This window comes from Lampropedia hyalina DSM 16112 (assembly GCF_900129055.1).
In the GTDB taxonomy this organism is placed as follows: Bacteria; Pseudomonadota; Gammaproteobacteria; order Burkholderiales; family Burkholderiaceae_C; genus Lampropedia; species Lampropedia hyalina.
Map to the genome: position 1 here is coordinate 1 of NZ_FQUZ01000008.1, position 115,343 is coordinate 115,343.

Sequence of the window (115,343 nt, forward strand, 5' to 3'; positions counted from 1 at the left end):
GCAAGCTGCGGCTCCAGTTCCCGATACCAGCGGCCATGCAGCTTCTGGCCCGTGCTGGTGGTGGCACAGTCTTTCAGGCCCAGGTCGATTCCAACTGATGCCGTGGCTTCTGTGGGTTTGGTTTCAATCTCCACGGCCACGTTGAAATACCAGCGACCGCGTGCATCCTCGTTGAAGCTGGCGGTCTTGAATTTGTACTGGCCCAGGCCATAGGAATCCCACATGCCGAAATAATGGCCGTTGTGATAGACCCGCCCGTTCTTCCAAGAAGCCGCGCCGGTGTTGATGGGTATCCAGCCCAGGCTGCGCTGGCTGCCGGTGGATTTGCGCCAGTTCAAGCGGGTACGTTTGAATTGACGACGGCGCGTGACGTATTCCACAGAAACCCGTTGCACTGTTTGGCTGTGCAAGCCCAATTCCCTGGACGCTCCATCGGTGTACTTTTGGATGTCGTAGGCGGACAGCCACTTGCCGCGCTCCCGAATCGAGCGGGCTGGAGAGCGCATTGATGAAATTCCACACGAAATTGACCTGCCGCGCCATCTGCAACAGCAGTGGCGTGTGCTTGTCTTTCACGCGAAGTTTCAGGGTTTTGACAACGGTCAGCATGGTGCTGACTTTAACAGAGAGGGTATATTTTCAATGTGTTATCCATTACCCAACATGGAACCCGTTGGGTTGCGCGCTCTACATCCCCGTCGTGAACGACGGGGTTTTCCGCGTGCCCCGATAAAAAAGTTGGCTCGCTATTTGCTTATCTCTTGTGGCTGTCGGAGCCTGTGAGCAGTGCGGGCGGTGTTGGGCGACAAAAGTCACAAGGACACTGTGTCGCATGGAATGCAGGAAATACCAGCCAGCGCGAGAGCCAAGAACCCAAAGGAACGCAACAATGAACGGTTTCGATGAAATGTACGCCAGCCTGCCGGGCACACCCGAAACGGTAAGACCCCATTACCGCGATTACGCCGCCTGGCTGGCACAGCGCAGCCCCCAAGACATGAATCTGCGCCGCGAAGAGGCAGAGCTGATCTTTCGCCAGGTGGGCATCACCTTCGCCGTCTATGGAGAAAAAGACGAAACCGGCGCAGGCACGGAACGCCTGATCCCATTCGACCTGATCCCACGCATCATTCCCTCCCATGAGTGGGCCAGCATGGAGCGCGGGCTGGTGCAGCGCGTCACTGCCCTCAACCGCTTTCTGCACGACGTTTATCACGGTCAGGAAATCATCCGTGCTGGCATCGTGCCGGCCGATCTGGTGCTCCAGAACAGCCAGTACAGGCCCGTCATGCAGGGGGTCAATCTGCCCAATCAGGTCTATTCGCACATTTCCGGCATCGACATCGTGCGCGCCCTCAATGCCCAGGGCGATGGCGAGTACTACGTTCTGGAAGACAATCTGCGCGTGCCCAGCGGGGTCAGCTACATGCTGGAAAACCGCAAGATGAGCATGCGCCTGTTCCCCGACCTGTTTGGCCACCACGCAGTGGCCCCCGTGGCGCACTACCCGGATTTGCTGCTCGACAGCCTGCGTGCCTGCGCCCCCGACAACACCCCCGACCCCACCGTGGTCGTGCTCACCCCCGGCATCTACAACAGTGCCTACTTCGAGCACGCCTTCCTGGCGCAGCAAATGGGTGTCGAACTGGTACAGGGGCAGGACCTGGTGGTCAAGGACGACTTCGTTTACATGCGCACTACCCGGGGCCTGCAACGGGTGGATGTGATCTACCGTCGCGTGGACGATGATTTTCTCGACCCCGAAGCCTTCCGCGCCGACTCCAGCCTGGGAGTCCTGGGGCTGATGCGGGCCTACCGTGCCGGGCATGTCAATATCTGCAACGCCGTGGGCACCGGCGTGGCCGACGATAAATCCGTGTACCCGTATGTGCCCGACATGGTGCGCTTCTATCTTGGCGAGGAGCCGATTCTCAGCAACGTCCCCACCTTCATGGGGCGTCGGCCGGACGAGCTGCAATACATCCTCGCGCACCTCGATGAACTCGTGGTCAAGGAAGTCCACGGAGCCGGTGGTTATGGCATGCTCATCGGGCCGATGGCCACCAAGGCAGAAATCGCCCATTTCCGCGAAGCCGTCCAGGCCAACCCGGCAGGCTACATTGCACAGCCCACCCTCAGCCTGTCAAGCTGCCCGACCTTCGTCGAAAGTGGAGTCGCTCCCCGCCATATCGACCTGCGCCCCTTCGTGCTCACCGGCAGGGACGTGCAGATCGCACCCGGTGGCCTCACCCGCGTGGCGTTGAAAGAAGGCTCACTGGTGGTCAATTCCTCACAGGGGGGCGGCACCAAAGACACCTGGGTGCTGGAAGAATGGCCCGCACAGAAGTCCGGCCAGACCCGCACCGACGTGGAATGGCAGATGCTGCTCCAGCAACAACAGCAGAAACTGCAACAGCCCTGAACATCCAGACGGCCACGCGCCGCTTTCATCGATCCCCCCATTCAGGCCACGGCCACGATGGCCCTCACTACAGGAGAGAACACCATGCTGTCCAGCACCGCCGACCATCTGTTCTGGATGTCCCGCTACGTCGAGCGTGCCGAAAACACTGCGCGCATGCTCAGTGTGACCCAGGAAACCGCATTGCTGCCCCAATCCAGGGATGCCGCCGTGCAAAGCTGGCGGAGCGTCCTGTCCATCAGCGAACTCGTGCCCGATTATGTCGCCCGGTATGGCGACATCGTCCCCGAAAAAGTGCTGGAGTTCATGGTGGTCGATCCGCTCAACCGCTCCTCCATCTACTCCTGCCTGCGCGAAGCCCGCGAAAACGCCCGTGCTGTGCGCGGCGCACTCACCACCGAAGTGTGGGAAACCCACAATCTCACCTGGCTGGAACTGAACCGCAACATCCGCGATGGCCGCTTCCAGCGCGACCCTGCACGCTTCTTTGAATGGGTCAAGCACCGCTCCCATCTGGCACGGGGCGTGGCATTGGGAACCATGCTCCAGAACGAAGCCTTTCACTTCCTGCGGCTGGGAACCTTTCTGGAGCGTGCCGACAACACCGCCCGCCTGCTCGACGTGCAATTCCACGCACTCGATTCACAGGGCAAGACCCAGGGCGATGGCGTGCCGGGGCCAGCCAGCCAGTTACCAGCCCTGTCGCCCGCTGGTGGCAATGTCAGTGCAGGCAAGTCCGTGCCTGGTGGGCGCAGCCACACCCGTGCCTACTACCACTGGGTCACACTGTTGCGCAGCGTCTCGGCCTCTGAAGTGTACCGGCAGGTGTACCGTGACGTCATCAACCCCCGCCGGGTGGCCGACTTGCTGATTCTGCGCAGCGACATGCCCCGCTCACTCCACGCCTGCATGGTCGAAGTCTGCCGCAACCTCAACAGCGTGGCCAATGAACAATCGGCACGCACCCAGCGCAAGGCAGGCCGCCTGCTGGCCGACTTGCAGTTCGGCAGCATCGAGGAAATCCTCAGCAACGGCCTGCATGCCTACTTGGTGCAGTTCCTCGAACGCATCAACGAACTGGGAGCCGGCATCAGCCGGGACTTTCTGGTGCACCACTGAAAAATCCCGCAGCACGGGAAAATCGCAGAAAAAAATCAATTCTTTGCAAAAAGGAAAAAAATCAACCTATAATCTAGGGCTTGTTCCTCGATAGCTCAGTCGGTAGAGCGACGGACTGTTAATCCGCAGGTCCCTGGTTCGAGCCCAGGTCGAGGAGCCAAAAACAACACGGGTACAAACTCAAATCATAAAAATCTGTACCCCAAATGCCGACATTCCTCGATAGCTCAGTCGGTAGAGCGACGGACTGTTAATCCGCAGGTCCCTGGTTCGAGCCCAGGTCGAGGAGCCATAAAAAGCCACCAAGTCATCTTGGTGGCTTTTCTTTTGTCTGCATTCACCCGTACATGAAAAAAGCGGCTTTCGTGACGATGAAAGCCGCTTTTGCTTCTGCATGATACTGGTGCCCCGGGCCGGAATCGAACCGGCACGCCCCTTGACGGTAAGCGGCGGATTTTAAGTCCGATGTGTCTACCAGTTTCACCACCGGGGCTTTTGCATGCAAACGCGTATTCTACTGTGTAAGACCGCCACTGATGGGAATACGCCAGTGATGGAGCAGGGCGGGCAATCGCGTCATGTCGAAAGCCTTTGATACGCGCCGTATTTGGGCCAAACGCAACCGCGCCCCCCCGCTACGTCATGCCGGGCCTGACCCGGCATCCAGAAGCATTGCGCGACCCAGGCTATCGGAGCTGTGAAGGCAAACGCTGCCACTGGATGCCGGGTCAGGCCCGGCATGACGTAGCGGGGGATTTGGGAACAGCCAAAAAAGAACCCACACTGCCTTGTGGGCGGTGTGGGTTCATAGGGTCAATCTCTCTGCACCATCCCCTAATCAATCAGGGACGGTGTGAGAACAGCCATGCTTAGGCACCAAATGCAAAGTTGGCTGCTGTCAGATCCATGACATCAGTACCTGTCAGCTGCACCAAATTGGTGATTGCCAGTTCGTTGTTTTGGAAATATTGATCATTCCCAGCACCATTGCCTCCTACGACAGCTTGGGCAATGAAGGTATCAGAACCGCTGCCATAAGCTACCAAGAATGAATACCCGGGTTGCCAAGTTTGATCAAAGCCACTGGTATAGATTCGATGGCTTCCACCTACTTGCAGTGCATCTTCGACGGCCGCTGTACTGTTGAAGTCACCATTCACACGGAGGATGACGCTGCTATGGGCAACACCTTCCAAATCAAGCCCGCCATTATTGACCGTGGTGACCACAGGAGTTGTGACCCCAGGTGATCCAAAAGGCACATCAGTGGCTGTTCTCAGTGCTTTGAGATCCCCGCGTTCAGCAAGCGCAGAGAAGCTGAACTGCAAGATATCATCGGTAACAGTACCGAAGCCTGTGATGGTGTCCACAGCATCAAAATGCTCCAGAATCACAGTGTCTACGGTACCGTCTGATTCCAGATGAATCAGATCGGCACCCGATCCGCCATTGATAGTATCGTTACCAGCACCACCATAGATGGTATCGTTACCAGCACCACCATAGATGAGGTCATTTCCTGCATCGCCGTAGATGAGGTCATTTCCTGCACCACCGTAGATGAGGTCATTTCCTGCACCCCCGTAGATGAGGTCATTTCCTGCACCACCGTAGATAAGGTCATTTCCTGCACCACCATCAATAGTGTCGTTGCCAATGTCACCATTGATGGTGTCATTGCCGAGTCCAGCTGTGATATTCGAGCTACCTCCTGTAAAGCCATTGATCAGCAGATCTTCGTTTTGTTGGTCAAGAATGACCGTCAAATTATCAGCCGTCAGTGTGATTTCTTCAATTGCGACAATTTGGCTGTCTGACTGGTCATTGAAGTAGGCGTTAAGTTCCAGTACGTCATGGCCTGTACCACCATCTAACAAGGCGTCTTCCTCTCCCCCGACAATGGTGTCGTCTCCTGCACCAGCATAGATGACGTCAGCACCGCTACCTCCTGTAATGAAGTCATCGCCAGTATCGCCAGTGATGGTGTCATTGCCTTGACCGCCGGTGATAGTAGCTGAGCCGCCTGTGAAGCTCTTGATGGTCAGTGCTTCTGTCTGGTTGCCAAAATCAACAGTCAGAGCATTTGTTGCCAAGACAATCGTTTGCAGGCGTTGGATTTGCTCGTCGCTTACATCCGTGAAGTTGGCGGAGATGTGCAACTGGTTGTCACCCAGGCCGCCATCGAGCAAAGCATTTCCTTGGCCGCCAAAGATGGTGTCGTTGCCTTGGCTACCCTTGATGGTATCGGCAAAACCGGCAGTACTTCGGATGATGAACCCTTCTGTCTGTTTGCCCAGATCGACTTCAACGCCTACCGGACCCTCAATTTCAACAATTTCGACGTTTTTCAGATGGTCGTCTTCGGCGTTCTTCAGATCAGCAGCAGAGTCTTGTTCCACTATCAGAGTATCGGTACCCTGACCGCCATCCACAGTATCGTGGCCAATGAAGTTGAAGATGGTGTCGTTGCCATTGCCAGCATTGATGCTGTCATTGCCAATGCCGCCGTCGATAAGATCATTGCCATTGCCTGCGTTGATGGTGTCGTCGCCGTCGCCCCCTCTGAGTGTGTCAGCAAAGGCAGAGCCTGTGACCTCAAAGCCCTCGCTCTGGGTGTCCAACCGGATCCAGACGCCAGCATTGGCACCTGAAGCATCCACCTTTTCGAGATTCACCAACTGATTGTCATTGGTGGTCTGGATTGGGTGAGCCTCTGTCACCAGCAGCGTGTCGATGCCAGCACCGCCGTTCACGGTATCGTCCGCTGTGTAGCCGATGATGGTGTCATTGCCTGCGCCAGCGTTGATGCTATCAATGCCCTGACCACCAGTGATGGTGTCGTTGTTCGCAGAGCCGGTGATGGTGAAGCCTTCTGTCTGAGCAGAGAGATCGAGTTCCACGGCTTCGTCAGCAGTGCTTGCATCCACGTTCTCGACATCAACCAACTGTCCATCAACTGCGTTGTTCAGGTCCAGCGAGGTGCCATCCAATACCAGGGTATCGGTGTCAGCACCGCCGTCCACAGTATCGGCACCCACAAATCCACGAATGGTGTCGTTGCCTGCGCCTGCGTTGATGGTGTCAGCGGCTGCACCACCGGTAATGTCATCGTTGCCGTTACCAGCTTCGATGAGGTTTGTACCTGCCCCACCGACAATGGTGTCGTTGTTCGCAGATCCGGTGATGGTGAAGCCTTCCAACTGATTGGACAGATCGATTTCCACCGCTTGCGTTGCACTGGCAGCCGTCACGTTTTCCACATTGAGCAGTTGGTTGTCGGCTGCGCTGTTCAGGTCTTGTGAAGTGGCCTGCAAAATCAGTGTGTCGTTGCCCGCACCACCATCTACAGTATCGGTACCTTCAAATCCACGAATGGTGTCGTTGCCCACACCAGCGTGGATCGAGTCATTTCCGGCACCACCGGTGATGTCGTCCTCTCCAGCACCGCCATTGATGGTGTCGTCGCCCGTACCACCAAGAATGATGTCATCTCCGGCACCACCTTCGATGCTGTCATCGCCTTCGCCGCCGTTGATGCTGTCGTTGCCTTCACCGCCGTCGATGGTGTCGTTGCCTGCATTGCCATTGATGATGTCATTGCCGTCGCCACCCACAATGCTGTCTGCTTCCTGACCACCATGGATGGTGTCGTCATGGTCAGAGCCTGTGATGGTGAAACCTTCCGATTGGTTGGACAGGTTGATGAGCACTCCAGCACCAGCACCGGAGGCATCCACTGCTTCGACCTTCTTCACTTGATCATCGGTTGCGCTGTTGAGTGCAGCCGAGGTTCCAGTCAGCACCAGGGTGTCGGTGTCGTCGCCGCCGTCGATGGTGTCATTGCCTTCAAAGTCAATGAACACGTCATTGCCAGCACCGCCGATCAGCAAGTCGGCACCTGCACCACCTTCCAGGGTGTCGTTGCCTGCGCCACCTTCCAGGGTGTCGTTGAAAGCAGAGCCGATGATGTGGAAAGCTTCGGTTTGCTTGGTCAGTCGAATGGCCAAGGCAGCAGGCGCATTGGCACCGCTGATGGTTTCAACGCCGACCAATTGTTCGTCTTCTGCATCGTTCAGGTCGCTGGAAGTTGCGGTCAGCACCACGGTATCGGCACCTGCGCCACCGTTAATGGTGTCCTTGCCAACAAAGCCCACGAAGGTGTCGTTGCCTGCGCCACCGCTCAGGCTGTCGGCAGCCGTGCCACCCGTGATGGTGTCGTCGCCGCTGCCACCGGTGATGGTGGATGGGCCTGTGGCATGGCCCTTGATGTTCAGGTCTTCTGTCTGGTTATCCAGCACTACTTCCAGGTTGGCCGCAGTCAGTTGGATTTCTTCGATGTCATTGATCTGTGCATCATTGACATCATTGAAGTCGGCACCGAGTTGCAGGATGTCAGTGCCTGCACCGCCATCCAGCACCACGTCTGCCTGCTCACCCACCAGCGTGTCGTTACCAGTACCGCCGTAGAGGTGATCTGCCCCTTCACCACCTGCGATGAGGTCGTTGCCAGCACCGCCGTCCAGAGTATCGTTGCCAGCACCGCCCTGAATCACATCGTTGCCATCACCACCGATGACGTTGTCGCGACCGGAGGAGCCGAAGAAGGCGTTATTGACAGTTTGATTGCCGCTGAAGTCGGTGGTAATGACACCAGTGAACGCCGGAAGGTTGCGATCTGCGAGTTCTCCGGTGGAGACATCCAGTGTGGTCAGGTCCACGCGGTACAGACCGGTGGCATCCAGGTGGAGATGCGAATTGGCATCTGCTGGGGTAGCCCCGCCGGTGATGTCAATGTCTTTGCCAGAGAACTGCACGGCCTGCGCGCGCAATTCGGTGTTGGCATCGAAGTGGAAGCGTTCGATGTTGTTGAAATTGACAAAACGGCTATCGTTGCTGCGTGCAACAGTGGGGTCATCGTTGGTCAGTTCCAGGGTATCGTAGCCTTCGCCGCCGTCGATGAGTGTGCCGATTTGCAGCTCGGCATCGCCCACCTGAATGGTGTCGTCGCCAGCACCTGCGTTGATGGTGTCCACGCCACCGCCTGCGGCGATGATGTCGTTGCCTGCGCCAGCGTCGATGCTGTCGTTGCCGGTGCCGCTGGTGATGGTGTCGTTGCCGTCGCCACCTTGAATGGTGTTGCCACCATTGCCTGCGGTGATGGTGTTGTTGCCTGCGCCACCTGGAGCTACGGTGATGGTGTTTTCGCCATCGCCTGCTGTAATCTTGTTGAAGCCAGTTCCGACGGCGATGTTGTTGTTGCCTTCGCCTGCGTCGATGGTGTTGTTGCCATCGCCTGCGGTGATGTCATCGTTGCCTGCACCGGTGGTGACGATGTTGTCGCCATCACCTACTTCAACGGTGTCATTGTCCTTGCCGGTAGTGATGGTGTTGTCGCCATTGCCTGCCTTGATGGTGTTTTCGCCATCGCCTGCGTTGATGGTGTTGTCGCCAGCACCTACGGTGATGGTGTCCTTGTCATCGCCGGTGGTGATGGTGTTGTCGCCATTGCCTGTGGTGATGGTGTTTTCGCCATCGCCTGCGTTGATGGTGTTGTCGCCATCGCCCACATCAATCTTGTCCTCGCCGTCGCCGGTGGTGATGGTGTTTTTGCCATTCGCAGCCTTGACGGTGTTGTTGCCATCGCCTGCGTTGATGACGTTGTCGTCTGCCCCGCCATCAATGGTGTCATCGCCACTGCCTGCCGTGATGCTGTCGTTGCCTGCACCGCCGTAAATCTCGTTATGGCCGTTGCCAGTCGTGATGGTGTCGTTGCCAAGGCCACCGTCGATCCAGTTATCGCCAGTGCCAGCATTGATGCTGTCATTGCCTGCGCCGCCCAGGAAGCTGTCATCGCCAGCCAGTCCGATCAGGGTGTCGTGGCCTGCGCCACCTACCAGGAAGTCGTTGGCACCGGTACCGGTGACGTGGTCGTTGCCCGCACCTGCGTTGATGTAGACACCGGTGCTTCCATCTGCTGTCAGAGCCGTGAAGTCACCGCTGCCTGCCACGATGGTTTCGCTGGCCTGTGTGCCCAGGGCCACGCTGGCAAAGGTGCCGCGTGCTGCGCCACCGAGGTCACGCACGTCGAATTGAACGCCATCGATATCGCTGGCCAGCACGATGCCTTCGTCTTCGAAGCGGCTCACACCACCGGTCAGGTCATCGCTGCCATCTTCGGCCTGCACACGCACGGCCAGACCGCCGCTGCCCTCCGCAGCGTAGGGGTTGCCTGGTGTGGCGGCTGTTGCGTTGTACACGCTGCCATTGCCAACTTCGCCACTGGCGAAGGTCACACGCAGCTCGGTATTTTCGGCTTGGTTGTTGAACAGTACGGTTTCTGTGCCTGTGCTGCTGCCACGGAACGAGATTTCGTCGTTGTCGTAGCCTTCATCCAGGGTCAGATTGCCACCGCCGGTGGAGGTGACCGATTGAATGCCTGCTTCGGCAGCCCGGAAGCCCAGGGTGACATCGCTGTTGGCCACGACCAGGTTTTCCACGCTTTCGACGTTCTGGAAGTTGGTGTCCCGCACTTCTGCGTGGCCGGGGTGCAGGCGAATGGTGTCTTCGCCATCTCCGCCCTTGATGCTGTCGTCTGCGGTGAAGGTGCTGTCGGACGGGTAGTTGCCATTGCCGGCATTGAAGGAGGCAAAGAGATTGCCTGCGCCGTTCTGGCTGCCGTCCAGAGAGTCCGCGCCGTCTGTCAGGGTGAATTCGGCGGAGTTGTCACTGATGTCGTCCAGAATCTTCAGTTCCACTGCGGTCACAGGAGACTTGTTGCCTGCGGCATCCACGGCTACCACACCCAGTGTGAAGCTGTTCTTGGCGTTGGCACCGGTGTCGTCAAAGTCGTTGGCTGTCGAAGCCAGGCCGATGGCGGTCAGGGTGATTTCACCATCGCTGTTGATCTGGAAGAAACCTTCGTTGTTGCCGCTGACGATTTCAAAACCAGTCACATCGACGTTGTCGGTGGCTGTCACTTTGCCAAGCAGGACGGTGCTGTCGGCAGTATGCTCATTGTATTCGATGACCACCGGGGTGACGACAGGGGCTGTTACGTCGTCCTGGCTGGAGGTGTCGATGATGGTGGCGGTGGAGCTGCTGCCCACTTGCTTGCCGCTGGCATCCTTCAGTACGAGCTTGAAGCCTTCGGCGAATTCGATGCCATCCTTGTCGGCGATTTGAATCGTGACGGTGGCACTGGTGCTGTTCGCGGGGATGGTGACGGTGCCGGCGGTGGGGCCGGTGAAGTCGGCGGCACTGGCAGGGTTGGTGCCGTCGCCGGTCAGTTCCCAGGTCAGTACGGTGGCGGTAGTGGTGGCAGCAAAGGCATTGACGGTGAATTCCAGGCTGGAGCCTTCGTTCACGGTGGCGGCGGAAGTGGCTGTGTAGTCCACGATCAGGTTTTCCAGCAGGTCAAGGACGCTGTTGCCTTGTGCAATGGCGTTCAGTGCACTGTTGAGCTGGGCGGTGGTGGGAGGCACGCCAAACGCACCTTGGTAGGCCAGGGTGACCTGTACCTTGGCATTCGATTGCTCGACGAACTCGGTGGACTGGGCAATTTCCAGCAGCACTTGTTCAGGGCTGACGCCACTCTCAAGCTGCTGCACCCAGTAGTTCAGGCCAGCGGTATCGGCACTGCGACCCAGAACGTTCTGGTAGAGCTTTTCCACGTATGCGGTCTTGGAGTAGTTCTGGTCGGTGACATCGATGTCGTAACGGGTGATGAATTCTGTCGATTGGACGAACCCTGCTGCAATCTCGATCAGCTCTGCCCCTTCACGGAGTTCGTCGGCCCAGTATTCCCAGCCATCGGCATCGGGCAGACGCCCCAGGGCTGCCAGATAGATGAATGCTGTTCCGCCCAGGACTTCAGTCACTTCGGCGGAAGTGACGAATTCGTTGATGACTTCTGCGCGCGAGATGCTGCCAGCTTCGAGTTGATCGACCCAATATGTCAGACCAGTGGCGTCCGGTGTTCTGCCCAGAACATCCTGGTACAGATTGGTGACGAAAGTTTGAAAACTCATGGATTCACTCCCAAGCGGTTGATAGAAAAGAAAAATTATGCGATGCAGGGCTTTGCAAACGCTGTACAGACTTTGGACTCACACAAAAGTCACCAAGATGCGGTGTTTGCGGACTGAAATAATATGGATCAATCCATCCAGAAGATGCAATAAATTTTCACTGGCCGGCAAAAAAATAGCGCATCTACGCATGCTCAGTAACTAGAGTGCCGATGATTATAACTATGGTTGATAGTAGGGGGCTATCTCTGATTTAAGTTAGGTAACGTTTAATTTGTGAATAATTTATTACTGGATTCCATATGAATGAAATATTTGAGAGTATTTTGAGAGTTTTAATATAGGTGATTACCCTGATATCTTGGCTGGGTAAATATCCATATTCAATTAAAGGTCAAATTGAAGATGCCGTCACATGGGGGTGCATGGAATATCCATGGATTGTTCCTGCGCTGTTGCGCAGGAACAATCCAGGATCAGCGTTCCCGGAAGGCGGAGAACACGCGGTCGGTCAGGGGTTGCAGCAGGTAGTGCAGCAGGCTGCGTTCGCCGGTGCGGATGACTACATCGACGGGCATGCCGGGGATGATGCGTTCGTAGCTCAGGCGTTTGAGTTCTTCCGGTGGAACTTCGATGCGGGCCTTGAAGTAGGGGGTTCCGGTGCGCTCGTCGGTGAGGCGGTCGGCAGAGACGTGGATGACGTGTCCCTTGACGGTGGGGTTGAGCCGGCTGAGGGCGGAGAAGTTGAGCAGGGCCTCCAGGTCATTGACCATGAGCTCGATGGACTGCACGGGAATGCGGGCCTCGACGATGAGCGGTTCGTTGTCGGGGACGACATCGAGGATGTCTTCTCCGGGGCGAACGATTCCACCGGCGGTGTGGATTTGCAGGCCCAGGACGGTGCCGGATACGGGGGTGCGGATTTCCACGCGGTCGAGTTCGTCACGCAGGGCAATGGCACGTTGCTCCAGGCCAGCGATGTCGCGCTGGGTGTTGGCCAGTTCGGTTTCGATTTCCTTGTCGTAGGTCTGTTCCCGCTGGAGTTTTTGCAGGCGTGCTTCGCTGAGTGCGGACTGGATGCGGCCGAGTTGGGCCTGGTCGTCGCTGCGGCGGGCATGGATGTCGGCGACGGCGCGTTCGAGCTCGAAGATGCGGCTGCGGGGAACATACCCTTGGTCAAAGAGGGTTTTCAGGCTGGTGAGTTCTTCTTGCAGCAGTGCGAGCTGGGTGTTTTTGCCGGCAGCCTGCGCCTGGATGCCCTGAAGTTGTTCGTTCAGGCCGCGAATCTGCTGGTCGAGTATGGATTTTTCGTTTTGCAGCGAGAGGCGGCGGGTTCGGAACAGTTGGCGTTGGGTGTGCATGGCTTCGGCCACACGGGGGTCGTTGCTGCTGGCTTCTTCCACCATCTGCGGGTAGCTGAACTGGCCTTGTCGTGCGCGTTCTGCCAGCAGTCTGGCTTCGGTGGCGAGGGCGGTGAGCAGTTGCGACTGGATGATGGCGAGTTCGCTTTGCAAGCGGGTACGGTTGAGGCGCACCACGACCTGGCCCTGCTCGACGTGGTCGCCATCGCGCACGAGGATTTCCTCGACGATGCCGCCGGAGAGGTGTTGAACTTTCTGGCGTTGTGAGTCCACGACGATTTCCCCGGAGGCGGTGATGCCCGATTCAATGGGCGCGAAGGCGGCCCAGATCAGGAAGCCGACGAAGCCCAGCAGGAGTATCAGCCAGCCGGTGCGCATGATGCCGAACGGTGGTCGTGAGGAGCTGTTGTGTTCCTTGCCGGGTTCTGCCGGGCGGTCGGAGGCAGAGGCCCCGGATGGGTTGGCTGCGGGGTCGGGGGTGGGGCTGAATTGGGTCATTCGGGTGATTCGGTACGCAGTTGGGGGGCGGCAAGGGCGGGTTTGGCTTTGACAGTGGTTCCTGGCTGCGGCGGTTGGCCTTGTGGCGGGCTGGCTGCCTGTTGTGCCTGCCGTTGCAGGGCCGCGAGGACTTCGGCACGACTGCCGTAATGGGCCTGGGCACCGTCCTTGAGCAGCAGCAGGCGATCGGCAATGTTGAGGATGCCATTGCGGTGGCTGACGACGATGATGGTGGTGCCGCGTTGCTTGAGCTGCTGCAAGGCCATCAGCAGGGCGCGGTCGCCGCTGTCGTCGAGGTTGGAGTTGGGCTCGTCGAGAACAAGGAGTTTCGGGGTGTTGTAGATGGCGCGTGCCAGGGCAATGCGCTGACGCTGCCCACCGGAGAGTTTGGCTCCACCGGTGCCGATGTCGGTGTCATACCCTGAGGGCAGGCGCAGAATGAGTTCATGCACCCCGGCGGTCTGGGCGGCGGCCACGATGCGTTCGGGATCGGCATCGCCAAAGCGGGCGATGTTTTCGGCCACGGAGCCTTCAAAGAGTTCGATGTCCTGCGGGAGGTAGCCGACATGGGGCCCGAGTTCTTCCTTGTCCCATGCGTAGATGTCGGCACCGTCCAGGCGCACCTTGCCCGACAGCGGCCCCCAGATGCCCACGAGCAGGCGCGCCAGGGTGGATTTGCCGGATGCGCTGGGGCCGATGATGCCCAGGATTTCACCGGGGGGGAGCTGGAAGTTGATGTTGGCCACCGTGGGTTTCTTGGCACCAGGGGGGCCGCCGAACAGGGCTTCGACAGAGATGTGACCTTTGGGGGCGGGCAGGGAGAGCTGTTCCGTGTCGATGGGGTGGGCGGTGAACAGTTGTTGCAGGCGTGCGTGTGCGCGGTGTGCGCCTACGAAGCCTTTCCATTGGCCGATCAGGCCTTCCACCGGGGCCAGGGCACGGCCTGTGAGCAGGGAGGCGGCGATCATCAGGCCGGGGGTGAGTTCGTTCTGGATGACCAGCCAGGCTCCCACGCCCAGCACCAGGGACTGTTGCGCCAGCCGGAAGGCCTTGGTGCTGGAGGTGATGGATGACGCGCGTTCACTGGCAACGGTCTGGTTGTCGAGCATTTCGGTGTGCCGTGCCAGCCAGCGTTGGTAGATGCGGCCAATCATGCCCATGGATTCGATGACTTCGGCGTTGCGCAGGTTGCTGGCTGCCTGTGCATTGGCGACGATGTTGAGCTGGTTGGCCTTGTTGAGGTAGCGGTTGGTGCTCCACTGGCTCAGCAGTGCCAGTGCAATCAGGATGGCCGCTGCCACCAGCACGATGGCACCCAGAATCCAGTGGACAAAGAAAATGATGGCAAGGTAGATGATGGTCCACGGGGCATCGAAGAGGACGAGAACGCCGGTGCCGGTCAGGAACTGGCGCACCTGGAGAAAGTCGGTCAGGGCCTGCTGGGCGTTGCCATTGCCGTGGTGGAGGTAGCTTTGGTAGCTGGCACGGAAGACCCGTTCGTTCATTTGGGCGTCGATCTGGTTGCCCATGCGGGTGAGGGTCTTGCCGCGCACGGATTCCAGCAGGCCCAGCAGCAGGTACAGGCCTGCTGCGATGACCGTGAGCATGATGAGGGTGGTGACGTTGAGGCTGGCGAGCACCCGATCATAGACCTGCAGCATGTAGATGATGGGGGTGAGCATCAGCAGGTTGATGACGGCGGTGAAAACGCCCGCGGCAATGAATACATGGCGGAACTTGCGCAGTACCTGGGCGATTTCCGAGGCTGGTTGGGATTTTTTTTGCATGCTAAACGGGCCGCTTACTCCAGCCAGCCATTGATTTCGGTGACGATGGTTTCATCCAGTGCGCCGACTGCGGCTTGCAGGCGAACGAATGCACGGATGTATTCGAAGCGTGCATCGAGCAGGTCGAAGCGTGAGCGGTACAGGAGTTGCTCGGCATTGAGCACATCCACGAAGGTGCGATAGGCCACACTGGCGGATATTTTGGCTCCTTGCAGGGCAGATTCGCCCGAGCGCACGGCCTGTTCCAGTGCCTGTATGCGCACCAGCCCGTTGGTGAGTTCGGCATGGGCAGTGGAGGCATCCAGTTCGGCTTCACTGCGTGCCAGCGCGAGTTGTCGCTGGGCACTTTGGTTGCGGGCAATGGCCTGGCGTTCTTCCGCACTGATGCCGCCGCCGCTATAAAGCGGTACGTTTAACTCAATGCCGATGCGGCCGATTCGGTCACGCTTGGCCCCGTTGTCGGTGGCGGTGGCGTGGCTGTAGCTGGCTGCGGCATTGACGGTGGGATAGCGTCGGCCGCCGACACGCTCGATATTCAATGCGGCCTGCTCGGCTGCAAACTGGCGCGCCACCACTTTGGGAGAATGTTCCAGTGCGGCATCGACCCATGCCACTGGTTCTGTGGGGGAGGGCAGGCTGAAGGCGACTTCGGCAGAGAGGGGAACCACTTCGCTGACTGGCTGGCTGATGATGTGGCGCAATTGCTGGCGGCTGATTTCGACGCTGCTGATGGCGGCAACCCGGTCGGCCTTGATGCGGTCGAGCTGGGCGAGTGCCTCATCGACATCGGTGCGTGTGGCGATGCCGGCCTCGCGTTGGCTCTGTACCTGCCGAAGCTGCCCTTGCGTGGCTTCAAGCTGGGTGTCCACCAGCCGCACCTGTTCCTGTGACAGCAGCACATCCAGATAGGCGTTGGTGACGCGCTGAATCAGGTCTTGGTGCGCATTGACGCGCTCGACCGAGGCAATGCGTTCATCGTAGCGGGACATGGCCACGCGCTTGGATGCTTCCAGGTTCAGTAGGGCTTGCCGCACCTGCACCTGGGCATTTTTCTGGTTGTACTGGTCTTCGCTGCGCGTGTTGTTCTGGTTGGTGAGGTCGCGATCCACCCGGTAGATACTGCCTCCTGCATTGGCATTGGGCAGGAGTGCAGCGCGTGCAATCGGGTAGGCTTGCTGTGCCGCACGATATTCATATTGGGCGACGGCCCAGGCATGATCGTGTTCCAGGGCCAGTTGGTAGGCTTCGCCCAGGCGCAGGAGTGGGGTGGTGCTTTTTGCACTGTCTGTGCCTGCCTCCGATGGTGTTTGGAGGTGGCGTTCCGAGACAAGGTGTACAGGGCTGTTTTCTGCGAAGCTGGCAGTGGCTGTCGTCAGTAAGCTGGCGGTGAGTATGAGCAGCCGCTTGGAGGTGAAGTGTCGCATGTTCCCATTTGTTTTTGTACAAAACGGCCCATTATAGTCAGGTTGTTTTACAAGACTTTGCGTGCGCAGTGACGAGCCTGATCGCATGATCGTCACTTATATATATCCGTGCACTTCAATCGAAAGAGGTTCTCTCTGTTTTTTGAGAGTCACTCATTTTTCGGTTGGGTAACATTTTCTGAAGGGCTGCCCATGCTGCAATAGTTTTGAGAAAAATCTGGTAAATGGTGATATTCTGAGAGATTTTTTCATCTTGTCGTTATATTGTTATTCCGTCATGCAGGGGTTAGGGCGACAGTTTCTGATAAGTGCCGATGGTTTGCGCCACGCAGGTATCCCATGAGAATTGCGAGGCCCGTTGCAGTCCGGCCTGGATGGCATGGCTGCGCCAGCCAGTGTCTTCGAGGCATTGCACGATGGCGTGGCGTATGTCTTCGGTTTGCAGTGGATTTACCAGCCGGGCGGCACCGCCAGCGACTTCGGGCATGGAGGAGGTGGCGGAGGTGATGACGGGTACGCCACTGGCCATGGCCTCGACGATGGGCAGTCCAAAGCCTTCGTACAGTGAAGGGTAGATGAACAGGGCGGCTCCCGCGTAGAGGTGGGGCAGCAGGGTTTGGGGCACGAAGCGCAGGTAGTGCAGCCAGCCTTCGTCCTGTGCCTGGGCGATGCGCCGGTGGGTGGATTCCGATTGCCAGCCTTGCGAGCCTGCAATGACCAGCGGGTATTCGCGTCGCAGGGTTTGGGGCAGTTGGCTGTAGGCGGTCAGCAGGCGGTCGATGTTCTTGCGCGGTTCGATGGTGCCGACAAACAGGCTGTAGCGGCCTGGCACCAGAGGGCATGGGCTGGCATCGGGCGTGCGGCGGTTGCCCGGTGTCTGGTGCAGCATGTGCAGTGCGGGGGCGATGGACTCTGTGCTGCGCGGGTGGAATGCGGCATCGGCGGCCAGCAGGATGGCGGTGACCCTGTCTTCCTCCCAGTGCGGGAACAAGGTGAGGAATTCCTGCCGCGTGGCTTGCGATACGGTAATCACATGGTCGGTGCGGCGCAGGCTGGGGGGCAGGGCGAGGTTCATGTAGTCCACGCGTGCCCTGGGATGGAATTCGGGATGGCGTATGTGCGAGAGGTCATGCACGGTGCTGACCGTGCGCCCGTCAAACGGTGGCACAAAATAGTTGGGGGCGTGGAAGATTGCATTGCGGTTGCCACGCAAACGCCAGCCGAACAGCCACGGGCTGAGGGCATGGTAGGCACGCACGGCAACCCGGTTGCCAGATAGTTGTCTGCGCCAGCGTTGCAGCGTGTCCGATGCGGGGCGAGTGGACAGGTCGGCGGCCGAATCGGGCGGCTGCTCCAGATTGCGTTCCAGCGATGCGATGGGCGATGGCAACCACTGGCCCATGGCGAAGTAGCGCATGCGTGCCACGCGGTCGCTGTGCTCCAGCCGCCGGGCGAGTTCCAGGCTGTAGCGACCAATGCCGGTGAGGGGAGGGTGCAAGGCATCCGCTGCAAAGATGAGGTCGATGCCCATGGGGGTCTGGCGGGTGTGCAGGGGTGTCAGGAGGCTTGCAGCATCCAGGCGAGTGTATCGCGCAGTTCGATGGGACGATATTCGCCCAGTACGCTGCGCAGTCGGCTGGTGTCGGCCCGCAGGGTCTTGACTTCATTCGCGCGCACGAAGGCCGGGTTGATGCGCACTTCCAACTGGTGGCCCGTGAGTGCTTCGGCCAGTGCGAGGATGTCGCGCAGCGAGTGCAGTTGTTCGGAGCCTACGTTGAAGATGGTATGCGGTGTCAGGCTGCTCGTTGCACCGGGGGCATGAAGGTCGGCTTCCAGCAACTGGCGGTAAATGGCGGTGACCTGGCGCACGTCCGAGAAGTCGCGCCATACATCCAGATTGCCCAGTTCGATGACGGGAGCGCGTTTCTTGAAGTGCGCGATGATCTTGGGGATCAGGAAGTTTTCGCTTTGTCCCACGCCGGTGTAGTTGAACGGCCGGGTGATGGTGATGGGCAGTTGGTGCTGCCACAGGCTGGCCATCATTTCCATGGCGACCTTGCTGACCGCGTAATCGTTGGCAGGGTTCAGCGCAGTGTCTTCGTTGAGCTTGCCTTCGGTGGTGATGCCATAGACGTTGGCACTGCTGGCCAGCAGGATGTGACGGGGTGGCACCGGCAGGTTCGCCAGCGCGGCAAGCAGGTGGCGGGTGCCGATGAGGTTGGTGCGGTAGAAGTCTTCCGCATTGCCGTGTGCGACGAATGCGACGGCGGCCAGATGCACGACGGCATGGGGCTGGATGTGCGAGAGGGTGTTGGCCAGGGCCGTGGCTTCCAGCAGGTCGGCCTGCACATGGCGCAGCATGGTGTTGCTGGGGGTGCTGGAGCTGACGGCCAGTGGCCGTGGGTGCATGGCCCAGACCTCCCAGCCGTGTGCCAGCAGCTCGTTCACCATGTAGCGTCCGGTGAAGCCCAGCGCGCCGGTGACCAGTACGCGGCGCGTGGTCTCGGGCTTTTTCGGCAGGGTGAGCAGTGGGGAGACGGCCTGTATCACAGCGAGATTCCCGCCTGGTTGCGTGTCAGATCGGCCTGCACCATCATCTGGCACAGTTGTTCGAGGCTGGTGCCGGGCTGCCAGCCGAGCTTGTCGCGGGCCTTGCTGGCATCGCCCACCAGCAGATCGACTTCGGCGGGGCGATAGAAGCGCGGATTCACGCGCACCAGCGTTTTGCCGCTGGCCGCATCCACGGCGGTTTCGGTTTCGTCATGGCCGCTGAATGTGAGGTCGATGCCGGCAGCCTGGAAGGCCATGCGCACAAAGTCGCGCACGGTTTCGGTGCGGCCGGTGGCGACGACGAAGGTATCGGGCTCTTGCACCTGCAACATGCGCCACATGGCGTCCACATATTCCCTGGCGAATCCCCAGTCGCGTTTGGCGTCGAGGTTGCCCAGTTCGAGCACATCCAGCGTGCCGAGCTTGATCTTGGCCACGCTGTCGGTGATTTTGCGGGTGACGAATTCACGCCCGCGCAAGGGGCTTTCGTGGTTGAACAGGATGCCGCTGGTGCCGAAGATGCCGTAGCTCTCGCGGTAGTTCACGGTCATCCAGTGGGCATAGAGCTTGGCTACGCCATAGGGGCTGCGTGGGTAGAAGGGCGTGCTCTCGGACTGTGGCACGGCTTGTACCAGACCGAACATCTCGGAGGTGGAGGCCTGGTAGAAACGGATGCGCGGATTGACCATGCGGATGGCTTCGAGCAGATGGACTGCGCCGATGCCAGTGATTTCGGCGGTGGTGATGGGCTGGTCGAAGGAGACGCCGACAAAGCTCTGTGCCGCCAGGTTGTAGACCTCGTCAGGCTCTGCCTGCTGCAACAGGCGGATGCTGGCAGAGAGATCGGTGAGGTCGTATTCGACCAAGTGCAGTTGGGGGTGGCTGGCAATGCCCAGCTCTTCGATGCGCCAGAAATTCACCGAACTGGTGCGGCGGAAGGTGCCATAGACCTGGTAGCCTTTTTCCAGAAGAAGCTGAGCCAGATATGCTCCATCCTGCCCTGTGATGCCGGTGACGATTGCCTTTTTCATGGTTTCCATGTGAATTGGGGAAGAGTGTGCTGCGGTGGATTATGCGTGAAGATTGCGGGCAAACGCTCTGCAAAGGCCGCCCCAGGCAGTTTCCTGCCTTGTACGGGAGGATGGGGCAAGGGCTTCGCAGAGCTTTCTAAGTAAGGTCTGCAAACTCTTGCGCTGCATCCCAGTGGCGGGATGCGGGCGGCGCAACGGGTTTTGCAGACCTTCCCTAGGTGGTGTTTTGTCAAAGCGAGCGCGCACGCGGGCTGGGTGGGAACTTGGTGAAGTAGTTCAGGATGCCTTGCAATAGCGCGTCGGCCATTTGGTTCTGGTAGGCGCGGTCGCGCAGCAGGCGTTCTTCTTCCGGGTTGGTGATGAACGCAGTCTCGACCAGCACACTGGGAATGTCGGGTGAGCGCAGCACGGCAAAGTTGGCTTGCTCCACGCGCTTTTTGTGCATGTGGGCGAATTTTTCCATTTCGCGCACCAGCATGGTTCCGAATTGCAGGCTGTCGCGAATCTGGGCGGCGGTGCTCATGTCCACCAGAGCCTGCTGAACGTCCTGGTGCTGGCTCTTGACGTTTACGCCACCGACCAGATCGGACTGGTTTTCCTTGTCGGCCAGAAAGCGGGCCGTGGTGCTGGAGGCTCCGCGCTGGCTGAGGGCATACACCCCGGCTCCGCGTGCATTGGGGTTGGTGAAGCCGTCGGCGTGGATGCTCATGAACAGGTCGGCCTTGACGCGCCGGGCTTTCTGCACGCGCACGCCCAGCGGCACGAAGAAGTCGCGGTCGCGGGTCATGAACGCCTGCATGGGCACGCCGTTGATGCGGCTGCGGTTGATGCGGTCGCGCAGTGCCAGGCCAATGGCCAGCACCACGGTTTTCTCGAAAGTGCCTGCTGGGCCGATGGCTCCGGGGTCTTCGCCGCCATGCCCAGGGTCGATGGCCACGATGATGATGCGGTCGGTCTGGCGTGGTGCTGGCGTACTGGGTGCGGGGGGGCGTGTGGCCGGTGGTGTGGGTGCCGGGGCAGGTGCAGCCACGGGCGGCGGTGGGGTGATGGCAGGAATGGGAGGGGGAGTCGCCGCAGGTGTGGCGGGCGTTGGCTTGGTCGCAGGAGCCAGTGGTGGCAGGGCTGGAACCGGCAGTGGCGGGGGCTTGGGCGTAATGGGTGGAGTGGCGGGTGCCGATGGGAGGGGTGGCGCAGCGGTGACAGGCTGGCCATTGATCCAGTCGCCCAGCAGGTCGGTTTCTGGCGGCGGGGGGGTGGTGGGCGGTGGTGTCAGGGGTGGCAGCGGTGAGGGCTGGCTGGCGAGGGCCAGGCGTTGGGTGCGCTCGGCAATCAGTTCCGCCATCGGGTCGATTTCCTTGACCGGATAAAAGTCCAGCACCAGCCGCCAGCGGTAAGGCGAGACGGGCTTGAGCGTGAACACTTCAGGGGTCACGGCTTTTTTCAGGTCGATGGTCAGGCGCACCGTTTCGTCGTCGTACTGGGCAATGTGGATGGTGACGATGTTGGGGTCGTCGGCCGTGACCTTGGTGACGACGTTGCGCAGGTCGGAACTCAGTTGCAGGCTGGTGACATCCACCTGCATCTGCGCCGGGTTCTTGCGCATCTTGTAGCTGGCCTTCAGTTCCTGGTCGGACTCGATGGTGATGCGTGAGTAGTCTTCCGCCGGCCAGACGCGCACGGCGACCGTGCCGTTCCTGCCTTTGGCGGCATTGCTGGCATCCAGTCCGTTTCTGACGGCCACACTGCGCGTGCTCTGTGCGCTGGCCAGGTGCTGCACTCCCAGCAGGCACAGCAGCGTACCGGCTTGCAGCAAGGTGCGGCGTGCTGGTGCGGGAGCCTGAATGGCAGGCGGTACATGCTGTGTCGCTATGGCTGACGAGGGGATGGAGGCCATTACAGTCTGGCGTGTGAGGGGAGCAACAGGGCGGGGTGTTGGGTCACTCCAGCCGTTCAATCGGGAGGCGAGGGGTTTCTTCATGCGGTGGCTTTCAGGACGTGCTGGGCCATATCGGTTCCGGTGGCTGTGTGGCTGGTGATGGTCAGGCTGCGCCATTCGGGGGTATCGGGTTGCGGGGTGATGCAGAACGCCAGACTCAGGTCGGGGGCAGGCAACAGCGGTTGGGCTTTCTGGGGCCACTCCACCAGACGCAGGCCAGCGGCGTTCAGTTCTTCTTCCAGCCCCGATTCCTGCCATTCCTCAGGGGTTTCCAGGCGATACAGGTCGAAGTGGCGGGCGGGCGTGGCGCAGCCTGGCAGTTCATAGCTTTCCATCAGGGCATAGGTGGGGCTTTTGATGCGGCCTTCCACGCCCAGCGCGCGCAGCAGCAGACGCACGAACGTGGTTTTGCCTGCACCCAGATCGCCATACAGGTCGATGCGCAGATGGGGGTGCGTGTGGCTGTGGTGGGCAATGGCCTGGGCGAGGGTGGCGGTGGCCTGTTCGTTGGGCAGCGGGGTGTGCCAGATGCCTTGACTGGCATGGGGCGGTTGCAAGGTGGTCATGGGAACGCGGGGAATCGGAACGGGTGGGGCAAACGAAAACGGGGATGGTCGGCGGGTGCGATGCGCTGGCAGATGCCGTGACTCTCTACAATTCCGCCTCTATGGAGCAACACACGGAGCTTTGGGCGAAGATTCAGCAGTGGGCACACGATTTGGGCTTTTCTCAGATTGGTGTGGCGGGCATTGACCTGTCCGATGCGGAAGAAGGGTTGATGCAGTGGCTGGCCAAAGGTTTCCACGGCGATATGGCTTTCATGCAGCAGCATGGCCTCAAGCGCGCCCGCCCTGCCGAACTGGTTCCCGGCACAGTCTCTATTATCACCGCCCGCATGGATTATCTGCCCCAGGACACGCCGCCCGCATGGCAGGGCCGCGAATGGCAACGCCAGGCCAATGCGCACGAGGCCGTGGTGTCGGTGTATGCACGCGGGCGGGACTACCACAAGGTCCTGCGCAACCGTTTGCAGAAATTGGCCGAGCGCATCCAGCAGGAGGTCGGCCCGCTGGGCTTTCGTGCGTTCACGGATTCGGCCCCGGTCATGGAAGTGGAGCTGGCACGCCGCAGTGGCCTGGGCTGGCGTGGCAAGCACACGCTGCTGCTGTCGCGCAAGGCCGGTTCCATGTTTTTTCTGGGCGAGATTTTTCTCGATATGGCCCTGCCGCCCACGCCAGCGACCACGGCGCACTGCGGCCAGTGTTCGGCCTGCATGGACATCTGTCCCACCCAGGCGATTGTGGCCCCCGGCCAGGTGGACGCACGCCTGTGCATCTCCTACCTGACGATCGAACATGCGGCGGCCATCCCCGAGCATTTGCGCCCGCTGATCGGCAATCACCTGTATGGCTGTGACGACTGCCAGTTGGCCTGCCCGTGGAACAAGTTCGCCACGCCTGCGGTTCTGGCCGATTTCAACGCCCGTGCCGTCTGGAATGACACCCGCCTGCTGACGCTGTTGCGGTGGCAGGAAGCGGATTTTCTGCGTTACACCGAAGGCAGCCCGATCCGGCGCATCGGCTTTGCCCGCTGGCAGCGCAATCTGGCCGTGGTCTGTGGCAATGCCCTGCGGCAGTTGTCTGCCGAGGAGGCCGTGCCGATTCGCCAGCATTTGCAGTCGATGCAGGACAGCGAGGCAACGCCCGCACTGGTCAGGGAACATGTGCTCTGGGCACTGGCGCAGCAGGCTGCTTAAGATCGCTTTTACGATCTGTGAAGGTCTGGCCCCGCATCAGAACAAGGGTTTGCGCTTCTGTACGAATGCTTCAATGCCTTCGCGGTGCTCTGCGCTGCTGGCGTAGTCGTAGGCGGTTTCCAGGCTCTGTGCCAGATGGCCTTGTGCCAGCGCGCGCAGGGTTTGCTTGTTCAGGCGTGCCGCCTGGGGGGCGAGGGCCAGAATGCGGGCAGTCTTCTGCTCCACCCACGCCTGCAAGGCTGTGCTGTCGGCAACGACTTCCGACAGAAAGCCCGTGCGCAGCATATCGTCACTGCGCAATACCGTCGCTTCCAGCAGGATTTGGCGGGCCACCGTATCGCCCACGGCCTGCCCGACCAGTTGCAGTTCGCGCGGGGCCATCGGAAAGCCCAGTTTGGCAATGGGCGCGCCGAATTGACTCGATGCCGAGGCCACACGGATGTCACAACAACTGGCAATCTCCAGGCCCGCGCCCATGCACACCCCATCGATGCGGGCAATCATGGGGACGTCGCAGGCCAGCATCGCACCCAGCCCACCCCAGACATCGTCCTCGTGGAAGGAACGCAGGCTGTTGATCTCGAAGCGGAAGCGGGCGTATTCGGAAATATCGCCCCCGGCACAGAAGTTGCCGCCTGCACCGGCCACCACCACGCAGCGCACATCGCGCTGCTGCTGTATGTCCGTGAAGACCTGCTTCAGTTGCCGCCACATGGATACCGACATGGCATTGAGCCGTTCGGGATTGTGCAATTGCACCAGGGCGTAGCGGATGCCGCTGCCGGGTTCGGTTTCGTGCCAATGGAGATCGATGCGATCGGATGCGCAGGAGGAAGACATGCTGACAGGCCAGAAGAATTGAAATCGACGGAAAAAAAGAAGAGGCTGCCAACCCGCGCCTCTCCTGTAATGAACAGTGTGACTGGCGATCAGCGGCTGAAGCGCAGAATCAGGGGCAGTACCACGGTGACGGCGCGCAGCAGTCTGCGCGGGGCCGCCACCAGCCCGAAGCCCAGCGCGAAGCCGGTGGCCAGAGGGTGCTGCAACGCAAAGTCCCTGCCTGCCAGCAGCAGGTGGTTGCTTTGTGCTGCATTGCCTGCAATGTGCAGCAGCGATCGCTGCTGGATTCTGCCACCCACGCGACCGGCATGGCGGGCCTGTTCCAGCTCGCGGGTCTTGATGCGGATGCGTTGCTCCAGAATGCGGGCCAGCACCAGTTGCTCTGCGGTACCGGATTCGGTCTTGGCCAGGGCAATGGCTTCCTGAACCCGGTTGGGAAGAGGGGATGGGGATGAAATGCTCACAGGTGCTCCTTGAATTCCTGCCAGTCGGCAGCCAGTACCTTGCGGGTCAGGACAAAGGCCTTGGCAAAGCGTTTGCGGGCATGAAGCAACAGCGCGGTGCTGACCACTGCGGCGGCCAGCCAGAAGCCCAGCACTCCGGCCAGCGCACTGCCCCAGTGTTCGGTATCCCACCAGTGCAGCATGGTGGCCATCGACCCCAGCAGCAGCAGGCCGAATCCGAAATAGCCCAGCAGCATGGCGGCAATCAGGGCCTTGAGCAGGGCTTTTTTCTGGGTCTGCCATTCCAGCATGGCCAGTTCCATGCGGTCATTGACGGCATGGCCTCCTTCCTCTGCCCAGTAGCGAGCCGAGTCCCTCAGCCGGTTGAATCCCAGCAATGATTGCCAGTTGATGGTCACAGGAGATTCCTTTCTCGAACAGCAGGGGATGGGGCCGGATTGCATGGCCATTGGCAGCGGCAATCCAGAAAGAGACAAGGGCAGACCCTCCGTTCAGGAGTGCCTGCCCTGTGGGGGGCGATCAGCGGCGTGCCAGCAGGTAGCCGATCAGTGCGCCGATGGCCACTGCCGCACCGGCGACTTGCCAAGGCTCATCGTGGGCGTACTGGTTGGCCGCATAGGCTCCTTCCTTGGCCTTGTAGGCGGCATCCTGTGCAGCGCGCACAGTGGCCTGGCGAACGTTGTACAGGCCGTCATCGAGCTTCTGGCGCAGGGCCTTGATCTGCGGAACGTCATCGAGATCGCGGCTGGAGAGCAGGCCGTGCAGATCCTGCACCAGTTTCTCCAGGTCTTCTTGTGCGCTGGAGGGGGTTTTGAATGAAGAAAATGCCATGGTGTCCTCTCTTGGTTTTTCAGGTTGGAATCGAACGGTTGTTGGGTAGCAACAGTTTTTTTATAACACATCTGCGAAAAACAAGTGCCAAGTCCATGCTGCTTCTTTTGCTGTATTCATTGCAGACATTCCCTAGGGGATGCCCTAGGGTCGGTTCGTTTGGGCCTGTTTGGGCACCACCGACAATCCGAAGCCATGGCTCTGGTGGCATGATGGTTCAGAGCGTGTCGTCATACGGTCACCCAACATGACGGCATGGTTGTGTCGGTCTTGCAGAAGGAGAAAATTGCTGATGAAAATGGCAAAAGAGTTTTTGGATTTTATCCCGATTGGTTGCGGCAGCAGGAGGACTCCCATCAGGTATCCGAGGAATGCGTGCGCTGACGCTTGACGGACATTGGTCTTCAAGTGTGTAATTTTTGCTGGTCTTTTGAGGGCCAGCATGACTACAATTAAAAGTTTTTGCACTGCAACAAAAAACAGGTTTGCCGGGGTTGCCGCAAGGGCTGCCGCGCAGATAGACATTCGCCCCACTTTTTTGAAAAGCGACAGATAACGATGACGAATGAAGAAATTCTCTCCCAGTATGGCCCGCGTGAGTTCATGGAATACGACGTGGTCGTTGTCGGTGGCGGGCCTGCGGGCCTGGCAACCGCCATCCGGCTCAAGCAGTTGGCTGCCGAGAAAGAGCAGGAGATTTCGGTAGTGGTGCTGGAGAAAGGTTCCGAGCCGGGCGCACATATTCTCTCGGGCGCGGTGATGGATCCTGTCTCGATCAGCGAACTCATCCCCGACTGGAAGGAAAAGGGCGCGCCGCTGAACCAGCCCGTCACTGCCGATGAAGTGGTGCTGATGGTGTCCGACGAGAAAAGCTACAAGACCCCATCGGCCCTGATTCCCAACAACTTCCACAACGATGGCAACTACATCATCAGCCTGGGCAACGTTGTGCGCTGGCTGGGGGCGCAGGCCGAGGAACTGGGCGTGGAAATTTTCCCTGGCTTTGCTGCCACCGAAGTCATCTACAACGAGGATGGCTCCGTCAAGGGCATTGCCACCGGTAACATGGGGCTGGGCAAGGAAGGCGAGCCGACCGGCGACTTCCAGCTTGGCATGGAACTGCACGGCAAGTACACGATCTTTGCCGAAGGCGCGCGCGGTCAGCTGGGCCGCCAGTTGCTCGCCCAATTCAATCTTCAGGCAGACTCTGCCCCGCAAAGTTTCGGTATCGGCATCAAGGAACTGTGGGAAGTGCCGCCCGAGAAGGCCAAGCCCGGGCTGGTCGTGCACACCGCTGGCTGGCCGATGGACCTGAAAACCTATGGTGGTGGCTTCCTCTACCACATGGAGGACAACAAGGTCACGCTGGGCTTTGTCGTTGGCCTCGACTACAAGAATCCGTGGCTGAGTCCCTTCGAGGAAATGCAACGCTGGAAAAAGCACCCGGAAATCCTCAAGCATATCGAAGGCGGCAAACGCCTGAGCTATGGCGCACGGGCCATCAACAACGGTGGCATTCCCAGCCTGCCCAAGACCATTTTCCCTGGTGGCGCGCTCGTGGGCTGCAATGCCGGTTTCATGAATGCCAGCCGCATCAAGGGCAGCCATGCCGCCATCAAGAGCGGCATGCTGGTGGCCGAAGCCGTTTTCGATGCCGTCACGGCAGGCCGACAGCACGATGAACTCACGGCCTACCCCGAGGCTTTCGAGAAAAGCTGGCTGTACGCGGAACTCAAGACCGCCAGCAACTTCAAGCCCTGGTTCAAGAAGGGTACGCTGGTGGGCATGCTGATGACGGGCATCGAGCACCTGGTGTTGCCCAAGCTGGGTGTCAAGACCCCGCCGTGGACACTGAGGAACCCTGCTGCTGACAATACCTTCCTGAAGCCAGCGGCTGAGTGTGCGAAGATCGACTATCCCAAGCCGGATGGCAAGATCACGTTCGATCGGCTCTCCAGCGTGTTCATCAGCAACACCAACCACGCAGAAAACCAGCCTGCCCACCTGACGCTGAAGAATCAAGGCGTACCGGTGGAGATCAACCTGAAGAAGTTTGGCGGCCCCGAAGCGCGCTACTGTCCGGCCGGGGTGTATGAATTCGTCGATGACGAAAGCAACCAGGAAGGCAAGCGATTGCAGATCAACGCGCAGAACTGCGTGCACTGCAAGACCTGCGACATCAAGGACCCGACGCAGAACATCGTCTGGGTGGCCCCGGAAGGCGGCGGCGGCCCGAACTACGTCGATATGTGACGAGTGCCAACGATGCGGCGGGGTGGCATGCCCCCGCCTGAAGTCTGCGCGCCGATGACATCGGCAACGACAACACCGGCTCTGGCCGGTGTTTTGCATGGTGGGGTGGGGGTTTGCGGATGGGCATCGTCTGGGCGCGCGCAATTGCCGGTATGCTGGGGAAGGTCTGCAAAACCCTTGCGGTAAGCCCGCGCCCGCTAATGGGATGCAGCGCAAGGCGGCTTTTGCAGACCTTCCCTGGGGTATCTGTTTTCCCATGCCATGCGCTGAGGTCATCGTGACCGTGCCCGTGGTTTTCTTTTTCCTGAATGTTCGCCATGTCTTCCTCTGCCGATTTCAACCCTGACACCACTGCGCTCAGCACCCAACTGATTCACCACCCCTACCAGCCGCCATCGGGTTTTGCCTCGCTGCAACCGGCGGTGCAGAAGGCTTCGACGGTGTTTTTCCCCAGCATGGCGGCAGTGCGCAACCGCGACTGGGCGTTCAAGACCACCTACACCTACGGCCTGCATGGCACGCCCACCAGCTTTGTTCTGGAAGAACGGCTTGCCACGCTGGAAGGCGCAAAGCACTGCCTGCTGGCTCCCAGCGGTCTGGCGGCGATTGCCAATGTGAATCTGGCCTTGCTGGGGCAGGGCGACCATGTGCTGGTGCCCGACAACGTCTATGGCCCCAACCAGTCGCTGCTGCGGGGCGATCTGGCCCGCTACGGCATTGCGCACGGCGTGTACGATCCGCTGGACGTGGACGATCTGGCGCGCAGAATCACGCCGCAAACGCGCCTGGTCTGGCTGGAGGCGGCCGGTTCGGTGAGCATGGAGTTCCCTGATCTGCCCGCGCTGGTGCGCCTGTGCCGCCAGCATGGCGTGGCCGTCGCGCTGGATAACACCTGGGGCGCGGGGCTGGCCTTCGCGCCTTTCGATCTGGAGGATGCGGGGGGTGAACATCCGCTGGGCGTGGATGTGTCCGTCCACGCTCTGACCAAGTACCCCAGCGGCGGCGGTGATGTGCTGATGGGCAGCATCAGCACCCGCGACGACACGCTGCACAAGCGCATCAAGGCCTGCCACATGCGGCTGGGGCTGGGCGTGGGCATGAACGATGTCGAGAGTGTGCTGCGCAGTCTGCCCAGCATGGAGCTGCGCTACCGTGCGCAGGATCGCACGGCCCGGCATCTGGCGCAGTTTCTGGCACGGCAGCCACAGGTGGCCAAGGTGCTGCACCCGGCCTTGCCCGATGCGCCCGGCCATGCACATTGGCAGCAACTGTGTGGGGCGCGTTATGGCGGTGAGGGAGCCTGCGCCGGTATCTTCAGCTTTGTGCCACAGCCGGGCTACACACAGACGCAGATCGATGCGTTCTGCGAGCACTTGCAGCACTTTCGCATCGGCTATAGCTGGGGTGGCTCCACCAGTCTGGTGATGGCCTACGATTTGGCGGGCGACCGAAGCCTGCCGCAGTCGCTGCAACGTCTGGGGGGGCACCGGCTGGTGCGCCTGTGCATCGGGCTGGAAGATGCACAGACCCTGGAACGCGACCTGGCGCAGGCACTGGCCAGCACGTTCTGAGCGCGCAAACACGTTCTGGCACATGACAACGCCATGACGTTGCGCCCCGGCGACAACCGCTGAAACAGGATACGGCGGTGTAACGGCACTGTCATGCCCTCCCAGTCCAATGCCCCCTGTCGCCTGCATTGATCGCCGCGCAAGCGGTGGCGCAGGTCGCAAGCAATTCACAACCTGACTGGGAGCATACGATGAAGAAGAATTTGTTGGCCGCTGCTGCTGTGGCCGCCATGAGCACCGGCGTACTTGCACAAAGCAATGTCACCCTCTACGGTGAGCTGGACGCGGGCGTGGGTCAGCGTTACACGATGGAAGATACCGGTGTCATCAGCAACTACGACGGCACTTCCCGCTGGGGTCTGCGTGGTTCCGAAGATCTGGGCAATGGTCTGAAGGCCAGCTTCCAGTTCGAGTCTGGCGCGATTGATCTGACCAACGGCAACATTGGTGGCAACGGTGGCTTCAACCGCCAGGCCTGGGTGGGCGTTTCCGGTGGCTTTGGTAACATTCTGGTGGGCCGCACCACCACCCCGCAGAACCGCCTGCTGGGCACGTTTGACCTGAACGGCACGGCCGATGGCTCCTCTGCTCTGAAAGCCTTGGGTCTGGAGGCCAATGGCAACCTGGGTGGTTCGCGCCAGAATGCCCAAATCCAGTACGCCACGCCCAAGCTGGGTGGCTTCGAGGCCCGCATCGCCTATGGCTTTGAAGACCAGCGCAAGTCCTTCAACAGCACCACCGGTGTCTGGGCGAATGACAAGGACTTCGTGCAGGCTGCCGCCAGCTACAAGGTCGGTGGTCTGACGGTGGGTGCTGCGGTGCAGGGCAAGCTGTCTTCTGCCGCCAATCAGCGCACTGGCTACGCTGCCGGTATCAAGTACGACTTCAAGGCACTGGAAGTCAGCGGTTACTACACCCGTGACGAAACCAAGGACTTCAGCACTTCCACCAGCGGTGGCGAAGGCTTCGGTCTGGGCGTGGCGGTGCCGTTCGGTGCCCTCACCGTGGGGGTGCAGGCCGCGTACCTGGACCACGAGAACAATGCCGTCGATGGCGCAACCGCTTACGAAGTATTCGGCGACTACCAGTTCTCCAAGCGCACCAGCGTGTACCTGAACGTGGGCCAGGTGAACGACGAAGCCCAATTGCGCGGTGGCTTCGCTGACGATGTGACCTGGGGCTTCGGTCTGGTACACAAGTTCTGAGGCATGGGCAGCGCATGACACTGGCCGAGCCTGCATCCCACGCTGTTTCCGGCGTGGCCTTGACCCTGCGTGGGGTGCGGCGTGACTATGCGGGTGTCCGCGCCCTGCAACAGGTGGATTTGCGGCTGGAGCCGGGTGCCGTGCTGGCCTTGCTGGGGCCATCGGGCTGCGGCAAGTCCACGCTGCTGAAGCTGCTGGCCGGGCTGGAAGCCCCCAGCGATGGGGAAATCTGGTTCGGTGAGCGTTTGGTGGCGACTGCCCACGAGCAGCAGCCACCCCAGAGACGGCAACTGGGCATGGTCTTTCAGGACTATGCCCTTTGGCCGCATTTGAGCGTGTTCGCCAATGTGGCTTTTCCGCTGCAAATGCAGAAGGTTCCCAGGGGTGAGCTGGTGCAGCGGGTACAGCAGGCTTTGCAGAGCGTAGGGCTGGAGCATCTGGCACAGCGTGCACCGGCCGCGCTGTCTGGTGGCCAGCAGCAGCGTGTGGCACTGGCACGCGCACTGGTGGCCCGGCCTTCGCTGCTGCTGTTCGATGAGCCGCTGTCCAACCTTGACCGCGACTTGCGCGAAAGCCTCTCCGAAGACATTGCCCGCCTGTTGCGCGAGTTGGGAACCACCGCCATTTACGTCACACACGACCACGAGGAAGCCTGTGCTGTGGCCGATCAGGTCGCCGTCATGCGCCAGGGGCAGGTGGAGCAGATTGCCTCTCCGCGCGATCTGTGGAATGCCCCGGCTTCTGCCTGGGTGGCGCGTTTTCTCAAGCTGGGTGCGGTGTTGCCTGCCCGGCGCAATGGGCAGGGCGTGTGGCTGGGCGAGGGCCTGCCCTGTCTGGCAGTGCCCGGCAACAGCGCGGGTTCTGGCGACATGGATACCGGCGAGCTGCTGGTGCCCGACAGCGCGATTGTCCTGTGTGCTCCCGATGGCAGCGCGTGGCAGGCACGGGTACACGGCCAGCAATACCGCAGTGGCAGCTATCGCACCACCCTGCACCTTCCCAATGGAGCCGTACTGCACACCGACACCCGCCAGCGACTGGCCGCGCGGCAGGCCGTCGGACTGCACATCGATGCCGCGCAACTGCGCTGGTTTGCCGCGTCGGATCACACTGCCACGTCCGGTGGTTGAGTGCATTGACAGGCCGTTTTTCTTTTCATTGTTGGTTGTTTTTTCAGGAAATTTCCCATGACGATCTTCTCGCATTCCACGCTGTGGCGTGGCCTTGGGGTGGCTGCCCTGGTGTGTGCCACCGGTTCTGCTTCGGCACTGACGGTCTATACCGCCGGGCCAGGCGACCTCATCAACGAACTCGCCAGTGGCTTCGAGGCCGAGACTGGCATCAAGGCCGAGGTGTTTCAGGCCAATACCGGCAAGGTGATGGCGCGTCTGGAAGCCGAAGCCGCCAATCCGCGTGCCGATGTGGTCATTTCCGCCTCGTGGGACAGCGCGCTGGACCTGCAACAGCGCGGTTGGCTGCTGGACTACCAAAGCCCGCACGCTGCCAAGGTGCCGCAACTCTACAAAGGCCCCGGCTATGTGGCCCAGGGCCTGTCGGCACTGGCGATTGCCTGGAATCCCGCATCCGGCACGCCCCGTCCTGCCGACTGGAAAGACCTGGCCCAGCCCGCCTTTGCAGGCAAGGTGAACATGCCCGACCCCAGCCAGTCCGGCACGGCACTGGAACTGCTCTCCGGTTTGCAGGCCGCCCAGGGTGAAGAAGCCGTCTGGGCCTTGTTCGGCCAGTTCAAGGACAACGGCATGGCAGTGGCAGGAGCCAACGCCCAGGCACTCAACCCCGTGTTGCAGGGAGCCAAGGCTGCCGTGTTCGGGGCCGTGGACTATGTGACCTATGCGGCACAGGCCAAGGGCGAGAAGGTGGAAATCATTTTCCCCTCCAGTGCCACCGTGGTGGCGGCGCGTCCGGTCATGATTCTCAAGAGCAGCAAAGTACCCGATGAGGCCCGCAAGTTCGTGGATTACATCCTCTCCGACAAAGGGCAGGCTGCCGTGGCCAAGGCCTATCTGATTCCGGCGCGCACCGATGTGGCCGCCCAGCGTCCCGGTCTGTCGGACATCCAGGCACTGCCGCCAGCGGGTGATGCTGAACGGGCAGGACGCGAAGCCCTGTTGCAGCGTTTCTCTGAACTGTTCGCGCGTCCCTAAGAGGTTGCATCCACCGTGTCTGCCGCACCCGTGACCCGTCCCGTGCCCGCCCAGCGGGTGCTGCGCCTGCTGTGCATGGCCGCATTGGCGGTGCTGGTTTTCGTGCCGCTGCTGTTCGTGCTGTTGCAGGCGGTGTTTCCGCAACTGGCACAAGGCTCGCTGGCACAGCCGCTGGGGCACTGGCGCACGGTGCTGCAAGACCCCGCCATCCTCACCCTGACAGGCAACACCCTGCGGCTGGGGCTGGCGGTGGTGGCGGTATCGGCCCTGCTGGGTGTGCCGCTGGGGGTGCTGCGCGGACTCTTTGATGTGCCGGGTGCCAAGGCATGGGATTTGCTGTTCCTCGTGCCTTTCATGATTCCGCCCTATATCGCGGCAATGGGCTGGATTCTGCTGCTGCAACCGGCAGGCTATCTGCAACAGCTCAGTGGACTGCATGTGGCGGGTCTGCTGTTCTCGTTCCAGGGCGTGGTGCTGGTCATGGCCCTGAACCTGTTTCCGGCTGTGTACTTTGCGGTATCGCGCTCGGTGCAGGTCACCGGGGCGCGGCTGGGGGATGTGGCGGCCATTTTCGGAGCCAGCCCGTGGCGGGCATTTGCGCGGGTGACATTCCCGCTGGCCTTGCCTGCGTTGGCCGCCAGCCTGCTGCTGGTATTTGCCGCTGCCATTGAAGAATACGGAACCCCGGCGGTGCTGGCTTCCAATGCTGGTTTCTTCGTGCTGGTGACGGGCATCGAGCGGCGGTTTTCCGACTGGCCGATTGACCTGCCCGGCGCGGCCAGCCTTTCCGTCATCCTGATGCTGCTGGCACTGGGGGCGTATCTGGCCCAGCGTTGGGTGACGGCCGGACGCGACTATGCCACCCAGACCGGCAAGCCCACCGTGGCGCAACCTCGGCCATTGGGCCGCTGGCAGGTGCCGGTGCTGCTGATGTTTGTGGCAGTGGCGACGTTGGCTACGTTCGCGCCGCTGTTTGCCATTGCTGCCACTGCGCTGACGGGCACACTGTCGGGTGGCTTGAGCCTGGACAACTTCTCGCTGCGGCACTTCGAGGCGTTGTTTGCCGATGGCTCGGCGGCACTGGTGGCCTTGCGCACAAGCTTTGCACTGGCCATCGGCGCGGCCCTGCTCACCGGCACCGTGGGGCTGATGCTGGCCTATGTGGTGGTGCGCGTGCCAGGCCGGGCCTCGACCCTGCTCGATGGCATGAGCATCCTGCCCAATGCCATGCCCGGCATCGTGGTGGCCGTCGGGCTGATTCTGGCCTGGAACCAGCCCTGGTTGCCCGTGACACCGTACAACACCTGGGTCATCCTGTTGCTGGCCTATGCCTGTCTGCTGCTGCCGTACCCGGTGCGTTATGCCCATGCCGCACTGCGCCAGCTCAGCCCGCATCTGGAAACCAGTGCCTGGGTGCACGGTGCGCCGTTCCGTGTGGCCCTGTGGCGCATTGTGTTGCCGCTGCTCGCTCCCAGTGTGGGCGCGGCCATGCTGCTGGTGTTTGCGATGGCCTCGCGCGAACTGGTGGCCTCGTTGCTGCTGGCCCCCACCGGCATGCAGACCGTGTCGCTGTTCATCTGGCGGCAGTTCGACCAGGGCGCAGTGGGGCAGGGCATGGCCATGAGCCTGGTGGCCATTGCGCTGACCTGCCTGCTGGTGGGGCTGGCCAACTGGCTGCAAATACGCTATGGCCGCCGCAGCGGGTAAACATAAGCAGCCGCGGGCCAAGGGAAGGTCTGCCAAACCCATTGCGCCGCCCGCATCCCGCCACTGGGCGCATCGCCGCCTTGCGCTGCATCCCACTGGCGGGCGCGGGCTTACCGCAAGAGTTTTGCAGACCTTCCCAGGCGTGTGATTAGAAATTATGAATTTCAGCGCGTGAACGCAGGGCGACGGTAGAATCGCCCCGTTGTTGGTGCTCGCAATGCCATTCCGGCAAAGCGGTTAAACGGGAAGCAGGAGGAGGGCGCGACCAGGGTTGCCGCACCCCCCGGCCTGCGCTGCCCCCGCAACGGTCAGCGGAACAGCGGGCAGATGCCCGCGCTCCCCATGCACATGCCACTGGAACCATCGGGTCTCGGGAAGGCTTTGGGGTCATTGTCCGCCAGCCCGGATACCGGCCAGCAAAGTGACCGCCTGAATGCTGTGCATCCAGGCGGTCGTGCAGCCCATGGCATGACGGGGAGGTCGGCCCGGGCGTTTTGACAGGTTTTCCCATCATGATGAAATTCCCCTCTCTGGCTTCGCGTCCCGATGCGCAGCCCTTTGCCATCGCTGCATGGCACTCTGCCGCTCCTGCCCATTCCACCTTGCGTCCGCTGGCTCTGGCCTCGGCCCTTGCACTGTGTGCGGGCCTTGCCGGTCAGGCACAGGCGCAACAGGGCCAGCAGCCGACGGCCCAGGTTCTGGAAGAAGTCGTCGTCACTGCCACCCGCACCGAGCAGCCGTTGTCCGATCTGGTGGCCGATGTCTCCATCATCGACCGCGACACCATCGAGAAAAGCGGAGCCACCGGCGTGGCCGATGTGCTGGCCCGTTTGCCGGGCATAGAGCTGGCCCGCGATGGCGGCGTTGGCACCAGCACCAGCGTGTACATCCGTGGTGCGGAGGCGCGCTATACCGCCGTGTTCATCGACGGCGTGCGGCTGGATTCGCAATCCACCGGAGGCGCGACCTGGGAAAGCATTCCGCTGGCATTGATCGATCGCATCGAAGTCGTGCGCGGTGCGGCTGCCGCAGTCTATGGCTCCGATGCCGTGGCCGGTGTGATACAGATTTTCACCCGCAAGGGCGAGGCCGGCATTCATCCCTATGTGTCTGTGGGGCTGGGCAACCAGGGCACGCGCGATGTCAGCGCAGGCATCAGCGGAGCGCAGGGGCTGTGGGACTACGCCGTCAGTGCCGCGTATGAGGAAAGCGACGGATTCAACGTCCTGAACAACCCGAACGCCTGGGGCTACAACCCCGACAAGGACGGCTATGACCGCCGTTCGTTCCAGGCACGGCTGGGCTTGCAGGTGCATCGGCAGCACCGTCTGGAAGGAAGCTGGCTGGGCAGCCGCCTCGATTCCGGCTACGACAGCAGTGCCACTGAGGATGATCGCAACAAGCACCGGATGCAGGCCCTGAACCTGGGGCTGCACTCCGAATGGAGCGAGCGGTATCGAACCCGCCTGAGCGTGGGCGACTCCCGCTCCCGCTACGAAACCACGCCCAGCGTCTATCTGACCGAAACGAATGTGCGCAGCTACCTGTTCCACAACGAATACCGGGTGGGCATCCACCAGTTCACCGCTGCACTGGAACGCCGCGAAGACCAGTTGGAAAACACCCCGATCGACCGTGACCACCACCAGAACGCACTGGCACTGGGCTATGGCCTGAGGGCTGGTGCGCATACCCTGCAGGCCAATGTACGCCGCGATGACGACAGCGAATTTGGCGGCAAGAGCACCGGCAGCCTGGCCTATGCTTTCGCATTCACGCCGCAATGGCGAGCCAGTGCCTCGGTGGGCACGGCATTCCGTGCCCCGACCCTGTACCAGCGATTCAGCGATTCAGGCAATGCCAGCCTGAAGCCCGAAACCAGCCGCAACGTGGAACTGGGATTGCGCTGGGCACAAGGCTCCAGCAGCCTGGGAGTGACCGCCTACCAGAACCGCGTGAAGAACCAGATCACCTACGTTTCCGGTGCCGGTGGCTGTGCCTCCAGTTGGGGATGCTACGAGAACCTTGACAAGGCACGCTACAAGGGCGTGACACTGGAGGGCACACTGTATGCCGCAGGTGTGCAATGGCGTGGTTCGATGGACTTCCAGAAGCCAGAGAACCAGACCACGGGGCTTTTGCTGGCCCGCCGTGCCAAACGCCATGCCACATTCGGGGCCGATGCCCACTTGGCGGGCTGGGACCTGGGGGCCGAAGTGCAGGCATCTGGTCGCCGCTGGAGTGATCCTGCCAACACCCAACTGCTGGGCGGCTATACCCTGTTCAATCTCTACGCCAGCCGCAACCTCGGGCATGACCTGAGCCTGACCGCACGGGTGGACAACGTGGGCGACAAGAACTACGAGTTCGCACGCAACTACGCCACCGCAGGCCGCACCTTCCATGTGGGCCTGAAATGGGCACCCCAGTGAGCCTTGGTGTGATCCAGCAGCACATGCGATTGTCATGCACGAGTTGATTCTCGGCGGCCAGAAAAGCGGCAAGTCGCGCCGGGCGGAAAGCCTGGCGCAGCAGTGGTTGCAGCAGTCGCCCAGCCATCGGGCACTGCTGCTGGCCACTGCGCAGGCGCACGATGCGCAAATGCAGCAGCGCATCGACCGCCACCGTGTGCAGCGGCAGCAGAGTGTGCCGGGGCTGCAAACGCTGGAAGAGCCGCTGGCACTGGCCGACGCGATTGCGCGGCACAGCAACCCACAGACCCTGCTGGTGGTCGATTGCCTCACGCTCTGGCTCACCAACTGGCTGATGCCCGCACAGCCACTGGGCGGCGACGGTGAGGGGGATAATGCCGGTGCCTTCGCTCGCCAGCAACAGCAGTTGCTGGATGCACTGGCGCAGGCGCGGGGTGAAGTGGTGCTGGTCAGCAACGAAATCGGCTGGGGCGTGATTCCGCTGGGAGAAGCCGTGCGCGATTTCGTCGATCAGCTCGGCAGCCTGAACCAGCAGATCGCCCAGGCTTGCAGCCGCGTTACCCTGATGGCTGCGGGCCTGCCGCTGGTGCTGAAGAATGAAAGTGAGTACTGAATGTCAAAATTAAGCGTCGATCAGAAAACAATCTATTCTTTATTGTCTGATAAAAAAATCAGTTTTTTGATTCCAGATTATCAGCGTCCTTATGCTTGGGATGAAGAACAGTGCCAGACGCTTTGGGATGATATTTTTTTGTTTTCATTTCCCAATAATAATTATGAGGCTTTTGATGAGAATGAAGAATATTTTTTGGGATCGATTGTTACCTATAAAAACCAAGATGGGAAGTCGGAGGTCATCGACGGCCAGCAACGTTTGACCACGTTGCTGCTGATTCTGCGGGCTTTCTATGATAAGTTTTCTAATATGCAGGATCAGAATTCCAAGCTGACCAGGGAGCGCATCGAACAGTGTATCTGGAAGACCGATACTTTTGGAGCGGCCGATAAGTCCATGCTGAAGATCAATTCGGAAGTGGCTACGGACGATGACAAGCAAGAGTTTCTTGATTTATTGAAAACGGGGCAAGCGAAGCCGGATAGCAAAAGCCGTTATGTCAATAATTATAGATTTATCCAGAAGAAAATTGATGAATTTTTACATGGATTTGCCAGTTACTTTCCTTACCTGCCGGCGAGAATACTGGGGAATTGCATTATTTTGCCCATCGAGGCGGAATCACAGGATACTGCGCTGCGCATTTTTTCGACATTGAACGATCGCGGCCTTCCATTGTCAGATGCGGATATATTCAAGGCCCAGTTTTATAAGTATTATGGAGATTTGGGAGAAAAGAAGGATTTTATTGAGAGATGGAAAGAGCTGGAGGAGGTGGCTCGCCTGACTTTTCCATCTGGCAATGCCAGCCCGATGGATGAATTGTTTGCTCGCTATATGTATTTCTTGCGTGCGAAGGAAGGCAATAGAAGTACGACAACAGAGGCATTGAGAAAATTTTATGAGCGTGATAAATATAAATATTTAAAGCAGCCTGGTGCGATGGATGTTCTGAAAGCATTGGCATTGTTCTGGAAAAGTGTACGTCACCAGGATAAGGACAGGTTTTCTGATGATGTGCGGAAAAGGCTTTTTGTATTGAATTATGCGCCCAATGGAATGTGGCAAAATATCACCTCTGTATATTTTTTGCAAAACAGAAAAGAATCGGATCTGCTGGATGATGGTGCATTTGTTGAATTTTTGAATAAAATAACGGCTTTTATTTTTGCTTACGCGATTTTCAGCCCTGGAGTCAATGCACTGCGAAATCCTGTTTATGATGAAATGGTCAATATTGTGAATGGTGTTGAAGTTGGATTTTCAAAATATAAATTCAATGAATTTCAGTTGCGTTCGTCTTTTGAAAATTATCAGTTCAGTAATCAAAGAAATGTTACCCGCTCCATGCTGACATGGTATGCCTATACCTTTCCAGAGCAGCAGCTCCTTGCTGTGGATGAGGTTTTTAATATAGAGCATATTTATGCCAAGAAGCGACAGGAAGTCGAGGGTGGTTTGCAGAATGATGCCAGTCTGGAGCTGTTGGGTAATAAGGTGCTGCTGGAGGAAAGTATCAACATTCGGGCATCGGATTACCGGTTTGTGGATAAAAAGAATATATATTGCGGAAAGCAGCGTCGAGGAAAAAACAAGGATGCCAGTAAAATATTTGAAATAAATAAAATTGCGAATTATGATGTTTTCAATGAAGACGAAATTGTTGGGCGAAATAAATTGATTTTCGATGGTTTTTTCAGTTTCTTGCGCAATGAGAAATTGCTGGTCATTTCGGAATGATATGTTCGGTCAATCAGCCCTTTTGTCCATGAAAACGCGCGCCGCGCAGACCTTCCCCAGGCTGACCATCGCTGGCCTGGCCGTTGCCCTGTGGCTGGGGGCATCCGGCCTATCGTCTGCACATGCTGCCGACGCAGCGGTGGAGGCCGCAGAGCCTGCCGCATCCACTGTCACCATTGAGGATGCGCGTGGCCGTTCCGTGACCTTGTCGCAGCCGCCCCAACGCATCGTGAGCCTGTTGCCATCGCTGACGGAAAGCGTCTGCGCACTGGGGGCGTGTGAGCGACTGGTGGGCGTGGATCGCTATTCCCGCTACCCGGAGACAGTGGCACAACTGCCGGAGGTGGGCGGCGGGATAGACCCCAACATCGAGGCGATTGCGCGTCTGCGCCCGGATGTGGTGCTGGCGGCCACTTCGTCCCGCGCGGCCTTCCGGCTGGAGTCGCTGGGCATAGCGGTGGTCGCGCTGGAGCCGCAGACCGAGGCCGATGTGCAGCATGTGCTGGGGGTGCTGGCGCGGTTGCTGCAATTGCCGGATGCGCGGGCCGAACAGGTCTGGCGCGACATCGACGCGGGCGTGAACGCGGCGGCACAGGCCATGCCCGCTTCCATGCGGGGAGCGCGTGTGTATTTCGAGGTCAGCAGCGGCCCGTTCGCGGCGGGCGAGGCATCGTTCATTGGCCAGATGTTGCAGCGGTTGGGGCTGGGCAATATCGTGGCGGCAGACATGGGGCCGTTTCCCAAGCTGAACCCGGAATTCGTGTTGCGCGCCGACCCCGATCTCATCATGGTGGGCGATCGCAGCATGCAGGCCAGCCCCAGCTACCCCGGCTGGCAGAACATGCGCGCCATCCGGCAGGGGCGGGTGTGCCGGTTCAATGATGCGCAGGCCGATATTCTGGTGCGCCCCGGCCCGCGCATGGCCGAGGCCGCACAGTTGATGTTGCGCTGTGCGCAGGACAAGGCCAGCGCACCATGATGCCGGGCGGATTGCCGCTGCGTGCACGGCAGTTGCTGGTCGCGTTGCTGGGGCTGGCCGTGCTGGTGGTGTTGTTGGGCATGGCCGTGGGCAGCGGCGGACTGGAGAGCCTGGCGCAGATTCGTGGCGACCCGCTGGCCATGCAGGTGGTGCGCGCTATTCGCCTGCCCCGCACCTTGGGCGCACTGCTGGCCGGCGCACTGCTGGGGCTGGCCGGTTGCGTGGCGCAGGGGCTGTTTCGCAATCCGCTGGCCGACCCTTATCTGCTGGGCAGTTCATCGGGCGCGGCATTGGGCGTGGCACTGGCGTTTGTCTTCATGGGCGGAACCTCGTCGGCCTTTCCGTGGCTGGGGCAGATGGGGATCACCGGTGCGGCCTTTCTGGGGGCAATGCTGGCGGTGCTGCTCACCCTGCTGCTGGCCCGAGGGGTGAGCGGGAGCGTGCGCCTGCTGCTGGCCGGGGTGATCGTGGGTGTGGTGCTGGGAGCCTTTAGCCATATTCTGCAACTGCTCAACCCGTCGATTCTGCAAGGCCTGCTGTCGTTCTCGATGGGTACGACGGGGTTTGTCGATTGGTATTCCTGTGCCCTGATGGCGGTCAGCCTGCTGCTGTGCCTTGCGGTGGCGTGGAGTCTGGCGCGGGTGCTCGATGGCCTGGTGCTGGGCGAGGCCACGGCGCGTACCCTGGGCTTGCCGCTGGGGGTGATGCAGGCGGCTCTGGTGGCGGTGATGGCACTGGCCACAGGGGCGGCAGTGGCGCAGACGGGCCTGCTGGCCTTCGTGGGGCTGGCCGCGCCGCATCTGGTGCGCAGCATCGTCAAGCTGCGCCACCAGTGGCTGCTGTTGCTCTCCAGCCTGATGGGGGCGGTGCTGCTGGGGCTGGCCGATCTGCTGGCGCGGGGCCTGCTGGCTCCGCAGGAGTTGCCGGTGGGCGTGCTGACCGCGCTGCTGGGCGGCGGCTATCTGCTGTGGCTGATGCACCGCAGTCCGACCTTCCGTGCCGGCAGGGGTGGCACATGAACGCCGCACAGACTGCCGCCGCCTTCCAGACGCGGCAACTTGGTCTGCTGCTGGGCGCACGGACGGTGCTGCACGGGCTGGATTTGCGCATTCCCGCCGGACGCTGGAGTGCCATTGTCGGCCCGAATGGCGCGGGAAAATCCAGCCTGCTGAAGCTGCTGGCCGGGCTGCTGCCGGGGCAGGGCGATGTGGCCTTGCTGGGAAAGCCCCTGCATACCTACAGCAGCCGCGAGCGTGCCAGAACACTCGCCTGGCTGGGGCAGAACGAAGGCACGCTGGACGAACTGACCGTGTACGACGTGGTGATGCTGGGGCGTATGCCGCACCAGGGCTGGCTGGGTGCGGCCAGTGCCCATGACCATGCGGTGGTGACAGAAATGCTGCACCGCACCGAGACATGGGATTACCGCCAGCGCAGCCTGGGCGAAATTTCCGGCGGCGAACGCCAGCGTGTGCTGCTGGCACGGGTGCTGGCGGTGCAGGCCCCGGTCATCCTGATGGACGAGCCGCTGGCCAATCTGGACCCACCGCACCAGACGCAATGGCTGCTGGATGTTCGCGCTTTGGTGCGACAGGGCGTGAGCGTGGTCAGCGTGCTGCACGAATTGCCGGTGGCCTTGCATGCCGACGAACTCATCGTGATGCAGCAGGGCCGCATCGTCCACCAGGGAGCCAGCGGCGATGCGAGCTGCCACCGCGCGCTGGAGCAGGTGTTCCAGCAGCGCATCCGCATCTGCCGGGTTGGTACGCAGTGGACGGCGATTCCTGCACTGGAGGGCTGAAGAATCCTTGGGAGGGGTCTGCGAAGCCCGCTCCAGGCTGTCAGAATACCACCCATGTTTTCTTTCGTTCTCAAACGCCTGTTCACCCTGGGGCTGGGCCTGCTGGGGGTTTCGCTGCTGGTGATGCTGGTGCTGGAGGTGCTGCCCGGCAATGCCGCACAGGTGATGCTGGGGCCGGATGCCGACCCGGACGCGGTGCTGGCCCTGCAAGCGCAACTGGGGCTGGATGTGCCCTGGCCCTGGCGTTACGCGCAGTGGCTGCAAGGCTTGGCGGTGGGCGATCTGGGCATCAGCCACGCCTACGATGCCCCCGTGGCCGATCTGCTGCTCGAGCGGCTGGCATTGACCATTCCGCTGGCCTTGCTGGCCATGCTGCTGACTGTGGTGCTGGCCCTGGCCGTGGGGGTGTTTGCCGCCCTGCGCCACAACCGCATGGGCGACGTGGCGGCCATGGGTGTGGCGCAACTGGGCATGGCCGTGCCCAATTTCTGGTTTGCCATTGTGCTGGTACTGGTGTTTTCCGTGCAGTTGCAGTGGTTTTCGGCGGGCGGTTTTCCGGGCTGGAGTGCCGAAATGGGCGGCGGCTTCTGGCCTGCATGGCGGGCACTGGTGTTGCCCGCCGTCGCGCTGGCTGTGGTGCAGGCGGCGATTCTGGCGCGCATCACCCGCTCGGCCGTGCTCGACGAGATGCGCCAGGACTATGTGCGCACAGCCTTGAGCAAGGGCCTGTCGCGCCGCGCGGTGGTCTATCGCCATGTGCTGCGCAATGCCCTGGTGCCAGTGGTGACGGTGGCGGGTTTGCAGTTCGCCAACCTGCTGGCCGGGGCCATCGTGGTGGAAAACGTGTTTTACCTGCCGGGGCTGGGGCGGCTGATTTTTCAGGCGATTGCCAACCGCGATACCGTGGTCATCCGCAATGCCGTGCTGCTGCTGGCGGTGATGGTGATGGTGGTGAACTTTGTGGTGGATCTGCTCTATGCGTGGATCGACCCGCGCGTCAAGGCGATATGAAGGTGCAGACCATTTCCCATTTTTCTGGAAGCCGTTTCCTGTTTTGACTGATCGATTTCTTTCTTCTTCCGATCTGCCTGTGGCCCTGCCGGTGCGCCGTGGCTTCTGGCAGCGGGCCTGGCGCAGTCGCAGTCTGGTGCTGGGTGCCCTGCTCACGCTGACGGTGCTGGCCGTGGCGGTGCTGGCCTGGTTCTGGACTCCGCATCCTCCTGCACAGATGGACGTTCTGCGCAAACTCCAGCCGCCCGGTGCGTCGCACTGGCTGGGCACGGACGTGTATGGGCACGATGTTGCCTCGCAATTGATGGTCGGGGCGCAAAGCTCCATTCTGGTCGGGCTGATTGCGGTGGGCATCGGCTTGCTGGGCGGGGTCACACTGGGCCTGCTGGCGGCCACCTGCAAGGGCTGGGTGGATGAGCTGGTGATGCGTCTGGCCGATGTCGCATTCGCGTTTCCGGCATTGCTGCTGGCCATTCTGTTCACTGCGGTGTATGGCTCGGGCGTGGGCGTGTCGATGCTGGCCATCGGCATGGCGGGCATCCCGGTGTTCGCCCGCATCAGCCGCGCATCGGCACAGGTGCTGTGGACACGCGAGTTCGTGCTGGCCGCGCGCGCCTGTGGCAAGGGACGCTGGCGCATCACCCGCGACCACATACTGCCGAATCTGGCCCCGCTGCTGCTGGTGCAGGCCACCGTGCAGTTCGCCATAGCCATTCTGGCCGAAGCGGCCCTGTCCTATTTGGGGCTGGGCACACAGTACCCCACGCCATCCTGGGGGCGAATGCTCAGCGAAGCACAGTCGCTGATGTTCCAGGCCCCGCTGCTGGCCGTGTATCCGGGTGTGGCCATTGCCCTGTCGGTACTCGGACTGAACCTGCTGGGCGACGGCCTGCGGGATGTGCTCGACCCGCGTGGTTGATGGGTGGCGCAACGTCGCCTATGCGGTAGGCCGGGCAACTTTGCCCGCTTGCCAGAGCCGATAGCCCGTGGCGCGCAATTCACAGGCTGGGCAGGAGCCGCAGCCATAGCCCCAGTCGTGCAGGGTATCGCGCTGGCCCAGATAGCAGGTGTGTGACTGGGTGCGCAGCAGTTCCACCAGGCCCGTGCCGCCGAGTGCGTGCGCGAGTGCCCAGGTCTGTGCCTTGTCGCGCCACATCAGCGGCGTTTCCAGTCGCAATGGGCGGTCGATGCCCAGGCTCAGGGCCACCTGCAAGGCCTTGAGGGTGTTGTCGCGGCAGTCCGGGTAGCCGGAATAGTCGGTTTCCGACATGCCGCCCACCAGCACCGTCAGATCGCGCCGGTAGGCCATTGCTGCCGCCAGCGTGAAGAACAGCAGATTTCGCCCCGGCACAAAGGTGTTGGGCAGACCATCAGCCTGCATCTGGATGGCAATGTCGTCCGTCATGGCCGTGCTGCCGACGGCGGCCAGCACCTCCACCGGCAACACATGGTCTGCGCCCAGACGCTCGGCCCAGGCCGGTTGCAATGCCAGCATGCCTTCGCGCAGGCGGTGACGGCATTCCAGTTCCACCCGGTGCCGCTGGCCGTAGTCAAAACCCAGCGTTTCCACATGGGCATAGCGGTGCAAGGCCCAGGCCAGGCAGGTGGCAGAATCCTGCCCGCCGGAAAACAGCACCAGCGTGCGCGGCGCACGACAGGGGGAGGGCGACATGGCGATCTCCCTCAGGCAGTGCGGGCGGCGGTGGCCGGTGCTTTCATGTAGCGGATGACGGCGGCCAGCAGCGCGCCATACAGCGGCACGAACAGCAGCAGGCTCACGCCCAGCTTGATGGCGTAATCCACCAGTGCGATTTCCACCCAGTGCTCCGCCATGAACGGGTTGCTGCTGCGCCAGAAGGCAATCGAGAAAAACGCCGCAGTGTCCAGGGCCTGCCCCACGACCGAGGAGGCCGCCGGGGCAACCCACCACTGCACATGCTGGCGGCGCATGCGGTCAAACACCTGCACGTCCAGCAACTGCCCCAGCGCGTAGGCGGCAAAGCTGGCAAAGGCAATGCGGAACACAAAACTGTTGAAGCTGGCCAGGGATTCAAGCCCCCGGAAGGCCCCTTCCTGAAACAGCACCGACACCACATACGAGGCCACCAGCGCAGGCAGCATGGTGCGGGTGATGACGCGCCGCGCCTGCTCCTTGCCAATCAGCCGCACCGTCAGGTCGGTGGCCAGGAAAATGAATGGGAAACTGAACGCGCCCCAGGTGCTGTGCAGCCCGAACAGATCGATGGGCAGTTGCACCAGGTAATTGCTGGCCATGATGATGGCAATGTGAAAGGCCACCAGCAGGCCCAGATAGAACGAAACCCGCGACGGCGGGGCAGACACGCTGTGCATGACAATCCTTTTTGGTGAATGGGGGCGAGGGAACCCATGTGGACGAAGAAACGGAACGCGATTGTACGCTGCGAATCGCATTGCACAGCAGCAGATAATTGATTTACAATTGCCGGTTTTGCACGCCACGACGATTTCCAGTTGTGGCGCAAGTCATCAACGGGCACCATGCCCATAAGGAAAAAAATGATCGCATCATCCATCAAGGCCGAAGTCATCAAGGACAACGCCCGCGCTGCCAACGACACCGGCAGCCCCGAAGTGCAAGTGGCCTTGCTGACCGCCCGCATCAATGAGCTGACCCCCCACTTCAAGCAACACGCCAAGGATCACCACGGTCGCCGTGGCCTGCTGCGCTTGGTGAGCCGTCGCCGCAAGCTGCTCGACTATCTGAAGAAAAAAGATGCCGAGCGTTATACTGCGCTGATTGCCAAGCTGGGTCTGCGCAAGTAATTGCCGCTTTTGCATGAACGCCTGGGTTTGCTTTTCCGCGCTCAGGCGTTTTGTTTTTTCCGGGGCTGATACAGAGCGAAGCTGTGTCATTCCGGCACCGATCTGCCATAGGGGCGGGCGGTGCCGGAATGGCATCGTGTTCTGAGGCAGTTCCATCCATTGCAGGCAGAGGCCCTGGGCATTCTGCCTGCGTCTGCATCGAGAGGAATCCATGTCCATTTTCAACAAAGTCGTCAAAGAATTTCAATGGGGTGAGCACAAGGTCGTGCTGGAGACGGGTGAAATCGCCCGCCAGGCCAGTGGCTCCGTGCTGGTCAATATCGAGGACACCGTCGTGCTGGCCACGGTGGTTGCCAGCAAGGAAGCCAAGCCCGGCCAGGACTTCTTCCCGCTGACCGTCGATTACATCGAGAAGGCCTATGCTGCGGGCAAGATTCCCGGCAGCTTCTTCAAGCGCGAAGCCAAGCCCAGCGAACTGGAAACCCTCACCAGCCGCCTGATCGACCGCCCGATCCGCCCGCTGTTCCCCGAAGGCTTCTACAACGAAGTGCATGTGGTGGTGCATACCATCTCCCTGAACCCCGAAGTGGATGCCGACATCGCCGCGCTGGTGGGCGTGAGTGCCGCGCTGGCTATTTCCGGCATTCCGTTCAACGGCCCGATTGGTGCGGCGCGCGTGGGCTACGTCAATGGCCAGTATGTGCTCAACCCCGGCAAGACTGTGCGCAAGAACAGCAAGCTGGACCTGGTGGTGGCCGGTACGGAAACCGCCGTGCTGATGGTCGAATCCGAAGCCGATCAGCTCAGCGAAGACATCATGCTGGGTGCGGTGGTGTTCGGCCACGATCAGGGCAAGGTCGCCATCGAGGCCATCCACGAACTGGTGCGCGACGCTGGCAAACCCGTCTGGGACTGGCAAGCCGCTGAAAAAGATCAGGACTTTGTCGCCAGGATCAAGGAACTGGGCGACGCAGAACTGCGCGCCGCCTACCAGATTCGCTCCAAGCAGGCCCGCACCCAGGCCACCCGCGCCGTCTATGCCAAGGTCAAGCAAGGGCTGGCAGAGCAGGGTGTGGAGTTCGACCCCATCAAGGTGGACAACGAACTGTTCGACATCGAGGCCGCCATCGTGCGGGGCCAGATTCTGGCGGGCGAGCCTCGCATCGACGGCCGCGACACCCGCACCGTGCGCCCGATTGAAATCCGCAACGGCGTGCTGCCCCGCACCCACGGTTCCTCCCTCTTTACCCGTGGCGAAACCCAGGCACTGGTGCTGACCACGCTGGGAACCGAGCGCGATGCCCAGCGCATTGACGCGCTGGCAGGCGAGTACGAAGAACGCTTCATGTTGCACTACAACATGCCTCCCTTCGCAACGGGTGAAGTGGGACGCATGGGCTCCACCAAACGCCGCGAAATCGGCCACGGTCGTCTGGCCAAGCGCGCTCTCGAAGCCGTGCTGCCTTCGCGCGACGAATTCCCCTACGTCATGCGCGTGGTCTCGGAAATCACCGAATCCAACGGCTCGTCCTCGATGGCTTCCGTCTGCGGCGGCTGCCTGTCACTGATGGATGCCGGCGTGCCGCTGAAGGCACATGTGGCCGGCATTGCCATGGGCCTTATCAAGGAAGACAACCGCTTTGCCGTGCTGACCGACATCCTCGGCGATGAAGACCACCTGGGCGACATGGACTTCAAGGTGGCCGGAACCACCACCGGCATCACCGCCTTGCAGATGGACATCAAGATTCAGGGCATCACCCGCGAAATCATGCAGGTCGCACTGGCCCAGGCACAGGAAGCACGTCTGCACATTCTCGGCAAGATGCAGGAATCGCTGGGCGAGGCCAAGACCGAAGTCTCCAACTTCGCGCCCAAGCTCTACACCATCAAGATCAACCCCGAGAAAATCCGTGACCTGATCGGCAAGGGTGGTGCCACCATCCGCCAGCTCACCGAGGAAACCGGCACACAGATCGACATTGCCGAAGATGGCACCGTCACCGTCGCCGCCGTCGATACCGCTAAGGCCGACGAAGCCAAACGCCGCATCGAGGAAATCACAGCCGAAGCCGAAGTCGGCAAGGTCTATGAAGGCCCGGTGGTCAAGCTGCTGGACTTTGGCGCGCTGGTCAATATCCTGCCCGGCAAGGATGGCCTGCTGCACATCAGCCAGATCGCCCACGAGCGCGTCGAAAAAGTCAGCGACTATCTGCAAGAAGGCCAGGTCATCCAGGTCAAGGTGCTGGAAACCGACGAAAAAGGCCGCATCAAGCTCTCGCGCAAGGCACTGCTGGAGCGTCCCGACAACGGTGATCGCGCTCCCCGTGGCGACCGTAGGCCACAGCGGCAGGCTGAAGTGGCCGAACAGGCCGAGGGTGGGTATGTGACCGACAACCAGCCAGGCGAAAGCGAAGCCGCAGTGGAGCCGCAGCCCCAGTCCGGGCAATGACACCCCACGCACCGGCCAAGGCCACACACCAACAGGAGAACATGACATGGCACGCAAGCTGATTGTGGGCAACTGGAAGATGAACGGATCACGGCAAGCCAATCAGGCCTTGCTGGAGGGACTGCGGGCCGGTTGGGCAGAACTGCCCACCGCATCGGCTGCCGATGCGGTGGCCGTCGCAGTGGCTCCTCCTGCCGTGTATCTGGAACAGGTGGGTGGCCTGCTGGATGCGTCGGAAATTGCACTGGCCGCACAGGACGTGGCAGTTGCCGATACCGGTGCCTACACCGGGGACATTTCTGCCCCGATGTTGCGGGAGCTGAAGGTGCGCTATGCCATCGTCGGACATTCCGAGCGGCGCAAATACCAGGGCGAAACCGATGCCATCGTGGCAGAAAAAGCCGCAGCGGCACTGCGCCACGGCCTGACACCGATTGTCTGCGTCGGCGAAACGCTGCAAGAGCGCGATGCCGGTCAGGCACTTGCGATCGTGCAGGCACAATTGCAGGCCGTGCTGGCGCACAATGCGGCACAGCTTGCCGATCTGGTGGTGGCCTATGAACCCGTCTGGGCGATCGGAACCGGCAGAACGGCCACGCCCGAACAGGCACAGGAAGTCCACGCGGCACTGCGGGTTCTGTTGCAGGAAGCGGGCGTTGCGCATGTGCCTGTACTGTACGGTGGCAGCATGAATGCGGCCAATGCCGCAGAGCTGCTGGCCCAGCCCGATATCGATGGTGGCCTGATTGGCGGAGCGGCACTCAAGGCTGCGGATTTTCTGGCCATCATTGCCGCCGCCCGGCGGCTGGCCTGAGGGATTTGGCTGTTTGCCCGAATGAACCCGCAGTACCGTGCAGCATCAGCAGGAATGCGGGAAAATCAGGGCAGGTGGTAAATACAATCAATTAGAGGAAGAAAACGATGTTGATCAACATTGTGGTGGCCATTCAGATTCTGGCTGCCTTGGTCATGGCCGGTTTGGTCTTGGTGCAGCACGGCAAAGGGGCTGACATGGGGGCGGCATTCGGCAGCGGAAGCTCCGGCAGCCTGTTTGGAGCGAGTGGCAGTGCCAACTTCCTCTCGCGCATGACGGCAGTTGCCGCCACCGTGTTCTTTGCCAGCACACTTTCATTGGCATTCCTGGCCAGCGAAGGCATCCGGCAACCCGCCACAGGGGGCAGCAGCGTGCTGGAAAGTGCCGTGCCGTTTGCTCCGGCAGTGCCGGAAAGTGGTGCAGTTTCGGCCATTCCCGGTATTGGCGATGTACCGCCTGCTCCAGTGCCTGCCGTGCCCGAAGCCAGCGCGCCGTCTTCTGATGCGCTGACAGCACCTGAGGATGGCACCGCTGTACCCCCAGCCGATCTAACTGAGGCGGCCCCAACGGTAGAGAATGCAGTTCAGGGCAGTGATGCGAACCCTCCTGCATCGGATGCTGTCGAAACAGAGTCGGTGGATAGTCGGCAATCCGGTGAAATTCCGGGCTCTGGTTCCTGAAGAAGAATGCCCGCAGACAAGGTTCGTTATGCTGGATTCAATCCGGCATAACGTATCGTTTGGATAATCAAGAAGATCGAGAGGGCTTCAAGTACGTGAAAGTGCGATTGCGCAGGCGATCTGCATCGGCATCACTGCTGTGTCTCTCACAAAGCCTGGCTTGATGAGGACCTGAATCTGTACAATCGTGCAGATTCACAGGTCATTTTTTTGTGTGTAGGCATGCAGACAATAAAAAAGGCCAAAACAAGAAGTTTTTGGCCTTTTTTTGCGATTCTGGAGCGGGAAACCGGGTTCGAACCGGCGACCTCAACCTTGGCAAGGTTGCGCTCTACCAACTGAGCTATTCCCGCATTTGTTGAATTGGTGTTTGCATCAACAAGACCAGCATTATGGCAGAAAATTTTTCTCTTTTGGAGAAAATGAAGTTGTTTTTTCTATTTTGTGCAGGCATGTCCTGGAGACTTGTTTCTGGCGCGGCCATGCGCAACGGGAATCGGTGACACAATACCGCCATGGCACGTCCCCGTTTTCTTCCCGACAATTTCACGCTGACGCTGATTGCGACGGTTTTGCTGGCCACGTTTCTGCCGGTGCATGGTGCAGGGGCTGTGGCGTTTTCATGGGTCACGCATCTGGCGATTGGTCTGCTGTTCTTCATGCACGGGGCGAAGCTGTCGCCCCAGCAGATCGTGGCGGGCATGGGGCACTGGCGGCTGCATGTGTTGGTGTTTGCCTGTACGTTCGCCCTGTTTCCGCTGCTGGGTTGGCTGGCGCGACCGTGGCTTGCATCCATTTTGGGGCAGGAACTGGCATTGGGCATGTTGTATCTGTGTGCCTTGCCTGCCACGGTGCAGTCGGCGATTGCCTTCACTTCGCTGGCACGGGGCAATATTCCGGCGGCGATTTGCAGTGCGGCAGCTTCCAGCTTGCTGGGGATTTTCATCACACCGTTTCTGGTACTGTGGCTGATGGGAGTGCAGGGCGAGACATCCACGCTGGAGGCCATTCAGAAGATCGTGTTGCAATTGCTGGTGCCATTTGTAGCCGGGCAGTTGGCGCGTCGCTGGATTGGCGGCTGGGTCAATCGCAACAAGGGCTGGCTGAAGAATGTGGATCAGACTTCCATTTTGCTGGTGGTGTACACGGCGTTCAGTCAGGCGGTGTCCGAAGGGCTGTGGCGCAATGTTCCGGTGGGCCATTTGCTGGCCTTGGTGCTGGTGTGTTCGCTGTTGCTGGTGGTGGTGCTGGGGATGGTGTGGTGGTTGGGCAAGTTGTGGGGTTTCCCGCTGGAAGACCGCATTACCATTCTGTTCTGTGGCTCGAAGAAGAGTCTGGCCACGGGTGTGCCGATGGCACAGGTGCTGTTTGCCGGGGGAGCCATTGGGGTGATGATTCTGCCGATCATGGTGTTCCACCAGATTCAGTTGATGGTCTGTGCTGTGCTGGCACAGCGTTTCGCCCAGCGGCCCGAAGAAACACAGACTTGAATTTCTCCGCCTGCACCCCGAACTGTATTTCCGTACCTTTTTCTCTGTTTTGATGAATTGCCATGCCCAACCCGTTGCTGAATATTACCGATCTTCCCGCCTTTGACCAGATTCGCGCCGAACACATTGGCCCGGCCATCGACGCTTTGCTGAGCGAGGCTGCCACGGCACTGGAGACGGTGACGCAGCCCGATTTCCCCGCCAGTTGGGAGGAAACCACCCAGGTGCTGGATGTGGCCACCGAGCGTTTCGGCAAGGCCTGGGGCGTGGTGGGGCATTTGAGCGGAGTGGCCGACAGCCCGGAAATCCGCGCCGCCTACAACGAGGCCCTGCCCAAGGTAACGGAGTTCTTTACCCGTCTGGGGGCCGATGAGCGTTTGTATGCCAAGTACAAGGCGATTGATCCGGTGACGCTGAATGCGGAGCAAAAGCGTGCCCACGCGCTGGCCTTGCGTGGTTTTGTGCTTTCGGGTGCGGAGCTTCAGGGGCAGGCGCGTGAGCGTTTTGCGCAGATTCAGGAGCGGCTGGCGGCCTTGCAGCAGAAGTTCAGCGAGAACGTGCTCGATGCCACCGATACCTATGCCTATTTCGCCAGTGCGGATGAGGTGCAAGGCTTGCCCGATGATGTATTGCAGGCCACTGCGCAGGCTGCCCATGCCGATGGCAAGCCGGGGCAATACAAGCTGTCGCTGAAGATGCCGGTGTATCTGCCGGTGCTGCAATATGCCGAGAACCGTGCCTTGCGTGAGCGGCTGTTCCATGCGAATGCGATTCGGGCCTCCGATCTGGCCCCACAAGAGCAGCAGGCTTTCGACAATACGGCGGTGATTGCCGAGATTCTGGCCCTGCGCCGCGAGGAAGCACTACTGCTGGGCTTCCAGAATTACGCTGAACTGTCGCTGGCCCCGAAGATGGCCGATTCGCCCGAGCAGGTGGTGGCGTTCCTGCACGATCTGGCCCAACGTGCCCGCCTCTATGCCGAAAAGGATGTGGCCGATCTGCGCAGCTTTGCCAAGGACGAACTGGGGCTGGATGATCCCCAGCCCTGGGACTGGACGTTCGTCTCCGAGAAGCTCAAGCAGGCACGCTACAGCTTCAGCGATCAGGAGGTGAAACGCTACTTCCCCGCACCCAAGGTGTTGCAGGGCTTGTTCGACATCATCGAGCAGTTGTTTGATGTGGCGATTCGTGCGGATGAAGGTGCCGTCTGGAACCCCGCCGTGACGCTGTACCGGCTGGAGCGGCAAGGGCAACTGGTGGGGCAGTTCTACCTGGATCAGCCCGCGCGTGCAGGCAAGCGTGGCGGGGCCTGGATGGACGATATGCGCGGCCGCTGGCTGCGCCCCGACACCCGCCAGTTGCAGACACCGGTCGCATATCTGGTCTGCAACTTTGCCGAAGGCACGGCCGAGCAGCCTGCCTTGCTGACCCACGATGACGTGACCACACTGTTCCATGAATTCGGCCACGGCCTGCACCACCTGCTCACCCAGGTGAACGAGCGCGATGTCTCGGGCATCAGCGGTGTGGAATGGGATGCGGTGGAACTGCCCAGCCAGTTCATGGAGAATTTCTGCTGGGAGTGGCCGGTGTTGCAGAACATGACGGCGCACACCGAAACCGGCGAGCCACTGCCGCGTGCCCTCTACGACAAGATGCTGGCAGCCAAAAATTTCCAGAGTGGCATGCAGACCCTGCGTCAGGTGGAGTTCGCCCTGTTCGACATGCTGCTGCACATGGCCGAACAACCCGACGCACTGCAAGTGCTGCGCACCGTGCGCGAGGAGGTATCGGTACTGCCTGCCGCACCCTACAGCCGCACTCCCCATGCCTTCAGCCATATTTTTGCCGGAGGCTATGCGGCTGGTTACTACAGCTACAAATGGGCGGAAGTGCTCAGTGCCGATGTTTATGCGGCCTTCGAGGAGGAGGCACTGCCCGATGGCACGGCGTCACCAGCCACCGGTCAACGCTATCTGCACAGCATTCTGGAAGCGGGCGGCAGCCGTCCGGCACTGGAGTCGTTCAAGGCATTCCGGGGGCGTGAGCCACAGATTGATGCCCTGTTGCGGCACCAGGGCATGGCGGCCTGAACATAGGCCGATTTTCTGCACCATTGGTTGCGATCCAGGCCATGCACGCTTTTCAGATGACCACTTCGCTGCTGGGGCTGGGTCTGGCGGTGCTGATCGTATGGCTGATCCGCCGCGATGACCTGTACATCCGCCATGCCCTGTTCTGGCTGTTCGTGGCCGTGCTGGCAGCGGTGCTGGGGCTGTGGCCCGGCAGCATCGACTGGATGGGCGATCTGGTGGGCATCCGTTACTCGCCTGCGCTGATCTTGTTGTGTGCGGTGCTGGTGCTGTTCGTCAAGACCTTGCATGCCGACGTGGTGAATACACGGCTGGAGATGGAGTTGCGGCACCTGAAGCAGTCGGTGGCCTTGCTGGAGGCCGAGCGTGCGGGGCTGCGTGTGGGGGCACAGGATGGCGTTGTGCAAGAGTCGGGGCAAGGGCTTTCGGCCGACGATGCCAGCAATGACACACCCAAGGCCTCGGGTTCAGCCTGACCGCGAATCATCGGATGGGCGGCCACGCCATGTGGCCAGATACATCACGGCGGCTTCCAGCAGAAAATGGCTGCGGCGCAACAGATGCACGGCCTTCGGTGCGGCAGTGGCGGGTGGGCGGTCCAGTGAGGGCAAACGGATGGTTTGGGTACGCAGACCGGCCTGGCGCATCAGCACCGGAATGCCCAGTTCCGGTACATCCAGCATCGATGCAGGGGCATGGAGCAGTTGCACCATGGCAGCACGGTGGCACAGTTGCAGGCTGTGGGCAAGATGGGTGTGAGGGCACAGTCCGGTGAGCCGCTGAATCCAGCGCACAGTCACTCTGGGCCGGTGCGGAGCCTGGTGGGCGGGCACTCCCACCAGCCAGTCCACTTCGTCGTGGCTGGCGGCAATCAGTTGTTCCAGCGCAGTGGGCAACGATGCCCGGTTGGATGCGCAGGCCAGTGTCCCTGCAGGCAGTTGCAGGCACTGGCGATAGCCGCCGCGCAATGCCCACCGAACCCCGGTTTGAATGGTGTGCAGGGCGTCGCCCTCGCCGGGCAGGTGAATCACGACCATGCCTGCCTGTGCAGCCTGTCGCTTCAGCAGGGCCTGGAATGCCGGTGCATTGCCCACCTCGTTTACCAGTACCACATCGCCCCATTGCTGGAGTGTGCGCAGCCACTCGAGTGCCTTGTGCAGCGCGTTTGCTTCCAGTGGATGGTGCAGGGGAACGACCAGCAGGCGTTGCTGCGATGCCTGGCGGTTTTCGGGCAGCATGGCGCGGTACAGGGAGTGCACTTGCAGACTGCTGGAGTCGATGGAGAACAAGCGTCGTGCTGCCTGTTGGCCAGCCAGCCCGAGTGTGTGCCGCAGCTTGGGGTGTTGCTGCAAGTGTTGCAAGCCCATCCGCCATGCCTGAATGTCCCCCAGTGGAATGCACAGCCCTGCGCCCGACTGGCGAATCAGCCAGGGCATGCCCGAGCCTGGCAGGTCGGATACCACGCAGGGTTTGCCGAATTGCATGGCTTCCACCAGTGCCAGCCCGAAGGCTTCGGTGCGCTCCAGCGAGGCCAGAGCGAATACCTCGCAACTTTCCAGCAAGGCAAACTTTTGTGCTTCGGTCACATTCCCCAGCAGTTGCACGGGCGCGGCGGGGCCAGTGTGGGGCTGCAATTCGTCGATCAGGGTTTGCAGACGTGGTTGCAGATCGCCGCCGCCGACAATCAGCAACTGCACCTGCTCCATGCCGCACACAGCACGAATCAGAGTCTCGAAACCTTTGTAATAGGTCAGACGGCCAATCGACAGCACACGCAAATGGCCTGTCTTCCAGGGCAGGGGGGGCGTGGCTGCCGGGTTGTCGATGGTTTCGGGGGTGTGCTCGTCAGGCTCATGCAGCCCCAGGGGAATGGCGACACATTTGTCACGCCATGGGCGCAGCGTGGCACTCGCTTGCAGGTAGGGGGGGGAGGTGGCGATCACATAGCGTGCCTGCGCCAGAATGCCGGTCTCGAATGGCCGGTAGAGCCGATAGGCCAGGGCGAGGGTGCGTTGCTGGTCTGATACCACCACATCGGAATGCCAGTGCACCACCCACGGTACGCGCCGCGCCGCTGGAATCAGCAGCAGCCAGAACACCGCGACATTGGGCATGTGCAGGTGCAGCACGTCCGGCCTGAAGCTTCGGAGGTGGCGCACGATGGCCCACGGAAAGCCCAGCGCAATCGGCGTGAAGATCATGTGAATCTGCACCTTCAGGCGGGTCAGCCAGGGAGGGTCTTCCGGCAGCGGCGTGCCATGCACCAGGGCGCGGGCATCCATGCCGCTGGCGCGTTGCTGCCGCAACAGATCGGCCAGGTAGGTTTCCATGCCGCCTCGATAGGGCGGGTGGAACTTGCCGATGTGCAGAATGCGGTGCGGGGTGCTGGCCGCACGATGGGGGGGCAGACGCTGCATGCCGTGGTTGCCGTAGCGTCAGGGTTGTGCTGGCACAGTGGCAGGCAGGCTGCGAAGCAACTGCGCCTGGGTGGCACGGAACAGCGCGTTCTGTGGGGCCAGTGCCACTGCCTGCTCCACGTCCCGCACGGCCTCGGCCATCTGGCCTTGCTGCTGGTGCATGAGCGCGCGCCCGTAGTAGGCACTGGCATCGGGCCGCAAGGCAATGGCTTTGTCGAAGGTCTGCCGGGCATTGGCAAAGTCTCTCTGCCCGGATTGCGACAATGCCAGTCCGACCAGGTATTTGCCATGGTCTGGGGCCTGTTCCAGCAGTACGCGGTAGCTCTGGCCTGCCAGATCGAAGCGGCGCAGTGCCAGTGCCGTTTCCGCCTGCGCGAGCCACACATGTTCGCGATTGGCTGGAGTGTCATCGGCCTTCAGTGACGAGGTGAACGATGTCAGAGCTTCGGCCAGCATGCCACTGGCGCGTTGTGATACCCCGGTCTGGTAGTCAATGTCCGGCCCATCGAAGCCCTGCTGCCGCGCTGTCTCGAAGGCTTGCAGGGCCAGGGCATGGCGGTTTTGCACCGACAGTGTCATGCCACGGCTGAACTGCGCACTGCCCAATGGTTCACCCAGCGCGATGGCCTGATCGAAGTCCCGCAACGCGGCATCCAGATTGTGGTGCTCCAGGTAAAAGGTGCCCCGGTTCTGAAATGCCCGCCAGCGGCCGAAGGCCGAATCGGGAGCCTGAAGGTTGGTCTTGCGGGCGGCATCGTCCCACAGCGTGAAGCTGCTCTGGAAAGAGCCCACACGCTCGAAGGCCAGTGCCGCCAGCACCAAACCCACCAGCAGCCCCAGCGTGTAGATGACCGGGCGCGACCAGCGCGACAGCACCCATGCCAGCACCACGGGCAGCGGCAAGGCCCACAAGTAGCTGCGATAAAGCACGAAAGGGTCCTGAATCCAGGTGGTCAGAAATTCGGTACCGAACAAAGCCATGGCGCACAGCACTGCCAGGGCCAGCAGGCTCCAGCCATCGCGCCGCTTCCACAAGGCCCAGGTGCTGGCGATCAGCACGGCCACAAAACCCAGCGCACCTGCCCATTGGGCGGGATTCGTCCAGCCCAATGGAAATGCCGGGCGCATGTCCACCGACATGGCCGATACATTGGGCACCAGCCAGAAGCCCAGGTAGCGAAAAAACAGTCCCATCTGCTGGAATATGCTCAGGCCAAACACCTGCTCTGCTGCTCCGGGACGCAGCAGGTCGAGCTGGCGCACATAGGCGGCCGAAGTGGCATCGAATGAGGCTGCACCCAGCAGGTTACCCAGGCGGCTCCAGAGCATGGCAGCGAGCACGGCCACCACGGCCACGGCTGCCAGCAGCACCCACAGCAACTGGCGCAGAGAGGGCCGCTTCACGAACACATACAAGGGCACGGCCAGCAATGGCACCAGCACGGCATGCTCCTTGCTCAGAAAGGCCAGCATGGCTCCCAGTCCCGCCAGCACCGCCCACTGCCAGCGTGGAGCCTGTGCCTTGGCTTGCAGGCTGTGCACGAACGCCCAACATGCAAGGGCGGTGAACAAGGTGGCCATCAGGATGGAACGCTGAATCAGATACCCGGTGGCATACACCGCAACCGGGTGCAGGGCGAACCACCCGGCAGCCACCAGTGTCGCGGCATGGCGACGAGCGGCCTGCTCTGCGGGGGAGGGGGCATCATCGTCGTCATGCGCAAGGCGTGGGCGCAGGGCAGCGGTGCGCGACTGCACGGCCAGCAATTCGCGCACCAGCAGACCGATGAAACCGGCGGTGAGCAGATGCAGCCATACATTCACACCGCGTTGCACGGCCCAGTTGTCCGTGCCGAACAGATCGGCCACCCAGACGAAACTGCCATAGGACAGCAATCGTTGTTTCCATTGCAGCAGGCTGCCGTAGTGGTCGAACACCGTGCCATCGAGCAGGCGCAGATCGTCGAACAACAACTCGTTGGAAAAGCCGTGGCCATAAATACCCAGACAGGCCAGCGTGACCAAAAGACAGGCCATCAGGGTTGCGGCAAACCCGCTGCGCCATGGAGAAGGATGATTCGGTGGGGTTTTCGTCATAGGCGAAGATGCCATCGGGGCACTTCCTGGAATGAAGTAGGTTGCGAAAAAAGCCTATGTTGCGCAGGCAGAGCCTCGCGGTGGGGAACATTGTTGCAAGATTGTAAGGTTCGCCATTCTGTGCAGTGTAACGGTGCTGGACGGTGCCAGGTGCCGCTCGCTAATTGGTGCAGTCGAAATGACAGGGTCACATTCGTGTGCAACTCATGGTTTTACCCATTGTGCAGGGTCTGGGTGACTCATAAAATTGTGCGCACAATTTTCAAGATTCATGATCTCCCCCACAAAAATAAGCAATGGAGACAAGCCATGGAGCTCGTATTTGGCAAAACCCCCAAGGGGCAAGCCGAGATCAACGACAAACTCAGAGGACTGACACCGCGTTTGCGCAGAATCCTGATTTTCGTCGATGGCAAACGAACAGTAGATGATCTGCGCAGTGTGCTGCCGTCCGACGATCTGGAGCAAACCCTCAGCCATCTGGAAGAAGAGGGTCACATCGAGGTGGTCAAGGCCAGGCATGATGCAGCATCTGCAACCGCGCCCGCTGTGACCGAGAGTGTGGCACTGAGCACCCCGTTCCGGGTCCTGCCGACAGTACCGGATCCCCAGCACCAACAGCAGGCGCGCAACTTCATGATCAATACCTTGAGAACCTTTGTAGGTCCTGTTGGCATCAGTTCCCTGCTGGAGCGAATCGATGAAGCACGGGGGCACGAAGAACTGCGTGCACTCTATGATGAATGGTACAGGACGCTGTTGAATTCGCGCGATGGACGGCGTGAGGTGGACGGGCTGAGCAGCAAGTTGCTATTGATCATTTGAAGCGCAGGTCATGCGCCATCCGGTGCGACCTATCCTGGCTGTGGCAGCAATGTCCGCCCAGTAGAATACGCGGCCATGAATGAAGATCAGAATACCCTGTTGCCTGTCGGCAGTGCAGCCATGCAGATGAGCGACGATGGGCAGGCACTGGCAGCCTATGCCCGGCGTGCCTATCTGGAGTACGCGCTTTCGGTGGTCAAAGGCCGCGCCCTGCCCGATGTGGTTGATGGCCAGAAGCCTGTGCAGCGACGCATCCTGTTCACCATGGCGCAAATGGGGCTGGGCTACAGCGGCAACACTGGAGCCAAGCCTGTCAAGTGTGCGCGGGTGGTCGGCGATGTGCTGGGCAAATACCATCCGCACGGCGACAGTGCCGCCTATGACGCATTGGTGCGCATGGCACAGGACTTTGCCCAGCGGTATCCATTGATCGATGGTCAGGGCAATTTTGGCAGCCGCGATGGCGACGGTGCAGCCGCCATGCGTTATACCGAGGCGCGGCTGGCCAAGATCACCCGGCTGCTGTTGCAGGAGCTGGAGCAGGGCACGGTGGATTTTGTGGGCAACTACGATGGCTCCTTCGAGGAGCCATCTCAGTTGCCCGCCCGTCTGCCTTTCATGCTGCTCAATGGGGCCAGCGGCATTGCCGTGGGCATGGCCACCGAAATCCCAAGCCACAATCTGCGCGAGGTGGCCGATGCTGCCGTCGCCTTGCTGAAGAACCCGCAACTGACCGAGGCCGATTTGCTGGCCTTGCTGCCAGGGCCGGATTTCCCCGGCGGTGGGCAGATCATCAGCCCGGCCAGCGATATTGCCGCAGCGTACCGCAGTGGGCGTGGGTCGCTGAAAGTGCGGGCCTGCTGGGAGCGTGAAGAACTGGCACGGGGCCAGTGGCAGATCGTGGTGACGCAACTGCCGCCCAATGTCAGCAGCCGCAAGGTGCTGGAGGAAATTGAGGAGCTGACCAACCCGAAAATCCGTAGCGGCAAAAAATCCCTGACACAGGAGCAAACCCAGACCAAGGCCACGGTGCTGGCCGTGCTGGATGGCGTGCGTGACGAATCCAACAAGAATGCCCCGGTGCGGCTGGTGCTGGAGCCGCGCTCCAGTCGCATCGACCCACAGGAATTGATGCACACGCTGCTGGCGCACACCAGCCTGGAGACTTCCCACTCCATCAACCTGACCATGATCGGGCTGGATGGCCGTCCGGCGCAGAAATCAATGCGGCAGATTTTGCTGGAATGGCTGGAATTCCGCCAGCACACCATCACACGCCGCAGCCAGCACCGGCTGGAGAAAGTGCGCGATCGCCTGCATATTCTGGAAGGTCGCCAACTGGTGTTGCTGAACATTGACGAGGTGATTGCCATCATCCGCGCCAGCGACGACCCCAAGGCCGACCTGATGGCGCGTTTTACACTCAGCACCCGGCAGGCCGACGACATCCTGGAAATCCGTCTGCGCCAACTGGCGCGGCTGGAAGCCATCCAGATCGAGAAGGAACTGGCGGCCTTGCACGAGGAAGCTGGCAAGCTGGAAGACATTCTGGGCAACCCCACCACACTGCGTCGCCTGATGGTGCGCGAGATCGAAGCCGATGCCAGGGAATTCGGCGATGCCCGCCGAACGCTGATTCAGGAAGAAAAGCGCAGCGTGGCCGAAGTGAAGGTGCTGGACGAACCCGTGACGGTGGTGGTCTCGCAGAAGGGCTGGGTGCGCAGTCGCAGCGGGCATGGCCACGATGCGCAGGGCTTTGCCTTCAAGGCGGGCGATGGGCTGTATGGCACATTCGAGTGCCGCACGGTGGATACGCTGCTGGCCTTTGGCAGCAATGGCCGCGTGTATTCCGTGCCGGTGGCATCCCTGCCGGGCGCGCGCGGCGATGGCCAGCCGCTCACCAGCCTGATCGAACTGGAGAAGGGCACCGAGTTGCTGCACTACTTTGCCGGGCCGGCGCATGCCCAGCTTCTGCTGGCGCACAGCGGTGGTTATGGCTTTCTGGCCAGCGTGGCGAATATGGTCTCGCGCCAGAAGGCGGGCAAGGCTTTCGTCAGCCTGACCGAAGGCGAGCGGCTGCTGCCACCTTCGCATGCGAAGGGCAGTTCGGCAGCGACCGAACTGCCTGCAGCCACCCAGGTTTGTGCCGTGTCGGCGGCCGGGCTGATACTCACGTTCGAGATCGGTCAGCTCAAATCACTGGAAAAAGGCGGCAAGGGGTTGCAATTGATGGCCTTGGCGGAAGGCGACGCGCTGGCGGGCGTGGCGGCCTGTGTGCGCAGTGTGTGCGTCAGTGGCGTGGCGGCACGCAGCGGCAAGGCGCATGAAGAAGTGCTGGAATCCCGGGTGCTGCAAAATGCCGCTGGTGCACGAGGTCGCAAGGGCAAGCCACGCACCTGGGGCTTTCGCCCGCTGGCAGTGGAACGGGTGGAATGATGGCGTGAGGCCGTCGGCGGTGACTGCCTCGCTGTGCGCACCGAGATCGTAAATACGTTCTCAGTGCCAGCCTTTGGCTTGCAATGCACTGCGCACGGCATCGGCCATCAGTTCATGGCCCCGTGGTGTGGGGTGGAAATCGTCCGCGAAGGCGTAGCGGTTCCACCAGCCAGCGGCAAGCTGTTGGGCAGGGGCCAGGGCATCCAGTGCCGTATCGGTGCATTGGCGCACGTCATATACCGGCAATGGATTTTGTGCGCTGGGGGCCTGCACCGGGGGGCAGACCGCTGTGGTGGCATTGTCCAGACCGTATTGGGCCGGATTGGCTTCCCACTGTCCCAATTGCTCAAAAATATCTGCCACTGCCACCTGCGGATGGTCGGCAAAGTTCGCTTTCAGCTCGTGGTTGAACGCCAGTACCCAGTTCTGGAACAGGGTTTGCAGACTGGCCGCCTGCTGCTGTGCCTGCAAGGCACTGGCTCCTGCTGTCACCTGACCGGCCACCAGTGCCTGCAAGATGGTGCGCAGACGCGGCGTGCGGCTGAGATCCGGCACAGTGACCACCACCACATGCTGTGCCCCGGCATTCAGCACCTGGGTCTGGATGTCTGCTGTCAAACGCTGTGCCAATGCCTGCATGTAGCTGATTGCAGCCGCTTCGGCACCACCGGGTTGAGCCAGGGCCTGAAGCTGCTGAGGGGCCAGTACCGCATCGCCCAGCACCGGAGCCAGGAACTGCGCATAGGCATAGACCCCGGCTGCACCCTGTCCCACCAGAGTCGACTGCGCAAGCTGGAGATAAGCCGCGATCAGATCGCCACCGTCATTGCCACCGCCATTGATGAGCACCAATGCGTGCGCATCAAACCCGGCCTGGCCCACTTGTGCCCGCAGATCGGCCAATTGCTGTGGGATGGACAGGGCCGTACCCTGGGCAGGGTGCTGGATGCGTCCCCCGGCCACTGCATGGTTGCCACAGCCAGGCAGGGTGTTGAATTGCGTCAGGGCCGTGGCCTGGTAGAAATTGCAGAGCGGCACTTGCGTGGTGTCGTTGGCGATGAGATCGACCCACAGCGGATAAGGCGTGCCGGTGCTGGATTGAACCGTATTGCGCAAGCCGTAGGCACCGGTGTCAGAAAGGCTGTCGCCCACAATCTTCACGCTGGTGAACGCAGCAGAGGGCGCGTCGTTGCCGCCGCAGGCGACCAGCAGCATGGCGGCACAGGCAGAGGCCAACAGGGTTTTGAATGAGGTGGACATGGGGTGCTCCGGGTGACAGAAAAAGGAATGAAATGCTGTGCCTGTCGGTCAATCGCCTCATTTGCGCCGCACCAGTGCCGTTTGCAGCAGCTTGCGCACTTCAGGCGAGGCTTTCAACTGGCCGTTTTCGGCATAGTGGCGATGATTGTCGTCGATCTCGTCCAGTTGGTAGAGGTAATTCACCATCAGGCCGCAAGACTGGCGCAGGCCATTGGCCGATGTGTCGGCCAGCCAGTTGATGCGGTGCAGGCTGGCCCCGTTGGAGAAGTGAAAGCGAGCCACCGCATCCAGCGGATGTTGCTGGCGTTTCTCGTGCAGCAGATACCACGCGCACTCGCCTTGCAGCCACTCTTGCAGGGCCGCCAGAGCGTGCCTGGCAATCGGAGCCTGAGGCTGTAGCCACTGCTGGATGGCCTTGGTGGCCTCTGGTACGGTGGTATCGGCCAGCAGCTTCTGTATCGCCTTGGGTTGGCTGGCACGGTATTCCGGTTCATTCCACCGGCCTTGCAGCCAGCGATTGAAGCCCGGCACCGGAGAGAGCGTGGCAAAGGTTTGCAGTTGGGGAAACTCGTGCATGAGTTGCTCCACCACCCGTTTGATGAGGAACTCGCCCATGCTTACACCGCGCAAGCCCTGTTGCGCGTTCGAGATGGAATAGAAAATGGCAGTGGTGGCGGTGCCAGGGTCTTGCGTGGGTTCGGCCTCGTCCAGCAGGGTCTGGACGCTGGCGGCCACCTGCTGAACCAGAGCCACTTCCACGAAAATCAGCGGCTCCTCCGGCATGCGCCCGTGAAAGAACGCATAGCAACGCCGATCCGAATCCAGCCGATTGCGCAAATCGTTCCACGACTTGATCTCGTGCACTGCTTCGTAGCGGATGACTTTTTCCAGCAGTGAGGCAGGCGAGCCCCAGCCGATGCGGCTCAGCTCCAGAAACCCTGCATCGAACCACAGGCTGAACAGGCGAAACAGATCCTGATCCACTCCCGGCCAGCCAGCGGATGCCACATTCTTGCCCTCCTTGCCTGCACCGCTGCTGGGGGTGCTGGTCAGTTGCAGCAGATCGGCGCGCATCCGCACCAGACTGTCGATGCCGTGGGGCACCAGGTTGAATTGCCGCAAAATGTGCCAACGGGGTGATTCCAGACTCTGATCCAGTGCCATTTCCGCCTTGCGCTGTGCCGCTGCATCGGAAGCCTCCAGATATTGCCGGATGCACTCGCGCACCTTGGCATCGTCGGTGCGGTACTCATCTTCCAGAACCTGAAAGAATTGCCGTTTGTCCGCATCGTGGGCCTGCTGATAGAAGGCCAGCAACTGTGCAACCCGCTCACGCGCAGCCGTTTCACCTCCAGCCTGTGCGGCACTGGCCTGCAAGCACTGGCGAATGTTCTTCCAGGTCTTGCTGCTGGCCAGAGCCGGCTCCGGTTCGGCATGCAGAGAACCCGGACTGTCGGTTGAACCCAGCAAACGCCGCCACAGCCGCAAAACCCGACTATGGCTGGGAACTGGCACAGAAGAAGACGAAGGGTGGAGTGTGGACATGGTGCGATTCCTTCGGAAGTGTGGCTTTGCAGCAGATAATCCGCTTCTCACAGGGGGATGCTGGGCCAAATACGATCAAAGTGTTTGACTGTTTTGAGAATTTGCAGATTAAGCGGTATTTTGCACGCAATTGAAGTTATTTTGAGCGCAAAAGACCGCATGTGTGCAAATTCTTCAGAACTTGAATGCTTCTTGATGGCTTGATGAAAGCTTCCTTGTGATAATTCCGTTGTCAAACTTCTCAATCTGGGTCAATTCCATGAACATTCGCCTCTTACCCATCATCCTGCTGGCGGCTGCCCTGGGGGGCATCTCATTTCTGAACTGGAACGCGCTGGTCGCCGCCTCGGATGTGTCGCTGGGCATTACCACCGTGCAGGCCCCGCTGGGTCTGGTATTGCTCGTGCTGGCCGTGCTGTTGTCGCTGCTCTTTCTGGCCTACATCCTGTGGTTGCAGGGCACAGTGCTGGTAGAAAACCGCCGCCACAACAAAGAGATGCACGCCCAGCGGGAACTGGCCGACAAGGCAGAAGCCTCCCGCTTCACCGAATTGCGCGAATTCCTGGTGCAGCAGCATGCCGATGGACAGGCCCAGGTGCAGGCCGAGTTGCAGGCACTGGAGCAACGCCTGCTGGCACGCATTGACGAGGCCGACAACAGCAACGCGGCCTATTGGGGCCAGTTGGAACACCAGTTGCGCACCGGCAGCAGTTCCCAGCCACCGGTGCAGCAGCCTGCGCCACCTGCCACGTTCTCCGCGCTGGATTGACCTCCCTGTTTTGCACACCCTGTAAAAAAACGAGATAGTTTTTGTATGAGTTACTCCACTGACAATCCCTGGTTCTATGCCGTTGCGGACGAACGCCGAGGGCCAGTAGGCTTTGCCGATTTGCAGGCCCTGGTAAGCACTGGCGAAATCACGGCCAATACCCTGGTCTGGAGCCAGGGCATGGCGGACTGGACATTGGCTTCGAACATCCCCGAACTGTTGCCATCCGTGGGCCTGTCCGTGGCCACAGAAATACCAGCACCGGCCCAGTTGCCTTCTGTGCAAAGGCCACCTGTCACCACCCCCAGCCGTCGCTTGCGCACGGTCAAGCCCGCCAGCTTTGGCCTCTGGCTGGGCTTGAGCATCACCGCCGTATTTTTCTACACCCTGGGAATTGCAGGCGCGACCATGAACGAGGAGGTCAGCGCCCAGAGCAGCGTCTGGATTGCCCTGGGTGCGGTCGGGCTGATTGCATCCACCGTGGTTGGCTCCATCTACATCTACCGGGCATGGCTGGCCATCCAGGACGACGACATCCCATCCAGAACCACGCCGGGCAAGGCGGTGGGCTTCCTGTTCATTCCCTTGTTCAGCCTGTACTGGATGTTTGTGGCCCTGCATGGCTGGAGCCAGGACTACAACCGGCTGGTCTCGGTATACGAATACCGCGATGCCCCCAAAATGCCCGAAGGCCTGTTTCTGGCATTCCCCATTCTGGCACTGGTCAGCATCGTGCCTGTGGTGGGGGTCATCGCCTCACTGGCCATGATCGTGGTAGGCCCAATGGTCTTCTTCCATATCTGCAAAGCCGTCAATTACTTCGCAGCCAAGGCAGGGCGGCAGGGGTATTGAGGCAATCCAAGGCGAGCGATGAATTGGTAACTCAGTCGCTGGTGCAGGCGTATGGTGAAGTTCCGTACATGGTGCTGTGTCGGCAAGACTGCTGCGGACAATGAGTTTTGCTTACCATCGTAGAAGGTTGAGCGCACATTCCATACCTTCTGTGGCTTCTTTACACTTCGTGTCTAATCATATTTTCTTTCGATCAGACACTGAGCAGGACGCGCTCGCGATGCCACTGTAAATAATGCCGGTGCTCGCTGGCCAGCCAGCGCAACGTCATTCCCGAATGAATGCCAAGCCCAGGTAGATCGCTTTGGGACAGGCGGGTGCTGGTCAGCAGATGCCCGGCATCGTCGAAGCTGATCAGAAAGCGATCGAACAGCGCATCGAGATTGGCCACCAGCAGAAAGCCGTTGAAGGCATCCAACCGCTCGGCATCGTCGGCACATTCGGCCCAGGGTTTGGCATGGCTGGCACGCAGCGCTTCAGTCACAGCGACGCCGGTCACTGCGCAGGCACCACCCCAGTAGGTCAGCAAGGCATCGCGGTAACGCTCCTGCCCCACGCGCTGACGTACCAAGCGTTCGACTTCCGTGCCCCTGGCTTCGGCAGATATCGTCTCGACAGCTTGCGCCACGGCCGTGTGGTAGTCGCGCACTGCCTGATTCGGCAAGGCCTGCGACAGACTGGCCGTGCGGCGCAGGAGAGCCGCCAAATCGGGCAGGGTCGGCACAAAATACACGTCATCGGCTCCGGCCCAAGGTTGGAAACTGCGCAACAGTTCCGGCAGCAGCGCGGGCGTGGCAGGTTGAAAGCGCACCTCGAAGCCTCCGACCAATGCTGTCACCGCCGCCTGGCTTCGATGACGAGCCGAAGCCAGTATGACCGCATCGCCAGAGGATGACAGCACGTGCTCGAAGCCGTTGTCGTGGCCGGCTTTTTCGATGATGGTGCGTTGCAGAGGATTCATGTCCGCGTCCAATCTACCCGGTTCCACTCGATGGCGCGCTTGCGCCAGCCCTCTTTCACAATGGTATGGTTCCAATGTTTTTCTTCAGTAGGGCCTGCGTGCGTGGTCTCCCTGCTGCTGATGTTTCGAAACCTAATCCAGACCGATAGATTTCGGGTAGAAACAATCGCTCCTCTCCGAGATTTCCATCTGTATCTTCATAGATTACACCGATCTCTTGCAGCGCATTTAACAAGGCTGCATCCAGCCCCGCCTGTGCTGCGCTGAATGGGACTTTCACGCTGCGAATCTGTTGCTGAGTCATCTGCTCAGACCATCTCCTGAGTGGCGCAATCTCGGCTTTGGCCTCTGCCACTTTTTCTTCACTGCACCGGGGGATGGCTTTGCGCATGGATTCAGGTGCCAACAAGCGATCTGGCCATGTTTGCCCTACACGTGTCGACTCTTCGTCGGCAGAAAACTTAAGGAAGCGTACCAAGTCACGTGCCTGCACATTGCCTTTTAGATCACATAAGGCGGTATATACCCATCTTGCCGAGTGCGCCTCCTTGGATTTTTCGTTGCCCAGTTTTTTTCCCCACAGTCGCTCCAGTTCGGTTCTCAACTCTTCGAGATGTAGAGATTCTGGCGGTTTGGGTGATGGGTGTATCCCTGCCTGACAGCTCAACATGTAAGCGAGTCGTAGGAAACTTTCAGGATTCCAGTGCAAGCGGAATGGCTGAAAGCGTTGCAGCCATTGGCCCACGTTTTGACGAATTGCAGCCTGCACATAGTCGATACGCACAAACACGAGTACGCCCAAGTGAGGGTTGGGTAGCTCGCTGACTCGATTGGTCAGGCGCAGTAGTGCTTGAATGGCTTCACGCGCTTGGGGGTCATCGGCATTGCCAAAAGCATCTTCAATACCATCGAAGACCAGGATTGTGCGTGCGGATTTTCCAATCAAAATATCGTTAACTGCTGGAAGCCCGCCTTGACTAATACCAAACTGAACTGCAATGAGCTCATCCCAAAAATCATCCCAATGATCGGGGGGGGTCATAAGCGCTTTCGCAAGCCGCTTGCGTAGATCAGTACCATTGAGAAGCTTGGTTTTGTCACCGTTGACCAAGTCAAGTGCATGACCCTGAGCTTTTTTTATTTCACCATCCGGGGTATCCTGAAGATTGTCAGACCACAGCATTGGGAGGATGGCAGCGTCAGTAGTTTTAGATGAATCAAAACCCAGCCTTCCCAGAAAGGCTTGCCATGAGCAGGCTTGTACAATCTGACGGAAGGTAAAGGTTTTGCCGGCCCCCTTGGCGCCGATCATCAGTACATTAGGAAGATCGTTGGCAAAGTGCTTGCCAAGATTGAGCAAAGGTTCGGTAGCGAGGATTGGGCTGGTCTGGCTACTGTCTGCAAACTCAGCCACTTTGCACACTTCATGCAATTTTTTGGCTGACTCTTGCCTTGATGATGTGCTGGTTTGGCCGTCAACTGCGACCGATACCTCCTGATCAGGCTGGGAGTACAGTGCCTGCGCCCATTCCGTGGCACTGGCATACAAGCGTTGGGATTGAGGCAGGTTTTCCAATGCCTCACGTACTGAGCCAATGGACATCAACGGACTCAAGAATTCGGCATCCAACCATTGTACGGATGGCGTCAGTGGATCCTCTACGGGATAGGAAGAGCCCAAGACTTTCAAAGCATTTTCGTAGTGCCCAGCCTCGCGTAGTTCTTTCGTCAAAAGGCTTAGTACAACGGTAGGGCGATCTGTTTTTTTCCAATCCCCGGACAACTGGTGATTGCTGGTGTACAAGCGGCGAAGTACCTCTGCCATGCCCAAAACAGATTGACGGGCAACGGTACTAACAAAGAAGTGATCAATGCGCGGGTCAAACAGGATCGGGCTGGCCAACTCACTCAAACCCGCTCGCAGGTCAATGAATACCGCGTCAGCTCCAAGGCGCTTCCCCAGGGCATGCAAATGGTCGCTCAGCTGCCATGGATTATCCGGGTTTCGCGCCAAGTGCTCTGGAGTAACAGGCATGTCTTGAATCTCGGCTAGATCCAATGCAGCAGGCAACACGAACAGCTCGCGCTGCAATCCTCCCAGGCTCAGTGACGTCTTACGCAACTCATCGGCAAAAAAATCCAAGCTTGCATCGACACCATCAGGAGGGTAGTGCAAGGCTTCGAGAAACTGTACAAAAGAGACGGTAGGGCGATTACTGTCATCCAGCCAGAAACTGATGCCAGGGGCTTCCAGATCAGCATCGACCACGAGGATTTTCCTGACATCTGGGCCAGTATCACGCAAGCATGCTGCCACATAAGTCATCAACGTAGTGGTACGCCCCACGCCACCCTTGAATGAATGAAATGACACCAGTTCTGGGCCACCATTAAAACGTGCAGGCATTCGAGATTCAGGGGCACCTAATGTTTGAGGCTCACCAGGCGGGGTTTCACCATCCCCTCTATCTGTGGGTAAGTAAGTAACATCGCGCCAAAGTGGATAAGTTTGCCCCACAGTTGGCAAATTTGCTCCCTGCTCCTCCAGCAAATCCATGGGATAGGCAGTGTTGCCAATCCGCAACTGAATGGCTCGCGGATCACGCCGGTAGGCGCGGCCGAAAACCTTATCTAACCATGCATCCACATCATGGGCTGACCCAGGTGTGTGACGTATTTCCATGCCATCAGCGAAGCAATCCACTCCCACTATGCATTGAGGGAATCGTGTCCACAGCGCCGTGTATTTTTTGAGAAGGCGCTCCACGTCCAACCATGTCAAAAGATGCCCAGCCATTGAAATGTGATCGGTCATTTGAGTTCTCCTTGAATCCAGTCCAGCACCTTTTGCAGTTGCTGTTCGCAATCATGGTCGGTAGGTGCTTCGCATTTTCCACCGTAGCGCCATACCTGGTGCAAATCGCCAAACTTGCCGTTACGGGGAAGTTGCGCTTGGCCACGAAGAGCATTCGGCAATCGAAAGCTTTCCGGGAGGGAAAGGGCTGACCCCACGTTCAGATCCTTGAGAACTCCACGCAAATCGTGGCCGGTTCGGTTAATGTCCTCGCTGTCAAACAAGGTACGCCCCTTTCGCTTGAGCCAAACCGCTTTCAATCCACACTCCACCGCATAAAACAACAATAAGCGATGTGGGTTCTGTCGATCGCCTGCCACCGCAGGCGTTGCAACAACTGATAGTTCGCGCAATGCTCGCGTCAGTTCTCGATCCGTAAAAGGCAACGCGCTCACACCAAACCTCCTGTTTCCAATTTATCCCACGCTTCCAGCACCAGCCGTTGAGTGCGGTATTCGCCGAACTCTTTCAGCTCCTTGTTTTTGAGCACACGGAAGGTTTCGCTGGGGTAGTCGTCGCCCATGACGTCGGTGGGGTCGAGGATGTAGCGGAGTTCTTCGCGGGTGAGGCCGTAGAGTTTGGCGTACCAGGCGTCGAGTTCGGCGCGCAGGGTGGCGCGGCGGTCGGGGTCGAAGGCGAAGGGCGGGCCTTCGTAGCCCAGATCCTTGGCCCAGGCGGCGAGGTCATGGGCGGTGTAGGTCAGTTCCATTACGCGTGGGACGATGAACGCGAGGTCAGCTTGGATGTAGCGATCTGGCGGAAAAATCGGAAGTTGCTTTGTGATGAAGTCCGCTAGATGCGTACCACCAATTTTCTGCCGAGCAACAAAATCAAGCACCAAAGCATTCAAATTTGATACCAAGCAGGCATAAAACACCGCCAGCCAGGGAGAACCGCCAACGTTTATACGGATAGTGAAATCGGTTCCTAACAACGGCATTACCGATGCAATCACAGTGCGTTCATCTGTAGCACGGCAGATGTCTCTCCACCCGATCAACCAGCCATGTTGCCAGCCTTTATCGTTGAGGCGTTCTTCTACTTCTCTGCGGTTGGTCCAGTAGCGCGGGATGACAGTGAAGTCTGGTGCTTGTTTTTCGGCAATAGCCACATCGCGGCCACGGCCATCGCTGTCGTAGGTGGCCCAGCGGTGGTCGAATTGATGGATGAGTTTGGCTTCATACATCGGGGAAAATCCAGCCATTGGCTGTCGAACACAACTTCCGACGACCTCGGCTTTCGCCATGTCGAATGCTCTGCGAATTTGGATGTGCCACGGGTTCTGCACGGGGTTTACTACCTTGGCCTGCTGACCCGCACCTGCAATGACAGCATCGCGCATCAGCACCGGGGCGGCGCGGTAGAGCTTCTTGGTCAGTTCCGCGTCGCGCTCGCTGCGGAACACTGGGCAGGTGAGCGTGTTGGGGTTGATGAGGCGGAATTCCTCGGGCGTGAGGGTGAAACGGCGGCGCGGGTCGGCCAGTTGGCTGACCTGGGTGGCGAAGCAGACGAATTCGGCCTGGTCCGCTGCGCCCAGGGTGAGCAGGCAGAACTTCATGCGGCTATCGACGGCGGGGAACAGCTTTTCGCGGTTCTCGATGTCGTACAGGCTGACCAGCCGCCGGTTCTGGGTGATGTGCCCGAAGTAGGCTTTGGTGCTGTCGTCGGTGGCGATTCCGGTGGGCACGATGAATCCGGCGCGGCCGCTGTCGGCATGGATTTGCAGGATGGTTTCGGCAAACAGCGCGTAGGTGTTCACGTCGCCCACGCCGGTGAGTGGATAGCGGCCGCCGTCGGTGCCTTTCACATGGGCGAACACGCTGGCTGCCTCCGCCGTACGGCGGGCGGTGACGAATTCGCGGTAGAGGCGTTTTTCGGCCTCGTCCTCATGCACCTCGTGGGCCAGGTCGGGGTACAGGTGGCGTGCCAGCATGCCTTCGCTGAGCCACTGGATGCGCTGGGCGCGTTCGGCCTTATTGCGGGCTTGCGCCACGTCGCGGTGGCGGGTGGCGAAGAATTCTTCTTCTTGCAGCTTGATGCGTTCCCACGGCGGATTACCCAGCACACAGTCGAAACCACCCTGCGCAAACACCTGCGGGAAGGCCAGCGGCCAGTGGAACACGCGGGCCTGTTCGCAGGCCGCGCGTGCGGCGGCGATGGGCGCGGCGTGCTCGGTCTGGGCGCGTTGCGGGTCGGTCAGCAGCGCATGCAGGGTGATGCTGGTGGGCACAGTTTCTGCCGTGTCCTCCGTCTTGGGCAGCAGGTAGGCGCCCACCAGCGCATCGGCGGCGTGGGCCAGCGGGCTGTGGGCGGAGTCTTCCAGAAAGCGGCGCCAGGCCTGTTCCTTGGCGGCCACCTGCTCCGGGGTGTCAGCGGGCAGGGTTTCGATGGCGCGCAGGGCATCGAGGCCGCTGCAGTTGTCCACGCTCAGCAGCATCTGCCTACCTTGCAGGTCCCTGGCAATCTGCTTGAGACCGGCGGCGTTGGCCTTGGCCAGTACCTTGCAGACATTCTTGTCGTCGCCGCTCAAGGGCTTGTAGGCGTCCTTGGCGATGCCTTGTTCCAGCGCGTTCAGGTCGGTCAGGCCCAGCAGGGCGTCGCCCACCTGCAGGTGGTGGTCGAGAAAGCCCAGCGGGCGGCCTTCCTCGTAGCCTTCCAGCCACAGCGCCATGCGCGCCAGTTCGATGGCCATGGGGTTGCGGTCCACCCCGTAGATGCAGCAAGTCACCACTTCGCGCAGGGCGTGGCGGTAGTCCTGCGGCTGGATGGCGCCCTCCTGTCCACCTTCCAGGCTGCGCAACTGGGCCAGTTTTTCCGCCAGCCGGCGGGCGGCGGCGAGCAGGAAGTGGCCGCTGCCACAGGCCGGGTCGATGACGCGGATGGCCAGCAGCGCTTCGGTGGGGTTAGCCGGGTTAGCGGACAGACGCTGTTCGATGACGGGGTCGAGCGCGCTCTTGATCAGCTCCTGCACCAGGCTGTCGGGGGTGTAGTAGCTGCCGGTGAGTTTGCGGGCGTTGCCGGCGGTGCTGCCTTCCTCGGTGCGGCCGACGAAACCGAAGGTGCGTGCGGGCAGGTCGATGGCGGGCACCAGTTCCAGCAGGCTTTCGTAGACGCTGCCCAGCTCTTCCGGGCCCATGTTGCGGTAGTCCACCGGCACCAGGCTTTGCGCACCGGCTGGCTTGGCCCAGCGCAGGTGTTGCATGGCTGCAAGCAGGTGGGCGTTGTCCAGGCTGGCGGCATCCAGATCGGGGCATTGCCCGAAGGCGAACAGGCCGCCCAGGGCGGGCAAGGCCAAGCGCGACTCGCCTTGTGCCAGGCTACGGAAGACGATGCGAATGGCCTGCCACTGGTCGTCGTGCCGGGTGCGGGCGCGGCGTTTGAGGCACAGCTCGCGCAGGCGGGCCAGGGCATAGCCTTCGGCATAGGCGCGGCGGGCGGCCAGTGCTTCGGCGCTGTCGTCCTGCGGGTGCAGCACGCCGCGCTCTTCCACGGTGAAAACGAAGATGAGCCGGTAGATCAGGCGCAGCAGTTGTTGGAAATAGTCATCCTTGCTGAGCGTGCCGTCGTTCAGGGCGGCGCGTAGGGCGTGGTTGGCAGGGTGTTGCAGGAAACCTGCGCCGAAGGTCAGCAGGGCCTGCTCGACGCCGTTGCGTAGGCCATCGCGCACCCGAGTGCCTTCCTGCTGGCCTTCGCTGCGCCATTGTTCCCAGATGCACGCCGTAGCGCCCTGGCCGGGGCGGGATGCGCGGCTGGCGTGCAGTAGACGCCAGACGTTGGCGAATTCGGCATAGCGCTGGCCGCCGAGCAGATCGGCCAGATCGACTTCGAGAAAGCTGGGACGGGTGAGCGAGGCAGCGTCGCGCAGCAGCCGCAGCTGTCTGCCGTTGCTGACGATGCCCCATTGCAGCGGTTCGCTGGCGTTGAGCAATTCCTGCATGGCCTGGAACGGGGCTTTCTTGCGGTTGCCGCCGCCTTGCACGGCAAACCGCGCGTCAGCCTCGTCCAGGCCCAGAGAGTGTGGTGCCACCAAGACGGGCAAGGTACCAGCCATGAGGCTGACCGGGTAACGCAGTTCACCCACTTGCTGTGCTGCCGCGGCTTGCGAGGTGGCGTAGCCAAAGGCATCGCGCAGCAGTTCGTGGACGAAGGCGGTGGTGAGCTGCGCGGCATCGACGTCGGCGCGTTCCATCTGCGCGGCGAAGTGCTGCCATTGGGCGCAGGCGATCTGGAAAGCGCGGCTGTATTCGTCCTTGAGCTTGACGCCCTTGGGGGTACCGTAGTCGGCCTCGCTCTGGGCGCTGGCGCGGCCCTGAGCGGCTTTTTCCAGTTGATCGGGCAGGAATAGCCCGCCTTCGAGCTTGAGGGTGGGAAGGTTCAGCGTGGTCTGGGCCTTGCGGATGCGTTTCATGGTTGTTCTTCTCCAGGCCGAGGCTTATAGCGAGTCAGGCAGCAGCACGTACACGCCCATCACATCCACCGGCAGGCAGGGGCTGACGCTGTACTGGCCGACGTCACGGGTGGCCTCGCGCACGCGCTGATGGTCGGCCAGCAGGGCATCAGCCCGCTGTTGGGCCACCGCTTGCAGTTGCTGCGGGTGCGCGGCGAGGAAGTCGAGCGCGGTGCGGATTTCGCGCTGTACCGCCTCTGGCGGCAGGTTGCCGCTGGGTGTGCATTCGAGCAGGCGACTCACGCCATCGTCGGCCAGCCATTGGGGAGCGTTGCGGCCCTGCACCGCAAGGGCAACGGTTTCCTCCGCCATCATTTGGAAGGGTTCGCGACGGCGTACGTAGCTGAGCTGGTGGCGCAGGCGCAGAAGATAGAGGGTGGTGATGACCTCCACGTCATTGGTAAGAGTGGCAGCACAACGGGCGGCCAGCGGACGTTCGCCTCCAAGTGCGTCTTCCAACAGGTGCTGGGCCAGCAGGCCAACCAGCGGGTGACTGCGATGCAGTTCGCTGAAGTCGATGAGCTGGAGTTTGTCGATGCCCTCGTCGGCCAAGCGTTGGCGCAGGGCTTCGGGGAGGTGCTGCGGCAAGAAGCGTGCAGTCTGCTTGCGACCGATTTCCAGTGGTGACCCTAATCGCACGCAAGCGCTTTGCAGGAAACGCTGCACGTCAGCCTGGATGCCCAGAGCCTGCTGCTGTTTGTGCCATTCGGGCAGCACCTCGTCTGGCTTGATGCGACGCTGGGCGAACACGGTGCGATTGGCCTTGGCTTTTTCCAGCGCGTCGCGCCATTGGGCTTGCAGAGGAGCGAGCAATTGCTCCGACTCACCGAAGTCGAATGCGACCTGCGGCGATGTGGTGCGACTGTCGCTGCGTTTCATCAATGCCGCCTTGACCAGGGCCTGATTGATGCGGGCTTCGTCCTCGGGCATGGGAACGAGCACGCCGAGCTCCTTCTGAATGGCCTCGCCCTTCTTGAGGATGACGTTGAGCACGAAGCCATCCACCGGGTTGTCTTGCCCGTAGAGCATGGTGCAGCGCACTTCATCGGCCTGCTGACCGAAACGATCGACGCGGCCTTCGCGCTGTTCGTGGCGAGTGGGGTTCCAGGCCAGGTCGTAGTGGACGACAGCGGTGAACAGATGTTGCAGGTTGATGCCTTCGGAGAGGCAGTCGGTGGCGACCAGGATGCGTTGCTCGGCATCCTCCATGTCGTCCACGCGCTCGCGGCGTTCTTCGGGGGTGAGTTCGCCGGTGACGGCATCGACGGTGGCTTTGGGGAAAGCGGCCTTGAGGTGTTCGGCCACGTAATGGGCGGTGGCGATGTAGCGGCAGAACACCACCGGGTGGTAGCCATCCTTCACCAGGAGGCCAATATGCCGGATGAGCGCAGCCAGCTTTGGATCACCGGCCTTGCCGGAAAGACGTTGCGCGTCGGCGATCAGGGCTTGCAGGCGCGGCGCGGCGTCCTGCACCTGGGCAGGCGGCTCCAGATCACTGCCGGAGAGGTCATCGGCCTCGCCATCATGCAAGCGTTCATCGCTGAGGAGGGGGGCGTCAGGCAGGGTTCCTTCCAGCCTCGTGGTCAGAGCCTTGACAGCGGCAGCGGGCGACGACGCCACGCAGCGCAGCAATGCCAGGGTGGCGTACCAGATGAGGCGGGCGCCGCCTTGCTGTTCTTTCTGCTCGACGGTTTCAGCCAGTTCGCGGCAGTAATCCTGCACGGCGTCGAAGAACGCGCCCCATTCGCCGCTGAGCTGGTAGGTGAGCTCGGTTTTCATGCGACGGGGAAAACCTCGTCCGTCATGGGTCTCGGCCTGCCATTCAACGATATCCTTGCGACGGCGCTGGACGAAGTGGCGGGCCAGTTCCTGACGCAGCGGGTCGGAGGCCGTCATGCGGCCTTGCAAGGCCGCAAAGCGCGGATCGAGCAGCGACAGCAAGTTGTAGAAGGCGGTTTCGTCACCGGAGTGAGGGGTGGCGGTCAGCAGGATCAGGTGTCGCTGCGCGTCACGGGCAAGGCGTTGCAGCAACTCGAAGCGCAATTGCTTGCCTGCGCCGCTGCTGGCGCAGGTGTGAGCCTCGTCAACGATGATGCATTCGGGGGCGGTGGCGAGAAACTGTTCGCGGTGGCGTTCGCTCTTGATGTAATCCAGGCTGACGACCACCACGGGATGATGGTCGAACAGGCGCACACCATGCGGAAGATCACGTTCGATGCGGGAGGCCGAAGCCGAAGTCAACGCCACGGCCTGAAGGTTGAAGCGGGTTTCCAACTCACTTTGCCATTGCTCGACAAGGTGTGGCGGGCAGAGGATGGCCAGGCGGGCGATTTCGCCACGGTCCATGAGCTCGCGTGCGATCAGGCCGGCCTCGATGGTCTTGCCGATGCCTACGTCATCAGCAATCAGTAGGCGCACAGTGGACAGGCGCAGCGCCATCAGCAGCGGCACAAGCTGATAGCCGCGAGGCTCCACGGCGATATTGCCAAAAGAGCGGAACGGGCCGGCGCCGGCGCGCAGGGTCAGGCGCAAGGCATCGCGTAGCAACAGCGCGGCGGCGTGGTTGCCGGCGCGCGCGGGATCGGGCCAGTCGAAGGTGGCAGGTTCGACGGGATGCAGTTCCAACTCGGGGATCAGGGCAATGCTTTCGTCATCGGCACCGCTCAATGGGCGCAGGCGCAGCCAGTCGCGGCGGGAGTCGCTTTGCACCACCCATTCGCGGCCTCGGGCGCGCACCAGGTTGCCGGGCAGAAAGTCGTGTTCGAGGATCGTCATGCGCCTTTATTCCTTGGAACCGAACACATCGGCGTGCGCGGCGAATTGTTGTGGCCAGCGTGAAGCGTCCGAAAAATCGAGCACCTGCCAGCCTTTGTCCTGCAATACGCTGGTGGTCTGCTCATCCACCGCTGACAGAAACACCAAAGCACGAGATGCCTTGTACTGGGCCGCTGCGGTGGCTGCGCCATTGTTGACGGACACGTTGACCGCATCAGGTTGTATAGCCCCCGCCTGGCGGAGCGCGGACAGCCAAGCATCAAGTGGCTCGTCAGCTGAAGTCGTCGAGGCAACGGTGACCGGGCTGCTCGTTACGGGCTGTACCTGGGCATTGGCCAGCGCGACCAGCAGCTTGAGCGCATCCGCATTGCGGCGGTTGATGTGTTCGTGGTCCGGCTGGTTGAAGTAGGACAGCAGGCACTGGTAGCAGCCGGCTTCACACTGATGATTGCCAAGCACATCGGTCTGTTCCAGTGACGGCAGATCGTCCAGCGTCCAAATGCCGCTCTGCGGTAAGCGATAGTGAATCAGTTGCAGGGCATTACTAGCTACGAGTGCAAGGTCGTCGCGATTGTTTGCCAGGCGAGTGAGCACACCCGCACCGCCTTCGGTCGCTTCGTAAAACAGCAAGGCGCGGCGCTCGTCGGACTTTGGCAGTGGCTCGACCACCAGTTCGGATTCCTCGATCTGGAAGGTCATTTCGATGCCGCGCTTGAGTGCGGCCTGCAACGTCGCCATGGCCTCCAGAGACAGGGCATGTATGGGAGCGAAGATCAACAGATTGCGATGATCTTCCACAAAGGGAACGATGCGCTGGTTGGGCACCTTCTCCAGCAAAGCATCGTCGCCGCCCTTGTCCTCTTCCGCATCCGGTGCGTCCTGCTTGCTCCAGGTGCCCGTGATGGGGTTGATGTAGAAGCCCAGTTGCTCCTTGTCCTTGCGCCTGCGCCAGCCGCGGTTGATGCGCCAGATTTGCGCAGCGGGCGCGTAGGTGAGTTCGCCCAGCACGTCCTCGCCTTGTTGGATCGTGGCCTTCTGCTGCTGGATACGACCATCGGGCCCGGGCAGGAAGCGGTAGGTAGTTTGCAGTTCGAAGCCCTGACGCTGGCGCTCCTCGTCGTTGATGGAGATGCGCTCGGTGGCCACGGTCTCCACGGTTTCGATGCGGTAGAGCTCGCGCACCCAATCGTGCTCGGTGAGCAAGGCGTCGCAGTTCTCGCAGCGATTGACCAGCGGCTGTTCGCCGCCAGGCTCGCCGAGATGGCCGTAGCCGCACTGGCTGCACACCAGCGAGGCAATGGTGGCCAACTGGCTGTTGCCGGAAATGTGGTCTGTATTCCCTACGTTGAGTTTGGCACGCACCACGCGGTACATGCGGCCCTGGTGATAAATGAGGCTGCGGGGGCCGAATTCGGACAGGGCCAGGAAGCGTGGCCGGCTGACCATGCTGCCTTCGTCATCCTTGCCATTGACGGCCTGGCCGCCACGGGCGGGAATCCAGGCCATCAGCGGCAGGCGCGGGAAGTTGTAGCCGGGCAGGAAGCCTTGGCTGGCCAAGTAGCGATAGGTGTAGAAGTCGTTGTTCTGGCCGTTGCCGGACTTGAGCAACACGGCGTACTGGCGCGCGGCGTCGCCGTAACGGCGCTGGGCATTTTGGCGCTCAGTGTGCGAGGCGGTATGGCTCTTGACGATGCGATCAGCCATATCCATCTGTTGGCGGGTGGCATCGAACAGCACGCGCCAGCGCTCCAGCGCCCCAGAGAACGCTTGCGCCGCGTTGTCGATGACCTGGCGCACATAGTCAGGCGTGAACCAGGCGCTGCCTTCAAGCTCGCCCTCAAGCTGGTTGATGACCCGGTCGGCACTGGCCAAGGCCCGGTGCTGTACAGCCTGCGCCCGCAGTGCTTCGTGCAAGGGCTGTTTCAGTGGTTTTTCGGGTTGGTCGAGATCCAGCATGGGCGCAATGCTGTCGTCCAGCGGCACCTGGGTGCTGGCCAGCCAGACCGCTTGCAGATGGCTGTCGATGAGATCGCGATTGCTCAGGTCGAGGGTTGGCGCACGCACTACGCCATGCACCATTTGCTCGGCATTGTGGAAGAACCACTGGTCATGCGGACTGAGCGCCGCGCAATAGGTGATGACCAGCGCCTGCTGACCCGAGCGACCGGCACGGCCGCTGCGCTGAGCGTAGTTGGCGGGGGTCGGCGGCACATTACGCAGGTACACGGTGTTGAGCGCGGAGATATCCACGCCCAGCTCCATCGTGGGGGAGCAGAATATCACCGGTAGCCGCTCCAGTGGCGTTTCGTGGGCTGGGTTCTGCGCCCAATCCTGCCTGTCCTTTTCGGTGTAGCGAAAACGCTGCTCCAGCAGTTGCCGGCGTGGTGCATCTACCTGGGCGGTATGTTCCTGGGCCTCGAAGTCGAACAGCGGATGCGAGGGTCGACGCAGCAGGTCGGCGATGCTGAGATATAGGGCTCGGAAGTACTGGTTGATGCGATTGCTTTCTGCCTGCTGTTCATCGGCAATCAGGCACCAGTCGAGGGCTGCCGCGTTTAAACGCCAGCCTGCAAGCTGGGAGTCAACGGCGTGTTTTTGCACGTAACCATAGTTCCCGGCTGCTTTAAGCAGCTCTTCGATCAGCTCGGCCCACTCGGCATCTTTCCACTGCGCGATCTCGCCAGCGCAGGCGCTGTCGCGCCAGAATTTTGCGGTCTTGATGTCCCGTAACAGGCGGGAGCGCGGGCCGCCCGGCACTAGGTCGGTACGCGGCTTGCCCTTGTATTCCGGGCGCTTACCGAAGATGAGATAGCGGCCGGTATCGAGCTTCTCATCGGCAGCGAAGGCCCAGCGTTCATTGAGGTAGGTATGGGCGCTGGTGCGTGCCTTGTCCTGCTCGACCGGATCGAGGTAACGACTTTCCAGGCACAGGTGGCGGCGCAGGGCGTCGAACAACAACTCGTACAGACCGGCCCGTTGTGCTGCCGTCAACTTGTTCAAGGTGCCGCTGGCAGCAAAGATGCTGGCGTCGGCGCAGAAGGCATCCAAATCTCGATACCGAATCTGCAACAGGCCGAGTTGATCCAGATTCGGGTTGTTGAAACGCCAGCCACGCCGCAGATCACGCAGCAGTCGGTAGGCGATGATGAAGCGCAATGTGCGTTGCGCCTCTTGTCGGGCCAGTCCCATGAGCTTGGGGGTGCGCAGATACTCCACCAAGGTCGCTTCATCGACCCCTTGAAAGCCGAGGGCCTTGAAGACGCTTTCAGCCAAGTGTTCTTCATCGAGTTGGCCGCCGCTGCCCTGTAGTGCGCCGATCAAGCCGGCACGCAGCGTCAGCAGGAAAATGAAGTCATTGAAATGCCCCGCCTGCAGAGCGGCATCCTGGCGGTTGTCGGTAAACCCAAGCAACTTGCGTGGGTCAGGCTGCCCTGGCGCAGGTTCGGAAAATGCGAACAATTGCTGCAAGGCCGCCAGGGCAATCATGGTGGTGGCCGAGGAGCGGCCTTCGCCGGACAGGCTGGAGAGGCGGTTGGCATCCTTGCCGTGGGCTTCGTGTGTCGTGCCGCAGTTCAGGCAGAAGCGGAACTTGCCTGGGATGAACCAGAACTCGGCCCCTGAGCCCGTTTTTCCCTCGGCATCGACCGTGACCACATAGGGGACGGCATTTTTGTAGGCTTGCTTGACTTTGGGTTCACTACGGCTGAGGTCGATCCAGGTCTCCGGCAGGTCTTCGAGCAGACCACCGTATTGCTGACCAGATACCAAGGGGCACAGAAAGCCATAGCTGGCGTCGTCTTCCGCTGCGATGTCGTCGATTTCACGCGAACTGAAGCTGACAGGTTTCTGTGTGTGCCAGACAGGCAGGTATTCCTGGCCACAATCGCGGCAGAAATGCGTGGGGTAAAGCAGCACATTCTCTTGCTGTCGCCCTGGCGCGAAACGCTGGGCATCGAGCGTGACATGGCGCTTACCTCGCGCCTCCAGCGTGGTGAGTACCTTGCCGGGACCGCTGATGAACTGGTGCAGCTTGAACGCGAAAGGCGGCCTGCCCTGGGGCGTGCGCACATCATGGGCAGCCACTAGGAAGCGCTGCAGGGCGGTGCGGGCGGCTTCAGGCTGGCAACCCGCGTCTTCGGCGAGACAGCGGCTGGCCTCTTCCAACATCATGGGTCTCGCCCGCCTGGGAGGCTCGTCGGCAGGTAGTTCGATACCCAGGTTCAATTCCACCCAGATGGATAACGGATCATTGCGAAAGGCGTCGAAGTCAGCCCAGATATCCTGCTTTCGCGTAATGGCCTCCGGTAGTTCCGTGCGGATGGCGTTGACGTCCTTGAGCGGGTTGGTGACGCGCTCCAAGGTCTCGCCGATGACGTCATGCTCGCTGATCCGGGTACCAAAAAGTTTGCTGGCCACATCGGCCACCACGCGGTTGCGGTCGGCTTGGCTACCTGTGCTGGACATGGTGGCCGACGTGCCGATGCAGACCAGTTGCTCGGCTTTCAAGCGTTCTCGCAGACGCCGCACCAGCAAGGCAACGTCCGCCCCTTGACGGCCACGATAGGTATGCAACTCATCCAGCACCAGAAACTCAAGCCCCTCGCAATGCTCCACCACGCGCCGATCCACTTCGTCGAAGCGCGTGAGGATGTACTCCAGCATCATGAAGTTGGTCAGCAGGATGTCGGGGGGGGCATCTGCGATGGCGCTGCGTTCCGCCCGGCTTTCCTGGCCGGTGTAGCGCTTGACGGTGAAGGGACGATGCTCTGGCGCATAGCCATGCAGAAACTTGTCAAGTTCTTCCAGCTGGCTGTTGGCCAGAGCATTCATCGGATAGATGACAATGGCCCTGGTACGCGCTTTGCCATCAGATTGCTTGGCCTTGAGAATGCGGTCGATGATCGGGATGAAAAAGGACAGGGACTTCCCCGACCCCGTTCCGGTCGTGACCACATAGCTTTGGCGTTCCTGGCCTTTGGCCAAGGCTTCCATCTGGTGCTTGTAAAGATGCAGGGGTTCTGGCGAACCTTCAGACTTCCCGACCTGGAAGATCTCTGCGCAGGCAGCGTGTAAGACCCCCTGCGCCGCCAGGTTCTGCACCGTGCCCTGGCGTTGGTAATTCGGGTTGATCTGCACCAGCGGCTCAGGCCAATAGCGGCCTTGCGCATATTGGTGTTCGACCTCGGCTTGGATATCAGGCGCAGCGATACGAACGAAACTGCGGGAAAAGCTTCCGTATCGTTCGATGAGCTGGTCGCGGAATTGGAAAACGTTATCCATGGAGAGTCCTCACTGATCCATCTTGTGGCCAATCGCCAGAACCGCTGTACTACCGGAGGTGCCTGCTGTAATGCGCTTCCATTTCGCCCCTCGCCCCTCGCCCCTTGCCCGTTGATTCGATCAACCCCTCTGATTTCATCGCCCGCAGCACTAGCCGCATCATGTCCCTGCTCACGCCTGGGCAGGCCTCTTCAATCTCGGAAATCGCGAACGGCAGGGTGCGCCCCAGAACTTCCGTCCGCACCCGGTCGCCCTTGCTGCCACGGCCACGCTCAATGGTGCCGACACGCTCCTCGAACTCACGGTAGGCCCGTAGCAAGGCGCCCCAGAAGTAGTCGAGCCAGGGCTTTACGTCGTGCTGCCCCTGGTGCCAGCCCTGCGAGCTTGCTTCAAAAGCGTTTCGTGAGCCTTCCTTGGTATCTTCGAAGATGCGCTCCAGGCTGATGTAGCGACCCACGGCATAGTCGAAGTGGTAGAGCAGCAGCAAGGTCAGCAAGCGGGACATGCGGCCGTTGCCGTCGGGAAACGGGTGGATGCACAGGAAGTCGAGCATCGCCAGCGGTGCCAACACCAGAGGGTCGGCCAGATGCTGGTCCAGTGCGGTGGCGTAGTGCCCGGTCAGATCGGCCATTGCCATGGGCGTGAGGTGCGCAGCGACTGGCTGGAAGCGCAGACGCGAAGTGCCGTCTGAGTGACGCTCGATGATGTCGTTGTTCGTAGCCTTCCAGCGCCCGCCCGCCTGCGGCATATAGCGGTACAGCAGGGTGTGCAGTTGCAGCACTACGCCTTCGCTGAAGGGCATGTGCGCGGCCGATTCGTGGATCAGCGCCAGGGCGTCACGGTAGCCGGCGATCTCCTGTTCGGAACGGCTCTTTGGCGTTGCATTGCGGATGACCAGAGACTTCAGCCGCGAGGGTGCGACGACAACGCCTTCCAGGCGGTTGGATGACTCGGTGGATTCGACTACCGCGATCTGGCGTAGCCCTTTGAGGGCTTCGGGCGACTGCGCGGCGTAGAGTTGCTGCTTACCCTGATACTCGCCCAGTGTGCGCAACGTGGCAGCCTGAATGCCATCGAAGCGAAGCGCGGCAAGGTAATCGAGTGTGAGCGAGTGCATGGTAATGTAAGTAAAAGCTATCTAAATGAGGTAATAATAGCTTTTAAATAGGGAATTTTTTCTCAAAATACCTCATTAATGGGACATTTCTACCCCATTTTTTGAACATAGAACCAATTGCAATGAGCCAGAATGAGCGGCTCTAAACGCCACCGAGATCCAACAAAATTCGTCACACGTTGAACAGGAAGTTCAATACGTCGCCATCCTTGACCACGTATTCTTTGCCTTCGGCGCGCATCTTGCCTGCTTCCTTGGCTCCCTGTTCGCCCTTGTACTGGATGAAGTCGTCGAAGGCGATGGTTTGGGCGCGGATGAAGCCGCGTTCAAAATCGCCGTGGATCACGCCGGCTGCTTGCGGGGCGGTGTCGCCTTTTTTGATGGTCCAGGCGCGCACTTCCTTCACGCCAGCGGTGAAGTAGGTTTGCAGGCCCAGCAATTGGTAGGCGGCGCGGATGAGGCGGTTCAGGCCGGGTTCGCTCTGGCCGAGTTCTTCGAGGAAGAGGGCGCGGTCGTCGGGTTCCATGCCGGCCAGTTCGGCTTCGATTCTGGCCGAGATGGCGACCACCGGGGCGTTCTGGCTGTCGGCGTAGGCTTGCAGGCGTTCGAGCAGCGGGTTGTTCTCGAAGCCGTCTTCGCTGACGTTGCCCACGAACATGGCCGGTTTGGCGGTGATGAGCGAGAGGGGCTTGAGCAGGGCCAGTTCGTCGGCGGTCAATTCCAGTGTACGGATGGGGCGAGCCTCGTTCAGTGCGGGCTGGATGCGTTGCAGCAGCGCGAGTATCTTGGCGGCTTCCTTGTCGTTGCCGGATTTGGCGATCTTGCCGTAACGCTGGATGGATTTGTCCACGGTGCCCAGGTCGGCCAGGCACAGCTCGGTCTGGATGACTTCGATGTCGGCAATGGGATCGACCTTGCCTGCGACGTGGATGACGTTGGCATCTTCAAAGCAGCGCACGACGTTGATGATGGCATTGGTTTCGCGGATGTGGGCGAGGAACTGGTTGCCCAGTCCTTCGCCTTTGCTGGCTCCGGCGACCAGTCCGGCGATATCGACGAATTCCACCACGGCAGGCAGGACGCGCTCGGGCTTGACGATGTCGGCCAGTTGCAGCAGGCGCGGATCGGGCACTTCAACCACGCCTTCATTGGGTTCGATGGTGCAGAACGGGTAGTTTTCGGCGGCGATTCCGGCGTTGGTCAGGGCGTTGAACAGGGTGGACTTGCCGACGTTGGGCAGTCCCACGATGCCGCATTGCAGGCTCATGGCGTGTCTTTCTTCTTTCGGAGGGGGAAATGGAGTGTGAACCCGCCATTCTAAGAGCTTCACGGTGCTGGCCGGGGCAGGGGTTGCTTCCCCTACAATGGGCAGCCATGAATTCAACCTTTGCTTTTGATGTGTGTATTCGCGGTGCGGGCATTGTCGGCAAGACGCTGGCACTGACGCTGGCGCGGGAGAAACTGCGCGTGGCCCTGGTGGCAGCCCCCCCCGCAGTGGCCACCCAGGCGGGCCAGGAACCGGCACGCGAGCGTGATGTGCGGGCCTACGCGCTCAACCATGCCTCGCACCAGTTGTTGCAGAGTTTGCGCTGCTGGCCTGCGGCGGCCGTGACGCCGGTGCAGGGCATGCGCATCTGGGGCGATGGTGCCGGTATGGTGGCGTTTGCCGCAGAGGCTCTGGCCGATGCAGCCGGTACGGCACCGCAGGCCCACGCGCCCCTGAACTGGATTGTGGATGTGCCCGCGCTGGAGGATGTGCTCGACAGTGCCGTGCATTTCCAGCCATCCATCGAGTGGGTGGATGCCCCGGTGCCTGCTGCACTGACGGCGATTTGCGAAGGCCGCCAGAGTGCGACCCGCACCGCGCTGGGCGTGGAGTACGAGACGCTGGCCTATGCGCAACATGCGGTGGCGACGCGGGTGCGCGCCCGTGTGCCGCACCAGGGCGTGGCACGCCAGTGGTTCCAGGGCGACGACATTCTGGCACTGTTGCCCTTGGGGGGCACGGACGGGCATGAGTATGCGGTTGTCTGGTCCACCACGCCTGAGCATGCGCGCCAGTTGCTGCTGGTGGAGGAAGATGAGTTTGTGACGCAGTTGCAGGCGATAGTGCAGCATGGCCATGCCGGCGAGGCAGATGAGGGCAATGCCTCTGAAGCGGGTGCGGATGAACTGGGCTTCACCCTGACGGCTTCCCGGCACCGCTGGCCGCTGCGCCTGTCGCGTGCGCAGCACTGGACGGGGGCCATGCCTGCCGCATGGGCCGGGGCCTATACCGCAGGCGTTGCGCAGAATTGGGTGCTGCTGGGCGATGCGGCCCACACGGTGCATCCGCTGTCGGGTTCCGGGCTGAATCTGGGACTGGGCGATGTGCGGGAGCTGGCGCAGCAGATTGCCCAGCGGCCCCTGTGGCGTTCGGCAGGCGACAGGCGGCTGTTGCGGAACTACGAGCGTGCACGCAAGTCTGCCTTGGTGCCTTTCGTGCTGGCCACCGATGGCTTGCAGCAATTGTTCGCGCACCATGAAGGCGCGGTGCATGCACTGCGCAACTGGGGCATGAACCAGTTCGATCGTTCGGCTGGCCTCAAATCCTGGCTGGTGCGTCAGGCCAGCGGTCTGTAGCTGGCTGCCATTCTCCCGCCTTGTTTCGGTTTTCGATCATCACTTCAGAATGGAACGACGGGCTGCCTGGCCCAGTCGTTTTCTGACTCACCATTCACATACACCATGACCTTTCGCGCTTTTTCCTCTACCGCTGCCCGCACCTGGGTTCCATTGCTTGTTGCAGGTGTTCTCTCGGTGGGCCTGCCCGCACACGCCGCCAAGACCGATGATGCCCAGTCTGCCAAGATTCGCCAGGCATTGACCGAGCGCATTCCCCAGCTCAGCGACATTGAGGAGATCCGCGCCACGCCCATGAAAGGGCTGTACGAGGTGCGCATGGGCACCGATGTGTTCTATACCGATGCCACGGGGGATTTTCTGATTCAGGGTGAGCTGTTCGATACCAAGGCCAAGCACAACCTGACCGAAGAGCGCATCAACCAACTGACGCAGATCGATTTTGCCAGCCTGCGTTTTGACGATGCCTTCAAGCTGGTGCGTGGCGACGGCAGCCGCCAGATTGCCGTGTTTGAAGACCCCAACTGTGGTTACTGCAAACGCTTCGAGCGCGATATGCGCGAGCTGGACAACGTGACCGTGCATATCTTCCTCTACCCGATTCTCAGCCCGGATTCCTTCGAGAAGTCGCGTGACATCTGGTGTGCTGCCAATCCCGAGAAGGCCTGGAACGACTGGATGTTGAACGACAAAAAACCTGCCACCAAGGAGTGCGAAACCATCGACGCGCTGCAACGCAATCTGGCATTTGGCAAGCAGTACAAGATCACCGGAACGCCTACCATTGTTTTTGAGGATGGCACGCGCGTGCCCGGTGCCGTGCCGCGCCAGCAGGTCGAGAAAAAACTCGCCTCGCTGCAAGCCAAGTCCTGATTTTTCCACACCCACCGTCCGCCATGCAGAGCCTGCCCGCACCCACCCTTGCTGCTCCCGCAGCGGTGAGCTACACGATCACCGCCGCCCATCTGCACGCCCACCTCTATCAGGTGGAACTGCGCATTCCCGCACCGGTAGTGGGGCAGACCTTGTCGTTGCCGGTGTGGATTCCGGGCAGTTATCTGGTGCGGGAATTCTCCCGCCATCTGCAAAACGTGCAGGCCTGGCAGCATGGTCTGCCTGTGGCCGTGCAGGCACGCAATAAAAACACCTGGCAGATCGACAGCGAAGCCGGTGCCTGCCTGACCGTGCAATACCAGGTCTATGCTTTCGACAACTCGGTGCGCACGGCCTGGCTGGATGGGGCGCGAGGCTTCTTCAACCCCACCAGCCTGTGTCTGCGGGTGCATGGCCAGACCGGGCAGACCCACACGCTGCATATTCCTGCCGACCCATGGCCGAGCGACTGGCAACTGGCCACGGCCTTGCAGGCTGACCCATCGGCCTCGCCGGATGCGCGTGGCTTTGGCAGCTACCGTGCCGATGACTACGATGCACTGGCCGACGCTCCGGTGGAAATGGGCGCGTTCTGGAGCGGAGCCTTTGAGGCAGGCGGCATACCGCACCGTTTCGTGGTGGCTGGCGCGACGGCCACGTTCGATGGCGAACGCCTGCTGGCCGATACGCAGAAGATCGTCGAGGCACAACTGCACTTCTGGCACCCCGATGGTTCCCGCGCCCCGCACGACCGCTATGTGTTCCTGCTCAACGCCGTGGGCAATGGCTACGGCGGGCTGGAGCATCGCTACAGCACGGCCCTGATCTGCAACCGCAGCGACCTGCCGCGCCTGGACAGCCCCCAGCAGCCCGAAGGCTACAACACCCTGTTGGGGCTGATCAGCCACGAATATTTCCACACCTGGAACGTCAAGCGGATGCGCCCGGCCGAGTTCGCCCGCTACGACTACGGGCAGGAAAACTACACGGAACTGCTGTGGTTTTTTGAAGGCTTCACCAGCTATTACGACGATCTGCTGCTGTACCGTGCCGGTTTGCTCAGTCAGGAGCAATACCTCAAGGCACTGGCCAAAACCATCGAGCAGGTGCAGGCCACACCGGGGCGGTTGCTGCAAACCGTGGCACAGGCCAGCTTCGATGCCTGGGTCAAATACTACCGCCAGGATGAGAACACCGCCAACGCCACCGTCAGCTACTACACCAAGGGCGCATTGGTGGCACTGTGCCTGGACCTGACCCTGCGCCACGAAGGGCAGGGCGATCCGCAGCGCAATCTCGATGCCCTGATGCGCCAGCTCTGGCAGCACAGTGCCGCTGGCCCGATGGATCAACAGGACGTGCTGGATGCGCTGGAGCGGGTCGGCGGGCGTTCCTTCCAGCCGGAAATCGACACCTGGGTGCACAGCACCCAGCCGCTGCCATTGCAGCCCTTGCTGACCCAGCATGGCGTGGAATTGGGCGGCAAAGAGCCAAGCTGGGCACAACGCCTGGGTCTGCTGGTGACCGAACAGCCCGGTGCGGGCATCAGCATCCGGCGCATTCTGCGCGGTGGCCTTGCCGAAGCGGCGGGTCTGGCGGTACACGACGAATGGCTGGGCATTGAAGTGGCCGGGCAGGGCTGGCGCATCCGCAAGCTCGACGAACTCGGGCTGTACCTGTCAGCACAGGCAGCAGAGTTTGCGGCCCTGGTGGCACGGGATGGGCGCATGTTGCGCATTCCTGTCCTGCTGGGCCAATCCACAGAAACCGCCCAAAGCGGCGAAGCGCAGTGCCTGATTCGGGAGCAGGATGCCCTGAATGCGTGGCTAGGGCGTGTCGCTCAAGCGTGACAGTTTGGTTTATAGTGCGGTGCGCACAATTGTTGCGCGGCCAGTCATTGCCGCCGGGCAACGCGCCGATTCATCAAACCCTGAAAGGAAATCTTCTGATGGCATACGAAAACATCATCGTCAGCACCGAAGCCGAAAAAGTGGGCATCATCACCCTCAACCGTCCCAAGCAGCTCAACGCGCTCAACGAGGAACTGATGGTGGAGCTGGGGCAGGCCTTGCGTGCTTTCGATGCCGATGAAAAGATTGGCTGCATCATCATCACCGGCAGCGAAAAAGCCTTTGCCGCTGGTGCCGACATTGCCGCCATGGCCGAGTACACGTTCAACGAGGTGTACAAGAACGAATACATCACCCGCAGCTGGGAGACCATCCGCTCCATCCGCAAGCCGGTGATTGCCGCAGTCAGTGGCTTTGCACTGGGCGGTGGCTGTGAACTGGCGATGATGTGTGACTTCATCATCGCCGCCGACAACGCCAAGTTTGGCCAGCCCGAAATCAAGCTGGGCGTGATTCCCGGTGCGGGCGGAACCCAGCGTCTGCCGCGTGCCGTGGGCAAGGCCAAGGCCATGGACCTGGTGCTGACAGGCCGCTTCATCGATGCCGCCGAAGCCGAGCGCGTCGGTCTGGTCAGCCGTGTCGTGCCCCTGGACAAGCTCAAGGACGAAGTCCTGGCCGCTGCCCTGACGATTGCCGGATACTCCCAGATCACGGTGATTGCCGCCAAGGAATCGGTGAACCAGTCCTTTGAAACCTCGCTGGCCGAAGGCGTGCACTTTGAGCGTCGCATCTTCCACGCGCTGTTCGCCACCGAAGACCAGAAGGAAGGCATGAAGGCTTTCCTGGAAAAACGCGCTCCAGAATTCAAGAACCGTTGATCCAGCGGCCTGCTGTGTCAGGCAAAGCCTGAAATTGAAAAGGGAGATGCCTTGATGGAATCTCCCTTTTTTGTCTGCTCCTTCCGGCAGAGCATGGGCATGCTCTGCTTCAGGGGGATGGTGTGTTTCAGCCGTTGCGCTGTGGCACTTCGATGCGGGTGTCGCCGTCCAGGCCAAAGGCGGTGTGCAGGCTGCGCACGGCCAGTTCCACATACTTCTCATCGATCACGACAGAGGTCTTGATTTCCGAGGTGGTAATCATCTGGATGTTCACGTTTTCCTGGCTCAGGGTGCGGAACATGGTGCTGGCCACGCCGGAATGGCTGCGCATGCCGATGCCGACGATGCTGACCTTGCTGATGTTCGGGTTGCCCACGACCTTGGTGCCTTCGCCCAGCTTGGGCACGACCTTGTCTTGCAGCAGTTGCAGGGTGCGCTCGTAATCGCCGCGTGTGACGGTGAAGCTCAGGTCGGTCTTGCCATCCTTGCTCAGGTTCTGGATGATGACATCGACTTCGATGTTGGCATCTGCCACTGCGCCCAGAATCTGGTAGGCGATGCCGGGGGTGTCGGGCACGCCCAGTACGGAGATTTTGGCTTCATCGCGGGTAAAGGCGATACCGGACACAACGGCTTTTTCCATTTTTTCGTCTTCCTCGAAAGTGATGAGTGTTCCTGAACGGGCTTCTTCGGCCAGATCGATGTCCCAGGGGGTGAAGCTGGAGAGCACGCGCAGTGGCACGCGGTACTTGCCGGCGAACTCCACGGAGCGGATTTGCAGCACCTTGGAACCCAGCGAGGCCAGTTCCAGCATTTCCTCGAAGCTGATGCTCTTGAGGCGTTTGGCATTGGCCACCACGCGCGGGTCGGTGGTGTACACGCCATCCACGTCCGTGTAGATCAGGCATTCGTCGGCTTGCAGGGCAGCGGCAATGGCCACGGCGGAGGTGTCGGAGCCACCGCGTCCCAGTGTGGTGATGTTGTGATCGGCATCGATGCCCTGGAAGCCGGTAACGATGACCACCTTGCCCTGTTGCAGTTGCTGGCGGATGTTCTCGCCGTCGATGGATTCGATGCGGGCCTTGGTGTAGGAGCTGTCGGTGCGCACCGGCACTTGCCAGCCGGTGAAGCTGATGGAACCCAGCCCTTCGGCTTGCAGCGCGATGGCCAGCAGCGCGGAGGATGCCTGTTCGCCAGTGGCTGCCAGTGCATCGAGTTCACGGCGAATGCCGTCGGTGCGCTGGGCGGGTTCCAGTTCGGCGGCGAGGGCCAGCAGGCGGTTGGTTTCGCCGCTCATGGCACTGGGAACCACGACGATCTGGTGTCCGGCCTTGACCCATTTGGCCACGCGCCGGGCGACGTTGCGAATGCGTTCGGTGGATCCCATCGAGGTTCCGCCGTATTTGTGAACAATTAATGCCATGCTGGACTGTGCGCGACCGCAGCCGCTCTCCTTTGGGTGGTTGTCGGAAAAGGCATGGACTGTGTCGCTCGGGACGACGCTGTATCAGCGTCGCCTCCATCCTGCTGGGGCAGGGGTTTCGACAAGCCAAGCCGATTATTTTACCTGATTGCCCTGAAAGCCCCGTCGTTCACAGCCTGCCCCGTACTGGATACGGGGATGGAGATGCAGAGCGCGGAACCCGAAGGGTTCCATGTTGGTCAATGGATAACGCATTGAGAATACACCCTCTCTGTTAAAGTCAGCACCATGCCGACCGTGGTCAAAACCCTGAAGCTTCGCGTGAAGGACAAGCACGCGCCGCTGCTGTTGCAGATGGCGCGGCAGGTCAATTTCGTCTGGAATTTCATCAATGCGCTCTCCAGCCGCTCGATTCGGGAGCGTGGCAAGTGGCTGTCCGCCTACGACATCCAAAAGTACACCGATGGAGCGTCCAAGGAATTGGGCTTGCACAGCCAAACAGTGCAACGGGTTTCTGTGGAATATGTCACGCGCCGCCGTCAATTCAAACGCACCCGCCTGAACTGGCGCAAATCCACCGGCAGCAAACGTAGCCTGGGCTGGATACCGATAAACACCGGTGCGGCCAGTTGGAAGAATGGGCAGGTCTATCACAACGGCCACTATTTCGGCGTATGGGATTCCTACGGCTTGAGCCAGTACAAATTCAAAACTGCCAGCTTCAACGAAGATGCACGCGGTCGCTGGTATTTCAACGTGGCAGTACAGGTTGAAGTCCAAGCGGGTGAAGGTACGGCCTCGGTCGGCATCGACCTGGGCCTGAAAGACTGCGCCACCACCAGCACGGGCCAGAAGCTGCATGGCCGCTGGTATCGGGAACTGGAGCCACAGCTTGTCATTGCACAACGGGCACGCAAGAAAAAGCGTGTCAGGGCGATTCACGCAAAAATAGCCAACCGCCGAAAAGACGAAATTCACAAATTCACGACGAACCTTGTAAAGAACAACGCCGCCATCTTCGTGGGCGACGTGGCCAGCGCGAAGCTGGTCAAAACCAGGATAGCCAAGTCCACGCTGGACGCGGGCTGGTCATCGCTGAAAACTGCTTTGGAATACAAGTGCCATCAGGCCGGAGTGGTTTTTGAGGAAGTGAACGAAGCGTATTCAACCCAGACCTGTTCGGCTTGTGGCGCGTTGGCACAGTCGAGGCCGAAAGGTATCGCAGGTCTTGGAATAAGAGAATGGACGTGCAGCGAATGCGGGGCGGTACACGAGCGCGACGTGAACGCAGCACGGAACATTCTCGCGGCAGGGCATTGCCGTCTCGCAGGAGGAATCCCCTGTCTTTAGGCAGGGGAGGATGTCAACCAATGCAGCCAGGCGTTGTGCCGTTGCACATGGCCGTTTGCAATCTTGAGGTGGATTTGGTGGCCGCGTGTGGTACAGGCCATGATTTGCCGTTGCAGCTCCTGCATCTGGCGGTGCTGGGCGGCGATGCCGTGGTGCTGTTTGAGCCAGTGGCGCAGCACGTTGGCCTGACGTGGTGCAGAGAGGGCTTGCAGTGCCCGGATGCTGGGGGGCACGCCGACCACGGCCAGATCGGCCTGGGCGACTTCTTCGAGAATCTGCTGGGCCTGCTGGGCGTGCGCACTGCTGCGGGCCAGGGTCTGGCGAAAGGCCGGGAATGCCTGCTCCAGCACAGGCACGATACGGTGGCGGATGCGGTTGCGGGTGTAGTGCAGGTCGAGGTTGCTGGGGTCTTCTACCCAGTTTTGCCCCTGCTGTTGCAGCCAGTGGCGCAATTGTGGGCCGGGCACGGTCAGCCAGGGGCGCAGCCAGAGCAGGCCGTTGCGTTCCCACTGGCGGGGCATGGCCGCCAGACCGGGCAGGCCCGCGCCGCGCGAGAGGGCCAGCAGCAGGGTTTCGACCTGGTCGTCGGCGTGCTGTGCCAGGGCAATGCTGGCAATCGGCTGTGGCAGGGTCTGGGCTTGGTTCAGTGCCTGTACGCCGCGTGCCAGGGCGGCATAGCGGGCCTTGCGGGCCGCGTCTTCCGGGCTTTCGCCGCTGGCGTGCCGGGCATGGGGATATTCGATGTGCAGCGGAATGCCGCGAGCGGTGCAGAACTGGCGGGCAAAGGCTTCAAAGCCGGCGGCCGCCTCTTGCAGGCCGTGATTGACGTGAATGGCCGCCACCTGTTGTGGCCAGCGTTGCCAGCACGCCAGCAGCAGCGCGGTGGAGTCTGCGCCCCCGCTGAATGCCACGGCCAGCGGCAGGTGCGGTGCAAGGCCGTGCAGGGCTTCGTTCAATGCACGGGGCAGTGTGGACATGCCGGTGGCAGGTTCTAAGAACGTATTTACGCGCTGGCGGCCTTGGTGTCGGTGAATTTGCCGTAGCTCAGCAGGCGTTGGTAGCGTTGCTCCACCAGATCGGCGGTTTTCAGCTCTTGCAGGCCATGCAGCGATTCTTCGAGTGCGCGGCGCAGGTGCACGGCCATCTGGGCGTGGTCGCGGTGCGCGCCACCGGTGGGTTCGGTCACCACTTTGTCCACCAGCCCCAGGGTCTTGAGGCGCGGGGCGGTGATGCCCAGGGCCTGGGCGGCTTCTTCGGCCTTGTCGCTGGTTTTCCAGAGGATGGAGGCGCAGCCTTCCGGGCTGATGACGGAATAGACCGAGTATTGCAGCATGACGACCACATCGGCAACGCTGATGGCCAGCGCGCCGCCGGAGCCACCTTCGCCGATGATGGTGCTGATGATGGGGGTTTGCAGTTGCGCCATCTCGAAGATGTTGCGGCCAATCGCCTCGGACTGGTTGCGCTCCTCGGCATCGATGCCGGGATAGGCTCCGGGGGTATCGACGAAGGTGAAGACGGGCAGCCTGAACTTCTCGGCCAGCTTCATCAGTCGCAGGGCCTTGCGGTAGCCTTCGGGCTTGCTCATGCCGAAGTTGCGGCGTGCGCGTTCCTTGGTGTCGCGGCCTTTCTGGTGGCCCAGCACCACGCAGGCCGTGCCGTCAAAGCGCGCCAGCCCGCCGATGATGGAGGCATCGTCGGCAATGTGGCGGTCGCCGTGCAGTTCGGTGAAGTCGGTGAACAGGGCGTTCACATAGTCCATCGTGTAGGGGCGTTCGGCATGGCGTGCCACCTTGGTGATCTGCCAGGGGGTGAGGTTCTTGTAGATGTCCTTGGTGAGCTGCTGGCTTTTCTTTTGCAACTGCTCGATTTCGGCACCGATATTGACCCCCGGTGTGCCGTTCTGCATGGCCTGAAGTTCTTCGATCTTCAGTTCCAGTTCGGCGATGGGCTGTTCAAAATCCAGGAATGTTCGTTTTGCCATAGGGTGTGCTTGGGGTTCGGGGCCAGCACAGGCTGGCGGAAACCGGGGTTGGAGCGGACAGGGCGATTGTACTGTGCCGGGTCTGTCGCCCGAAAACGCCGGCAGGGCGAAGGGTTTGCGGGAGCAGGGGGCGGTCAGTAGTTCTGCGGTTGTGGGGCCAGCGACCGCCAGATGTACCAGGTGGCAACGCTGCGCCAGGGCTTCCAGGCTTGTGCGACTTCGCGCGCATCGATGCGGCTGACCGGCTCCCCGGAGAAGTAATTGCGGCTGATGCCCTGAATCAGCCCGGCATCGTCCAGCGGCAACACATTGGGGCGCAGCAGGTGGAACATCAGGAACATTTCTGCTGTCCAGCGGCCAATGCCACGCACGGCGATCAATTCCTTGATGATGGCCTCGTCGGGCCACGCCGCCCACTCCTGCACATGCAGGCTGCCATCTTCAAAGTGCGTGCAGAGGCTTTGCAGGTATTCGACCTTGCGGCCGGACAGCCCGGCCGCGCGCATGGCATCGGCGGGCAGTTCCTGAATGCTGGCCGGGCTGGGGCTGGCATTGCCGGGCAGGGCGATGAAACGCTTCCAGACGGTTTGTGCGGCACTGGTGGAAATCTGCTGACCGACGATGCTGCGTGCCAGGGTGCCGAAGGCATCCCCGCGCGATTGCAGGAACAGCCCTGGATGTTCGGGAATGATGCGCCGCAGGATGCGGTCCTTGCGCATCAGGTGGCGGCAGGCTTCGTCCCAGTAGGGCGGGGCCATGCTCTCGGTCGCTGGCTCGGTGGCTTCAGAGGGCGTACCGTCCGTGCTGCTGCTGTTCATACCCGGGCCGCCATTTCCCATGTCGTGCCTTGCGGGGAGTCCTTGAGCGTGATGCCCTGAGCCAGCAGGTCGGCGCGAATCTGGTCGGCGCGGGCAAAGTCGCGGGCGGCCTTGGCAGCGGCGCGTTCGGCGATTTGCCGTTCGATGGCCGCTGCATCCACCTGCGCCCCGGCTTGCAGGAATGCGCTGGCCGGGCGTTGCAGAATGCCCAGCGTGCCACCCAGTGCCTGCAACATCTGCGACAGGGCCGGGTTGTGGCTGCGGTTGATTTCTCCGGCCAGCTCGAACAGCACGGCAATGGCCTCGGGCGTGCCGAAGTCCTCGTTCATGGCGGCCTGGAAACGGGCCGCATGGGGCTGGCTCCAGTCGATGGCTGCGGGGGGCGTGGTGGTTGCCGGTGGTGGCACCAGTTCCAGCGCGGTGTAGAGCCGCTTGAGCGCGGCGTGTGCATCCTTCAGGTGCACGTCGCTGTAGTTCAGCGGGCTGCGGTAGTGGCTGCGCAGGATGAAGAAACGCACGGTTTCGGCATCGAAGCTCTGGAGCACGTCGCGAATGGTGAAGAAGTTGCCCAGGCTCTTGGACATTTTTTCGTTGTCCACGTTGATGAAGCCGTTGTGCATCCAGAACCGCGCGAATTCTGTGCCATTGGCCCCTTCGCTCTGGGCGATCTCGTTTTCGTGGTGTGGAAAGGTCAGATCGGCCCCGCCGCCGTGAATGTCGAAGGTCTGGCCCAGCAGCGTGCAGCCCATGGCCGAGCATTCAATGTGCCAGCCGGGGCGGCCCTCGCCGAACGGGCCTTGCCAGCGCACGTCGGCGGGTTCGTCGGGCTTGGCACTTTTCCAGAGCACGAAGTCCAGCGGGTCCTGTTTGCCGTCCAGCACGGCCACGCGTTCACCGGCCTGCAATTCGTCCAGCGACTTGCCCGAGAGCCTGCCGTAACCGGGGAACTTGCGCACGGCATAGTTCATGTCGCCATTGCTGCTGCGATAGGCCAGGCCCTTGCGCTCCAGCGTCTCGATCATGCCCAGCATCTGCGGCACATATTCGGTGGCGCGTGGCTCGTGGGTGGGGCGTTCGATGCCCAGCGCGTCGGCATCTTCGTGCAGCGCGGCGATCATGCGGTCGGTGAGGCTGCGGATGGTTTCGCCATTTTCCAGCGCGCGCCGGATGATCTTGTCGTCGATGTCGGTGATGTTGCGCACAAAGGTCACGCGGTAGCCCTGCACCTTCAGCCAGCGTTGCACCACGTCGAATGCCACCATCGAACGGGCATGGCCCAGGTGGCTGAGGTCGTACACCGTCATGCCGCAAACGTACATGCGCACATGCCCTGGCTCCAGCGGCTCGAAAGGCTGGAGGGTGCGCGCCATCGTGTTGTAGATTTTCAGACTCATGGAGGGGAGAGAAACAGGGGAAAATGGCCGGGGCGGCAGTTCGGGTGCGGGGGCTGGTCGAAGCCGGAAGGTTCGCGTGCCGCGCCATCGGTCAGTGGGCAAAGCGGCAATTGTTTCACAACTTGGCCTGCTGCATGACCATGCGCGGCATGGAATCTGTGTGGCCGCCAGCTTCAGCTGTGGCGGCCATAGCCGGTGAGTCGCTGCCGTGGAGCGGCTGATTCTGCGGCATTTGTGCGACACTGTGGCGGTCAAGACAAGCATCAATGTATTCAGGAGCAGCATGAGTCAGGTTGTTTTCATTACGGGAGCCACATCGGGGTTTGGGCGGGCTGCGGCACGCCGTTTTGCGCAGGCAGGCTGGTCGCTGGTGCTGACCGGACGGCGCAGTGACCGGCTTCAGGCCTTGCAGCAGGAGCTGGGGGCGCAGGTGCCCGTGCACATTGCCACGCTGGACGTGCGCGATGCCCAGGCCGTGCAGGCCGTGGTGCAGAACCTGCCTGCTGGTTTCCACCCGGTCAAGGCCCTCATCAACAATGCCGGGCTGGCTCTGGCCCCTGGGCCTGCCCAGCAGACCGACTTGCAGGACTGGCACACCATGATCGATACCAACATCACTGGGCTGGTGAACGTCACCCACGCGCTGTTGCCGCAGTTGATCGAGGTGGGGCAGGGGGCCAGCATCGTCAATCTGGGATCGGTGGCAGGGCAGTGGCCGTATCCCGGCAGCCACGTCTATGGCGCGAGCAAGGCGTTTGTGCAGCAGTTTTCCTACAACCTGCGCTGCGACCTGATTCGCACCGGCGTGCGCGTCACCGACATTGCCCCTGGCATGGCCGAGACCGAGTTCACGCTGGTACGCACCAAGGGCGATCAGACCGCATCCGACAAGCTCTATCGTGGCACCACACCGCTGAGTGCCGAGGACATTGCCGAGCAGATTTTCTACGTCGCCACCCTGCCGCCGCACATCAACATCAACCGGCTGGAGATCATGCCCACCCGTCAGGCATGGAATCCGTTTGCGGTGGACCGGGACGACTGAAGGTACTCGCGCAGACGCTGGAGTGCATGCTGCGTGGCGGCCTGCCGTACTTCGGCGCGGTTGCCGCTGAAAACCTGCTGCTCGGTGCGAATGCCATCGGGCAGTCCCCAGCCAAACCACACCAGCCCCACCGGCTTGCTGGCACTGCCGCCCGTCGGCCCGGCAATGCCGGTGGTGGCCACGCTCACCTGCACACCTGCCTGTTGCTGTGCACCTGCGGCCATGGCGTGGGCCACGGGCTGACTGACGGCTCCGTGGGCGGCAATAAGGGAGGCATCCACGCCCAGCATCTGTGTCTTGGCGGCATTCGAGTAGGTGACAAAGCCCCGCTCGAACCACTGGCTGGAGCCGGCCAGATCGGTGCAGGCGGCTGCCACCATGCCACCCGTGCAACTTTCGGCAGTGGCCAGCAGCCAGTGCTGCTCCAGCAGCAGCGCGGCCACGTCCTGCACCAGTGCATCGGTCGAAGGGGACAAGAGGGTGTTTTGTGGGTCGGGTGCGGCAGAGATCATGGTGTGTTCCATTGATTAAACGATGATGCGCCACAGCGCAAACACCAGCAGGGTGCAGAATGCCGCGACCAGGTCGTCCCACAGAATCCCCAGGCCGCCGCGCCAGCCAAAGCCCTTGAACAGTCCGTCTGCCCAGGCCACCGGGCCGGGCTTGGCCGCATCGAAGTAACGGAACAGCGCGAAGGCCAGTGCCTGTTGCCAGAAGCCCGCAGGCTCCAGCAGCCACAGCACCAGCCAGAATGCCAGCACCTCGTCCCAGACGATGCTGCCGGGGTCGGCCACGTCCATGTGCCGCGCCGTCAGCGTGCAGGCCCACCAGCCGAGCACAAACGCGGCGGGCATCAGCCAGAACATCAGCGCGTCGGAACAGTGCGTCAGCACCAGCGCATACGTCAGCCAGGCCCACAGCGTTCCGGCGGTGCCCGGAGCCACCCGGCTGAGGCCGCTGCCAAAGCCCAGCGCGATCCAGTGTGCTGGATGCGACTGCATGAACTGCCACGATGGGCGGCGGGCGGGGAGCGGGGGAGGCGTGGAGGGCGTGCGCAAGGTCATGCGCGCGATTGTATCGGGCCGGGTGCTGGCCCGTGAATCGCCCGTTCAGGCTGTGCTGGAGATGGACGGCTGAATGGGCGGTACATGCAGCGCAATGGTCACCGGCCCGTCATTGACCAGATGCACTTTCATTTCTGCGCCGAAGATGCCGCATGCCACATCCGGCATGGCGGCACGCGCCCGTGCCACCACATAGTCGTACCATTTGCGTCCTTCGTCGGGTGCGGCCGCGCGGGAGAAGCCGGGGCGGTTGCCACTGGCCAGATCGGCTGCCAGTGTGAACTGGCTCACCAGCAGCAGCGCGCCCTGTACATCCTGCACACTGCGGTTCATGCGTCCCTGGGCATCGGCAAAAATGCGCAGCTTGAGGATTTTGTCCAGCATCTTGTCGGCCTGTGCCTTCCCATCACCGCGTTCGGCGCACAGCAGCACCAGCAGACCGGTGCCAATCTGCCCAATGGTCTGCCCTGCCACCACGACATGGGCAGATTCCACCCGTTGAATCAAGGCCAGCATGGATGACACGCCCTGGCAATCAGAAGCTGCCGGTCAGGCTGACGAAGAACGAGCGTCCATGCTCGTTGTAGGTGCGCGCGCCTGCACCGCGCACGTTGGCAACGTTCACCGTGTTGTGCATGCCGCTGTTCAGGCCGGTGCGGTAGATTTTCTTGTCGAACAGGTTGTTCACGCCCACACGCAGTTGCAGGTGCTGGTTGATTTTGTAACCTGCATTGAGGCCTGCCAGCGCGTAGGCTCCCAGGGCACCACCGGAATCGGCAATCTCCTGCTCGATGCGGGTGTCATAGGTGGCAGGTTCCTGTTGTCCATAGAGCGTGGCCGAAGCCTGCAACGACAGGGCGTTGCTGACCTGCCAGTCCAGCGTGGTGTTGATCGTGTATTCGGGGATGATGCTCAGCGGCTGGTGGTAGGTCTTGTCCTTGGAGTCGATCATGTAGGTCAGGTTGGTGTTCCAGTCCAGGCTTTCGCTCAGGGCGACGAACAGATTGCCTTCCAGGCCGGATACCACGGCTTTCGGGGTGTTCGTCCAGCGCACCACATCGGCGGAGCGGCCCGCGTATTGCGTCTGGGCGACCGGGTTCACGCCAGCGACGATCTTGTTGCGGTAGTCGTTGTGGAAATAGGCAAAGCTGCCACGCAACCGGCCACCGGCATCGTAGGCAATGCCGATTTCCTTGTTGATGCTGGTTTCGCTCTTGAGATCGGCATCGCCTTGCAGGTAGCAGGGGGTGCCACTGCGGCAGCCGCCGCCCAGGCTGAAGAGCAGGTAGTTCGGATTGGACTGGTAGAGGCTGGGGGTTTTGTAGGCGCGTGCCACACCGCCCTTGAGCGTCCAAGCCGAATCCAGCGCGTAGGAGGCCGAGATTCCGGGGCTGGCATTGAAGCCGAATTCCTCATGCTGGTTCAGGCGCAGGGCCGGGGTGAGTATCAGGGCATCGCCCAGGGCGATGTTGTTCTCGACAAAGACGGCCATGCTGGTGTAGGAGAGCTTGCTGTTGCCATCGTCTCCAGGCAGATTGGCCGGGTCCAGGCTGATGCCTGTGCTGGGGTGAACCAGGTTGCGGGTGCTGCCTGCATCGTCCAGCGATTCGTGTGTGACCTCACCCCCCACCGTCAGCAACTGGCTGACGCCGAACCAGCGCAGTGGCAGGTTCACTTCGCCATCCAGCCGCGCTTCCTTCAGGTCGGCGGTGTAGCGGGTGGGCTGGCCCTTGGTGCCCGATTCCGAGAGGAATGCCCCTTCGGGGCCGCCGAACAGCCCTTCGGTGGCGCGGGAGTTGCGGGTGTCGGCATAGGACAGGCCCACGCGCGACGTGCCCCAGTCCCAGTCGCCCCGGTGCGTCAGGGCCACGTCGGAGCGATGCACCACGGTGGTTTCGCTGCCATACAGGTCGAGTACCGAGTCGAATGCCGCAGAACTGACCGATTCGCCTGCCACCAGATTCTGGGTGTCGCCGGAATACAGATCGCTCTTGCGGTTGTAGCCCAGCGACAGATCCAGCTTCTGCTGTGGAGTCACGTCCAGCGTCAGCAGGGCGTTGATGAACTTGTTGCGGTTGCCGGTCTTGCCCGAGGCCGCTGCCACGCCATTGACCACATGGGAATGCTCGGCATTGATGTTCAGCGCGTCTGGCTGGGTTCTGGCATAGCCGCCATAGACGCGAAAGCCCAGCCGGTCGCCTGCCGGGCCTGCCAGATTGAAGGTGGTGCGGTAGCTGTCGCCTTCGTCCGAATCTTGCTGGAAGTTGCCGTAGTAGGTGACGGAGCCGCTCAACTGCTCTGCCGGTCGCTTGGTGATGATATTCACCACGCCGCCCATTGCCCCCGAGCCGTAGCGGGCGGCAGAAGGGCCGCGCAGCACTTCGACCCGCTCGATGGCTTCGGGAGGAATCCAGCCGGTGTCGCCATCGGTATCGCGCTCGCCCGTCCAGCCCTGGCGCGAGGCATTGCGCGAACGTGCCGGGCGACCGTCGATCAGTACCAGCGTGTTGTCCGGCCCCATGCCGCGCAGGTCGATCTGGCGGCGGTTGCCGCGCATGCCGGAATTGGCACTGCCGGTCAAATTGACACCGGGTTCGCGCCGCAGCACTTCTGCCAGATCGGTAGCCGGAGGGTTCTTTTCCAGGTCTTCGGCGGTGATGACCGATACGCCCAGGGAACGCTTGTTTTCTTCTTCGGCCGTGGCCGTCACCACCACTTCAGGCAGCGTCTGGCTGTCACTGTTCTGGGCCAGGCCCCATGGACTGAAAAACAGCGCAGACACCGCAACAGCGATGCGACTGAGCGCGAACGAGGATGGTTGAACCGGCATGGGCCACTCCAATATATGTTATTAAGTATCATTATTATATATACTGCTTTTTTGCTTTTCGTTCTGTGAGCCATTGAAAAACATCCCAAGCACCATGAAAAAAATACCAGCCATTCTTGCCAGCGCACTGGTGGCATGCGCCATTGCAGGCTGTGCCCAAAAGCCTCTCGCTCCCACGGTCGATGGGGCGCAACTGGTACCGGCCATGCAGCGTGCCGCCCTGGCCCCCAGCGTGTACGAACTGGTGTACAGCGCAAGGCAGCAGGCGGTGTTCGTGGCCGCACCCGATGTCACACCGGATGACGCGAAGTGCGGTGTCTCGAAGCTGTTGCGCCTGCATCCCCGCACGCTGGCCGTGCAGGCCGAGGTCGTGTTGCCGCACCGGGGCTTTGGTCTGGCTCTGGACGAGGACGCTGGCCGTGTCTATGTGGGGCATGGTTTCGATGGCGCAGTCAGTGCCGTGGACATCGCGAGCAACCAGGTGATTGCCACGATTGCGGTGGTGCCGAAAATTGACGGTTCCACCGCGCCACGCCCCTATGCGCACAGCCTGCGCCAGTTGCTGTTCGACCCGGTTCATCACCGCCTGTACCTGCCCGCGCTGGCCAACGGTGGCAAGTCCGACAGCCTGCTGTATGTGATCGATACCACCACGTTCACGCTGGAGAAGACCGTTGCGGGCCTGGGCTTCGAGTCCACCGGCATTGCACTGGACACCGCTGGCCAGCGGCTGTTCGTTTCCAATTTGCAGGCGCAGTTGATGACCATCGACACGCAGACCCTGAACCTGACACACACTGCCGAAATCGAGGTCGATCAGCCCATCAATCTGGCCTACGATGCCGAGGGGCAGCGCATCTTTGCCACCGATCAGGGCATCGGCTTTCGCCCGATCTGGCGCAACAAGGGATTGGGGCGGCACATGCAGCCGCGCAGCAAGGGCCATCAGGTCGTGGTGCTGGATGCCGCATCGGGCCGCAGTCTTGCACGCATTCCCACCGACCGCAATCCGCTGGGCGTGTTGCTCGATGCAAAACGCCAACGTCTTTATGTCACCAATTTCAATGGCATCCGGGTGGCCGAAGGACAGGGTTCGCTGACGGTGTTCGACAGCCAAACCCATGCGTTGCTGCATGTCGTGCCATTGCCGCCACACCCCAACAGCATGGCCCTGGATGCCGATGCCAATGTGCTCTACGTTTCGGTGAAGAATGATGAGAACGGCAGCAAGGCAGGTACACCCGAGAGCGTGGTGCGCATTGATCTGAATGCTCTGGATTGACGGGGCGTTGCCCCGCCAAGCCCTGCCGCTGTGCTCAGGGCTTGGTGTACTGCACGAAGATTTCGTTGGGCTTGATCATGCCCAGTTCCTGGCGGGCGATTTCTTCCATCTTGTCCTGGCCTTCGCGCAGGTCGGCAATGTCGGAGGCCAGCCGCTCGTTGTCCTGGCGCATCAGTTCATTGGAGGCCTTTTGCACCTGGATTTCCTCGCGCATGGTCTGGACATTGAGCAGGTTGCCCCGCCCGAACCAGATCTGGTACTGAAACCAGCCGATCAGTGCCAGCAGCATGAGCGCGGCAATGTGCCGCCAGCGTATCCGCAGCCTGGTGCCAGACCGCCGGGGCCGGGATTGGGACGACGGCTCCTGCGTACCAGCGGCCGAGGCATCGTCGAGAGAGGCTTGCGAGAGCAGGGTCAAGGGAGGGCCGTTCTGTGCGTCGGGTGGAAGAAATGGTGGGCAGTGAATCCATCGGCAGCGGCAGGCGACGGGTGCCATCGCCATGCCGCAGGGTTGTGCCGCCGGAATCAGCGCAGATTGTAGAAGGCGTTCAGGCCGGGGTAGTAGGCCACTTCGCCCAGGTCTTCCTCGATGCGCAGCAACTGGTTGTATTTGGCCATGCGGTCGGAGCGCGAGAGCGAGCCGGTCTTGATCTGGCCCGCGTTCGTGCCCACGGCAATGTCGGCAATCGTGCTGTCTTCGGTCTCGCCGGAGCGGTGGCTGATGACGGCGGTGTAGCCGGCGCGCTTGGCCATTTCGATGGCGGCAAAGGTTTCCGTCAGCGTACCGATCTGGTTGATCTTGATGAGGATGGAGTTGCCGATGCCCTTGTCGATGCCTTCCTTGAGGATGGCGGTGTTGGTGACGAACAGGTCGTCGCCGACCAGTTGCACCTTCTTGCCCAGGCGTTCGGTGAGGACTTTCCAGCCATCCCAGTCGCCTTCGGCCATGCCGTCCTCGATGCTGATGATCGGGTATTTGTCACACCAGGCTTCCAGCATGTCGGTCCATTGGGCAGCCGACAGTTGCAGGCCACCCTCGCCGTGCAGCGTGTAGATGCCATCCTTGAAGAATTCGCTGGAAGCACAGTCCAGACCCAGTGCGATCTGCGTGCCCGCCGTGTAGCCCGCTGCTTCAATCGCTTGCAGGATGAGCTGGATGGCTGCTTCGTGGTTTTCCACGCTGGGCGCGAAACCGCCTTCGTCTCCCACGGCGGTGCTCATGCCTTGGTCGTGGATGATTTTCTTCAGGGCATGGAATACTTCCGCACCCCAGCGCAGGGCTTCGCGGAAAGTGGGCGCGCCCACCGGAATAATCATGAACTCCTGCAAGTCCAGGCTGTTGTTGGCGTGCGCGCCACCGTTGATGACGTTCATCATCGGCACGGGCAGGGTCACGCCACCCATGCCACCGAAGTAGCGGTACAGCGGCAGGCCGGATTCCTCGGCAGCAGCGCGTGCCACCGCCATCGACACAGCCAGCAGTGCGTTCGCGCCCAGGCGGGATTTGTTGTCGGTGCCGTCCAGCTCGATCAAGGTGCGATCCAGCAGGGCCTGCTCCGAGGCATCCAGCCCCAGCACGGTTTCGGCGATTTCGGTGTTGATATGCTCCACGGCCTTCAGCACGCCCTTGCCCAGGTAACGGCTCTTGTCGCCGTCGCGCAGCTCGATGGCCTCGCGCACGCCGGTGGATGCGCCAGAGGGCACGGCCGCACGGCCCATCACGCCCGATTCCAGCAGGACATCACATTCCACAGTGGGGTTGCCACGGCTGTCCAGCACTTCGCGGCCCACGATATCGACGATTGCACTCATTGGTTTTTTCCTTTCGTTTTTTCAGAATCAGTACGGTTGCCCGTTGAGTTCGATTTTCTGCACCCGGTAGCTCTCGGTCTCTCCGGTGAGGGCTTTGAGCACGGCTCCCCGGTAGACCCACTCGGTGCGCTCATTGATGGTGAACTTGCAGGCAGTGAATTCGCCTGCCGGAACCGAGATTTTCTCGTCGCCCAGGTAGCGGGCGGTGACTTTGCTCTCGATATGCCGGTCGTATTCATAGGGGGAGACATTCTGCTGGATGTGCACGTTGCCGGTCTGGGTGTACTCCAGCGTTTCATCCTTTTTCAGCAGCCGCAGGCTATCCCGATAAGCCGGTGTATAGACCGTGGTGCTGCGCGACCAAGCCAGTGCCTGGCCACTTTCATAGGTACTGCCATACACGGTATGGGATTGATCTTCGTGAGGGCGCATGAACAGATGGCGCGTGTAGTTGCCCCATCCCATGGTAAAGAAGGCTTGGCGAACGACTTTTTCCTCGATTTGCTTCAAGCCCGTTTCCCCGGCGAATTCGGCATTGTCGCTGAGGGTCTGGATGGTTTTCGTGAAGACGTTCACGGAAGCGTCCTGCTGGGGGTCTTGGTAGGTCACCACCAGAGTGTTGCCCGGCGTGTGCAGCGCATCGTCGAAACAGTGTGCGGCAGTGTCGTCCAGTGCCGGCGCGTCATTGCCGCCGCAGCCAGCCAGAGCAGCCACGGCCAGCAGGAACAGGCAGGAGAGTCGGATGGGGGATGGAATCGAAGTTTTCATGGCATTGCCTTTCATGCAGGGGTTGAAACACCATGATACTTTTGTTTCCATCGGGCGCGAAATAGGACTGGCAGTATTTTGCAGCGTTTCCCTAAGGCTTTCTGTTTCAGAAGGCACGGAACTGGTCTTCCAGAAAGCCATTTTTCTTCGTCACGCGATCGAGTTCCAGCAGGCTCTCCAGCAGTGCCCGCATGTGGTGCAGCGGCACGGCATTGGGGCCATCGGACAGGGCATTTTTAGGGTCTGGGTGGGTTTCCATGAACAGGCCTGCCACGCCCACCGCCACGGCGGCGCGTGCCAGCACCGGCACCATCTCGCGCTGGCCACCGCTGCTGGTGCCTTGGCCGCCGGGCAGTTGCACGGAGTGGGTGGCATCGAAGACCACGGGGGCCTGGGTTTCGCGCAGGATGGCCAGGCTGCGCATGTCGCTAACCAGGTTGTTGTAACCAAAGCTGGCACCGCGTTCGCAGGCCATGAAGCGGTCTTCCGACAGGCCCGCCTCGCGTGCAGCGGCACGGGCCTTGTCGATGACGTTCTTCATGTCATGCGGAGCGAGAAACTGGCCTTTCTTGATGTTCACGGGTTTGCCCGACTGCGCTACGGCGCGGATGAAGTCGGTCTGGCGGCACAGAAATGCAGGGGTTTGCAGCACATCGACCACCGCAGCGACCTGGGGAATTTCCGCCTCGGTGTGGACATCGGTGAGCAGCGGAACCTGCAAGGTCTGGCCGACCTTGGCCAGAATTTCCAGCCCCTTGTCCATGCCCGGCCCCCGGAAGCTGCTGCCCGAGGAGCGGTTGGCCTTGTCGTAGCTGCTCTTGAAGATGAACGGAATGCCCAGCGTGCGGGTGATTTCCTGAAGCTGACCGGCCACGTCCATCTGCAACTGTTCGGACTCGACCACGCAAGGGCCTGCAATCAGGAAGAAGGGCCTGTCCAGGCCAATGTCGAATCCACAGAGTTTCATGAAGCGGCCTTCGCAGTGCGGGAGGTTTTGGAGGCAGGAGCGGCCTGCCGGTGCTTTTGCAGGGCGGCCTCGATGAAGGCGTTGAACAGCGGATGCCCGGCCCAGGGGGTGGACTTGAACTCGGGGTGGAACTGCACGCCGATGAACCATGGATGGACTTCCTGCGGCAGCTCGACGATTTCGGTGAGCTGTTCGCGCTGTGTCAGTGCGGAGATGACCAGACCGGCTTCGCGCAGTTGATCGAGGTAGCGCACATTGGCCTCGTAGCGGTGGCGGTGGCGTTCGGTCACAGTGTCGCCGTAGATGCGGTGTGCCAGCGTGCCGGGCTGCACGTCGGAGGTCTGCGCCCCCAGGCGCATGGTGCCGCCCAGGTCGGACTGCGCATCGCGCGTCTGGATGGTGCCGTCGGCATCCTTCCATTCGTCGATCAGCGCGATCACGGGTTCCGGCGTGGCCGGATCGAACTCGGTGCTGTTGGCGTGCGGCAGGTTGGCAACGTGGCGGGCGTATTCGATAGTCGCCACCTGCATGCCCAGGCAAATGCCCAGGTACGGGGTTTTCTGCTCCCGCGCAAAACGCGCCGCACAAATCTTGCCTTCCACGCCGCGCGAACCAAAGCCGCCGGGCACCAGAATGCCATCGTACTGCGCCAGCGTGGCCAGCACGGCACGGTCGCTGAGGGTTTCCGAGTCGATGTAGGTGATGTTCACCTGCACATGATTGACCAGCCCGGCATGGCGCAGGGCTTCGTTCACCGATTTGTAGCTGTCGGACAGTTCCACGTACTTGCCGACCATCGCGATGTTCACCTCGCCTTGCGGGTGCTCGGTGCGCCAGACCAGATCGTCCCAGCGTTTCAGGCGTGCCGGAGGAGTGTTCAGGCGCAGCTTGTCGCAGATCAGCCCGTCCAGCCCCTGCTCGTGCAGCAGGCGCGGCACCTTGTAGATGCTGTCCACGTCGGGCATGGAAATCACGCCCCATTCGGGCACGTTGGTGAACAGCGAAATCTTCGCTTTCTCGTCGGCTGGAATCACGCGGTCGGCACGGCACAGCAGCGCGTCGGGCTGGATGCCAATCTCGCGCAGCTTCTGCACCGTGTGCTGGGTGGGCTTGGTCTTGAGTTCACCGGCCGCACCAATCCACGGCACATAGGTCAGGTGCACGAATGCGGTGTTGTTCGGCCCGGCGCGCAGGCTGAACTGGCGCACGGCTTCCAGGAAGGGCAGGGACTCGATATCGCCCACCGTGCCACCGACTTCGGCAATCGCCACGTCCACCGCATCATCGGTGCCGATGCCTGCGCCGCGCTTGATGTATTCCTGAATCTCGTTGGTGATGTGGGGAATCACCTGCACAGTCTTGCCCAGGTAATCGCCGCGCCGCTCCTTCTCCAGCACCGACTGATAGATGCGGCCCGTGGTGAAGTTGTTGGACTGCTTCATGCGCGTTTCAATGAAACGCTCATAGTGCCCCAGGTCCAGGTCGGTTTCTGCCCCATCATCGGTGACGAACACCTCGCCGTGCTGGAACGGTGACATGGTGCCGGGATCGACGTTGATATACGGATCGAGCTTGATGAGGGTGACTTTGAGGCCGCGCGATTCCAGAATTGCGGCCAGGGAGGCGGCAGCAATGCCCTTGCCCAGGGACGAAACCACACCGCCAGTAACGAAGACAAATTTGGTCATGCCATTTTGTGAAATGGGTGAAGAGGAAACCGCCTGCCAGGGGAGGGTGGCGATCCTCTGAAATCCAGACATTTCCAGACTTGCCGTCACCACCTCGGCACAGGCCGTACGGCATGGCCCCGACAGGCAAGCCCCGCTGGATGAAAGCACGCGATTTTACCCCGACATTCCATGCGCCGGTACCGCTGCCCGGTGAACGCGCGCGGCGATTGTGTGGCAATAGGTTGCCCGGCTTCAGTTTCAGCCCAGTGCCCGTGCCAGTCGGCTCACGCCTTCGATGATCCTGTCTTCCGCCACGGTGGCATAGCTCATGCGGAAGGTGGCGGTATCGGGTGCGCTGGCGTAGAACGGCGTGCCGGGCACGACCGCCACGCCTTGCGCAATGGCGCGCTGCACGAAGGCGGCAGCATCCGTGCTGGTGCCGTTGGCTCCGGTCAGGCGTGCCCAGATGAACATGCCCCCCTGGGGCTGGGTGAAGGCCAGCGCGTTGCCCAGTTCACGGCGCAGGCATTCGCCCATCAGCGTGGCGCGGCGGGCGTAGGTCTGCTGCACCTGGCGCAGGGTTGCGGTCTGCCGTCCCGTTTGCCAATACTCGCTGGTGCTCACCTGTGCCAGCATGCTGGAGTTGGCATCGCTGAATTGCTTGCACATCACGGCATTGGCCAGCAATGCAGCGGGAGCGACCAGCCAGCCCAGGCGCAGGCCGGGCGAAAGGGTCTTGCTGAAGCTGCCGCAATAAGCCAGGTAATCGCGGCTTCCGGCCACTTCGGTACTCAAGGCCAGCAGGCTGGGCGGCGGCGGGGCATCGAAGTACAGTTCGCCATAGGGATTGTCTTCCACCACCAGCACCTGGTGCGCGGCGGCCAGTTCCAGCACCTTGCGCCGCCGCTCCAGCGGCAACAAGGCCCCGCTGGGGTTGCCGAAGGTGGGAATCAGATAGACCAGCCGGGGCTGGTGCTCCACGATGAGCCGCTCCAGCGCGTCGGTCTGCACACCATGCTCGTCGATGGGCACGGAAATCACCTCCGCGCCATACAGGCGGAAACACTGGATGGTGGCCAGGAACGTCGGGCCTTCCACCAGCACCTTGTCACCGGGCGAAAGCATGATCTTGCCCAGCAGATCGAGTGCCTGCTGGCTGCCGGTGGTGACGATCAAATCCTGCGGCTGCACCTGTGCCCCTTCGGTCTGCATGTGGCGGGCGATCTGTTCGCGCAGTGGCTGGTAGCCTTCGGTCGGGCCGTATTGCAGGGCGGCTGCCGGGTGTTGCTCGATGGCGCGACGCGTGGCTTGGGCAATGCCGGTGGCATCGAACAGGCTGGCATCGGGAAATCCGCCCGCAAAGCTGATGATGCCAGGGCGGCCCAGCAGCTTGAAGATTTCACGAATGGCAGAGGTTTCGACATTTTGCAGGCGTTGTGCAAATTGCATGGCAGTTCCTTGAAGCAGGGGTGGGGCGGAGACACAAAGCCTGCCAGTTTAATCAATATGGCATGCCCCAGGGCGTGTCTCGTCCATCAAATTAGCAGGGCGATCGCACTATGTCAGAAGCATCCGATACGCACCTATTTCTGCCAAACGCAAACGCCACTACCCCGTCATGCCGCGTTGAGCACGGCATGACGCTGTGAGTGGGCTTCACCATCACACAATCCGACTAACGAATGGAACCCCTTGTGCGCGTCTTTCATCAGGGTTTGCAGCCAGCAAACGAAGGCTGCGTCAATGACCGTTTGTAGTCACGCCGTCCACAGCCCTTTACCGAGACATCATTGACCCAGGCCCCAAACAGGGTATGGGTGGAAATGAGAGACAGGCAAGTCCGCTTGAGCGCAGGCGGCGAACACTGCGCGAGCTACAAAGCATATGATCGGCGTGTCCGGTAGGCGTCACTGCACGATACCAAGGTGCGCCAGAACGCGGGCGCGCTGTTCCCTTGGCAGGCAGTAGCCCATTGTGGCGTCATACAGCGCAAGCAGAGGTAGGAGCGCTTGCAATAAAGCTGCCTCGGTCGCCGAGTGGCCGAACTCGCATTGGATGGAGAATGTGTTCTCGTTGTCAATTTCGTTCTCGTAGTATAGGGACAGCTTTTCGAAAGCTGTGGCCTTCCGTGCCCGATCGACGTTGTCGAACACACAAGACGTGGAGAACGTACCTTTCGAAGCGAGAACAAGTTGCTCTACCAGGTAGCGATGCTCCCTGAGCAGGTCGTGGAAACGAGTACGCTCAAATTCACCCCAAATCTGAAAATCGATCGACAGGAGTGGTCGCCGAACAAACTGGCTCGCGGGGTAGCCGCGACACAAGGTGATCGATACCTCCAAGCCTGTAGCATCTGTCCCCTTCGGGTCTTCTGGACGGGGCGGACGGCGACGCATCTTTGTGAAGTAACCAGACTGTGGCCGAAAGCGAAACTCGGCGACAGTCGTCGTAGGTTGCCTGGTGACCAAGTACTCTTGCTTCGACTCCTTGAAGATGCGCTTCGGGATAGCAATGGAAGCCGTTGCGAGAAGTGCTTCAACGACGCTGCATAGCTCTATACTGAACTGGTGGGTCAGTTCCGGCCAGGTGGCGGAGTCGGCATGTAGCAACTCCGGCGGGAATGCTTGTTCGAGTTGAATAAGAAGGGCTTTGAGCATCGGTCGAGTTGCGCAGTGATGTTTGTGACACTTAACGAATGAAAGGGCCCTCCCCATCCCAAGCGATACAAGCAACAGTATCGCAAAAGCACCATCATCGTGTCCAGCCGGGGAGTACATGCACACAGGGCAATCGGGTGAAGATTTCCGTCATTCCGGGCTTGACCCGGAATCCAGTTATGCCGCATCCAATGGCAGCAACGGCCTATACAGGAACGGCCCCGCCACCTGGATTGCCGCCTGCGCGGGAATGACGGCTCTGGAGTGAAAAGGGCCAAAGCGTCCTCCAGACACGAAATCATGCGTTCATGACCTTATGCCCGAGAAGGGGGGCATTCACCCGATTGCCCTGTACACGCACTCACCCGATTCACTTTGCAGCAGGAGGGGGAAAGAAAATGGCAATTATCACCGTAGGAATCGACCTGGCCAAGAACATCTTTGCCGTGCATGGCATCAATGCCGCAGGCAAATCCGAATTGGTACGCCCCAGCGTCAGTCGCGCCAAACTGCTCGACCTTCTTGCCAGCCTGCCACCTTGCCTGGTTGGCATGGAGGCATGTTCCGGTGCCCATCAAGAGCGAAGAACAGCAAGGCCAGCTCACGGTGCATCGCGCACGGTAAGCCGTAAGATCACAGTTCTAGGCTGTTGGAAATCGTGATTCGACCAGCCTCTTGCCAACGCATGGCCAGTGGTACAGTGCGCCTTTGCTTTTGCTTGGGGAGCCATCAGGATGAATATGTTTGTGGGTTTGCTGGCCCTGTTGCTGGGGTTTCACTGGGTGCGCAGCCAGTACCAGAAGCAACACATGGCTTTGCTGGGCGGGCATCTGGGTCGCTTTCAGGTGGAAAAGCACATGCAGACCCTGCACGAGGGGTATCTGCGGGCACTGCGCGAAGACAGCGAGGTGCGTCGCCAGCAAATCTGGGAGCTGTTCGCCGCTACCGAGCACGCGCTGGCTGCGCAGTTTCGCCAGGTGGCCGATGGACTGGCCAAGGAAGCCGAGGCAAACACCCGCATCAGCAAGCTGCCGCTGTGTGTGCCGTATCTGGAGCGTTTCCTGCCCGCTGCCACGCGCGACTTTCGGGAACTGATGCAGATTCATGCTGCTGGGTTTGACACCGTGGTGCGCAACACCGCCCAGTTGAATCCACAGGAGCGCGCCTACCAGCTTTCCGCCGAGCTGTTGCTGATGCAGCACAGTTGCCACTGGTTCTGCAAATCGCGCAACCTTGCCAACGCCCGCCTGATGGCCCGCCACAAGGTCACGCACGAGAAGGTGCTGGAATCCGTTTCACCGCAAACCCGCCAGAAATATCGGGCGTGGTTGCAGGGCTGAGACGCGGGCCAGCCTATGCCGCCGCATTCAACCCGGCATGGATGGCCTTGAGGGTTTCTTCCGGGGCTTCGGTCATCAGGTTGTGGCCGACGTTCAGTTGCTCCACGCGCACGCTCAGGCCTGCATCCTGGGCGATGCGCGCCAATGCCTGACCGGACTTGGCCGGAGTCATCTGGTCGTGTGTGCCGAGGATGAACAGCACGGGGGCTTTCACCTGGGTGATGGCGGTGGCGGCGTTGCTGTAGCGGTCGCAGGCCGTGAAGCCCTTGTGGAAGACGTTTTCGTGCGGATTGCTGCGCAGTACGCGGCGGTTCAGGGCCATGCCCAGCCCATACACCCAGGTGCCGGGGCCAAGGCCAGAGGGCGGGGCGGCCAGGGTGTTGCGCGAGAACACGTTCACCAGGTGCATGGCTTTTTCCGGGGCGTTCTGTGACATCTCCAGCAGGGCTGGCGAGACTTTCATGGGCGCGGCAGTGCCGATCAGGATGAGGTGGCTCACGCGCGTGCCCAGACGGGAGGCCGCTTCCAGTGCGATCAGTGAGCCCCAACTGTGCCCGGCCAGCGCGGCGCGTTCGATGCCCAGTGCAGCCAGCAGGGCGATGATGGCTTCGGCGGCTTCTTCCACGCTGGCCGGGGCCGTGCCCTTGCTGCGGCTGTGGCCGGGCAGGTCGATGGCCAGCACGTTCCAGCCGTGGTTGGCCAGGTGGCGGCTCTGCAAGGCCCAGACGCTGTGGTCGTTGAGGACACCATGAATCAGCACGATGGTGGGCTGTGCCGAGTTGAAGGGCTTGCCGCCGGTGTAGGCGTACAGTTCGTGCCCGTGGACGGAAACTTGCATCATGCACCTGCCTTTCCTGCGGCTTTTTCGGCGGCCTTGAGTGCGCGCTTGAGGTCGTCGATCAGATCATCGGCATCTTCCAGGCCAATGGACAGGCGGATGGTGCCCTGCCCGATGCCTGCTCCGGCCAGGGCTTCGTCGCTCATGCGGAAGTGGGTGGTGCTGGCGGGATGGATGACCAGGCTGCGGCAGTCGCCCACGTTGGCCAGGTGGCTGAAGATTTTCAGGGCTTCGATGAATGCCTTGCCCTGGGCGCGGTTGCCCTTGATGTCGAAGCTGAACACCGAGGCAACGCCGCGTGGCAGCAGCTTTTGTGCCAGTTGGTGGCTGGGGTGCGACTCCAGCAGCGGGTGGCCAACGCAGCTGACCAGTGGGTGGCTGGCGAGGAATTCCACCACTTTCTCGGTGTTGCGAATGTGCTGCTGCATGCGCAGTGGCAGGGTTTCGATGCCTTGCAGAATCAGCCAGGCACTGTGCGGACTCAGGCACGCGCCAAAGTCGCGCAGTCCTTCGCGGCGGGCGCGCAGCAGGAAGGCCCCGGCGGTGGCTTCCTCGCTGAAGACCATGTTGTGAAAACCGTCGTAGGGTTGGCTGAGTTCGGCGAATTTCCCGCTGGCATCCCAGTCGAAGCTGCCGCCATCGACCACCACGCCGCCAATGACCGTGCCGTGGCCGGAGAGGAACTTGGTGGCGGAGTGGTAAACGATGTCTGCACCCAGCGACAGCGGCTGCATCAGGTAGGGTGTGGTGAAGGTGGAATCGACCAGCAGCGGCACACCGGCATCGTGGGCGATTTGCGCCACGGTGGGAATGTCCAGCACGTCCAGACCGGGGTTGCCGACGGTCTCGCCAAACAGCAGCCTGGTGTTGGGGCGGATGGCGTTGCGCCAGCCGTCGATGTCGCCGGGATGCACGAAGGTGGTGTCGATGCCGAAACGCCGCATCGTGTAGTGCAGCAGGTTCTGCGAGCCGCCGTAGATGGCGGTGCTGGCGACGATGTGCGAACCCGCTCCCATCAGCGTGGCAATGCTCAGGTGCAGCGCGGCCTGGCCGCTGGCGGTGGCAATGGCTCCCACGCCGCCTTCCAGCGCGGCCATGCGCTGCTCGAACACGGCGTTGGTGGGGTTGCTGATGCGGGAATAGACGTGGCCACCGCGTTCCAGGTTGAACAGCGAGGCAGCCTGATCCGAGGATTCGAAGACGAACGAGGTTGTCAGGTGAATCGGAACGGCGCGCGCGCCGGTGGCCGGGTCGGGGGCTGCACCGGCGTGCAGCGCGAGGGTGTCGAAGCCGGGGTCTGAATGGCCGGGCATGGTGAAAATCTCCTTGAATCGGTGCAAATCCGGGTGATTGCGCGTGGTGTGGCGCGCATTGTCGGCTATATTTTGCACGGATTGTCACCCGGCCCCGCCGACGGCGCGGCACAGAACCATACAGGAGAGCCACCGATGAAAGTCAGCGATATTCTCAGAATCAAGGGCAACACCCTCTACACCGTCCACGCCGATCAGCCCCTGCTGGAAGCCGTCACCGCCATGGCCGAGAAAGACATCGGCTCCCTGATCGTGGTGGAGTTTGGCGAGGTTGTCGGCATCCTGACCTTTCGGGAGGTCATTCAGGCGATTGTGCAGGCAGGCGGCCAACTGGAAAACGTCAGTTCCGTGCGCTCGGTGATGGATCGGGAGCCGATGAGCTGCACGCCCGAAACCTCGCTGGACGAGGTGCGCCGCATGATGCTGGAGAAACACGCCCGCTACCTGCCGGTGCTGGAAAACAAGATTCTGATGGGCGTCATCAGCTTCTACGATGTCGCCAAGACCGTGGTGGACAGCCAGAACCTGGAAAACAAGCTGCTCAAGGCCTACATCCGCGACTGGCCCGAAGAAGGCACGGCCCCCTGACACGGCAGGCATCCGCAGCAGATAACCGGCACAGCCCATGAGGGTTTTTCGGCCTGCCTGTGGGGCTGCCGGTGAAATACACGACAATCAATCGTGCCTTCCGTCCTGTGGTATGTTGCATGAAACTGCACATGCCACCATCCGGCAGGCATTGCAGAATTCTCTTTGTCCAACCCACCATCGAACTCCAAAGGAAAAAAATGAGCTACACACTGCCCGCATTGCCTTATGCCTACGATGCCCTGGAGCCGCATATCGATGCGCAAACCATGGAAATCCACCACACCAAGCACCACCAGACCTACATCAACAATCTGGTGGCCGCAGTCAAGGGAACCGAGTTTGACGGCAAGGCAGCCGAGGAGCTGATCGTCGATCTGAACCAACTGCCCGAGAACATCCGCACTGCCGTGCGCAACAACGGCGGTGGCCACGCCAACCATAGCCTGTTCTGGACGGTGCTGGCTCCTGCCGGTCAAGGT

Annotated in this window: 83 protein-coding genes, 4 tRNA genes, 3 pseudogenes and 1 riboswitch (1 of these 91 running past the window's edge); of the genes and pseudogenes, 41 read left to right on the forward strand and 49 right to left on the reverse strand. The window is 61.1% G+C overall.

The window, feature by feature from the left end; translation table 11 throughout:
* Window positions 1-506, reverse strand: a pseudogene (locus tag BUE21_RS04520) (RNA-guided endonuclease InsQ/TnpB family protein); the annotation flags it as partial.
* A 383-nt stretch (window positions 507-889) separates the two neighbouring features.
* Between BUE21_RS04520 and BUE21_RS04525 the strand changes: the two are divergent.
* From BUE21_RS04525 to BUE21_RS04540, 4 genes are all read left to right on the forward strand, one after another.
* The gene (locus tag BUE21_RS04525; RefSeq protein ID WP_073355164.1) at window positions 890-2,422 is read left to right on the forward strand and encodes a circularly permuted type 2 ATP-grasp protein; all 1,533 of its coding nucleotides are present in this window, start codon (window positions 890-892) and stop codon (window positions 2,420-2,422) included.
* Between the two features lie 84 nt (window positions 2,423-2,506).
* Entirely contained in the window at window positions 2,507-3,541 is a 1,035-nt protein-coding gene (locus BUE21_RS04530; protein ID WP_073355327.1) for an alpha-E domain-containing protein, read from the forward strand.
* Window positions 3,542-3,625: 84 nt separating this feature from the next.
* Window positions 3,626-3,701 (forward strand) — tRNA-Asn (locus BUE21_RS04535).
* A gap of 56 nt (window positions 3,702-3,757) precedes the next feature.
* Window positions 3,758-3,833, forward strand: a tRNA-Asn gene (locus BUE21_RS04540).
* 109 nt (window positions 3,834-3,942) lie between these two features.
* Here BUE21_RS04540 and BUE21_RS04545 read toward each other — a convergent pair.
* The 10 genes from BUE21_RS04545 to tsaE form a co-directional block, all read right to left on the reverse strand.
* Window positions 3,943-4,034, reverse strand: a tRNA-Leu gene (locus BUE21_RS04545).
* Window positions 4,035-4,410: 376 nt separating this feature from the next.
* On the reverse strand, window positions 4,411-11,568 hold the full coding sequence (locus tag BUE21_RS14405) for a DUF4214 domain-containing protein (protein WP_143164418.1): 7,158 nt from the start codon (window positions 11,566-11,568) through the stop codon (window positions 4,411-4,413).
* Between the two features lie 476 nt (window positions 11,569-12,044).
* The gene (locus tag BUE21_RS04605) at window positions 12,045-13,427 is read right to left on the reverse strand and encodes an HlyD family type I secretion periplasmic adaptor subunit (RefSeq protein WP_073355165.1); all 1,383 of its coding nucleotides are present in this window, start codon (window positions 13,425-13,427) and stop codon (window positions 12,045-12,047) included.
* Window positions 13,424-15,214, reverse strand: coding sequence for a type I secretion system permease/ATPase (locus BUE21_RS04610; RefSeq protein ID WP_073355167.1), 1,791 nt, complete (start codon window positions 15,212-15,214; stop codon window positions 13,424-13,426). The genes BUE21_RS04605 and BUE21_RS04610 overlap by 4 nt, the downstream gene beginning before the upstream one ends.
* 14 nt (window positions 15,215-15,228) lie before the next feature.
* A complete protein-coding gene (locus BUE21_RS04615) occupies window positions 15,229-16,638 on the reverse strand; it encodes a TolC family outer membrane protein (RefSeq protein ID WP_073355170.1) in 1,410 nt (469 codons plus the stop codon).
* A gap of 286 nt (window positions 16,639-16,924) precedes the next feature.
* Complete coding sequence (locus BUE21_RS04620) at window positions 16,925-18,169, reverse strand: glycosyltransferase family 4 protein (protein ID WP_084522847.1); 1,245 nt, start codon at window positions 18,167-18,169, stop codon at window positions 16,925-16,927.
* A gap of 26 nt (window positions 18,170-18,195) precedes the next feature.
* Complete coding sequence (locus tag BUE21_RS04625) at window positions 18,196-19,188, reverse strand: GDP-mannose 4,6-dehydratase (protein WP_268767822.1); 993 nt, start codon at window positions 19,186-19,188, stop codon at window positions 18,196-18,198.
* Window positions 19,185-20,219: a GDP-mannose 4,6-dehydratase gene (gene gmd / locus BUE21_RS04630; protein WP_073355337.1), complete on the reverse strand. Its 1,035-nt coding sequence runs from the start codon at window positions 20,217-20,219 to the stop codon at window positions 19,185-19,187. Before gmd ends, BUE21_RS04625 begins: the two co-directional genes overlap by 4 nt.
* 229 nt (window positions 20,220-20,448) lie before the next feature.
* Window positions 20,449-22,197: an N-acetylmuramoyl-L-alanine amidase gene (locus tag BUE21_RS15140; protein ID WP_327068373.1), complete on the reverse strand. Its 1,749-nt coding sequence runs from the start codon at window positions 22,195-22,197 to the stop codon at window positions 20,449-20,451.
* Window positions 22,194-22,721 carry a tRNA (adenosine(37)-N6)-threonylcarbamoyltransferase complex ATPase subunit type 1 TsaE gene (gene tsaE / locus BUE21_RS04640; RefSeq protein WP_073355173.1) on the reverse strand — a complete coding sequence of 176 codons (528 nt, stop codon included), beginning with the start codon at window positions 22,719-22,721 and terminating at the stop codon, window positions 22,194-22,196. The genes BUE21_RS15140 and tsaE overlap by 4 nt, the downstream gene beginning before the upstream one ends.
* A 101-nt stretch (window positions 22,722-22,822) precedes the next feature.
* Between tsaE and queG the strand changes: the two genes are divergently transcribed.
* Window positions 22,823-23,911 (forward strand): tRNA epoxyqueuosine(34) reductase QueG, encoded by a 1,089-nt coding sequence (gene queG, locus BUE21_RS04645; RefSeq protein ID WP_200796688.1) that lies wholly within the window; start codon window positions 22,823-22,825, stop codon window positions 23,909-23,911.
* A gap of 36 nt (window positions 23,912-23,947) precedes the next feature.
* Here queG and BUE21_RS04650 read toward each other — a convergent pair whose 3' ends face one another.
* The 5 genes from BUE21_RS04650 to BUE21_RS04670 form a co-directional block, all read right to left on the reverse strand.
* On the reverse strand, window positions 23,948-24,751 hold the full coding sequence (locus BUE21_RS04650) for an enoyl-CoA hydratase/isomerase family protein (RefSeq protein ID WP_073355175.1): 804 nt from the start codon (window positions 24,749-24,751) through the stop codon (window positions 23,948-23,950).
* An 89-nt stretch (window positions 24,752-24,840) separates the two neighbouring features.
* Window positions 24,841-25,215 (reverse strand): hypothetical protein, encoded by a 375-nt coding sequence (locus BUE21_RS04655; RefSeq protein ID WP_084522851.1) that lies wholly within the window; start codon window positions 25,213-25,215, stop codon window positions 24,841-24,843.
* Window positions 25,212-25,613 (reverse strand): phage holin family protein, encoded by a 402-nt coding sequence (locus BUE21_RS04660; RefSeq protein WP_159435797.1) that lies wholly within the window; start codon window positions 25,611-25,613, stop codon window positions 25,212-25,214. The genes BUE21_RS04655 and BUE21_RS04660 overlap by 4 nt, the downstream gene beginning before the upstream one ends.
* Window positions 25,614-25,734: 121 nt before the next feature.
* Window positions 25,735-26,046, reverse strand: coding sequence for an ElaB/YgaM/YqjD family protein (locus BUE21_RS04665; RefSeq protein ID WP_073355176.1), 312 nt, complete (start codon window positions 26,044-26,046; stop codon window positions 25,735-25,737).
* A 144-nt stretch (window positions 26,047-26,190) separates the two neighbouring features.
* The gene (locus BUE21_RS04670) at window positions 26,191-26,571 is read right to left on the reverse strand and encodes a hypothetical protein (RefSeq protein WP_073355179.1); all 381 of its coding nucleotides are present in this window, start codon (window positions 26,569-26,571) and stop codon (window positions 26,191-26,193) included.
* A 33-nt stretch (window positions 26,572-26,604) separates the two neighbouring features.
* Between BUE21_RS04670 and BUE21_RS04675 the strand changes: the two genes are divergently transcribed.
* The 14 genes from BUE21_RS04675 to BUE21_RS04740 all read left to right on the forward strand — a co-directional run bounded on the left by BUE21_RS04675 (window position 26,605) and on the right by BUE21_RS04740 (window position 44,445).
* The gene (locus tag BUE21_RS04675) at window positions 26,605-28,299 is read left to right on the forward strand and encodes an electron transfer flavoprotein-ubiquinone oxidoreductase (protein WP_073355182.1); all 1,695 of its coding nucleotides are present in this window, start codon (window positions 26,605-26,607) and stop codon (window positions 28,297-28,299) included.
* Window positions 28,300-28,616: 317 nt separating this feature from the next.
* Window positions 28,617-29,870: a PLP-dependent transferase gene (locus BUE21_RS04680; protein ID WP_073355350.1), complete on the forward strand. Its 1,254-nt coding sequence runs from the start codon at window positions 28,617-28,619 to the stop codon at window positions 29,868-29,870.
* 191 nt (window positions 29,871-30,061) lie between these two features.
* A complete protein-coding gene (locus BUE21_RS04685) occupies window positions 30,062-31,075 on the forward strand; it encodes a porin (protein WP_073355184.1) in 1,014 nt (337 codons plus the stop codon).
* Window positions 31,076-31,089: 14 nt separating this feature from the next.
* The gene (locus tag BUE21_RS04690; protein WP_073355186.1) at window positions 31,090-32,205 is read left to right on the forward strand and encodes an ABC transporter ATP-binding protein; all 1,116 of its coding nucleotides are present in this window, start codon (window positions 31,090-31,092) and stop codon (window positions 32,203-32,205) included.
* Between the two features lie 57 nt (window positions 32,206-32,262).
* Window positions 32,263-33,240 (forward strand): ABC transporter substrate-binding protein, encoded by a 978-nt coding sequence (locus tag BUE21_RS04695; RefSeq protein ID WP_073355188.1) that lies wholly within the window; start codon window positions 32,263-32,265, stop codon window positions 33,238-33,240.
* Window positions 33,241-33,255: 15 nt separating this feature from the next.
* Complete coding sequence (locus BUE21_RS04700) at window positions 33,256-34,947, forward strand: ABC transporter permease (RefSeq protein WP_234971050.1); 1,692 nt, start codon at window positions 33,256-33,258, stop codon at window positions 34,945-34,947.
* A 189-nt stretch (window positions 34,948-35,136) separates the two neighbouring features.
* Window positions 35,137-35,379, forward strand: a riboswitch (cobalamin riboswitch).
* Between the two features lie 83 nt (window positions 35,380-35,462).
* A complete protein-coding gene (locus tag BUE21_RS04705; RefSeq protein ID WP_073355354.1) occupies window positions 35,463-37,379 on the forward strand; it encodes a TonB-dependent receptor domain-containing protein in 1,917 nt (638 codons plus the stop codon).
* A 34-nt stretch (window positions 37,380-37,413) separates the two neighbouring features.
* Entirely contained in the window at window positions 37,414-37,992 is a 579-nt protein-coding gene (cobU, locus tag BUE21_RS04710) for a bifunctional adenosylcobinamide kinase/adenosylcobinamide-phosphate guanylyltransferase (protein WP_073355191.1), read from the forward strand.
* Window positions 37,993-39,735 (forward strand): DUF262 domain-containing protein, encoded by a 1,743-nt coding sequence (locus BUE21_RS04715; RefSeq protein ID WP_073355193.1) that lies wholly within the window; start codon window positions 37,993-37,995, stop codon window positions 39,733-39,735.
* A 28-nt stretch (window positions 39,736-39,763) separates the two neighbouring features.
* Complete coding sequence (locus BUE21_RS04720) at window positions 39,764-40,714, forward strand: ABC transporter substrate-binding protein (RefSeq protein ID WP_073355195.1); 951 nt, start codon at window positions 39,764-39,766, stop codon at window positions 40,712-40,714.
* Window positions 40,711-41,733 (forward strand): FecCD family ABC transporter permease, encoded by a 1,023-nt coding sequence (locus BUE21_RS04725; protein WP_084522857.1) that lies wholly within the window; start codon window positions 40,711-40,713, stop codon window positions 41,731-41,733. Before BUE21_RS04720 ends, BUE21_RS04725 begins: the two co-directional genes overlap by 4 nt.
* The gene (locus BUE21_RS04730) at window positions 41,730-42,515 is read left to right on the forward strand and encodes an ABC transporter ATP-binding protein (RefSeq protein ID WP_073355197.1); all 786 of its coding nucleotides are present in this window, start codon (window positions 41,730-41,732) and stop codon (window positions 42,513-42,515) included. The genes BUE21_RS04725 and BUE21_RS04730 overlap by 4 nt, the downstream gene beginning before the upstream one ends.
* A 54-nt stretch (window positions 42,516-42,569) precedes the next feature.
* Window positions 42,570-43,526 (forward strand): ABC transporter permease, encoded by a 957-nt coding sequence (locus tag BUE21_RS04735; protein ID WP_073355200.1) that lies wholly within the window; start codon window positions 42,570-42,572, stop codon window positions 43,524-43,526.
* Between the two features lie 73 nt (window positions 43,527-43,599).
* Window positions 43,600-44,445: an ABC transporter permease gene (locus tag BUE21_RS04740; RefSeq protein ID WP_073355359.1), complete on the forward strand. Its 846-nt coding sequence runs from the start codon at window positions 43,600-43,602 to the stop codon at window positions 44,443-44,445.
* A gap of 18 nt (window positions 44,446-44,463) precedes the next feature.
* Here the strand turns inward: BUE21_RS04740 and queC are convergent, their stop codons facing one another.
* Together queC and BUE21_RS04750 are read right to left on the reverse strand one after the other, a co-directional pair.
* A complete protein-coding gene (gene queC, locus BUE21_RS04745) occupies window positions 44,464-45,198 on the reverse strand; it encodes a 7-cyano-7-deazaguanine synthase QueC (RefSeq protein ID WP_073355202.1) in 735 nt (244 codons plus the stop codon).
* An 11-nt stretch (window positions 45,199-45,209) separates the two neighbouring features.
* The gene (locus BUE21_RS04750; protein ID WP_073355205.1) at window positions 45,210-45,878 is read right to left on the reverse strand and encodes a 7-cyano-7-deazaguanine/7-aminomethyl-7-deazaguanine transporter; all 669 of its coding nucleotides are present in this window, start codon (window positions 45,876-45,878) and stop codon (window positions 45,210-45,212) included.
* A gap of 186 nt (window positions 45,879-46,064) precedes the next feature.
* Between BUE21_RS04750 and rpsO the strand changes: the two genes are divergently transcribed.
* The 4 genes and pseudogenes from rpsO to secG form a co-directional block, all read left to right on the forward strand.
* The gene (rpsO, locus tag BUE21_RS04755; protein WP_073355207.1) at window positions 46,065-46,331 is read left to right on the forward strand and encodes a 30S ribosomal protein S15; all 267 of its coding nucleotides are present in this window, start codon (window positions 46,065-46,067) and stop codon (window positions 46,329-46,331) included.
* Window positions 46,332-46,542: 211 nt separating this feature from the next.
* A complete protein-coding gene (pnp, locus tag BUE21_RS04760) occupies window positions 46,543-48,783 on the forward strand; it encodes a polyribonucleotide nucleotidyltransferase (RefSeq protein WP_084522861.1) in 2,241 nt (746 codons plus the stop codon).
* A gap of 46 nt (window positions 48,784-48,829) precedes the next feature.
* Window positions 48,830-49,597: a triose-phosphate isomerase gene (gene tpiA, locus BUE21_RS04765; protein WP_073355209.1), complete on the forward strand. Its 768-nt coding sequence runs from the start codon at window positions 48,830-48,832 to the stop codon at window positions 49,595-49,597.
* A 107-nt stretch (window positions 49,598-49,704) separates the two neighbouring features.
* A pseudogene (gene secG, locus BUE21_RS14915) lies at window positions 49,705-50,088 on the forward strand (preprotein translocase subunit SecG); the annotation flags it as partial.
* Window positions 50,089-50,554: 466 nt separating this feature from the next.
* On the opposite strand, the gene BUE21_RS04775 reads toward secG, so the two are convergent.
* A tRNA-Gly gene (locus tag BUE21_RS04775) sits at window positions 50,555-50,630 on the reverse strand.
* A gap of 162 nt (window positions 50,631-50,792) precedes the next feature.
* On the opposite strand from BUE21_RS04775, the gene BUE21_RS04780 reads away from it, so the two are divergent.
* The 3 genes from BUE21_RS04780 to BUE21_RS04790 all read left to right on the forward strand — a co-directional run bounded on the left by BUE21_RS04780 (window position 50,793) and on the right by BUE21_RS04790 (window position 54,336).
* On the forward strand, window positions 50,793-51,767 hold the full coding sequence (locus BUE21_RS04780; RefSeq protein WP_073355214.1) for a bile acid:sodium symporter family protein: 975 nt from the start codon (window positions 50,793-50,795) through the stop codon (window positions 51,765-51,767).
* A 62-nt stretch (window positions 51,768-51,829) separates the two neighbouring features.
* The gene (locus tag BUE21_RS04785; protein ID WP_073355215.1) at window positions 51,830-53,860 is read left to right on the forward strand and encodes a M3 family metallopeptidase; all 2,031 of its coding nucleotides are present in this window, start codon (window positions 51,830-51,832) and stop codon (window positions 53,858-53,860) included.
* Between the two features lie 56 nt (window positions 53,861-53,916).
* Window positions 53,917-54,336, forward strand: coding sequence for a DUF2304 domain-containing protein (locus tag BUE21_RS04790; RefSeq protein WP_327068388.1), 420 nt, complete (start codon window positions 53,917-53,919; stop codon window positions 54,334-54,336).
* Here the strand turns inward: BUE21_RS04790 and BUE21_RS04795 are convergent.
* Together BUE21_RS04795 and BUE21_RS04800 are read right to left on the reverse strand one after the other, a co-directional pair.
* On the reverse strand, window positions 54,328-56,277 hold the full coding sequence (locus tag BUE21_RS04795) for a glycosyltransferase (protein WP_073355220.1): 1,950 nt from the start codon (window positions 56,275-56,277) through the stop codon (window positions 54,328-54,330). The two genes, BUE21_RS04790 and BUE21_RS04795, sit on opposite strands and share 9 nt — an antisense overlap.
* 18 nt (window positions 56,278-56,295) lie before the next feature.
* Complete coding sequence (locus BUE21_RS04800; protein WP_084522863.1) at window positions 56,296-58,389, reverse strand: tetratricopeptide repeat protein; 2,094 nt, start codon at window positions 58,387-58,389, stop codon at window positions 56,296-56,298.
* Between the two features lie 294 nt (window positions 58,390-58,683).
* Here BUE21_RS04800 and BUE21_RS04805 point away from each other — a divergent pair, with 294 nt between their 5' ends.
* Window positions 58,684-59,199, forward strand: a complete 516-nt coding sequence (locus tag BUE21_RS04805) for a hypothetical protein (protein ID WP_073355224.1) — start codon at window positions 58,684-58,686, stop codon at window positions 59,197-59,199.
* A gap of 75 nt (window positions 59,200-59,274) precedes the next feature.
* Complete coding sequence (gene parC, locus BUE21_RS04810; RefSeq protein ID WP_084522865.1) at window positions 59,275-61,635, forward strand: DNA topoisomerase IV subunit A; 2,361 nt, start codon at window positions 59,275-59,277, stop codon at window positions 61,633-61,635.
* A gap of 60 nt (window positions 61,636-61,695) precedes the next feature.
* Here the strand turns inward: parC and BUE21_RS04815 are convergent, their stop codons facing one another.
* Together BUE21_RS04815 and BUE21_RS04820 are read right to left on the reverse strand one after the other, a co-directional pair.
* A complete protein-coding gene (locus tag BUE21_RS04815; protein ID WP_073355226.1) occupies window positions 61,696-62,895 on the reverse strand; it encodes an SGNH/GDSL hydrolase family protein in 1,200 nt (399 codons plus the stop codon).
* Between the two features lie 57 nt (window positions 62,896-62,952).
* The gene (locus BUE21_RS04820) at window positions 62,953-64,440 is read right to left on the reverse strand and encodes a malonyl-CoA decarboxylase domain-containing protein (RefSeq protein WP_073355227.1); all 1,488 of its coding nucleotides are present in this window, start codon (window positions 64,438-64,440) and stop codon (window positions 62,953-62,955) included.
* 259 nt (window positions 64,441-64,699) lie between these two features.
* On the opposite strand from BUE21_RS04820, the gene BUE21_RS04825 reads away from it, so the two are divergent.
* Window positions 64,700-65,209 carry a Signal transduction histidine kinase gene (locus BUE21_RS04825; RefSeq protein WP_073355229.1) on the forward strand — a complete coding sequence of 170 codons (510 nt, stop codon included), beginning with the start codon at window positions 64,700-64,702 and terminating at the stop codon, window positions 65,207-65,209.
* Window positions 65,210-65,254: 45 nt separating this feature from the next.
* The gene (locus tag BUE21_RS04830; protein ID WP_073355231.1) at window positions 65,255-66,061 is read left to right on the forward strand and encodes a DUF4339 domain-containing protein; all 807 of its coding nucleotides are present in this window, start codon (window positions 65,255-65,257) and stop codon (window positions 66,059-66,061) included.
* A 193-nt stretch (window positions 66,062-66,254) separates the two neighbouring features.
* Here the strand turns inward: BUE21_RS04830 and BUE21_RS04835 are convergent, their stop codons facing one another.
* The 8 genes from BUE21_RS04835 to ychF form a co-directional block, all read right to left on the reverse strand.
* Entirely contained in the window at window positions 66,255-67,022 is a 768-nt protein-coding gene (locus tag BUE21_RS04835) for an HNH endonuclease (protein ID WP_073355233.1), read from the reverse strand.
* Window positions 67,023-67,077: 55 nt separating this feature from the next.
* Entirely contained in the window at window positions 67,078-69,837 is a 2,760-nt protein-coding gene (locus tag BUE21_RS04840; RefSeq protein WP_073355235.1) for a ParA family protein, read from the reverse strand.
* Window positions 69,834-70,271, reverse strand: a complete 438-nt coding sequence (locus BUE21_RS04845; protein WP_073355237.1) for a hypothetical protein — start codon at window positions 70,269-70,271, stop codon at window positions 69,834-69,836. The genes BUE21_RS04840 and BUE21_RS04845 overlap by 4 nt, the downstream gene beginning before the upstream one ends.
* Complete coding sequence (locus tag BUE21_RS04850) at window positions 70,268-74,284, reverse strand: Eco57I restriction-modification methylase domain-containing protein (RefSeq protein WP_073355238.1); 4,017 nt, start codon at window positions 74,282-74,284, stop codon at window positions 70,268-70,270. The genes BUE21_RS04845 and BUE21_RS04850 overlap by 4 nt, the downstream gene beginning before the upstream one ends.
* A gap of 24 nt (window positions 74,285-74,308) precedes the next feature.
* Window positions 74,309-77,098, reverse strand: coding sequence for a helicase-related protein (locus tag BUE21_RS04855; RefSeq protein WP_073355240.1), 2,790 nt, complete (start codon window positions 77,096-77,098; stop codon window positions 74,309-74,311).
* Window positions 77,099-77,104: 6 nt separating this feature from the next.
* Window positions 77,105-82,378 (reverse strand): DEAD/DEAH box helicase, encoded by a 5,274-nt coding sequence (locus BUE21_RS04860; protein ID WP_073355242.1) that lies wholly within the window; start codon window positions 82,376-82,378, stop codon window positions 77,105-77,107.
* A gap of 49 nt (window positions 82,379-82,427) precedes the next feature.
* Window positions 82,428-83,495 (reverse strand): Fic family protein, encoded by a 1,068-nt coding sequence (locus BUE21_RS04865; protein ID WP_143164422.1) that lies wholly within the window; start codon window positions 83,493-83,495, stop codon window positions 82,428-82,430.
* A 172-nt stretch (window positions 83,496-83,667) separates the two neighbouring features.
* A complete protein-coding gene (gene ychF, locus BUE21_RS04870) occupies window positions 83,668-84,762 on the reverse strand; it encodes a redox-regulated ATPase YchF (RefSeq protein WP_073355243.1) in 1,095 nt (364 codons plus the stop codon).
* Window positions 84,763-84,869: 107 nt separating this feature from the next.
* On the opposite strand from ychF, the gene BUE21_RS04875 reads away from it, so the two are divergent.
* The 4 genes from BUE21_RS04875 to BUE21_RS04890 all read left to right on the forward strand — a co-directional run bounded on the left by BUE21_RS04875 (window position 84,870) and on the right by BUE21_RS04890 (window position 89,718).
* The gene (locus BUE21_RS04875) at window positions 84,870-86,117 is read left to right on the forward strand and encodes an FAD-dependent monooxygenase (RefSeq protein ID WP_073355245.1); all 1,248 of its coding nucleotides are present in this window, start codon (window positions 84,870-84,872) and stop codon (window positions 86,115-86,117) included.
* A gap of 105 nt (window positions 86,118-86,222) precedes the next feature.
* Window positions 86,223-86,990 (forward strand): DsbC family protein, encoded by a 768-nt coding sequence (locus BUE21_RS04880; RefSeq protein WP_073355246.1) that lies wholly within the window; start codon window positions 86,223-86,225, stop codon window positions 86,988-86,990.
* A 23-nt stretch (window positions 86,991-87,013) separates the two neighbouring features.
* Entirely contained in the window at window positions 87,014-88,840 is a 1,827-nt protein-coding gene (locus tag BUE21_RS04885) for a M61 family metallopeptidase (protein ID WP_073355248.1), read from the forward strand.
* Between the two features lie 98 nt (window positions 88,841-88,938).
* Window positions 88,939-89,718, forward strand: coding sequence for an enoyl-CoA hydratase (locus tag BUE21_RS04890; protein ID WP_073355251.1), 780 nt, complete (start codon window positions 88,939-88,941; stop codon window positions 89,716-89,718).
* A 127-nt stretch (window positions 89,719-89,845) separates the two neighbouring features.
* On the opposite strand, the gene BUE21_RS04895 is transcribed toward BUE21_RS04890, so the two are convergent.
* The gene (locus tag BUE21_RS04895) at window positions 89,846-91,141 is read right to left on the reverse strand and encodes an aspartate kinase (protein ID WP_073355254.1); all 1,296 of its coding nucleotides are present in this window, start codon (window positions 91,139-91,141) and stop codon (window positions 89,846-89,848) included.
* Between the two features lie 288 nt (window positions 91,142-91,429).
* Here BUE21_RS04895 and BUE21_RS04900 point away from each other — a divergent pair, with 288 nt between their 5' ends.
* On the forward strand, window positions 91,430-92,491 hold the full coding sequence (locus tag BUE21_RS04900; RefSeq protein WP_073355257.1) for an RNA-guided endonuclease InsQ/TnpB family protein: 1,062 nt from the start codon (window positions 91,430-91,432) through the stop codon (window positions 92,489-92,491).
* Here BUE21_RS04900 and tilS read toward each other — a convergent pair.
* From tilS to cysS, 4 genes are all read right to left on the reverse strand, one after another.
* A complete protein-coding gene (gene tilS / locus BUE21_RS04905) occupies window positions 92,488-93,459 on the reverse strand; it encodes a tRNA lysidine(34) synthetase TilS (protein WP_084522878.1) in 972 nt (323 codons plus the stop codon). The two genes, BUE21_RS04900 and tilS, sit on opposite strands and share 4 nt — an antisense overlap.
* Window positions 93,460-93,494: 35 nt before the next feature.
* Window positions 93,495-94,475 (reverse strand): acetyl-CoA carboxylase carboxyltransferase subunit alpha, encoded by a 981-nt coding sequence (locus BUE21_RS04910; protein ID WP_073355260.1) that lies wholly within the window; start codon window positions 94,473-94,475, stop codon window positions 93,495-93,497.
* Window positions 94,476-94,609: 134 nt separating this feature from the next.
* The gene (locus tag BUE21_RS04915; RefSeq protein WP_234971055.1) at window positions 94,610-95,233 is read right to left on the reverse strand and encodes a DNA-3-methyladenine glycosylase family protein; all 624 of its coding nucleotides are present in this window, start codon (window positions 95,231-95,233) and stop codon (window positions 94,610-94,612) included.
* Between the two features lie 56 nt (window positions 95,234-95,289).
* Window positions 95,290-96,687: a cysteine--tRNA ligase gene (gene cysS / locus BUE21_RS04920; RefSeq protein ID WP_073355266.1), complete on the reverse strand. Its 1,398-nt coding sequence runs from the start codon at window positions 96,685-96,687 to the stop codon at window positions 95,290-95,292.
* Between the two features lie 283 nt (window positions 96,688-96,970).
* Between cysS and BUE21_RS04925 the strand changes: the two genes are divergently transcribed.
* Complete coding sequence (locus tag BUE21_RS04925) at window positions 96,971-97,732, forward strand: SDR family NAD(P)-dependent oxidoreductase (RefSeq protein WP_073355268.1); 762 nt, start codon at window positions 96,971-96,973, stop codon at window positions 97,730-97,732.
* On the opposite strand, the gene BUE21_RS04930 is transcribed toward BUE21_RS04925, so the two are convergent.
* Genes BUE21_RS04930 through BUE21_RS04945 form a run of 4 tightly spaced genes read right to left on the reverse strand, consistent with a single transcriptional unit; the run spans window position 97,693 to window position 101,626 of the window.
* The gene (locus BUE21_RS04930) at window positions 97,693-98,244 is read right to left on the reverse strand and encodes a CinA family protein (protein WP_143164424.1); all 552 of its coding nucleotides are present in this window, start codon (window positions 98,242-98,244) and stop codon (window positions 97,693-97,695) included. The two genes, BUE21_RS04925 and BUE21_RS04930, sit on opposite strands and share 40 nt — an antisense overlap.
* Window positions 98,245-98,259: 15 nt before the next feature.
* Entirely contained in the window at window positions 98,260-98,796 is a 537-nt protein-coding gene (locus BUE21_RS04935) for a phosphatidylglycerophosphatase A family protein (protein ID WP_073355272.1), read from the reverse strand.
* Between the two features lie 45 nt (window positions 98,797-98,841).
* The gene (gene dtd, locus BUE21_RS04940; protein WP_073355274.1) at window positions 98,842-99,312 is read right to left on the reverse strand and encodes a D-aminoacyl-tRNA deacylase; all 471 of its coding nucleotides are present in this window, start codon (window positions 99,310-99,312) and stop codon (window positions 98,842-98,844) included.
* A 19-nt stretch (window positions 99,313-99,331) separates the two neighbouring features.
* Window positions 99,332-101,626, reverse strand: coding sequence for a FepA family TonB-dependent siderophore receptor (locus tag BUE21_RS04945; RefSeq protein ID WP_073355277.1), 2,295 nt, complete (start codon window positions 101,624-101,626; stop codon window positions 99,332-99,334).
* A gap of 94 nt (window positions 101,627-101,720) precedes the next feature.
* Here BUE21_RS04945 and BUE21_RS04950 point away from each other — a divergent pair, with 94 nt between their 5' ends.
* Window positions 101,721-102,908: a YncE family protein gene (locus BUE21_RS04950; RefSeq protein ID WP_073355366.1), complete on the forward strand. Its 1,188-nt coding sequence runs from the start codon at window positions 101,721-101,723 to the stop codon at window positions 102,906-102,908.
* Window positions 102,909-102,942: 34 nt separating this feature from the next.
* Here the strand turns inward: BUE21_RS04950 and BUE21_RS04955 are convergent, their stop codons facing one another.
* The 7 genes from BUE21_RS04955 to BUE21_RS04985 form a co-directional block, all read right to left on the reverse strand.
* Window positions 102,943-103,326 (reverse strand): septum formation initiator family protein, encoded by a 384-nt coding sequence (locus BUE21_RS04955; protein ID WP_327068405.1) that lies wholly within the window; start codon window positions 103,324-103,326, stop codon window positions 102,943-102,945.
* Window positions 103,327-103,433: 107 nt separating this feature from the next.
* The gene (gene eno / locus BUE21_RS04960) at window positions 103,434-104,720 is read right to left on the reverse strand and encodes a phosphopyruvate hydratase (protein ID WP_073355279.1); all 1,287 of its coding nucleotides are present in this window, start codon (window positions 104,718-104,720) and stop codon (window positions 103,434-103,436) included.
* Between the two features lie 27 nt (window positions 104,721-104,747).
* Window positions 104,748-105,488, reverse strand: coding sequence for a hypothetical protein (locus BUE21_RS04965; RefSeq protein ID WP_143164425.1), 741 nt, complete (start codon window positions 105,486-105,488; stop codon window positions 104,748-104,750).
* A 106-nt stretch (window positions 105,489-105,594) separates the two neighbouring features.
* Window positions 105,595-106,455 (reverse strand): 3-deoxy-8-phosphooctulonate synthase, encoded by an 861-nt coding sequence (gene kdsA, locus BUE21_RS04970; RefSeq protein ID WP_073355285.1) that lies wholly within the window; start codon window positions 106,453-106,455, stop codon window positions 105,595-105,597.
* Window positions 106,452-108,143 carry a CTP synthase gene (locus tag BUE21_RS04975; protein ID WP_073355287.1) on the reverse strand — a complete coding sequence of 564 codons (1,692 nt, stop codon included), beginning with the start codon at window positions 108,141-108,143 and terminating at the stop codon, window positions 106,452-106,454. Before BUE21_RS04975 ends, kdsA begins: the two co-directional genes overlap by 4 nt.
* A gap of 240 nt (window positions 108,144-108,383) precedes the next feature.
* Window positions 108,384-109,574 carry an aminotransferase-like domain-containing protein gene (locus BUE21_RS04980; RefSeq protein WP_073355291.1) on the reverse strand — a complete coding sequence of 397 codons (1,191 nt, stop codon included), beginning with the start codon at window positions 109,572-109,574 and terminating at the stop codon, window positions 108,384-108,386.
* Window positions 109,575-110,032: 458 nt separating this feature from the next.
* A complete protein-coding gene (locus BUE21_RS04985; RefSeq protein ID WP_143164426.1) occupies window positions 110,033-110,782 on the reverse strand; it encodes a hypothetical protein in 750 nt (249 codons plus the stop codon).
* A 398-nt stretch (window positions 110,783-111,180) separates the two neighbouring features.
* Between BUE21_RS04985 and BUE21_RS04990 the strand changes: the two are divergent.
* Both BUE21_RS04990 and BUE21_RS04995 read left to right on the forward strand, forming a co-directional pair.
* Window positions 111,181-111,369 (forward strand): annotated as a pseudogene (locus BUE21_RS04990) (IS110 family transposase); the annotation flags it as partial.
* A 147-nt stretch (window positions 111,370-111,516) separates the two neighbouring features.
* Entirely contained in the window at window positions 111,517-112,122 is a 606-nt protein-coding gene (locus BUE21_RS04995) for a hypothetical protein (protein ID WP_073355297.1), read from the forward strand.
* 13 nt (window positions 112,123-112,135) lie between these two features.
* On the opposite strand, the gene BUE21_RS05000 is transcribed toward BUE21_RS04995, so the two are convergent.
* Both BUE21_RS05000 and BUE21_RS05005 read right to left on the reverse strand, forming a co-directional pair.
* Window positions 112,136-112,960 carry an alpha/beta fold hydrolase gene (locus BUE21_RS05000; protein ID WP_073355371.1) on the reverse strand — a complete coding sequence of 275 codons (825 nt, stop codon included), beginning with the start codon at window positions 112,958-112,960 and terminating at the stop codon, window positions 112,136-112,138.
* Window positions 112,960-114,273: an O-acetylhomoserine aminocarboxypropyltransferase gene (locus BUE21_RS05005; protein ID WP_073355300.1), complete on the reverse strand. Its 1,314-nt coding sequence runs from the start codon at window positions 114,271-114,273 to the stop codon at window positions 112,960-112,962. Before BUE21_RS05005 ends, BUE21_RS05000 begins: the two co-directional genes overlap by 1 nt.
* A gap of 135 nt (window positions 114,274-114,408) precedes the next feature.
* Here BUE21_RS05005 and BUE21_RS05010 point away from each other — a divergent pair, with 135 nt between their 5' ends.
* On the forward strand, window positions 114,409-114,861 hold the full coding sequence (locus tag BUE21_RS05010) for a CBS domain-containing protein (RefSeq protein ID WP_073355373.1): 453 nt from the start codon (window positions 114,409-114,411) through the stop codon (window positions 114,859-114,861).
* 200 nt (window positions 114,862-115,061) lie between these two features.
* Window positions 115,062-115,343, forward strand: the 5' end (the start) of a protein-coding gene (locus BUE21_RS05015) for a superoxide dismutase (protein WP_073355301.1). It continues 354 nt past the right edge of the window; only the first 282 of its 636 coding nucleotides appear in the window; its start codon is at window positions 115,062-115,064; its stop codon lies beyond the right edge, outside the window.

Coding starts and splice junctions, on each gene's coding strand:
- BUE21_RS04525 (WP_073355164.1), top strand. CDS start 890: ATGAACGGTTTCGATGAAATGTACGCCAGCCTGCCGGGCACACCCGAA.
- BUE21_RS04530 (WP_073355327.1), top strand. CDS start 2,507: ATGCTGTCCAGCACCGCCGACCATCTGTTCTGGATGTCCCGCTACGTC.
- BUE21_RS14405 (WP_143164418.1), bottom strand. CDS start 11,568: ATGAGTTTTCAAACTTTCGTCACCAATCTGTACCAGGATGTTCTGGGC.
- BUE21_RS04605 (WP_073355165.1), bottom strand. CDS start 13,427: ATGACCCAATTCAGCCCCACCCCCGACCCCGCAGCCAACCCATCCGGG.
- BUE21_RS04610 (WP_073355167.1), bottom strand. CDS start 15,214: ATGCAAAAAAAATCCCAACCAGCCTCGGAAATCGCCCAGGTACTGCGC.
- BUE21_RS04615 (WP_073355170.1), bottom strand. CDS start 16,638: ATGCGACACTTCACCTCCAAGCGGCTGCTCATACTCACCGCCAGCTTA.
- BUE21_RS04620 (WP_084522847.1), bottom strand. CDS start 18,169: ATGGGCATCGACCTCATCTTTGCAGCGGATGCCTTGCACCCTCCCCTC.
- gmd (WP_073355337.1), bottom strand. CDS start 20,219: ATGAAAAAGGCAATCGTCACCGGCATCACAGGGCAGGATGGAGCATAT.
- BUE21_RS15140 (WP_327068373.1), bottom strand. CDS start 22,197: ATGAAGAAACCCCTCGCCTCCCGATTGAACGGCTGGAGTGACCCAACA.
- tsaE (WP_073355173.1), bottom strand. CDS start 22,721: ATGACCACCTTGCAACCGCCCCATGCCAGTCAAGGCATCTGGCACACC.
- queG (WP_200796688.1), top strand. CDS start 22,823: ATGGAGCAACACACGGAGCTTTGGGCGAAGATTCAGCAGTGGGCACAC.
- BUE21_RS04650 (WP_073355175.1), bottom strand. CDS start 24,751: ATGTCTTCCTCCTGCGCATCCGATCGCATCGATCTCCATTGGCACGAA.
- BUE21_RS04665 (WP_073355176.1), bottom strand. CDS start 26,046: ATGGCATTTTCTTCATTCAAAACCCCCTCCAGCGCACAAGAAGACCTG.
- BUE21_RS04670 (WP_073355179.1), bottom strand. CDS start 26,571: ATGTCTATCTGCGCGGCAGCCCTTGCGGCAACCCCGGCAAACCTGTTT.
- BUE21_RS04675 (WP_073355182.1), top strand. CDS start 26,605: ATGACGAATGAAGAAATTCTCTCCCAGTATGGCCCGCGTGAGTTCATG.
- BUE21_RS04680 (WP_073355350.1), top strand. CDS start 28,617: ATGTCTTCCTCTGCCGATTTCAACCCTGACACCACTGCGCTCAGCACC.
- BUE21_RS04685 (WP_073355184.1), top strand. CDS start 30,062: ATGAAGAAGAATTTGTTGGCCGCTGCTGCTGTGGCCGCCATGAGCACC.
- BUE21_RS04690 (WP_073355186.1), top strand. CDS start 31,090: ATGACACTGGCCGAGCCTGCATCCCACGCTGTTTCCGGCGTGGCCTTG.
- BUE21_RS04695 (WP_073355188.1), top strand. CDS start 32,263: ATGACGATCTTCTCGCATTCCACGCTGTGGCGTGGCCTTGGGGTGGCT.
- BUE21_RS04705 (WP_073355354.1), top strand. CDS start 35,463: ATGAAATTCCCCTCTCTGGCTTCGCGTCCCGATGCGCAGCCCTTTGCC.
- cobU (WP_073355191.1), top strand. CDS start 37,414: ATGCACGAGTTGATTCTCGGCGGCCAGAAAAGCGGCAAGTCGCGCCGG.
- BUE21_RS04715 (WP_073355193.1), top strand. CDS start 37,993: ATGTCAAAATTAAGCGTCGATCAGAAAACAATCTATTCTTTATTGTCT.
- BUE21_RS04720 (WP_073355195.1), top strand. CDS start 39,764: ATGAAAACGCGCGCCGCGCAGACCTTCCCCAGGCTGACCATCGCTGGC.
- BUE21_RS04725 (WP_084522857.1), top strand. CDS start 40,711: ATGATGCCGGGCGGATTGCCGCTGCGTGCACGGCAGTTGCTGGTCGCG.
- BUE21_RS04730 (WP_073355197.1), top strand. CDS start 41,730: ATGAACGCCGCACAGACTGCCGCCGCCTTCCAGACGCGGCAACTTGGT.
- BUE21_RS04735 (WP_073355200.1), top strand. CDS start 42,570: ATGTTTTCTTTCGTTCTCAAACGCCTGTTCACCCTGGGGCTGGGCCTG.
- queC (WP_073355202.1), bottom strand. CDS start 45,198: ATGTCGCCCTCCCCCTGTCGTGCGCCGCGCACGCTGGTGCTGTTTTCC.
- BUE21_RS04750 (WP_073355205.1), bottom strand. CDS start 45,878: ATGCACAGCGTGTCTGCCCCGCCGTCGCGGGTTTCGTTCTATCTGGGC.
- rpsO (WP_073355207.1), top strand. CDS start 46,065: ATGATCGCATCATCCATCAAGGCCGAAGTCATCAAGGACAACGCCCGC.
- pnp (WP_084522861.1), top strand. CDS start 46,543: ATGTCCATTTTCAACAAAGTCGTCAAAGAATTTCAATGGGGTGAGCAC.
- tpiA (WP_073355209.1), top strand. CDS start 48,830: ATGGCACGCAAGCTGATTGTGGGCAACTGGAAGATGAACGGATCACGG.
- BUE21_RS04780 (WP_073355214.1), top strand. CDS start 50,793: ATGGCACGTCCCCGTTTTCTTCCCGACAATTTCACGCTGACGCTGATT.
- BUE21_RS04785 (WP_073355215.1), top strand. CDS start 51,830: ATGCCCAACCCGTTGCTGAATATTACCGATCTTCCCGCCTTTGACCAG.
- BUE21_RS04790 (WP_327068388.1), top strand. CDS start 53,917: ATGACCACTTCGCTGCTGGGGCTGGGTCTGGCGGTGCTGATCGTATGG.
- BUE21_RS04795 (WP_073355220.1), bottom strand. CDS start 56,277: ATGCAGCGTCTGCCCCCCCATCGTGCGGCCAGCACCCCGCACCGCATT.
- BUE21_RS04800 (WP_084522863.1), bottom strand. CDS start 58,389: ATGGCATCTTCGCCTATGACGAAAACCCCACCGAATCATCCTTCTCCA.
- BUE21_RS04805 (WP_073355224.1), top strand. CDS start 58,684: ATGGAGCTCGTATTTGGCAAAACCCCCAAGGGGCAAGCCGAGATCAAC.
- parC (WP_084522865.1), top strand. CDS start 59,275: ATGAATGAAGATCAGAATACCCTGTTGCCTGTCGGCAGTGCAGCCATG.
- BUE21_RS04815 (WP_073355226.1), bottom strand. CDS start 62,895: ATGTCCACCTCATTCAAAACCCTGTTGGCCTCTGCCTGTGCCGCCATG.
- BUE21_RS04820 (WP_073355227.1), bottom strand. CDS start 64,440: ATGTCCACACTCCACCCTTCGTCTTCTTCTGTGCCAGTTCCCAGCCAT.
- BUE21_RS04825 (WP_073355229.1), top strand. CDS start 64,700: ATGAACATTCGCCTCTTACCCATCATCCTGCTGGCGGCTGCCCTGGGG.
- BUE21_RS04830 (WP_073355231.1), top strand. CDS start 65,255: ATGAGTTACTCCACTGACAATCCCTGGTTCTATGCCGTTGCGGACGAA.
- BUE21_RS04835 (WP_073355233.1), bottom strand. CDS start 67,022: ATGAATCCTCTGCAACGCACCATCATCGAAAAAGCCGGCCACGACAAC.
- BUE21_RS04840 (WP_073355235.1), bottom strand. CDS start 69,837: ATGACCGATCACATTTCAATGGCTGGGCATCTTTTGACATGGTTGGAC.
- BUE21_RS04850 (WP_073355238.1), bottom strand. CDS start 74,284: ATGAAACGCATCCGCAAGGCCCAGACCACGCTGAACCTTCCCACCCTC.
- BUE21_RS04855 (WP_073355240.1), bottom strand. CDS start 77,098: ATGACGATCCTCGAACACGACTTTCTGCCCGGCAACCTGGTGCGCGCC.
- BUE21_RS04860 (WP_073355242.1), bottom strand. CDS start 82,378: ATGGATAACGTTTTCCAATTCCGCGACCAGCTCATCGAACGATACGGA.
- BUE21_RS04865 (WP_143164422.1), bottom strand. CDS start 83,495: ATGCACTCGCTCACACTCGATTACCTTGCCGCGCTTCGCTTCGATGGC.
- ychF (WP_073355243.1), bottom strand. CDS start 84,762: ATGAGCCTGCAATGCGGCATCGTGGGACTGCCCAACGTCGGCAAGTCC.
- BUE21_RS04875 (WP_073355245.1), top strand. CDS start 84,870: ATGAATTCAACCTTTGCTTTTGATGTGTGTATTCGCGGTGCGGGCATT.
- BUE21_RS04880 (WP_073355246.1), top strand. CDS start 86,223: ATGACCTTTCGCGCTTTTTCCTCTACCGCTGCCCGCACCTGGGTTCCA.
- BUE21_RS04885 (WP_073355248.1), top strand. CDS start 87,014: ATGCAGAGCCTGCCCGCACCCACCCTTGCTGCTCCCGCAGCGGTGAGC.
- BUE21_RS04890 (WP_073355251.1), top strand. CDS start 88,939: ATGGCATACGAAAACATCATCGTCAGCACCGAAGCCGAAAAAGTGGGC.
- BUE21_RS04895 (WP_073355254.1), bottom strand. CDS start 91,141: ATGGCATTAATTGTTCACAAATACGGCGGAACCTCGATGGGATCCACC.
- BUE21_RS04900 (WP_073355257.1), top strand. CDS start 91,430: ATGCCGACCGTGGTCAAAACCCTGAAGCTTCGCGTGAAGGACAAGCAC.
- BUE21_RS04910 (WP_073355260.1), bottom strand. CDS start 94,475: ATGGCAAAACGAACATTCCTGGATTTTGAACAGCCCATCGCCGAACTG.
- BUE21_RS04915 (WP_234971055.1), bottom strand. CDS start 95,233: ATGGCCCCGCCCTACTGGGACGAAGCCTGCCGCCACCTGATGCGCAAG.
- cysS (WP_073355266.1), bottom strand. CDS start 96,687: ATGAGTCTGAAAATCTACAACACGATGGCGCGCACCCTCCAGCCTTTC.
- BUE21_RS04925 (WP_073355268.1), top strand. CDS start 96,971: ATGAGTCAGGTTGTTTTCATTACGGGAGCCACATCGGGGTTTGGGCGG.
- BUE21_RS04930 (WP_143164424.1), bottom strand. CDS start 98,244: ATGATCTCTGCCGCACCCGACCCACAAAACACCCTCTTGTCCCCTTCG.
- BUE21_RS04935 (WP_073355272.1), bottom strand. CDS start 98,796: ATGACCTTGCGCACGCCCTCCACGCCTCCCCCGCTCCCCGCCCGCCGC.
- dtd (WP_073355274.1), bottom strand. CDS start 99,312: ATGCTGGCCTTGATTCAACGGGTGGAATCTGCCCATGTCGTGGTGGCA.
- BUE21_RS04945 (WP_073355277.1), bottom strand. CDS start 101,626: ATGCCGGTTCAACCATCCTCGTTCGCGCTCAGTCGCATCGCTGTTGCG.
- BUE21_RS04950 (WP_073355366.1), top strand. CDS start 101,721: ATGAAAAAAATACCAGCCATTCTTGCCAGCGCACTGGTGGCATGCGCC.
- eno (WP_073355279.1), bottom strand. CDS start 104,720: ATGAGTGCAATCGTCGATATCGTGGGCCGCGAAGTGCTGGACAGCCGT.
- BUE21_RS04965 (WP_143164425.1), bottom strand. CDS start 105,488: ATGAAAACTTCGATTCCATCCCCCATCCGACTCTCCTGCCTGTTCCTG.
- kdsA (WP_073355285.1), bottom strand. CDS start 106,455: ATGAAACTCTGTGGATTCGACATTGGCCTGGACAGGCCCTTCTTCCTG.
- BUE21_RS04975 (WP_073355287.1), bottom strand. CDS start 108,143: ATGACCAAATTTGTCTTCGTTACTGGCGGTGTGGTTTCGTCCCTGGGC.
- BUE21_RS04980 (WP_073355291.1), bottom strand. CDS start 109,574: ATGCAATTTGCACAACGCCTGCAAAATGTCGAAACCTCTGCCATTCGT.
- BUE21_RS04985 (WP_143164426.1), bottom strand. CDS start 110,782: ATGCTCAAAGCCCTTCTTATTCAACTCGAACAAGCATTCCCGCCGGAG.
- BUE21_RS04995 (WP_073355297.1), top strand. CDS start 111,517: ATGAATATGTTTGTGGGTTTGCTGGCCCTGTTGCTGGGGTTTCACTGG.
- BUE21_RS05000 (WP_073355371.1), bottom strand. CDS start 112,960: ATGCAAGTTTCCGTCCACGGGCACGAACTGTACGCCTACACCGGCGGC.
- BUE21_RS05005 (WP_073355300.1), bottom strand. CDS start 114,273: ATGCCCGGCCATTCAGACCCCGGCTTCGACACCCTCGCGCTGCACGCC.
- BUE21_RS05010 (WP_073355373.1), top strand. CDS start 114,409: ATGAAAGTCAGCGATATTCTCAGAATCAAGGGCAACACCCTCTACACC.